Source organism: Streptomyces sp. TBY4, assembly GCF_024213195.1.
Lineage (GTDB): Bacteria > Actinomycetota > Actinomycetes > Streptomycetales > Streptomycetaceae > Streptomyces.
The window spans coordinates 55,039-150,193 of the sequence record NZ_JANAVF010000018.1 but is presented as its reverse complement, the minus strand read 5'-3'; the positions used below and the strand labels follow the sequence as shown (position 1 = coordinate 150,193).

Here is a 95,155-nt window from a genome sequence, read left to right as displayed (position 1 = left end):
CCACCCCCCCCCCCGACCCCGGCACCGCCCCACCCGCAGCCCGCCCCACACGTGCAGCCGGACGCCAGCCACAACCCAGCCCCGCCGGCGTTTGAGGCGCAGGGGTCCGGGGGCAGCGCCCCCGGTCAGCGGCGCCGCGCCCGCCACACCAGATACACCGCCGAGGACACCGCCGCCCCCCGCGCCACCCAAGGCACCAGCTCCTGGAAGGCCCCGCCCAGCGCATCGTCCGCCAGAGCCGCCCCCCACCGGCCGTTCAACCGGCCCCACAACCAGACCACCGCCCCCACGAAGACCACCCCCGGCAGCCCGAAGACCACCCACTTCCGCTCCGCAGGCCCCAGCACCCGCGAGGCATACGCGAGCAGCCACCCCCCGGCGAGCAGCAGCCAGTACCCGGACACGGCCCCGGCGAGCAGCGCCACCGCCGCGAGCAGCAGAAAAGCGTACGGCTTCGGCCGAGGCGCCGCAGCCGCCTCCGCCTCCGCCTTCGCCCGCCGCCGGCGCCGCCGCCGCTCCCGCAGGTACCCCATGAACGTCCGCCGACCACCGGCATCACCGGAATCCCCCGCCTGCGGATCCGACTCCGAGTCGGCGTCAGCGGAGGACTCCCCCACCCGCCCAGGCGGCTTCAGCAGCTCCGGAATCTCGATCCCACCCGCGAACCCCTCCACCGACGACGAAGGCCCGACCGTCCACCAGTCGGGCTCCAGCCGCTCCCCCGCCCCCAGTTCGTCGAGCCCCGCAAGATGCGGCGGAGCAGCCCCCCGCTGCACCGGCACCACAGGAGCGGACGGCTCCGAAGAAACAGCGTCGGCCCCACCCACCCGCGCCCGCTCCTCCAGCACCTCCTCCGGCGTCCCCATCCGCTCCAGAATCCTCCGCACGGCCGCCGTGGTCTCCGGTTCGTACTTCGCCCGCCGCCGGTCGATCTCGTCCCGCAGCCCCGCCACCAGCCGCATCCGGTCCCCGGAGGACAGCTGGCTGCGCTGCGCCAAGTCCCCTACGCGGCTCAGATATTCGTAGACCAGATGGTCGCTCTCGATCCCCATGCCCCGGCTCCTCCCCGCTCCTCCCGTGCCACCCTCCAGCGAAGGTAGCGCGTGCGCCCGTGGAGCGGCCGGGGGCGCAGCGGATACCGTTGACCGGATGGGGACCGGCCGACTGACCGGCCGACGCGACCAGGAGGCGACGACCGTGCCTGACCCGAGCACCGCGGGGAACACCGCGGGAAGCGCTCCGCGCTCCCTCGCCGAAGCGCTGCGCGCCCGCGACGACGAGGGGCTCGGCGCCCTGCTGCGCGCCCGGCCGGACCTGCTGAGCCCGGTCCCCGGGGACGTGACGCAGCTGGCCACCCGGGCCGGGACGCGGGCTTCGGTGGTGCGCGCGCTGGACCGCCTGGACCGGTTCGCGCTGCAGGCCGCCGAGGCCCTCGCGGTGGGCCCGGAGCCCTGCCCGTACGCGGTGCTGGAGTCCCTGCTCAGCGGTGACACCGGCACCACCTCCGGCGCGGACAACGGCGCCCGCGCCGAACTCCCCCGGGCCCTGGCCACCCTGCGCGACCAGGCCCTGGTCTGGGGTGACGACGACAGGCTGCGCCTGGTCCGCACCGCCCGCGAACTGCTCGCCCCCTCCGCCTCCCGCCCCTCCCCCACCGGCCTCGGCCCCACCGTCGCCGAGGCGACCGCCGGCATGTCGCCGACCCGGATCCAGGAGATCGTGGCGGCCGTCGGACTGCCCGCCACCCACGACCCGGTGTCGGCGGTGACCGCCCTGACGGCCCTGTTCACCGACCCGGCCCGGATGTCGGCGCTGCTCGACGAAGCCCCGGCCGAGGCCCACCAGGTGCTGGGCAGGCTCGTGTGGGGGCCTCCGTACGGGGAGGTGACGCCCCATCCGACGCCTCCGGTGCGCTGGCTGCGCGACCGCGGCCTGCTGCTGCCGGCCACGGCGCGCACGGTGCTGCTGCCGCGCGAGGTGGCGCTGCACCTGCGCGGCGGGCTCGCGCACCGGGTGACGGAGCCGCTGGCCCCGGCCGTGCCCGTGCACCGGGAGCACCGTCCACAGCTTGTGGACGCGAACGCGGCCGGCCAGGCTCTGGCCGCGCTGTCGACGGTCGAGGAGCTGGTGAAGTCCTGGGAGCACGCCGGTCCGGCCGTGCTCCGCGCGGGCGGTCTCTCCGTACGGGACCTGAAGCGGACGGCGTCCGCGCTGGACACCGACGAGCCGTCGGCGGCGTTCTGGGTCGAACTGGCCTACGCGGCCGGCCTGCTGGCCAGCGACGGCGAGGCCGACGAGCGGTACGCGCCGACCCCCGCCTTCGACGACTGGATCGAACTCCCGCCCGCCGAGCGCTGGTCGGCGCTGGCGGCGGCCTGGCTGACCGCCACCCGGACCCCCGGCCTGGTCGGCGAACAGGATGCGAAGGGCCGCACCCTGTCGGCGCTCGGCGCCGAACTGGACCGCTCCGCCGCCCCCGAGGTCCGCCGCCGCGTCCTCGGGATGCTCGCCGACCTCCCCGAAGGCGGAGCCGCCGACCCCGCCGCGATCCTCGCCCGCCTCGCGTGGGAGCGGCCGGTGCGCGGTACGAGCGAACTGCGCTCCCGCCTGGCCCGCTGGACGCTGACGGAGGCGGAGGTCCTCGGGGTCACCGGCCGGGGCGCGCTCTCCGCACCCGGCCGGGCCCTGCTGGAGGGCCGGGACCCGGCGCCGCCGCTCGCGCCGCTGCTGCCCGAGCCCGTGGACCACGTACTGCTCCAGGCCGACCTGACGGCGGTGGCGCCGGGGCCGCTGCGGCGGGCGCTCGCCGAGGTGCTGGCTGTGCTGGCGGAGGTGGAGTCCAAGGGCGGGGCCACCGTGTACCGGTTCACGCCCGGGTCGGTGCGCCGCGCCCTGGACGCCGGCCACACCGCCGTCGACCTGCACTCCTTCCTCGCCGAGCACAGCCGCACCCCCGTTCCGCAGCCGCTGTCGTACCTCGTCGACGACGTGGCCCGGCGGCACGGGCACCTCCGGGTCGGCGCGGCCTCCTCGTACGTGCGCTGCGACGACGACGGCATGCTGAACGAGATCCTCGCCGACAAGCGGTCCGCCGGCCTCGGGCTGCGCCGCCTCGCCCCGACCGTGCTGGCCGCGCAGGCCGAACCGACGGCGCTGCTCGACGGGTTGCGGGCCATGGGGTACGCACCGGCCGCGGAATCCCGTACGGGTGACGTCCTGGTCGCCCGCGCCGACGCCCACCGCACCCCGGCCCGCGCGCTGCCCGTACCCGTCCCGGACGGCCCGCCGGTCCCGGACGCGACCCTGCTGGGGGCGGCCGTACGGGCCATCCGCGCGGGCGACCTGGCGGCGACGGCGGTCCGCAGGGAGCCGTCGTCCCCGTCCGGGTCCACCGCCCCGGGCGAACTCCCGCGCACGAGCGCGGCGGAGACCCTGGCGACGGTCCAGGCGGCCGCTCTGACGGGGTCGGCGGTGTGGATCGGCTACGTCAACGCCGACGGCGCGGCCAGCCAGCGGGTCATCGCCCCGGTCCGGGTGGAGGGCGGCTTCGTCACCGGCTACGACCACACGGCGGACGAGGTGCGCACCTTCGCGCTGCACCGGATCACGGGGGTCGCGGAACTGGCGGAGGACCACATCTAGCCGCAGGCAGCGGGGCCGGCGGCCGGCGGGGAGGGAAATTCCCTGGCCCGGACGGGGCGCGGCCCCGCACCCTGGGGTCATGTCCGAAGCAACCGCCGAAGCAGCCGCCGACCGGGTCCCCCGCCACCAGATCCGCGCCGCGTACACCGCCGACACCGTCACCGTGTACCAGGCGTACCGCCCCGGGATCGGAGTGCCGGCCGCCCGCGACGGCCGTTTCCCGCCCGAGTGGAAGCGCGAGCGGATGACCTGGGTCAAGCCGTCGTTCCTGTGGATGATGTACCGCTGCGGCTACGCCACCAAGGCCGGTCAGGAGACGGTCCTGGCCGTCGAGATCACCCGCGCCGGCTTCGACCTGGCCCTGGGCGACGCCTGCCTGTCCCACTACGTGCCCGGCGTGCACGCCGACCGCGCGGCGTGGAAGCAGGCGCTGCGCACCGCCTCCGCCCGCGTCCAGTGGGACCCGGAGCGCGACCTGCACCTCAACCCGCTGCCGTACCGCTCCCTCCAACTGGGGCTGTCCGGTGAGACCTCGCGCGCGTACGCCGACGAGTGGACGGTCTCCATCCGCGACGTCACCCCCCTGGCCCGGGAGGTCCACGGCCTGCTCCGCTCCGGCGAACCGGAGGCGGCGCGGGCCCTGCTGCCGGTGGAGACCCCCTATCCGGCGGGACCGCTGAAGCACTTGGTGGCGTAGCGTCCGCTCCGCCGGAACAGGTCGTGATCATTCCGCTATCTCCGCAGGTCAGGCGGGAGGAAGAGGCGATTTTCGCTGTTGCACGGCGGTGACATTCCGACGACGGATTGGGGATGTGGCCTGTGTGAAGATCAGTCCATCGCAGCAGCGACCGGGGGGAATGAAACCGGACCGCCGGCGAGAACCAAGCACCGAAGGACCGGCGTTCGACCGCCGTCCACCTCGCTCGGCCGCTCCACCTCTGCTCTGCCTCTCGGCCCCTCGGCCGCCGCTGCCGTCTGATCTTGAAGATTCCTGGGGGAGTCCACCATGTCCGCTCGCACCGCCGCCCTCCGCACCGCCTCCGCCTCCGTCGTCGTCGCCGCCGTCGCCGGCACGGTCCTGATGCCGATGACGGCCTCAGCCGAAGAGGGCAACCCCCGGGCGCTGAAGACCACGATGAGCGCGCCGGTCCCGAGCGGCCCGCTGACCCGCGGCGGTGCGACGGAGAGCTTCGAGCTGACGGTCACCAACCCCACGGACAAGGTCTCCTCCTACCACCCGTGGATGCTCCTCGACACGCCCGGCAGCACGATGACGCTCCAGCAGAGCGACGTGGTCTTCAAGGTCGAGGCGGTCGACGCCCCGGCGACCGAGTCCGAGATCGGCCAGCAGGACGGCGGGTGGCAGGGCCTGTTCCGCCCGGCCGACAAGAGCAAGGACGGCTTCGAGATCCCGGCCGGCGGGAAGCTGACCTGGAAGGTCACGATGGGCCTGGGCAAGAGCTACCCGACCAACACCGGTGACTTCACGCTGCGCGCCGCGTCCTACGCGGGCGAGATCGCCGAGGGCGGCGAGTCCTCCCTGACCTTCAAGACCTCTCCGGCCGTCAACCCCTGGAAGCTGGAGACCTCGTTCACCAACGTGGGCGACTGCGAGGGCAGCAAGGCTCCCGACTGCCGGGAGATGGAGCTGCACTACCGCCTCAACGGCACGAACACCTTCGACTACGGCCTCGCCACCTCGGTCGAGCTGAACTTCCCCAACGCGGTCACCCCCTACCGGGCACGCGTCAAGGTCGACGGCGCCTGGAAGGACCTGGGTGAGGTCAGCAACTTCCGCCTGCCGGTCATCCCGAAGGGCTTCGGAAACGCCTCCGGCGAGCACGTCGTCCGCCTTCAGATCGCCATCGGTTCGACGTCGCCCCAGAAGGCCGCCAAGGTCGGGGTGCACGCCTCGGTCGGCTACGCCGAAGGCAACGGGCGCCCCTTCGCCGGCACCGAGGTGACGGTCGGCCTCGCCCCGAAGACCACCACCCCGCCCACCACCCCGGCGCCCACCTCGCCCGCGCCCACCACCCCGGCGCCCACCACCCCGGCCCCGACCGGCTCCACGACCACCGCTCCGGTGACCACCGCCCCGGTGGCCACCACGAGCCCGGCCACGGGCAACACCCCCGCGCCGACCGGCTCCCTCGCGCGCACCGGCTCGGACTCCAACACCGCCCTGTACTCCGGCCTGGCCGCCGTCCTCATCGGCCTCGGCGGAGTGGTCGCCTGGTTCGCCCGCCGTCGGCGCACCGTCCGCGGCTAGTCACCCCGTACGAAGACCCGAAGGGGCCCGGCCCACGCACCACGTGGACCGGGCCCCTTCGGCGTGGCTCACCCGGCCGGGCTCACCTCGCCGCATAGGCGATGCGCTCCGCGTCGAACGGCCAGACCTCGGCGAGCCAGCGCGCGACGGTCTCGTACACCGTCTTGTCGAAGGCCGCCCGGTCGGCGCGCACCCAGGACGTGACGTGCACCCGCCCCGGGTCGTCATGCGCGGGGTAGATGTAGAGACACCCGATGACCTCCCGCTCCCCCTCCAAGATGCTGTACGTGAATCCGCGCCGCTCGGCGAAGTCCCGTGCGTGGCGCACCAGGTCGGCGAGGTTGGCCTCGGGGCTCATCCCCTCCTCCGGAGGCCAGTCGCCCAGGAAGCCGGGCGTCGCGCGCACGTGGTCGATGCTCCCGCTCCAGGCGGCGAGGTCCCCTTCGTTGTGCTCGGGCCCGAGGGGCTCCAGCCGGAAGCCGTCCCCGACGAGCCGGACGGGCACCTCGAACACCTCGGCCGGCGGTACGAAAGTCTGCTGATCACTGGTCATGCGGCGACCCTACGCAGGCGTTCCCCGGGCGCCCACGGAGTTTCGGGCCGCCGCCGCCAGCCGGAGCAGTTCGTCGACGGACCACTGGTCGTAGACGTGCTCCCCGTACTTCGCGGCCAGCACCCTCCCGTCCGGCCCGATCAGCAGGTCGGCGGGGAGCCCGAGCCGCCCGCCCGGCTGGCGCGCGGCGGGGAGCCGCTCCCGGCCGCGCGCCACCTCGACGGCCGACCGGGCGATCGCCCACAGCACCGGGCCCCAGGCGCGCGGGTCCAGCAGGGAGCGCGGGGAGGACTCGACGCCGAACTCCCGGTACAGCCGCTGCCGCGGATCGGCGATCACGGCGAAGGGGAAGTCGGCGGTGTGCGGGCGCAGTTCCTCCGCGGAGGAGTGGAAGAGCACGACCTCGCGGATCCCGGCGGCCTCGATCTCCGCGTGCCGCCGGACGACGGACCGCAGGTGGAGGTGGCAGACGGGGCAGCCGGCGAAGCGCCGGAACTGCAGATGGACGAGCCGCTCGGGATCGGGCACGGGGGCGGCCCCTCCGGCGGCGGACGTATCGGGCGTGCCGGGTGCACCGGACGCGCCGGGTACGGCGGCCGCGACCGGCGTGAGCAGGCGCGCGGGGACCACGGAACCGGGTTCGAGCATGGGAAACCCTCCCTCGACAGGCGTAAGCGTATGCCGTACGCCTACCTCCCCAGCGTAGGCGTATGGCGTACGCTGTCAACCGTCATGCCGCGCCCCCGCTCCCACACCCCGGACCAACTGGCCGCCGCCGCCCTCGCCGTCATCGACCGCGACGGGCTCCCCGGCCTCTCCATGCGCGCCGTCGCCACCGAGCTCGGCATCAGCCCCATGGCCCTGTACCGCTACGTGCCGGGCCGCGAGGAACTCGAAGCCCTCGTCGTCGAGCTCGTCCTCAGCGGCGCCGACACCACCCCGCCGCCCGCGGGTCCCTGGCAGGACCGGATCACCGTCCTGGCGCGCCGCCTGCGCGGCACCATGGGCGCCCACCCGGCGGCCCTCCCGCTCTCCCTGACGCACCGGCACCGCTCGACGAGCGGGCTGCGCTGGTCGGAGACGGTGCTCGGCGTCCTCACCGAGGCCGGGATCGAAGCCGAGGAGCGGGTCATCGCCCTGCGCGCGCTCGTCGCGTACGTGATCGGCTCCACCCAGCTGGAACACCTCGGCCCGCTGTCCGGCCCCGGCACCACCGCCATCGCCGGCCTCCCCGCGCAGGAGTTCCCGTACATGACGGCCACCGCCGGCGACGCCCGCTCGATCACCCCGGACCGGGAGTTCGAGGGCGGCCTGAAACTCCTCCTGCGCGGCCTGTCGTGATCCGCCGCTGACCAACCCCGCAGACTGCCCGGTCGTCGAGGACGCGAGCCTCCGCGGGGCCGCCCCCGAAATCCTCTCCTTCGCCGCCGGCCGGGCCAGAAGCACCCCGCCCGCGGAGTGATGCGGCAGACTGGAGGTTTGGCCGCCCGCGTCCGGGCGGTCCTCCCACGCCGAAAGGGACGTGCGTGAACGGGCCCCTCATCGTCCAGAGCGACAAGACGCTCCTCCTGGAGATCGACCACGAGCTCTCCGCGGCAGCGCGGCGCGCCATCGCGCCCTTCGCCGAGCTGGAGCGTGCTCCCGAGCACATCCACACCTACCGGATCACCCCGCTCGGGCTGTGGAACGCGCGGGCCGCCGGGCACGACGCCGAGCAGGTCGTGGACGCGCTCGTCGAGTTCTCCCGCTACCCCGTCCCGCACGCGCTGCTCGTCGACGTCGCCGAGACCATGGCCCGGTACGGCCGGCTCACCCTCTCCAAGCACCCCGTCCACGGGCTGGTCCTGACCAGCACCGACCGGCCGGTGCTGGAGGAGATCCTGCGGTCGAAGCGGATCGCCCCCCTGGTCGGCGCGCGCCTCGACGCCGACACCGTCGCCGTGCACCCCTCCGAGCGCGGGCAGATCAAGCAGACCCTGCTCAAGCTGGGCTGGCCCGCCGAGGACCTCGCCGGGTACGTGGACGGCGAGGCGCACCCGATCGACCTGGACGAGACCGGCTGGGCGCTGCGCCCCTACCAGCAGCAGGCCGTCGAGGGCTTCTGGCACGGCGGCTCCGGCGTGGTCGTGCTGCCCTGCGGCGCCGGCAAGACGCTGGTCGGGGCCGGTGCGATGGCGAAGGCCAAGGCCACCACGCTGATCCTGGTCACCAACACCGTCTCCGCCCGCCAGTGGAAGCACGAGCTGATCAAGCGGACCTCGCTGACCGAGGACGAGATCGGCGAGTACTCCGGTACGCGCAAGGAGATCCGCCCCGTCACGATCGCCACGTACCAGGTCCTGACGACGAAGCGGAAGGGCGTCTACCCGCACCTGGAGCTCTTCGACTCCCGTGACTGGGGCCTGATCCTCTACGACGAGGTCCACCTGCTGCCGGCCCCGGTGTTCAAGTTCACCGCGGACCTCCAGGCCCGCCGCCGCCTCGGCCTGACCGCGACGCTGGTGCGCGAGGACGGGCGCGAGTCCGATGTCTTCTCCCTCATCGGGCCCAAGCGGTTCGACGCCCCGTGGAAGGAGATCGAGGCGCAGGGCTACATCGCGCCCGCCGACTGCGTCGAGGTCCGCGTGAACCTCACCGAGTCGGAGCGCCTCGCCTACGCGACCGCCGAGACGGAGGAGAAGTACCGCTTCTGCGCGACCACCGCCACCAAGCGGAAGGTCACCGAGGCGCTCGTCGCCAAGCACGCGGGCGAGCAGACGCTGGTCATCGGGCAGTACATCGACCAGCTCGACGAGCTCGGCGAGCACCTCGACGCGCCCGTCATCAAGGGCGAGACCTCCAACGCGCAGCGCGAGAAGCTCTTCAACGCCTTCCGCGAGGGCGAGATCAGCGTGCTGGTCGTCTCGAAGGTCGCGAACTTCTCCATCGACCTGCCCGAGGCCACGGTCGCCATCCAGGTGTCCGGCACCTTCGGCTCCCGCCAGGAGGAGGCACAGCGCCTCGGCCGCGTCCTGCGCCCGAAGGCGGACGGCCACGAGGCGCGCTTCTACTCGGTCGTCGCGCGCGACACCATCGACCAGGACTTCGCCGCGCACCGCCAGCGCTTCCTGGCCGAACAGGGCTACGCCTACCGGATCATGGACGCCGACGAGCTGCTCGGCTCGGACTGACGGACGGGGCGGCCCGGCACTACGCTGGCCGTATGGCACACCAGGAGGTCTACGAGGTCCTCTTCACGGAGTCGGCGGGCCGCGATCGGGACCGGCTGGAACCGGCGCGGCGGGCCTCGTTCGAGAAGGCCCTCGAAATCCTGGCCCGCGATCCCTACACGGAGCTGTCCCGGCCGATAGGGGCAGGCGAGCAGGACCGCGAGATCCGGCTCACCTCACAGATCGTGGCCGAGTACCTGGTGTCGCGCGGCCGGCTGCTGCTCGTGGTGCTGCGTGTCTTCGACGACGCGGACATCCTGCTGCCCGAAGGGTGACCGGCCCGCCACCCGTGACCGGCGGCGCAGGGCGGCGGCCAGCAGGGCCGTGAGCAGCGGGACGGTCCAGACCCACAGGTGGGGCCAGTCCAGGAGGAGCGAGCGGCCGCCGGCGGGCGGGTGCCGGGACCAGAACTCGGCGGAGGCTCCCGGGAGGACCAGCAGCCCGAGCAGGCCGCTGCCCGCGAAGGCGCCCAGCGCGGTCAGCCCGGCCCCGACCCGGCCGGTCAGCAGGAGGTACGGGATCAGCAGCGCCGGGGTCAGTGTGATCCCGGCGGCCGCGCCCAGCGCGAAGCCCTTGCCGAGGGCCCGGTGCGGCCGGTGCAGGTCCCACAGGACCAGGCAGGCCAGGGCCAGGGCGACCTGCCCGGACAGCGGGGTCTGGAACAGCGGCTCCAGCCACAGCCCTGCGACGGTGGCGGCCAGCACCGCGCCCGGCCGGGCCCGCAGCCCCGCCAGCCGGCACGACAGCAGGATCAGCAGGGCGAACAGGGCGGCGCTGCCCCACACCAGGACGGCCTTCAGTACGCCGGTCGGCAGCCAGGCGGCCGGGGCGAAGAGGATGGCCGCGAAGGGCGGATACGCGGCGGGCGGGCTCCACTCGGCGGCGGAGAGGCCGGGGGCGAGCGCATCGGCCACCGGGATGCGCAGGGCGACGCAGAGCACGCCGAGCAGGAGCAGCACGCCCGCGGGCAGCACGGCGGCACGCGGCGACGGAGAGCGGCTGGGCTCGGGACTCCGGATCACGGCGCGACCCTAGTGGATCAACGCCCCGGGAGCCTCAGCGGCGTATGACGCCCGCGTCCTCGGCGTATTCACCGAGGACGACGACGCTCACGGCGGTCGCCGCGAACACCCTGGCGGCGCGCAGGACGCTGCCGGCGCTGTGCCGGGAGCGGCGGGAGTGAGAAGTGGCGGTGGCGCCGCTAGGGCGGCGACCCTGGACCGGGGTGAAGGTTGCGGTGCTCATGAATCCATGGTCCGTTTTCGACCGGCTCGTCACATCGCCCTGAGGACTGAACCTCCAGCTCCCCGGCCTCCTCCTCCCGGCTCATGCCGCCCCCTACGGGCTCTGTCCGAAGGAGGACACGGACCGAACGACCCCCGTACGGGGTCAGGGACCCGAAGGACTTCCGGCCCCTTAATCCATTCGCGCAGCGCCCCCGCGATGACTAGAATCTCCGCTCTTGCCGCCTCCCGCCGCGTCACCGGGAGCGCCGCCCGCCGCTCGGAAACCGGCGGGCCCGTCCTCCCGCATCACGCAGGTCCTCAGCAGATGGAGGCAGTTCCGTGCCCGCGCACGCCCACGTCACCGACCCCGCCCCCGACCCGGACACCACCCCCGAGGCCGACCCCGACGCAGCCGCCACCGACCCCCTGGGCCGGGAGCGGGCCCACCTCGCCGCCTCCCGCTCCGCGCTCCGCGCGATGCGCGAGGACGTCGAGAACCTCGACATCCGCGACGTCACCGCGAACTGGGTCAACGCGATCGTGCTCCAGGCCCAGATCGACGACCGGATCAAGGCGCTCGCCGACCTCGCCCACACCCCGCTCTTCTTCGGCCGCCTCAACTACCTGCACGCGCCCGGCGCGGAGCTCGCCGAGGGCGCGGAGGGCGAGCAGTTCTACATCGGCCGCCGCCACGTCCACGACGCCGGCGGCGACCCGATGGTCATCGACTGGCGCGCGCCCGTCTCCCAGCCGTTCTACCGGGCCTCGAAGAACGACCCGCAGGACATCGGGCTGCGCCGCCGCTTCGGTTACACGGGCGGCGAGCTGACGGCGTACGAGGACGAGCACCTCTCCGACCCCGCGGAGGCGGCGGCCGTCAGCAAGCTGCTCCAGCAGGAGATCGAGCGCCCGCGCGTCGGCCCCATGCGCGACATCGTGGCGACGATCCAGCCGGAGCAGGACGAGATCGTCCGCTCCGGCCTCTCCGGCTCCGTCTGCGTGCAGGGCGGCCCCGGCACCGGCAAGACGGCCGTCGGCCTGCACCGTGTCGCGTACCTCCTCTACGCGCACCGCGACCGCCTCGCCCGCACCGGCACCCTGGTCATCGGGCCGAACCGTTCCTTCCTGCACTACATCGAGCAGGTCCTGCCCGCCCTCGGCGAGCTGGAGGTCAAGCAGGCTACGGTCGACGACCTGGTCGCCCGCGCCGACCTGGAGGTACGCGGCACGGACGCCGCCGAAACCGCCGTGGTCAAGGGCGACGCCCGGATGGCGGAGGTCCTGCGCCGCGCGGTCCACTCCCACGTGTCGGAGCCCGTCGAACCGCTGATGGTGGTCCGCGGATCGCGCCGCTGGCGGGTGCCCGCGTACGAGATCGCCGAGATCGTCGCCGAGCTCCAGAACCGCGACATCCGCTACGGGGCCGCCCGCGACGCCCTTCCGCAGCGGATCGCGCACGCCGTCCTCGTACGGATGGAACAGGCGGGCGAGGCGCCCGACGACCGGGTCCAGGACGCGGTGGCGCGCAATCCCGCCGTGAAGGCCGTGGTCAAGTCGGTGTGGCCGCTGGTGGAACCGGCCAAGCTGGTGCTGCGCCTCCTCTCGGACGCGGAGTTCCTCGCGGAGCACGCCGAAGGCGTCCTGTCGCAGGAGGAACAGGAACTGCTCCTCTGGTCCAAGCCGGCGCGCAGCGTGAAGTCCGCGAAGTGGTCGGCGGCGGACCTGGTGCTGATCGACGAGACGAACGACCTGGTGGAGCGCACGCACTCGCTCGGCCACGTGGTGGTCGACGAGGCCCAGGACCTCTCCCCCATGCAGTACCGGGCGGTCGGGCGGCGCTGCACCACCGGCTCGGCGACGGTACTGGGCGACCTCGCGCAGGGCACGACACCGTGGGCGACGCGCAGCTGGGACGAGGCGCTGGCCCATCTCGGCAAGCCGGGCGCGGTCCTGGAGGAACTGACGGCGGGATTCCGCGTGCCGCGCGAGGTGATCGCCTACGCCTCGCGGCTGCTGCCGTCGATCTCGCCCGGCCTGTCCCCGGTCTCCTCGGTCCGCGAAACTCCCGGCTCGCTGATCATCTCCGCGGTCGACGCCGCCGACTCCCTGCCCTCGGCGGTGATCGACGCCTGCCGGGCCTCGCTCGTGCACGAGGGGTCGATCGGGCTGATCGCGGCGGACGCGCGGATCCCGGAACTGGCGGAGGCCCTCACGGAGGCGGGCCTCCCCTACCTCGCCCCGGGCGAGGAAACGACGGCGGAGTCCCGGCTGACCCTGGTCCCGGCCTCCCTGGCCAAGGGCCTGGAGTACGACTACGTGGTCCTCCACGAGCCGGCGGACGTGGTCTCGGGCGAGCCCGACACCCGCACCGGCCTCCGCCGCCTCTACGTCTGCCTGACCCGAGCCGTCTCAGGCCTGACCCTCCTCCACGCAGCCCCCCTCCCGGATCCCCTCACCCAGCCCTGACCCGGCCCCGGCCCGGCCCGGCCCGGCAGGCCCGCCCCCGGGCCGGGCCACGGGGCAGCGCACCCCGGCGCCGCAGGCGGGCGGGCCCTGCGGGGCGAAGTCCCCTACCCGCCCTTCCACCGTTCCCCGGGCCGCGCCCGGACCCCTTCTGGGGCTCCGCCCCAGACCCCGGTCCTCAAACGCCGGACGGCTGGATTCACAGCCCTCCGGCGTTCACGTGCGGGCCGGGAGGCCGGATTTCCAGACCTTCGGCGTTCACCTGCGGGCCGAGAGGCCGGATTTCCAGACCTTCGGCGTTCACCTGCGGGCCGGGAGGCCGGATTTCCAGACCTTCGGCGTTCACGTGCGGGCCGGGACCAGCCCCGATCCAGCCCCTCCGGCGTTTGAGGAGCGGGTCCGGGCAGCGCCCGGAAAAGCCCAGCGCAGCGGCACCCGCACGGCGTCGGGCTAGCTCAGGGAGGTCCGCCACGCGGCGACCGCGTCGGCCGACACCGGCCGGGCCCAGCCGTCCGGGCGGGCCGCGCCACCGATGTGGAAGGCGTCGATGCCCGCTTCGCGCAGGACGGGGAGGTGGGCGAGGGTGAGCCCGCCGCCCACCAGGATGCGCGGCTCGTAGCCGGGGCTACCGGCCTGCGCGGCCTCCGCCAGGAGGACCGGCAGGCCCTCGTCGACGCCGCCGGCCGCACCCGCGGTGAGGTAGGTGTCGAGCCCGGGCAGGTCCGCGACCGCCTTGCGGAGCTGGTCCCGGTCGGCCGCGCGGTCGATCGCGCGGTGGAACGTCCACCCGCAGCCGCCGAGCTCCGCCACGACCGCCTCGACGGCGGTGAGGTCGGGGCTGCCGTCGGGGTTCAGGAAGCCGAGGACGAACTCCTCCGCCCCCTCCGCGCGCAGCGCCCGCGCCTCCTCCGCCAGCCGCTCCACGTCCGCCGCGGAACCCGCCGAGAAGCCGTCCGCCTTCCGGAGCATCACGCGCAGCCGGATGTCGACCGCCGCCCGGATCGCCGCGAAGGTCTCGCGCGGCGGGGTGAGCCCGTCGGCGGCCATGTCGGTGACCAGTTCGAGTCGGTCCGCCCCACCGGCCTGGGCCGCGACCGCGTCCTCCACGTCGAGGGCGATCACCTCCAGGAGTGCACGGTTGCTCATGTAATCCCATCCTTCGTCCCACATTGGAAAATAGGTCTAGTCCAATGTCCAGGGTACGGGCCTCCGCCCACCCTCCACCAGCACAATCACGCCACCACCACAATGTGCGCATGACATCCGCCACGAGTTCCGACACGCACCGCGAACAGAACCTCCGCGACCGCTGGCACGCCACCACCGCCGCCGCCGGAGCCACGCCGGGCCTGGACCCGGCCCCCTACGCCGACCGCCTCCTCGCCGCCTGGGCGGAGCCGCAGCGCAGGTACCACACCACCGCGCACCTGGCCGACGTACTCGCACGCATCGACGTACTCGGCACCAGCGCACCAGAGGGCTCGGACCTCGCCGCCGTCGAGCTCGCCGCCTGGTTCCACGACGCCGTCTACCGGCCCGACCGCTCCGAGAACGAGGAGCGCAGCGCCGCCCTCGCCGAGCGCGCCCTGCCCGAGCTCGGCATCGACGAAGCCCGCACCGCCGAGGTGGCCCGCCTGGTCCGGCTCACCGTCACCCACGACCCCGCACCCGGCGACGCCAACGGCGAGCTGCTCTGCGACGCCGACCTGGGCGTCCTCGCCGGCACCCCGCAGGAGTACGCGGCCTACGCGGCGGCCGTGCGCGCCGAGTACGGCTTCGTCCCCGACGAGGCCTTCCGCGACGGCCGGGCCGCCGTGCTGCGCCAGCTCCTGGAGCTGCCCCGCCTCTTCCGCACCGGCTACGGGGCCGCGCACTGGGAGGCCCCGGCCCGCGCGAACCTGGCCGCGGAGCTCGCGCAGCTCAGCGGCCCGTCCGCATAGTCCGGGAATGTGATCCCGTTCGCCGGGGTTGAGGTAGTTCATGCCCTCAGAAGCCGCAGAAGCCGAACGCACCCGTATGCCCGTCGCCGTCTACGTCCTCGGCCTCTCCGTCTTCGCACTCGGCACCAGCGAGTTCATGCTCTCGGGGCTCCTGCCACCCATCGCCGAGGACATGGGCGTCACCATCCCGCAGGCGGGCCTGCTCATATCCGCCTTCGCGATCGGCATGGTCGTCGGCGCGCCCCTGCTCGCCGTCGCCACGCTGCGGCTGCCCCGGCGCACCACGCTGGTATCGCTGATCAGCCTCTTCGGCCTCGGGCAGGTCGCGGGCGCGCTGGCCCCCTCGTACGAGCTGCTCTTCGCCTCCCGCATCGTCTCCGCGCTCGCCTGCGCCGGCTTCTGGGCGGTCGGCGCCGCCGTGGCCATCGCCATGGTCGAGCAGCACCAGCGGGCCCGCGCGATGGCCGTCATGATCGGCGGCCTCTCCATCGCCAACGTCCTGGGCGTCCCGGCCGGCGCGTTCCTCGGTGAGCACCTGGGCTGGCGCTCCGCGTTCTGGGCGGTCGGCGCGGCCTCCGCCGTCGCGCTGGCCGGCATCCTCGCGCTGATCCCCCGGATCCCGCTGCCCGCCCAGAAGCCGAGGCTCTCGCGCGAGCTGCGCATCTACCGCGACCGGCAGGTGTGGCTGTCGATCGGCATCACGGCGCTCGCCGCGGGCGGCGTCTTCTGCGCCTTCAGCTACCTCTCCCCGCTGCTCACGGACGTGGCCGGGCTGGATTCGCAGTGGGTCCCGTGGATCCTCGGCCTGTTCGGCATCGGGGCGCTGGCCGGCACCACCGTCGGCGGGCGGATCGCGGACGCGCACCTGTTCGGGGTGATGCTGTGGGGCATCACCGCCTCCACCGTCTTCCTGGCGGCGCTGGCCCTGCTGGCCTCCACGGCGGCGGCCGCGATCGCCCTCTCGTTCCTGATCGGCTTCTCGGCGTTCTTCACGGCCCCGGCGCTCAACGCCCGCATGTTCAACGTCGCGGGCGCCGCCCCGACCCTGGCCGGCGCGACCACCACGGCCGCCTTCAACCTCGGCAACACCGGCGGCCCCTGGCTCGGCGGCACCGTCATCGACGCCGGCTACGGCTACTCCGCCACCGCCTGGGCGGGCGGCGCCATGACCGTCACCGCCATCGCCCTGGGCATCGCAGCCCTCCGCCTGGACCGCCGTACGCCCCCTCCGACCCGCATCGTGGCCGCGTCCAGCTCCACGCCCACCCTGACGAAAGCCCCGACCCGGTCGGTGCAGGACAGCTCGTCCGTCTGAGTCTTTTGCAGGCATTCCGGATACCTCCGGGAACTCTGAGAACTCGGGGAACTCGGGGAACTCGGGGAACTCGGGGAATTGATCGATCCGGTTCCGAGTTCGCCGCAAGCGGGTCTCTGTCGCGCTGTTCCGTCGTTAGCGGTTTGATGACATACTCCGAACCCGCCTTCCATGGAGTACGCATCCTCAGAGGAGAGTACGGACATGAGCGATCTGGTGATTGCCGTCCTGCGGCCCGCCGAATTCAATCCCCTCGATTGCTGGGGAGGCCGCGAAGCGATCGACCCCGTGCTCTCCGCCCTGGAAAAGGCAGAAGTGCGCACCGAGGAATGGGTCATCAGATCCCAGGCCGATCTCGAGCCACTCCGCAACCGGTCCGGGATCTTAGCCTTCCCCCATGCCCGCCAGTTCGCCCCGGGCCGGTCCATGGTGGAGCCACTCGTTCAATGGGGTGTCCCCTTCATAGGATCCGGCCCTGACGGCCTGGCTTCCCAGGACAAGGCCCGGGCCAAGCAGATGATGGCTGACCACGGGGTACCCACCCCCTCATGGGAGATCACCGGCGAAAACACCGATGCGGCCGCTCTGGCGGCCAGGCTGGGCCTTCCCCTCATGGTCAAGCCGACGATCGGCGCGGAAAGCATCGGGGTCACCTACTGCGGAGATCTCACGCAACTCCAGGAGGCAATTTCCACACCTGGAGTGATGGTAGAAGAGTGGCGCCGGGATCGCGAGTTCACGGTTTCCATTCTGGGAAACGGAACCTCGCGCATTGCCGCCCCGGCCGAGATAGTTCTGCCCCCGGGGGCCCTCTATCTCGATGAAGGAATCAAGAAGCACAGGATCGTTCCCACTCTGCGCCCGTCATCCGATGCGCCAGCAGGTGTTCGCGCAGCAGAAGCAGCACTTCTCGCGAGTGTCGCCCTCGGGCTGCAGGACTGGGCCCGAGTCGATGTGGTCATCGACCAGGACGGGGCGCCCTACGTCATCGACATCAACGCCATGCCGGGGCTGCGCCGGGATGCACTGCATCCCAGCTATTTCCCCCGCTGCCTGGAGATGGCTCACGGGCTCTCCTACGAGCAGGTGATTCTCCGCCTCGTGGTGACCGCCGCCCTCCGCAACAACATCGCGGTGCCGGAGGAACAGGCATCCGTGCTGCTCAGCCCTGGTGCGTGAGTCAGCCGCCGGCAACGACGTTCTCGGCGCTCCGTGCCCACAGTTGCTCGAAGTGCCGGGAGAGGGTGGCTCCCGGCTCGGCACTGGTACGGAACTCCATGTAGCCGCGCTCCTCCAGCCCGGCGGGCTGAGCCGAAGAGAGCGTACCGATGAACCCCTGCCTCACCACGCCGTCGGTCCGCGCAAAATGCGCATTGGGGGCGATGAGGTAACCGCGGTACTCGAAAAGGCCTCTCGACTGCAGGCCCCACCCTTCGACGATGCTCCTGATACGTTCCTCCGAGTCCGAGAGCTGCCTCCGCAGTACGGCCGGCTCGGCCTGAGGCCAGGGAAGCACCATGGAGGCCTGATCCAGAACGGCATCCTCCGCGCGGGACGAGAGTCCCAGTATGCGGATCCGCACTCCCCGCCTGGCCGCACGCTCCATCGACTGGAGCAGGTCGACATTGGCGAACTGAAGGTTTCGGTAGATCAGGAAATCCACTTGATGCTGGGCATCATTCACTGCCCGGTTGAGGAATGCGGGAGTGTAGTAACCGTTCGGCACCAGATTCGACTCCCCGCGAACACTCCTGCGTTCGCGGTTCAGGGAATCCAGAGCCCTGCTAATACCCTCTATCTGACCGCACACCCGAACAAGTTCCTCTGCCAGCATGCGCGCATCACTCTCGGTCCCCTGCCTCAGGAACCCCGCCGCCGACCTGAGTTGGGCGGCGAGCATCTCGGTGCCGTACAACCTGCGGAGAAGTTGCCGCTCCTCCCTCTGGGCCCGCTGCACCGATTGCACCTTGAGGAAGGTGACGAGAGTGATCAGAAAGCCTAAGACGCCAAATACGGTGTTGACTTCGTTCAGCCACTTCATCGTGAATCCCGCCTCCGGCTCAACTCGGTGACCGCAAAGCCTCGACAACACCCAGGACCGCAGTTTCCTGCATCGCACGCAGGGCTTCGACCGAGACGCCCGCAATATGCGGACTCCACAGCGTGCGGCTGCCTCCGGCTTCGACCGTTCCGTCTGCCAGCAGGTCGAAGTCGTCCACCGCGAAATGCAGGTCCGGGCGGCTCAAGGAAAGGGAACGGAGCGCATCCAGATCGACGATCTCCTTGCGCGCCGTATTGACGACCAGAGCGCCCTCCGGCAAGAGGCCGAGAAGATCTGCATCGACCAAACCGCGCGTCTGAGGCGTGAGAGGCAGATGAATGCTGACGACCTGGCTCTCTTCGAACAACTTCCGCAGCCCCACCGTCGGAAGGTCTTGATGCTGGTCGGGCCGGCGGGTCCACACGGAGACGTGGGTACCGAGCGCATGGAGGAGCGGCAGCAATGCGCGCGCCGTCGCCCCCGCCCCCAGGACGCCCACCGTCCGGCCGCGCACCTCCACGGGCGCCTCGGAGAGCCCGGCCCGGTCCCGCCCCGAAAGTACGGCGGCGTGAGAGGGCAGAACCCTCTTGGCCAGTCCGAGGATCATCATCAACGCGTGCTCGGCCACCGATACCGCATTGACGCCCGGAGTCGTCACGACCCGGACACCGCAGTCCTCGAGCGCAGCCAGATCAAGGTGGTCCGTACCGGCCCCCAGCGAGCCCAGCACCTTCAAAGACGGCAAGGAGGCAAGGAGATCCGCATCGATGCGCTCCTTCACCCCCACGATGGCCGCAACCACCTTGTCGCCCATCGCCACCAGCTCGGCCAGAGCCCGCTCCCGCGAGGTGGCCACCCGCACCTCGCCGAAGTGCCGCTCCAACAGCGCGGCGGCACGCGGGTTGGCCATCAGGTCTTCGATCGCCACGAACACAGTCCCGTTCACGGGCGCATTATCCCTCACGCCGAGGGCTGGAGGGGTCAAGTTCCCTGAAAGGGGCTCGTTTTGACGGATAGTCACATCAGCCTTACGGGTGCGACGGTGCCCTCCATGACCGATCACCGATTCATCAGGGCCGAGGTAACCGTCGACCTCGATGCAATTCGACACAATGCCGCCCTTCTTTTCGCTCATGCAGAAGGCGCCGAGATGATGGCCGTGGTCAAGGCCGACGGGTACGGCCACGGTGCCGTCGAGGTCGCCCGGGCCGCACTGGGGGCAGGGGCGACCTGGCTGGGCGCCTGCTCGGCGGAGGAGGCGCGGGCCCTGCGCAAAGCGGGGATAGACGCACCGATCCTCGCGTGGCTCGACTTACCCGACGCGGACGTCCCGTCCGACGTGGACCTCGGCGTGTCCAGCCTGGAGCAGTTGCGGGCGCTGTCCGGACGGCGCATCCACCTCAAGATCGACACGGGGCTGGCCCGCAACGGCTGCCCACCCCGGCTGTGGCCCGACCTGGTGCGCGCTGCTGCGGCATCGGACAACGAGGTGTACGCGATCTGGTCGCATCTCGCGTGCGCCGACGAGCCGGGTCAGCCGTCGGTGGACCGGCAGGCGCAGCGCTTCGCCGACGCGTTCCGCGTCGCGCGGGATGCCGGCCTCGACCCCAAGCGCCACCTCGCGAACTCGGCGGCCACGCTGAACCGCCCGGACCTGCATTTCGACATGGTCCGGGTCGGCATCGCCCTGTACGGGCTCAACCCGGTCCCCGGCACGATGGCCCTGCGTCCGGCCATGACGTTGCGTTCCTCGGTGGTCATGACCAGGCGGATCGCCGCCGGGGAGCGCGTGTCCTACGGCGGCTCGTGGACCGCCGAACGGCCCACTACGCTGGCGCTGGTACCCGTCGGGTATGCCGACGGCGTGCCGCGCGGACTGTCCAACCGCTTCGACGTACTGATCGGCGGCGTCCGCAGGCCCGTGCGGGGGCTGGTGTGCATGGATCAGATCGTCGTGGACTGCGGCGACGAGGACATCGCGGTCGGCACGGAAGTCGTGCTGTTCGGTTCCGGCAGCGGGGGCGAGCCCACGGCCCGGGAATGGGCCGACACGCTGGGCACCATCGACCAGGAGATCGTCACCGGCATGTCCAGGCCGCGCCTGCAGCGCAGATACACCGGATGAGCCCCTCAGCTCCCCCGGGACGCCGGCCCTAAGCCGCCGGCCGGCCCTTCGGGCGGCGCAGGCCCGCCGCCGTGAGTCTGCGGACCAGTTCCTTGCTGCCGATCTCCACCGCGCCCGCGTCCACCGCGTCCGCGTAGCGCTGCTCCGGGATGTCGTAGTGGTCGCGTTCGAAGGCCTTCGGGGGGCAGCCGATCGATGCCGCGAAGGCGTGCAGTTCCTCGAACGAGTCGTCGCTGACCAGGTGCGACCACATGCGGCCGTGACCCGGCCAGTCGGGCGGGTCGATGTACACCGTCACCGGCGGCTCATTCGCCGTGACCGAAGGCGGAGCCGGAGCCGAAGCCGGAGCCGCCGAGGACCGGGCCGAGGCCGCCCACCGGTGCCACCCGGACACCGGCCTCCGAGCACACCCACATCGGGTCCGGTCCCAGCTCGGGCTCCACGTCCAGGGCGTGCGGTTCGCCGTGGGTGCAGACCGGGCAGAGCGGCCAGCGTCCGTGCTTCTCCAGCAGCGCGTCCTTCACGTCCTGGGCGACGAGTCCGGCGAGGTAGTCGACGCCCTCCGGCCACTGCTCCACCCACCAGCGGCGGTGGGTGACCGCGTCCTCGACGAGGGAGACGACATAGGCCTCGGCGACCTCGCCCGCGACGAGATCGGCGAGTACCAGGGCGCGTGCGGCGTGCAGCGCCTGTTCAAGGGGGGGTGGGGGGGTCGCGTGGTCCATGGACACATTGTGGACCCGGACGGGGCGTGTGGCGAAGGTCCTCTTTCCCAGGTGACTTATGGCGTCTTGACGTTCCCACCCCTCTGAAAATAAGTTTCAAGGGTGAGCAAGAACGTGAAAGAAACCTTCAGCAGCGGCCCGGGCGACGCGGCCACCACCGCCCCCGTCCCCGCCCCCGCCGCCCTGCGGGCCCGAGTCCGCAGCCTCGGCCCCTCGATGACCCGCTCCATGCAGGCCGTCGCCGAGGCCGTCGCCGCCGACCCCGCCGGCTGCGCCGCGCTCACCGTCAGCGACCTCGCCGCCCGCACCGGCACCAGCGAGGCCACCGTCGTCCGCACCGCCCGCCTCCTCGGCTACCCCGGCTACCGCGACCTGCGCCTCGCGCTCGCCGCGCTCGCCGCCCAGCAGGAGTCCGGCGCGGCCCCCGCCGTCACCGTGGACATAGCCGTCGACGACTCCCTCGCCGACGTGGTCGCGAAGCTGGCCCAGGAGGAGGCGCAGACCCTCGCCGACACCGCCGCCGGACTCGACGTCGCCGCCCTCGGCTCGGCCGTCGCCGCCCTCGCGGCCGCCCGCCGCATCGAGATCTACGGCGTCGGCGCCTCCGGCCTCGTCGCCCAGGACCTCGCGCAGAAGCTGTCGCGCATCGGCCTGATCGCCCACGCACACAACGACCCGCACCTGGCCGTCACCAACGCCGTCCTGCTGCGCCCCGGCGACGTGGCCGTCGCCATCACGCACTCCGGCGGCACCGGCGACGTCGTCGAACCCCTGCGGATCGCCTTCGAGCGCGGCGCCACCACCCTCGCGCTCACGGCCCGCGCGGGCTCCCCCGTCGTCCACTACGCCGACCTCGTACTGGCCACCTCCGCCGCCCGCGAGACCCAGCTGCGCCCGGCTGCCATGTCGAGCCGGACCAGCCAGCTCCTCGTCGTCGACTGCCTGTTCGTGGGCGTCGCCCAGCAGACCTACGAGACGGCGGCGCCCGCGCTCGCAGCCTCGTACGAGGCGCTCGCGCCCCGCCACCACACCCCCGTACCCACCGCCCAGCGCAACAGCACCGCCCGCTAGCAGCACCCAGCAGTTCAGGAGCCCCCACTCATGACCGCGTACGCCGAACTCCGCGCCCAGCTCGCCACCTTGACCACCGAGGCCTTCCGCCCCGAACTGGCCGAGATCGACCGGCTCTCCACCCTGGAGATCGCCCGCCTGATGAACGCCGAGGACGCCACCGTCCCGGCCGCCGTCGCCGGCGAGCTGGAGACGATCGCCGCCGCCATCGACGGGATCGCCGAGCGGATGGCCCGCGGCGGACGGCTCGTCTACGCGGGCGCCGGCACCGCCGGCCGGATGGGCGTACTGGACGCCAGCGAATGCCCGCCCACCTTCAACACCGACCCCTCCGAGGTCGTCGGCCTGATCGCGGGCGGCCCCTCCGCCATGGTCAAGGCCGTCGAAGGCGCCGAGGACTCCAAGGAACTGGCCGCCGAGGACCTGACCGCGCTGGCCCTGACCGCCGACGACACCGTCATCGGGATCTCCGCCTCCGGCCGCACCCCGTACGCGATCGGCGCCGTCGAGTTCGCCCGCGCCCGCGGCGCGCTCACCGTCGGCCTGTCCTGCAACGCCGGCTCCGCGCTCGCCGCGGCCGCCGACCACGGCATCGAGGTGGTCGTCGGCCCCGAACTCCTCACCGGATCGACCCGGTTGAAGGCCGGTACCGCGCAGAAGCTCGTCCTCAACCTCATCTCGACGATCACGATGATCCGGCTCGGCAAGACGTACGGGAACCTGATGGTCGACATGCGCTCCTCCAACGAGAAGCTGCGCGCCCGCGCCCGCCGCATCGTCTCGCTGGCGACCGGCGCCCCCGACGCCGAGATCGAGGCCGCGCTCACCGCCGCCGACGGCGAGGTCAAGCAGGCCATCCTCGTCATCCTCGGCGGAGTCGACGGCCCCACGGCCGCCGACCTGCTCACCGCCTCCCGGGGCCACCTCCGGGACGCCCTCACCCGGACCCCGACCCGCTAGCTCCCCCGCTGACCCCCAACCAGCAAGGCGAACACCAACATGTCCACTGACAAGAACCGCGCCACAGCCGCCGCGATCCTTCCTCTGGTCGGCGGTCCGGACAACGTCCTCAACATCGCGCACTGCATGACCCGCCTGCGGATCACCCTGCGCGACCGCTCACTCGTCCAGGACGAGGCCCTCAAGGCCCTCCCCGCCGTGATGGGCGTCGTCGAGGACGACACGTACCAGATCGTGCTGGGACCGGGCACCGTCGCCCGCGTCACCCCCGAGTTCGAGGCCCTGGTCGCGGAAGGCCGCTCGGCGGAACCGGCTCCCGCCGCCTCCCACGCCGTGACCGCCGACGAACTCGCCGCCCAGGGCGCGGCCATCAAGAACGCCCAGAAGACGAAGAACTCCACCCCCTTCAAGCTGTTCCTGCGCCGCATCGCGAACATCTTCGTCCCGCTGATCCCCGCCCTGATCGGCTGCGGCATCATCGCCGGGCTCAACGGCTTCCTCACCAACATGGGCTGGGTGCCGGCCGTGGTCCCGGCCCTCGCCGCGATGGCGAGCGGCTTCATGTCGCTCATCGCGGTCTTCGTCGGCTACAACACCGCCAAGGAGTTCGGCGGCACCGCCGTCCTCGGCGGCGCAGTCGCCGCGATCATCGTCTTCCCCGGCGTCGCGAAGATCGACGCCTTCGGCCAGCAGCTCTCCCCCGGCCAGGGCGGCGTCCTCGGCGCGCTCGCCGCGGCGCTGCTCGCCGTCCAGGTGGAGAAGTGGTGCCGCAAGTGGGTGCCGGAGGCCCTGGACGTCCTGGTCACCCCCACCCTCACGGTGCTGATCTCCGGCCTCGTCACCATCTTCGGCCTTATGTTCGTCGCCGGTGAGGTCTCCTCCGCCATCGGCACCTTCGCCACCTGGCTCCTCGCCACCGGCGGCGCCTTCGCGGGCCTGGTCCTCGGCGGCCTCTTCCTCCCCCTCGTGATGCTGGGCCTGCACCAGGCCCTGATCCCGATCCACACCACCCTGATCGAGCAGACCGGCTACACCGTCCTGCTCCCCATCCTCGCCATGGCGGGCGCGGGCCAGGTCGGCGCGGCCATCGCCGTCTACTACAAGCTCCCCCGCAACCGCTCGATCCGCACCACCATCAAGTCCGCCCTCCCGGCCGGCTTCCTGGGCGTCGGCGAACCCCTCATCTACGGCGTCTCCCTCCCCCTCGGCCGCCCCTTCATCACCGCCTGCGTCGGCGGCGCCGCGGGCGGAGCCTTCGTAGGCCTCTTCAACCAGCTGGGGACCTCCTTCGGCTCCACCGCCATCGGCCCCTCGGGCTGGGCGCTCTTCCCCCTCCTCGACGGCAAGTCGGGCATGGGGATGACCATCGCGATCTACGCGGGCGGCCTGGCCGTCGGCTACCTGGTGGGCTTCGCCGCCACCTACTTCTTCGGCTTCACCCAGCAGATGCTGACCGAGTTCAACACCGGCCCGGACGCGGAGGCCGCGCAGGCCCCCGCCCCGGCGACCCAGGCCGGCGAGCCCGCGCCCGCCGCGGGCACGGCCCCGGTCCCGGTGGGCCGCTGACCCCGACGGCCCTCGCGAGGCCCCACGTACGAAGGCTCCCGGCCGGTGCGGTCCACCGGCCGGGAGCCTTCATGCGTGCTCCTACGCCGTCACCTCAGGCGCAGTTGGACGGGGCGGGCCGGCCCGCGAAGCGGTCCGCGATCCAGGTCAGGTACTCCGGCTCCGCGACGTGGGGGATCGTCTGGTGCGTCGCTCCGGGGTACTTCGTGTACACGACCGGCTTGCCGAAGCGGCAGGCCCGCTTCACGTACTCGTCGGTGGAGTTCGGGTTGATGACCGTGTCCGCCGTGCCCTGCATCACCAGGATCGGCGCCACCGAGGTCACCAGGCCCGCGGTGTTCTCGCGGAAGCGCTGGTGCCAGACCTCCGGCACCACGCTCAGCGGCTGGAACAGCGTGTCCAGCTGCCCCGCGTTGCCCACGTTCTCCTGGATCACGTCGGCGAGGTGCTCGATGCACATCACCCCGTCACCGCGCAGCGCCTCCAGTCCGGCCGGCTTCAGCACGTCCTCGGCCTTCAGGGCGGGGTAGGCCGCGAGGAAGCCCCGGTAGACGTTGACGCGCAGCGCCGCGTTGTGGGAGGGCGAGGTGGGGGACGTCGGGCCGGGCAGCACCAGGCCGCGGAAGTCCGGCCCCAGGTTGGCGGCGGGCGCCAGCGCCGCGATGCCGACCAGGTTGGTCTCCGGGGTGTACGCCTTGTAGTTCTGGGCGATGAACGCCGCCGCGCCGCCGCCCTGCGACCAGCCCAGGACGGCCGCCTTGTGGTTGGCGTGGGTGTCGGTGATCTGGCGGGCCGCGCGGACGGAGTCCAGGACGTTGTTCGTCTCCGTCACGGCGACCGTGTACTGGTGCACGCCCGGGGTGCCCAGGCCCTGGTAGTCCGTACCGACCACGACGTCACCCGAGTCGAGGAACTGCGTCAGCGCCGGCACGCCGACGTCGATGCCCCAGGGGCTGTCGTACGTGTAGTAGCCGACCAGGTCGGTCGCCGGATTCGGCACCGCGGACGGCGCGCACTGGCGCGGGCCGCCCACGGTCCCGTGCGCCCAGGCCACCACGTTGCGGCCGCTGCGCGGCGCGGGGGCGTCGGGCCAGGCCACGATGCCCGACACGGCGACGCGGGTACCGCTCTGCAGGGTCGAGAGGTACAGGATCCGGCAGGCGCGCGCACCGTCGGGGGCGTCGACCCGGCGGGCCCAGATCAGGTCCCCGTGCTCCCCCTCGGGCAGCGGCGACGGCGGATCGTAGAACTTCTCCCCCTCCGGCCCGACCGGCACCCCCGGCGCACACAGCCCCTTGCCGCCCTTACCGCCGTCGGGGTTGGTCCCCGCACCCCCGGTGGCGGTCGCGGTCGCGCCGCCGCCCAGCGCGAGCACCGCGGCCACACCTGCCGCGGCGATCGCGGAAAGCCGTCGTCTCATCTCATCGTCCATTCGCTCGGTACCGGGACGTGAGACTAGGAAGAAAGGGACGAACTGTCACTTACTGCGACAGGGTGTCCACCGGTTGTTACGTCCGCCGGGTCCGCCCCGCCTCCAATGGCCGCACCCGCCGAGCATCCGTACGGCCGCCCGAGCACGGACTGAGGGACCGTCACCGGCGTCAGGCGACGGGCAATCACGCCATGAAGGTCCGTCAGGCCATCGACCCTGCGATCTTCTTACCGATTTCATCTCAAAAACCTTTACATCAAGCCTGTGCACCAGCCCCCAGTTTCACCACCCCCGGACAGAGGCCTTACGCTCGCGCCGCAGCCAGAATCGAGCTGCTGAAACATCCCGTGGGGGGACTTCTTCGTGAAACGCTTTTTGGCATGGGCTGTTGCGGGCATCTCGCTCGTGGCGCTCTTCCTCATCTCACCGATCGGCAACTCGGCCGACGCCGTAGAGGCGGCGCCGCGGCCGGCATGCGCCCCGAACAGTTTCTGCATCTACACCGAGCCCGGCGGCAAGGGGAACTCGGCGTCCTACACGCCGGACGACGACCCGAAGCTGGTCTATGACCAGTGGAACGAGCAGGTCAGCACGGTGGTCAACAACACCAAGTACTGGACCTGCCTCTACGAGGAGTTCAACTACAGCGGCACCATCCAGGCCATCGCGCCCGGCAACTGGGCCGACCTGGAAAAACTCTCGACCAAGCTGGACAAAAAGGTCAGCTCTCACAAGGTGGCCAAGTCCAAGGCCGGCTGCTACACCGGCTACGAGCGCTGCCCCAACGGGAAGCTCTGCCTCTTCTCGGATGTCGCCGGCCGCGGCGAAATGCTGCCGTCGACCGCCGACTTGGGGGACTATAAAGGCATGGACAACCGAGTCGCGTCGGTCGCCAATTACAGCACCCGGCACGTCTGCTTCTTCACCGAGAAGCAATACTCGGGAACGCTGACCATCGATGGGAAGACCTACCGCAAGTACGTGGTGATCAGGTCGGACAGCACAGTGATCCCCGATCCATGGAACAAGAACCTGAGCTCCCACATGCTGGTCGACACCACAGACGACTGCACGCTGGCCAACACGCTCCCCGCCAACTGAATACCGAGGACTCCTTCGTGAAGCACGCAGTCAAACGAGGCTCCTTGGCGCTCGCCCTGGCCACCTCGGCCCTTGCCACCCCCTTCTCCGCTCCGGGTGCATCCGCCAACGAGGTGCTTCCGGCCTCGACGGTCCTGAACCTGGCCGACCTCCAAGCCGGCACACCCGACAAATCCGTGCCCGGCATCACCCGCACCGAGTACACCGGCCTCCCCTACAAGGGCCCCTGGAAGGTCAACGTGGTCGTCATCGACCCGAACCTGGCCTCGCTCAACCTCAAGGGAACCTTCGGTACAGGGCTCGGCACGTCCCAGCAGACCACCTCGATGCTGGGCGGCCTGACCTCGACGCCCGTCCGGAAGCCCTTCGTCGGCGTCAACGGCGGCTTCTTCGACGGAAACATGAAGACCCCGGGGACGCTCACGGACACCTGGGACGGAGACCTGAACGGCGTCGTCATCCAAGGCGGCAAGCTGCTCAGCGAAGCGGTCAGGGGCAAGGGCGGAAGGAAGTTCAGCACCTCGCTGGTGCTCCAGCACGGCCGGGCCTACATCACCGAGCTGAGCACGAACCTGAAGATCGCGCCGAAGGGCGGGTTGGACTCGGACGAGGAACGGCAACTCGACGGCATCAACCGGGTACCCGGCCGCTCCGCCCACTGCGAGCGGAAGGACCCGGAGGACAAGGGCGTCCCTCCCGAAATCAGGGACAACGACACGGGGGTCTGCGAGGACCTCTCCGAGATCATCTCCTTCACCAAGGAGTACGGCACGACAACGCCGACCACCGCCCTCCTCGTGACCCCCAACGACCCGGATGTCCCGGTAACGCCGGCCACGAAGCAGATCAGCAAGGACGAGGGCTTCGAAGTCGAGCTCAACTCCGCGGGCGTCGTCACCGCATGCTACGACCCGAATGAGCCGGTGGACGGGAGCAAGTGCAAGAAGGGCAACAGGGGCGGGAAGGTCATACCGAGCGGAGGCCGCATCCTCCAGGGCATCGGAGAAGGCGCCGACTGGCTGCGCGCCCGCACACGGGTGGACAGCGAGTTCGACTTCACCGAGAAGGTGGAGGACACCCGGTTCGGTACCCCTCTCGCCCTCGATCCCTCGATGTACGTCACCGCAGGCGGGGACCTGCTCCTAAGGGACGGCGAGATCCAGTACACGGATCCGGCCGAACCCGGCCGCAAGGACCCGCGCACGGCCGTCGGCACGGACCACTACGGCCGCACCGTACTGGTGACCATCGACGGCGTCGACGATCCTGACCATGTCGTCAGCATCGGCGCCACCCGGGGAGAGCTGGCCGCCTTCCTGAAGGAACTCAACGTCATCGACGCCGTCAACATGGACGGCGGCGGATCGACCACCCTGGTGTGGAAGCAGAAGCTCGCCAACACCCCCACCGACGACAATGCCAAGGAACGCCCCGTCGGCGACGCGGTGTACGCCGGCCCGGGCGGCTATCCGATGGAATAGCCCGGGAACAACCGCCGCCCCGCGCCCCGGGGCGGCGGCTCAGGCCACCGCCGCCGGGACGTGAGTCCCGGTGGCGCCCGCCGTCAGGGCCCGGTGGGCGGAGGCCAGGCGGCGGACCGCCTCCGTCAGGCGGGCGGCCGGGAGGGTGTACGGGAGGCGGACGTGGCGTTCGAAGGCGCCGCCGATGCCGAACTGCGGGCCTGCCGCGATCGTCACCCCGTGGTCCGGCGCGATCGCCGCCAGCCGGGAGCCGACCGGCTCCGGGAAGCGCGCCCAGAGCGTGACCCCGCCCGGTGCCCGCGGCGCGTGCACCTCGGGCAGGTGCTCGGCCAGGGCCTCCAGCAAAACGTCCTGCTGGGCACGCAGTTGGCGCAGCGCCTCGGGTCGCCGGGTCTGACCGGCGTCCAGGAGGGCGGCTGCGGCCAGCTGCTCCACCACCGGCGTGCCGAGGTCCGTCGCGGGGCGGGTCCGCGCGACCCGCTCCAGCAGCGCGGGCTCGGCGCGGATCCAGCCGATGCGCAGGCCGCCCCAGATGCTCTTGGACACCGAGCCGATGCTGATGGTGGAGGGGTGGTGGGCCGCGAAGGGCTCCGCCTCCCGGCCCGCGTCACCGTCCAGCCGCAGGTCCGCCAGGGTTTCGTCGATGATCACGGGGCAGGCCGGCCGCAGGCTCCGGCGGGCCTCCGCCGACATGTACAGCCCCGTCGGGTTGTGGAAGTCCGGGATCAGGTAAGCCAGTTGCGCCGAGCGCGCCCCCGCCAGGAGCTGCGGGACGTCCCAGCCGGACGGGCCCACCGCCACCGGCAGCAGCCGGGCCCGGGCGTCGGTGAACGCCCTGATCGCGTGCGGATAGGTGGGGTGGTCGAACAGCACCTTGTCCCGCGGCGACAGCAGCGTCCGCGCCAGCAGCCCGATCGCGTGCTGCGCCCCGCTGGTGATCATGACCTGGCCGGGCGAAGTCGCCAGCCCCCTGCGCCCGTACCAGCCCGCGACCGCCTCGCGCAGCTCCCCGGCGCCGTACCGGTCGTACCCGTGCCGCTCGAAGTGGAGCGGGAGCCGCTCCAGCGCCGTCGCGAAAGCGGCGTGCAGCACCTCCGGGGGCGCGGGCGGCGCCGCGAAGGAGAGGTTGATCGTCTCCGCGTCCGCACCCCCGGCCCGCCGCCGCCCGGCGGGTGCGTCCTCGTGCGGGAGCCGTACGGTCGCCCGCGCGCGCTCCCTCGTCTCCAGGTAGCCGTGCTCCACGAGCGTGCGGTACGCGGCCCCGACCGTGGTCCTGCTCGTACCGATCGCGCCGGCCAGGTCCCGTTCGCCCGGCAGCGCCGCCCCCAGGCAGAGCCGCCCGTCCAGGATCAGCAGCCGCAGCCGGTCGGAGAGCCGCCGGTGCGCCGGTCCGGGCCCTTCCTGCCAGGCCCCCACCATGCGTCCGACCGCGTGCGCGCTGATCTTCATCGAGCCAGCGTACGCAGTCTGGCTATGGAATCCGGGTCCAGATCCGACCGAGGCTTGGCCCATGGCTCCAACCGCTCCCCCTGCCCCCTCCGCCCCCTCCGCGCACCCGCCCCGCATGAACGCCGTCGCCCAGCTCCGCGCGGGCCGCACCGCGCGCCGCGTCCCCCAACTGCTCCTCGGCCTGGTGGGCTACGGCGCCGCCGTCATGGTGCTCGTCGAGTCCGGCCTCGGTACCGCGAGCTGGAGCGTGCTCACCGACGGCACGGCCAAGTCCCTCGGCATCTCCTTCGGCTGGGCCACCAACCTGATCTCGCTCCTGGTGCTCCTCGCCTGGATCCCCCTGCGCGAGCTCCCCGGGCTCGGCACCGTCCTCAACGTCGCGGTCGTCGGCTTCGCCGCCGACGCCACCGCCGCCGTACTCCCCGCCCCACAGGGCACGCCGGCCGCGCTCGCGTACCTCGCCCTCGGCCTGGTCACCCTCGGCTTCTTCGACGCGCTCTACCTCGGCGCGCAGTTCGGTTCGGGCCCGCGCGACGGCATCATGACCGGGCTGGTCCGGCTCACCCGGCTGCCCGTCGCCGCCGTCCGCACCGGCATCGAGGTGTCCGTGGCCGGCCTCGGCTGGCTGCTCGGCGGCACCCTCGGCCTCGGCACCGTGGTCGTCGCCCTGTGCACGGGCCCCCTCATCGGCTGGTTCCTCCCGCGCCTGACCGTCCGCCTCGACGGCCCCGCGTAACCCTCAGGGATGCGCCCGCTCGTGCAGTACGGCGGCCAGCCGGAGCGCGGTGTCGAGGTTGCACCGCCCCAGATCGACCAGCGGGAGCCCGTACGACCCGGCCGCCGACACCCCGTCCACCCCGAGCGAGGGGAACACGACCCCTACGTCCGTCAGCGCGGCCTTCAGCTGCCCCACGGCCTCCTCAGCCGCCAGCATCCGCTCCCTCGGCGTGAGCACCATGACATGTCACCTTTCGCTCTGAGTAATCGCGTTCGGTACTCAGCGTGGCGACGGGCTGGTTAGCCTTCAAGGGCAAAGCACCAACAGCCGCACCTGTTGTCAGGGGAGTTGCCGTGCCCGTTTCCGGAGACGTCGACCCGTTCTCCTCACCCCGCACCATGCTCGGCTCCGAACTGCGCGTGGCCCGCAAACGGGCCGGTCTGAGTCAGGAGAAACTCGGCGAGCCGCTCTTCGTCAGCGGCTCCTTCATCGGCCAACTCGAAGCGGGCACCCGCCGGATGACCCCGGAGCTGGCCCGGCAGATCGACAAGATCCTCGGCACGGGCGACTTCTTCACCCGCAACTGCGGCGCCGTGACGAAGTTCAAGTACCCCGACCACTTCACGGAGGCCGCCGAGGCCGAGTCTCTGGCGAAGGCCATCCGGGAGTACGCGCCCCTGCTGATCCCGGGGCTGCTCCAGAAGGAGGCGTATGCGCGGGCCGTCTTCCGCGCGTACCAGCCGACGGCGACGGAGGCGGCCATCGACGAACTGGCCGAAGGCCGATTGGCCCGCGCCGCCCTCCTCGCAGACCCAACAACCCCCCTGTTGTGGTGCGTACTCGACGAGGCCGTACTCCGCCGGGTCATCGGCGGCCGGGCCGTGATGGCCGAGGCACTGCGGCACGTCGCGGACCTGATCCGATCCCATCGGATCATCCTTCAGGTACTCCCGTTCAGCGCGGGCGCCCATGCAGCCTTGGGTGGCCCGCTCAAGCTGATGTCCTTCGAGGATGCAACGCCACTCGCCTACGTGACAGCCCTCGGAACGAGCCAACTGCTGGACGATCCGGCCACAGTCACCCACCACACCCTGACCTACGATCTCCTCACGGCCAGCGCGCTGTCACCACGCGAATCGCTGGCCTTGATCGAATCCGTGGCGGAGGATTACGCACATGACGAGCATGTCTGAGTACGACCTGTCGACGGCCATCTGGCACAAGTCCAGCTACAGCGCGGGCGACGGCAGCGACTGCCTGGAGATGGCCACCTGGCGCAAGTCCACCCACAGCGACGGAACCGGCGGCGATTGCCTCGAAGTCGCCGACGGCCTCCCCCACATCGTCCCCGTCCGCGACTCCAAGGTCCCCGACGGCCCCCACCTCACCTTCGGCGCCCCCGCCTGGGCCGTCTTCGTAGCCACCCTCGCCTGACATCGCCATGCCGATACGCGTTCCGTTCAACGAGGCACTGCGATCCACCCTGGGCGCCCCCACCGAGTCCAAGCTCCTGGACAGCAGTCCGCGGTCACGCGTCTGGTGGGTGCGCCTGGCCGACGGCCGGCCGGTGGTCGTCAAGCAGATGACCGACTCCGGAGACACCGGCGCCGACGCGGACGCCCGCTTCGCGCGGGAGCTCGCCGGGCTGCGGCTGGCGGGACGGGCCTCCGGGCGGGACGCCGTGGCTCCCGCGGTGCTCGGTGCGGACCCGGCCGCGCGGATGGTCGTCCTGGAGTACCTGGACGACCTCGGGGAGACGGCCGACTGGCTGCCCGCGTACGCCGAGTCGCTCGCCCGGCTGCACGCCCTGACCGGACCCGCCGACGCGGGCGCGCTCCCCGTCGCCTCGGGGCCCACGGCCGCCGACGCGGAGTCCTTCCTCGCCCTGGCCCGCGCGCTCGACGTACCCGTACCGGCTGCGGTGACCGGTGAACTGGCGGGCCTGCTGGAGCGGTTGGACCCCACCCCGCACCACGCCCTGCTGCACGGCGATCCGTGCCCCGGCAATGATCTGCGTACCGCCGAAGGCGTCCGCTTCGTCGACTTCGAGCGGGCCTCGCTCGGCAACGGCCTGGTCGAACTCGCCTATTTCCGCATCGGCTTCCCCACCTGCTGGTGCGCCCTGTCGGTCACCGCGGCCCCGCTCGCGGAGGTGGAGGACGTGTACCGGTCCACCTGGCGCGGGCTCACCGGGACGGACGTGCCGGGCGACCTCGCCGACGCCTGCGCGGGCTGGCTGATCCAGGGCGACGCGCTCGTCCAACGGGCCCACCGCGGCACGGTCGACCAACTGGCCCGCATCCCCGCCGAGGACTTCGAGTGGGGGTACGTCTCCGCCCGCGAGCGGCTCGTCCACCGGCTGGGCGTGGTCGCGGGCATGACCCGCGACCACGATCACCTGCACTCCCTCGGCCGCCTCAGCTCCGCCCTGGCCGACCGCCTGCTCGACCGCTGGCCGGCCCTGCGCCCGCTGCCGAGGCCCGACGCCCGCCCCTGGTTCTAGGAAGCAGCCGTCAGAGTCCGCCGGTGAACAGCAGCTCGTTCGGGGAGGACTTGCTGACGCTGTTCAGGACGTCCTTCGTGGACTCGTCCCGCAGGTACGCGGCGATGTCCTCCGGCGTCGCGGACGGGTGCGCCTGCTTGTAGAGGACGGCCGCGCCCGCGACGTGCGGCGCGGCCATGGAGGTGCCGTTCTGGGCGATGCTGCCGCCGCCCAGCTTCGCGGAGACGATCTGCTCGCCGGGCGCGTACAGGCTCACGCACTGGCCCCAGTTGGAGAAGCTGGTCTCCTCGTCGTACCTGTTGGCGGCCGCGACCGTCACGACCTTCCCCGCCGACGCCGGAGAGACGTTGCACGCATCCTTCGCGGAGTTGCCCGCCGCGATGACCGGCAGGACGCCCGCGTCCGTGACGGCGTCCGCCGCCGCGTTCACGGTCTCGGACCTGTCGCCGCCCAGGGAGCCGTTGAGGACGGCGGGCTGCTTGGCGTTCTTGGCCACCCAGTCCAGGCCCGCGATGATCCCGGAGTAGTCCCCCGTGCCCTCGCAGTTGAGGACCCGGACGCTGACCAGGGAGGCCTTGCGCGCCACCCCGTACGTCGCCCCGGCGACGGTGCCCGCGACGTGCGTGCCGTGGCCGTTGCAGTCCAGGCCGTCGCGGCCGTCCTTGATCGCGTCGAAGCCGAAGGTGGCCCGGCCGCCGAACTCCTCGTGCTTGTAGTCGATCCCCGAGTCGAGGATGTACGCGGTCACCCCGGCGCCGTTGCCCTGGGTGGTGAAGGTGTTGTCGAGGGGCAGTTCCTTCTGGTCGATCCGGTCCAGCCCCCAGGAGGCGGAGGGCCCGCGCAGGGCGGTGGCCCTCCCGAGCGCTCCCGACGGGGCCGAGACCCGGGCGTCCGTCTCGACCGACTTCACGCCCAGGCTGACGCGGGCGATCTCCAGCTGGAGCTTGGTCAGGGGGACGGCGAAGCCGTTCATGGCCCGGGTGTAGAGGAACTTCGGCTTGAGGCTCAGCCGCTCCGCCACCTTGGCCGGGTCGTAGCCCGGCTCCAGGGTCACGATGTACTGGCCGGGGATGGCGTTGGCCGACACCGTCAGCGGCACCGGGGTGGGCTCGGGGGCGGTGGCCGTCACTCCGGCGGCTGCCGCCGGAGTGACGCCGAGCAGGGCGACGGCGGCGGCGCCGGCGATCAGGCGCAGGGGCATCGAGGACAGCGAGGACATCGAGGGGACTCCCGAAGGGTGGAGGGCGGCATGCGGCCGCCACCTCCGCTCGACGGGGACCCGGGGCGGACCCGACGCGGACCACCTCGCGGAGTGCGGCCCTCCCCTCCATCGGCGGGCCGGCCGGGGGCCTTGACCGACCCCATCCCGCCGTCCGGCCGTGCCGCCGCCCGCCGCGGGCTGATCCTCGTACGGACTGAAGAAAGGATCCGTCCCCTGCTCCCCGCCCCGCGCAGCCGACCTCGCACGAGCCCGGCGCCGGGCGGCAGGTTCACCCGTACGGAAGGCTCCGCGCGGGCATCCGGCGAGGGGGCGCACGCGCGGCTCCGGCGGTTCACCACCGCCCGCGGCCGCCGCGCCGCGCCGCGTCGTTGACCCGGCCTGCCGTACGTGGTGGCCTCGCCCCCATGCGCACCCGTACGAGCTGGACCCTGCCGACGGCCCTGGCCGCCCTCGCCCTGGCCGCCGCGACCGCCCTGCCCGCCCACGCCGCGGGCCCGCTCCCCACGCCCCCCGCGTCCCGTACCGCTCCCGCCGAGTGGCCGACGTACATCGTCACCGTGCACCACGGCCTCGACCCGGCCGCCGTCGCGGACGCGTACGGAATCACCCCGGTGCACGTCTACCGCCACACCCTGAACGGCTTCAGCGCCCGCCTCTCCCCCGACCAGGTCGACTCCCTGCGCTCGACGGCGGTCGTCCACTCGGTCGAGCCCGACGGCCCGGTCACCGTCACCGGCCCGGCGGTGTAGCAGCGGCCCCGCTCGGCCCGCCAGCCCTTCGGTACGTCCAAGTCGCACCAGCTGCGCAGCAGGTACTCCCACGTGTGGCCGTCGGTGGTGCGGACGGGCTCGGGCATGGCTGCGGTCATCGCGGATCCCCTCTGCTGTGGCATATGACAGCAGAGGGTAGGCCGCGCTACACCCGTTCCGGCGCCTGCGCCGACGGGACCACCCCGCGGACCGGGTCCCAGCACTGGATGCCCTTCAGGTCCGGCATGCGGTCCCGGGTGAAGACCGGCTCCAGGCCCGCCCGGCGCTGGGCGAGGTAGTCGTCCAGGAGGCGGAAGGCGATGGCCGACAGCGGGATGATCGCGGCGAGGTTGATCAGGGCCATGACGCCCATGAACACGTCCGCGAGGTTCCAGACGACCGACACCGAGCCCAGCGAGCCCAGGACGACCGCCGACAGGACCAGCGCCCGGTACCCCGGCAGGACCCACCGCTTGCGGGTGATGAACTGGATGTTGGTCTCGCCGTAGTAGTAGTTCCCGATCATGCTGCTGAAGGCGAGCATGAAGACGACGACGGTGAGGAGGTGGCCCGCCCACGCGCCCAGCGTGTCGCTGAGCGCCGTCTGCGTCAGGTCCGCGCCCTGGCGGCCCGACAGCTCCGGGTTGGTGACGAGGACGATGAAGGCCGTCATCGTGCAGACGAGGAGGGTGTCGAAGAAGACGCCCAGGGACTGTACGAGGCCCTGCTTGACCGGGTGCGAGACCTCGGCGGCGGCGCCCGCGTTCGGCGCCGAGCCCAGGCCCGCCTCGTTGGAGAACATCCCGCGCCGGATGCCCTGCTGGATGGCCGCGCCGATGCCGCCGGCCGCCAGCTCGCGGAAGCCGAAGGCGCCTCCGACGATGTCCGCGACGACCCGCGGGAACTCGGTGATGTTGAGGAGGACCACGGCCGCGCCGAGGAGCAGGTAGACGATCGCCATCACCGGGACCAGGACCGTGGTGACGGACGAGATCCGCCGGACCCCGCCGAAGACCGCCAGGCCCAGCAGGGCCGCCAGCAGCACGCCGAGGGAGGGGCCGAACCAGTTCGACCCGTCGGTGTCGGCGAGCGAGCCGGCGGCGACGGCGGTGATGGTGTTGGCCTGCACGGCATTGAAGACGAAGCCGAAGGTGACGGTGATCGTCACCGCGAAGAGCACCCCGAGCCAGCGTTTACCGAGCGCCCGCTGCATGTAGTACGCGGGGCCGCCCCGGTAGGCTCCGCCGGCGTTCCGCACCTTGTAGAGCTGGGCGAGGGCCGATTCCACGAAGGCGGAGGCCGCGCCGATCAGCGCCATCATCCACATCCAGAAGACGGCGCCCGCGCCGCCCAGGGTGATGGCGGTGGCGACACCGGCGATGTTGCCGGTACCGACGCGCGCGGCGGCCGAGATCGTGAAGGCGCCGAAGGACGACACCTGCTTGCGGCCGTCGGCGCGCGGCGGGGTCTTCTCCTTCAGCACCCGGAACATCTCGGGAAGCAGGCGCAGCTGCACACCCCGGGAGCGGACCGTGAAGTACAGGCCCGCACCGACCACCAGCGGAATCAGCAGGTAGGTCCAGAGGTGATCGTTGACGTTGACGATCACCGAATCCAGAGTGTCCATGATTCGAAGTCTCCCCGGGGCGGAAGGCCCACCGACAGGGACCTACGTCCGCCGCCGAAGGGTCCGAAGACCCTCCGGGCCTGCCCTTCGCCCCTTGCAGGCCCTGGTCGCAGCCCTCATCCCCACAGGCCGTGGCGCCCCGCCCAGTCCCGTACCGCCTCCGCGACCAGCAGCGGGTGGTCCTCCGGGGTGTGGTGCCCGGCCGGCACCCCGTCGTGCCGGGAGAGTTCCAGGCCCGCGATGTTCGCCACGCACCAGTCGACGACCTCCGGTCCGGTCATCGCCCCCGGCCCCGGAGCGAAGGTCAGCAGCAGCTTGGGGACTTCGGGGCTCCCCGCGAGCCATTCCCCGTACGCCGCCACGCGGGCCACCACCTCGGCGGGTTCCCCGCCCAGCGGCATCGACCGGGCCCACTGGAGGATCGGGCGCCGGCTCTCCCGCGTCGGGTACGGGGCCCTGTACGCGTCGAGGTCCCGGGGGTCCATCGGGCGGACGACGCTCCCGGGCAGCGCCTCTATGAACCCGTTCGCGTCGAGGAGCATGGCCTCCCCCACACCCGGCGTCTTGATCGCCCGGAACAGCTCGCGGCCGCCCTCCGGGAACTCCTCCCAGCTCATCGGCTTGACGATGGTCTCGGTGAAGGCGATCCCGCGCACCCTCCCCGGATGCCGGGCGGCCCGGTCGAAGGCGAGCGCGCCTCCCCAGTCGTGCCCGACGAGCACCGCCTCCTCGAGGCCGAGCGCGTCGAACCAGGCGTCGAGGTAGCGGGCCTGGTCGTCGAAGGTGTAGCCGACGTCGGGCTTGCCCGACTCCCCCATCCCGATCAGGTCCGGCGCGAGCAGCCGGGCCGGGCCGTCGCCGAGGGCGGCGAGGACCTCCCTCCAGAGGTGGGAGGAGGTGGGGTTCCCGTGCAGGAACACCACGGGCACACCGGTCCGCGGACCGGCCTCCCGGTAGTGGATCGTCGAGTCGAGTACGGGCTGTACGGGCATGGGTGCTGCTCCTCAGGAAAGCGAGTTAGCTGGCTGACTAACTCCACGGACACGACCATAGCCCGCCGGGCGACGCCCGTCTACGCCTTAGTCAGGCAACTTACTCAGACCCCGTCGAGCCGACCCGCCCCCGGCCCGGCCCGGCTCAGGCCGCGGGCCCCGCGCCGCGGGCCGCCGCGATGAAGGCACGGATGAGGTCCGGGGACTTCACCCCGCGCTCGCTCTCCACCCCGCTGGAGACGTCCACGCCCCAGGCGCCGGTGACCGCGAGGGCCTCGGCCACGTTGTCCGGCCTCAGCCCGCCCGCCAGCAGCCAGCGGCCCTCGGGGGCGGTGAACTCCACCGAGCCCCAGTTCCACGGCTTGCCGGAGCCGGGGTCCGGGGCGTCGAGGAGCAGCAGGTCCTCGCCGTACTCCCCGCAGGCCTTCACGTGCCGCGCCGTGGCCCGCAGCAGGGTGCGGCCCTCGGCGCGCAGCGCCGCGAAGTCCTCCGGCCCCTCCTCGCCGTGCAGCTGCACGCCCCGTACGCCGCTCTCCTCGGCGAACCGTCGCACCTCCGCCACCGACTGCCCCCGGAACACCCCCACGGTGAGCACCCCGTCCGGCACGTGCCCGGCGAGCTCCCGCGCCGTCGCGGCGTCGACCGTACGCGGACTCCCGGGCGCGAACACGAACCCGACGGCATCGGCCCCGGCCGCCACGGCCACCTCGACGTCGTGCGCGGTCCGCAGCCCGCAGATCTTGATGAACACGTTGCTCGCGTCGCTCACGTCACTCATGTCGGCAGTCAATCAGTTCATGCGGGGGTGTCGGCGGACAGTCCCGCATCGCGGGCGGCGTACGTCGAGGGGTGCGTGCACAACCAACCGGGCGCTCCCGGCGTGTACGTACCGGGAGCGGGAGACGGGGACGAGGGGGACGGGGGATGGGGATGAACGACGAAGAGTTGCGGTCGCCGGGATGGGTCGCGGCCGCGGCGGGGGCGCCGGCGCTCGCCGCCGGGGTGGCGCTCGCGGCAGGCTGGGCGGGAGCGACCGGGTGGCTGGGCGGCGGATGGCTGGGGGACGCGTGGGTGGCCCTCTTCGGGCTCTTCGTACCCCTGTCCGGCCTCGCCCTCCACACCTACGCCCAGGCCGAGCGCCGGGGCTCGGCCCTCGCCGTCCTGGCCGGGCTGTCCGCGGCCGTCGGCGTGTTCATCGCCCTGATGGGCGTGGACGACCTGGTGCTGCGGGGGCGGGGAGTCGAGGTCACGTGCGTGGTCAGGGAGGTGGCCTCCCGGGTCGAGACCGATTCCAGCTACCGCCCCGAGGGCCAGTACCTCAGGCGCACCACCCAGTACGACCACCGGCTCGACTGCCCGCCGGGCGGTCCCGCCGGGCTGACCAGGGAGCAGGAGATCGCGAAGGCCGGCGAGGAACTCCGGCTGGTCTACGACCCTCGGGGCCGGGTGCAGTCGGAGAGGGCCTCGGACCTCCATGCCTGGGGGCTGCGCGCCGCGATCCTCCTCGCGGTCGGGCTCGCATCCCTGTGGGGAGTGCTCGGCGCCCTCGGCAGGCCGGCTCCGCAGCGCGGCGAGCGCGGGCGCCGGTGAACCCGGGCAACAGCGAAACCGAGCACCCGTAGAACGCCCGAGGGCGGCACCCCCTCCGTCAGGAGAGGATGCCGCCCTCGGTACGTGATGCGAACAGCCGATCTACCTTCGGGCCGGGGCCCGGGGGTGGATCAGAAGTCCATGTCGCCGCCCGGCATGCCGCCGCCGGCAGCGGCGCCGGCCTTCTCGGGCTTGTCGGCGATGACGGCCTCGGTGGTGAGGAAGAGGGCCGCGATGGACGCCGCGTTCTGCAGGGCAGAGCGGGTGACCTTCGCCGGGTCGATGATGCCCGACGCGATCATGTCCACGTACTCGCCGGTCGCGGCGTTCAGGCCCCAGCCGATCTGCAGGTTGCGGACCTTCTCCACGACGACGCCACCCTCGAGACCACCGTTGACGGCGATCTGCTTGAGCGGGGCCTCCAGCGCGAGCTTGACGGCGTTGGCGCCGGTCGCCTCGTCGCCGGTGAGCTCGAGCTTCTCGAAGACCGAGGAGGCCTGCAGCAGGGCCACGCCACCACCGGCGACGATGCCCTCTTCGACGGCCGCCTTCGCGTTGCGAACGGCGTCCTCGATGCGGTGCTTGCGCTCCTTGAGCTCGACCTCGGTCGCGGCACCGGCCTTGATGACCGCAACACCGCCGGCGAGCTTCGCCAGGCGCTCCTGCAGCTTCTCGCGGTCGTAGTCCGAGTCGGAGTTCTCGATCTCGGCGCGGATCTGGTTGACGCGACCCTGGACCTGGTCGCTGTCACCGGCACCGTCGACGATGGTCGTCTCGTCCTTGGTGATGACGACCTTGCGGGCGCGGCCGAGCAGGTCGAGACCGGCGTTCTCGAGCTTGAGGCCGACCTCCTCGGAGATGACCGTGCCGCCCGTGAGGATGGCGATGTCGCCGAGCATGGCCTTGCGGCGGTCGCCGAAGCCCGGAGCCTTGACGGCGACGGACTTGAAGGTGCCGCGGATCTTGTTGACGACGAGGGTGGAGAGCGCCTCGCCCTCGACGTCCTCGGCGATGATCAGCAGCGGCTTGCCGGACTGCATGACCTTCTCCAGGAGCGGCAGCAGGTCCTTGACCGAGCCGATCTTGGAGTTGACGATCAGGATGTACGGGTCGTCGAGGGACGACTCCATGCGCTCCATGTCGGTGGCGAAGTACGCCGAGATGTAGCCCTTGTCGAAGCGCATGCCCTCGGTGAGCTCGAGCTCCAGGCCGAAGGTCTGCGACTCCTCGACCGTGATGACGCCTTCCTTGCCGACCTTGTCCATGGCCTCGGCGATGAGCTCGCCGATCTGGGTGTCGGCGGCGGAGATGGAGGCCGTCGAAGCGATCTGCTCCTTGGTCTCGACGTCCTTGGCCTGCGCCAGCAGGGCGGCGGAGACGGCCTCGACGGCCTTCTCGATACCGCGCTTGAGGGCCATCGGGTTCGCACCGGCGGCCACGTTGCGCAGGCCCTCGCGGACGAGCGCCTGGGCGAGGACGGTGGCGGTGGTCGTACCGTCGCCGGCGACGTCGTCCGTCTTCTTGGCGACTTCCTTGACCAGCTCGGCGCCGATCTTCTCGTACGGGTCCTCGAGCTCGATCTCCTTGGCGATGGAGACACCATCGTTGGTGATCGTGGGGGCGCCCCACTTCTTCTCAAGGACGACGTTGCGACCCTTGGGGCCAAGGGTGACCTTGACGGCGTCGGCGAGCTGGTTCATCCCACGCTCGAGGCCGCGGCGGGCCTCCTCGTCGAACGCAATGATCTTGGCCATCTGAAGTGGTCCTCCCGGACAGCGGTGGATTGCTCCCGGACCGCGCCCGCGCCCGCGACGGACGGCCTGCGTGCCCGGCGGTTCCTTCCCACCGGACCCTGCGGGCCTCACCGACCCGGTCCTCGTTTAGTAGCACTCTCACCAGGAGAGTGCTAACGCCAATGATTAGCACTCGACCCCCCCGAGTGCAAGCGGCTTCGGGCAACCCGGGATGAACACCCAGGTGCCGCAAGGGCCGCGCCGGGCCCATGCACGAGGGGCCCGCATCCCGTGTCCAGGATGTGGGCCCCTCGTATGTATGCGGTGGTGCCGTCGTGCGCGGCCGCTGTGCGCGGCCCCGTACGCCTCGGTGGTCGATCGCGGTCGGACTAGCCGGCGGCGAGCTTGACCATGTCCGCCTGCGGACCCTTCTGGCCCTGCGAGATCTCGAACTCGACCCGCTGACCCTCTTCAAGGGTGCGGTACCCGTCCATCTGGATGGCGCTGTAGTGGACGAACACATCCGCACCACCGTCGACCGCGATGAAGCCGTAGCCCTTCTCCGCGTTGAACCACTTGACGGTGCCCTGAGCCATGCCTAACTCCCCTATTACTGGCCCTTGCGCAGGACCGCACTTCGCGGTCCCGGGTCAGAACTTGCGCCGGAACGCCTCGACCGGGGCTGAATGTATCCGCACCGCTGCTGTCTGCAACAGGTCATTCCGACGAGAATTCTGGACACAGCGAAAGATTGAAATAGGGTGAAAACCCGGAATATTCCAGGGCAACTCGGGCCGGACAAACCCCGCCAACGACCCATAGCGCACTTGCATGTTGACTCAATGTCAACCCTCGCGCGACCCGCTCATATGCGGCGGGCAAGAACAGCGGAGGGGACTGCCCCAACTCTACCGCGCCCAACCCAGCAGAATTGCCCCCTCCGTTTGGTAACGGAGGGGGCAATTCAGTTTCTACGAAGCGTTGCGGGGCGCGACCTGCTCAGCAGCCGCCCGCGACCGCGGGGATGATCGAGATGCCCGCGCCGTCCGGAGTGGCCGTCTGCAGCCCGCCCTCGAAGCGCACGTCGTCGTCGTTGACGTAGACGTTGACGAAGCGGCGCAGCTTGCCCTGGTCGTCCAGGACGCGCGCGGCGATGCCGGGGTGGCTCGCCTCCAGGGACTGGATGACCTCTTCGAGGGTCGCGCCCTCGGCGGGGACCTCGGCCTGGCCGCCGGTGTAGGTGCGCAGGATGGTGGGGATGCGGACGTTGACGCTCATGGCGCTACTGCCTTTCCGGGTGCAGGGGAGAGAGATCAGGCCAGGTTGGCGGCGCGGAACGCGTCCAGGCTGGGGCGGATGGTGGCGGTCTGCCCGCTGTCCGCGGCCACCGCCTCCAGGGTCTTGAGGCCGTCACCGGTGTTCAGGATCACGGTGGTCAGCGTGGGGTCGATCTGGCCGTTCTCGATGAGCTTCTTCGTCACGCCGACGGTCACGCCGCCCGCGGTCTCGGCGAAGATGCCCTCGGCCTGGGCGAGGATCTTGATGGCCTCGACGACCTGCTCGTCGTTGACGTCCTCGACGAAGCCGCCGGTGCGGCGCGCGATGTCCAGGACGTACGGGCCGTCCGCCGGGTTGCCGATGGCCAGCGACTTGGCGATGGTGTTCGGCTTCTGCGGGCGGACCACCTCGTGACCGGCCTTGAAGGCGGTGGAGACGGGCGAGCAGCCCTCGGCCTGGGCGCCGAAGATCTTGTACGGCTTGTCCTCGACGAGGCCGAGCTTGATCAGCTCCTGCAGACCCTTGTCGATCTTCGTCAGCTGGGAGCCGGACGCGATCGGGATGACGATCTGGTCGGGCAGCTGCCAGCCGAGCTGCTCGCAGATCTCGTACGCCAGGGTCTTGGAGCCCTCGCCGTAGTACGGGCGCAGGTTGACGTTGACGAAGCCCCAGCCCTCGCCCAGCGGGTCGCCGATGAGCTCGGAGCAGAAGCGGTTGACGTCGTCGTAGTTGCCCTCGATGCCGACCAGGTCGCCACCGTAGACACCGGCCATGACGACCTTGCCCTGCTCCAGGTCGTGCGGGATGAACACGCAGGAGCGGAAGCCGGCGCGGGCGGCCGCGGCGCCGACGGCGCCGGCCAGGTTGCCGGTGGAGGAGCAGGAGAGGGTGGTGAAGCCGAAGGCGCGGGCGGCCTCGACGGCGATGGCGACGACGCGGTCCTTGAAGGAGTGCGTCGGGTTGCCGGAGTCGTCCTTGACGTACAGCTTGCCGGTGACGCCCAGCTCCTTGGCCAGGTTCTGCGCGTCCACGAGCTTGGTGAAGCCGGGGTTCAGGCTCGGCTTGGAGGCCACGTCCGCGGGGACGGGCAGCAGCGGCGCGTAGCGCCAGATGTTGTCCGGGCCGGCCTCGATGGCGGCGCGCAGGGCCTCCGGGTCGCCCAGGGGCAGCTCGTAGGCGACTTCGAGCGGTCCGAAGCACTCGGCGCAGGCGAAGATCGGGCCGAGCTCGAAGCGGGTACCGCACTCACGACAGGAAAGGCCGGTGGCGGGACCGAGATCGACAGAGGCGCCGGACGCATTGGTTTCAACGGTTTCGGCAGAGGTTGCGACAGACTGTGCAGCCATGATGGCGAGGCCCTTTCTCCTCATCTTCCCCATGGCGCACTTCGCCATGAGACGGAATTGGCACCTTCCCTAGCCGGGGACCTCGCTGCGGCGCTGGTGTGCGCGATCGCGAGAACCGACTGGAGGGTTGCCGGGGCTTCAACGGGCCGTGTCCCTCTGCCCCTCTGGATGAGCGGTATGGCACCGGCACACGCGCTCTGTGGCGCGCCGGTGCGTTTGTACGCGGGCCCCCCGGCATGCGGTGGGCCATCGCGTTGTTCAAGACTGTAACCGAAGGTCCGGGTGGTTGAGACAGCCGTCCGAACCGCGAGATGGATCACATTTCGGTCCAAACCAGTGAAGAACCAGAGTGCGAGGCAGGGAGTGCTGAAGGTGCTGGAAGAGGTGGAGCGCTGGCTGGCAGACCGCTCCTGGTCCGCCGCCGACCGACCGCTCGGCCAGCTGCTTTCCGCCAAGCGGGCAGCGGGCACCACGGTGAGCGTGGTGCTGCCGGCGCTGAACGAGGAGGCGACGGTCGGCGAGATCGTCGAGGTGATCCGGCGCGATCTGATCGAGGGCCTGCCCGTGCCCCTGGTCGACGAGCTGGTCGTGATCGACTCCGGCTCCACCGACCGCACCGCGGAGGTCGCGGCCAAGGCCGGGGCCCGGGTGGTGCACCGCGACGAGGTCCTGCCGCGGATCCCGGCGGTGCCCGGCAAGGGCGAGGTGCTGTGGCGCTCACTGCTGGTCACCACCGGTGACATCGTCTGCTTCGTGGACGCCGACCTGCGCGATTTCTCGGCCTCCTTCGTCTCCGGGATCGTCGGCCCGCTGCTGACCGATCCGGACGTGCGGTTCGTCAAGGCGATGTACGACCGCCCCCTGGGGGCGGAGTTCAGCGATCCGGCCGCCCTGGCCTCCGCCCGGGCCAACGGCCAGGGCGGCCGGGTCACGGAGCTGGTGGCCCGCCCCCTGCTCAACCTCCACTGGCCCCAGCTGGCCGGCTTCGTCCAGCCGCTGGGCGGCGAGTACGCCGTCCGCCGCGAGCTGCTGGAACGGCTCCCGTTCCCGGTGGGCTACGGGGTCGAGCTGGGCCTGCTGGTGGACGCACTGCACACGGCCGGGCTGGACGCGCTGGCCCAGGTGGACGTGGGCGTACGGCTGCACCGCCACCAGGACGGGCAGGCCCTGGGCCGGATGGCCGCCGCGATCTACCGCACGGCGCAGGTCAGGCTCTCGCGCGGACACCTCGTACGCCCCGAGCTGACGCAGTTCGAGCGGGGCCCGGAGGGGTTCGTACCGCACACGTACGCCGTGGACACCGAGGAGCGGCCGCCGATGCGGGACATCGAGGAGTACGCGCACCGTCGCGTGGCGTAACGCCCGATTCATTCCCTATCGGGCTAATTTCCCTCTCATGGGGTTTACACGTTTCATACGTTTCAGGCATGCATGGGGATCCGCCGTCGCGGTGGCCGGCGGCGCGGCACTGCTCTTCGGCTCGCTGAGCGGACCGGCCGTCGCCGAGGTGGTGTCCCCCTTCGAGAAGCGCTACGACGAGGCGCTCTACGGGGACTTCGTCACGCTCGGCAACACGGTGATGGGGTGCCCCGAGGAGCCCGCCGCCGAAGCCGCCGAGTGCGCCGAGGTCCAGCGGGGCGGAGGCACGAAGAACAACAACGACTTCCTGGCCCGGCCCGTCGACGCGGCCGGCCTGGGCACGGCCACCCACACCTCCAGCACCGGCCGGGTCACCGTGCCTCCGGGCGCGGAGGTGGCGTACGCGCGGCTCTTCTGGGGCGGCAACAACGGCGCGTACAAGCTCGGCTCGAACCTCATCAAGCGCTGCGACGTCTCCGGCTCGGACGTGTTCCCCGCCCCGGGGGAGCCGCTGACCACCCGCCCGGTCCTCAAGGTCGGCTCGGGCGCCGTCCGGCCGGTGACCCTCTCGAACATGGTCGAGGACCCGGCGGAGACCGGCGGCCCGCACTACTACACGGGCGAGTCCGACGTCACCGCCGCCTTCTCCGATGTGCCCACCGGCTCCCCGGTGACCGTCGCCGTCGGCAACATCTGGGCCCCGACCGGCCGCGGCTGCGTCGCCGGCTGGTCCCTGACGGTGGTGTACAAGTACCCCGGCCCGAACGAGCACGCGCCGGAACGCCGCAACGTCTACGTCTACGGCGGCCACGTCCTCCAGCGCTCCACCAGCCCGGACACCACGATCAAGGTCGACGGCTTCTACCGCACCGGTGACGGCCCGGTCCGCGCGAGCGCCACGGCCTACGAGGGCGACTGGAACACGAAGGGCGACCAGTTCCGGGTCAACGGCGCGAACATCGCCAACCCCGGGGCCGGCGGGGCGACCGACAACTTCTTCACCAGCTCGGCCGACGGCTCGCTCGAACCGCAGCACGCCAACAACCTCAGCATCGACGCCAAGTCCTTCGACGTCCCGGCGACCGCCCTCCCGGCCGGAGCCACCTCCGCCGACCTGACGTTCCGCACCCGCGGGGACACGTACGTCATCTCGCAGTTCGCGCTGGCCGTGCCGGTGCCGGACCTCGAGGTGAAGAAGACTGCCTCGCCCGCGAAGTCGGTCGCCCCCGGCGACACCGTGACCTACACGATCACCGCGAAGAACATCAGCAGCCTGGACTACCCGAACGCGAAGCTGACGGACGACCTGACCGAGCTGCTCGACGACGCGGCCTTCGACGGGACGGCCACGGCCGACCTCGGCACGGCCGCGTACACGGCGCCGAAGCTGACCTGGACGGGCGAGGTCCCCCAGGGGAAGACGGCGACGATCACCTATAAGGTCCGCGTCAACGACCCGCTGACCGGCGACGGCAAACTGACCAACAACGTGGTCGCGGAGAGCGGCCGCACCAACTGCGAGGACGGCTCGAAGGACCCGGCGTGCACACCGGTCCCGCCGGTGATCACACCTCCGGACCCGTCGCCTTCGCCGTCGACTTCGGCGTCGCCGTCGCCGTCCCCGTCGACTTCGGCGTCCCCTTCGACCTCGGCGTCCCCGTCCCCGTCACCTTCGACCTCGGCGTCCCCGTCACCGTCGACCTCGACCTCGGCGACTCCTTCCGCCTCCCCCTCGCCCACCCTCCCCTCCCCCACCACCACACAGCAGCCGCGGCCGCTGCCGGTGGACCCGGGGGACGACTCTCCGGGCTCCCCGGGATCTCCGGGCTCCCCGGGCGGGCACCTGGCCACCACCGGGTCCGACGGCCGGCAGCTCTGGTTGATGGGCACGGCGGCCGCCACGCTCACCGCACTCGGCGGTGTGGTCTTCCTCTCGGTCCGGCGGACGCGCAGGCGCTGACGTTTGACCGGAGCTGAGGCGGGCTAGGTTCGCCGCATGGCTTCCCAGGTGCTCGTCGCCGCGAATCGCGGCCCCCTCTCCTACGCCCTCGCCGCGGACGGCACGCTCAGTGCCCGCCGCGGCGGGGGCGGCCTCGTTTCCGGCCTCTCCGCCGCCCTCGCGGAGCAGCCCGACGCGCTGTGGATCTGCGCGGCACTGTCGGACGCGGACCGCGAGGCGGTACGGCGCGGGGTCTCCGAGCCGGGTGTACGGATGCTGCCGATCGACCCGGCGGTCTACGACGACGCGTACAACGGCATCGCGAACTCGGTGCTGTGGTTCCTCCACCACCACCTGTACGAGATTCCGCGCGAGCCGGTCTTCGACGCGGAGTTCCGGCGGCGCTGGGACTCGTACGTCGCGTACAACGAGACCTTCGCGGCGGCCTGCGCCGAGGAGGCGGCCGAGGGCGCGGCCGTCCTGATCCAGGACTACCACCTGACCCTCGCCCCCGGGATGCTCCGCGAACTCCGCCCCGACCTGCGCATCGGGCACTTCACGCACACGCCGTGGGCCTCGACGGAGTTCCTGCGCATGCTCCCGGAGGACATCCGCAACCAGCTGGTGTGGGGGATGCTCGGGGCGGACCGGCTCGGGTTCCACACGTGGGAGTGGGCGTTCAATTTCATCAACGCGGCCAACTTCGACGACGCGAGCGGCATCGCACAGTCCTACTCCCCGACCGGCACCCCGGAGCGCGGGGTCTGGCACCGCAAGGCGGCCGACGTCCCGACCGGGCTCGGGGAGAACAAGTTCACCGACGTGAAGGCGTACCCCCTCGGCGTGGACGCGGACGAGCTGCGCGCGCTCGCGCACCGGCCGGAGGTGGACGACAAGCTGGCGGGGCTGCGGGCGGAGATCGGCGGCCTGAAGACGATCGTCCGCGTCGACCGCACGGAACTGTCGAAGAACATCCTGCGCGGGCTCCTCGCCTACCGGGAGCTGCTCATGGTCCACCCCGAATGGCGGGAGCGGGTGGTCCACCTGGCCTCCGCGTACCCCTCCCGGCAGGACCTGACCGTCTACCGGGAGTACACGGAGTCGGTGCGGGAGCTGGCGGCGGCGATCAACGCGGAGTTCGGCACCGCCGACTGGCAGCCGGTGCTGGTCTCCGTCGAGGACGACTTCGCGCGGTCCCTGGCGGTGTACCGGCTGGCGGACGTGGCGCTGGTCAATCCCGTGCGGGACGGCATGAACCTCGTCGCGAAGGAGATCCCGGTGGTCTCGGAGGCGGGGTGCGTGCTGGTGCTGTCCACCGGGGCGGGGGCCTACGAGGAACTGCGCTCGGACGCGCTGACGGTGAACCCGTACGACGTGACGGCCACCGCGGAGGCCCTCCACACGGCCCTCACGATGCCGGCGGCGGAACGCGCGGACCGCACGAAGCGCCTGGCTGCGGCCGCGACGGCCCTCCCCCCGACCCAGTGGCTCACAGCCCAGCTGAACCCCCTCCGCACCTGACCCTCCCGGCGCGGGGCAGAGGGGTTCCGCCCCGGACCCCGCGCCTCAAACGCCGGCGAGGCTGGATAAATCCAGCCCGCCCGGCGTTTGAGGGCACGGGCGCGCAGCGCACGTACGGGTCCGGGCGCAGCCCGGGGAACGGGCGAAGGGCGGGTAGGGGACCTCGCCCCGCAGGGCCCACCCAGCCGCACCCGCCCACCAGCCCCGCACCACGCGGCAGCGGCGCCGGCCCCGACCCGCCACCGCCGGACGGAGTCCGGCGCAGCGGTCCGAAGCCCGCGCAGCGGTGCGAGGGGCGCGTCAAGAAGGCGCCGCGGCCAGGGCCGCGGCCAGGGCGGCCAGGTAGGCCACTACCTGGGAGGGGCCGGGCAGCGTCAGGTCCGCGCGGGCGGCGAGTTCCGGGACCTCCGCCGAGCCGCTGCACAGCAGCAGCCCCGGCATCCCCCCGGCCCGCAGCTTCTCCACCGCGGAGTACGCCGCGAGGTCCCCCAGGTCGTCCCCGGCGTAGAGCACCGCCTCCGCCCCCACCTCCGCGAGGTACTCCGTGAGCGCGACGCCCTTGTCCGTCCCGGGCGGCCGCAGCTCCAGTACGGCCCGCCCCGGTTCGACCATCAGGCCGTGCCGGGCGGCGAGCCCCGCCAGGGGCTCGCGCAGGGCCGCGAAGGCCGCTTCCGGGTCGGCCGCGCGCCGGGTGTGGACCGCCAGCGCCCGGCCCTTCTCCTCGATCCACGTCCCGCGCCACGCGCCGATCGCGTCCAGGAACCCCGGCAGCTCCGCCCGGACCGCCGCCACCCCCGGATGCTCGGCCGGTGCGTGCACGCTGCCGGTGACGGCATCCCAGCGCTCGGCTCCGTAGTGCCCCAGCACCACCAGGTGTTCGAGTCCGGGGACTCCGGCGAAGCCCCCGTAGCGGACGGCGACCCCGGCCGGCCGGCCGGTGATCACGGCGACCGATCCGACCTCGGGGGCGAGGGCGGCGAGCGCGGCGACGGCTCCGGGGTGGGCCCGCGCCTGGTCGGGGTCGGGGACGATGTCGGCGAGGGTGCCGTCGAAGTCGAGGGCGACGACGCAGCGGCGCGGTGCGCGGAGGAGGGCTTCGAGTCCCTCGCGTCCGGCGGTGGTGACGGGCATCGGCAGATCGTGCGGATGGCTCCCCATGTGCTCGACCCTAACGGCCCGGCCGGGCCACGGCTACGGCGCGCACCACGGCGCGCGGCCCGCACCGCACCGCTACCGCCTGGCCCGCTGCGCCTCCCGGATGCGCCGCAGGCGGTTCACGGTGCCCGGTGCGTGCCGCAGCGCCCTGGGGTCGTCCATCAGCGCGTTGAGCAGCTGGTAGTACCGGACCGGGGGCATCCCCAGTCCTTCCCTTATGGCCCGCTCCTTGGCGCCCGGTCCGGGCCAGGTGCGGGCCTCGTAGGCCAGTACGGCCGCTTCGTCGGGGCTCAGCCCGGCCGGCGGCCTCTCGTCCGCGTCCGTCATACGGCCAGGTTATCCCCGGCCTCCGACAAGCTCAGCTCAGCGCGGCTCCGCCTTGCGCCCCGCCTCCGCGATGTCCGCGAGGATCCGCTCGGGCTGCCCGCCCGGCTGCACGGCCTTGCCGATGTTCTTCTTGACGTCCTCGCTGACGGCCGCCCATGACTTCTTGCCCACCGGGTAGAGCCGTGCGTTGGGCAGCGCGTGCAGGAAGGTCTTCAGTTCCGCCGAGGAGGCCCCCTGGGCGGCTTCCATCGCCCGGGAGCCGCTGGTGGTGACCGGGAGCAGGTCGTACTTCTCGGTGAAGGTGGTGACGTTGTTCGCCTCGTACAGGAAGTCCAGGAACTTCCCGGACTGCGTCTGGTGTCCGGCGGTCTTGAAGGCCATCACCCAGTCGGCGACGCCCATCGTCGGGTGGCTGGCCCCGTCGGCGGTCGGCATGGGGGTCATGCCGTACTTCACGCCCTTCGCGGCGGCCTGCTTGAGCAGCGTCGGGTGCCCGTTGAGCATGCCGACCTCGCCGCGCGCGAAGGAGTCGAAGGCGTCCTGGCGGTTGAGCTTGGCCGGTTCGACGGGGCCGGTCAGGCCCGCTCCGACGAGCTTGTCGCGCAGGAACTCCAGGGTGTTGACGTTGTCCGCGGAGTCGATGGAGTAGTTCTCCTCGTTGTCGGCGTAGCCTCCGCCGCCCGCGAGGAGCCACTGCATGGTCTCGGCCTGCGCCTCCTCGCGGCCCAGGGGCAGCGCGAGGGGCGTCGGGACGCCGGCCGCCTTGAGCTTCTTGGCCGCGGCCTCCAGCTCGGCCCAGCTCTTGGGCTGCCAGCGGGTCTTGCCGTCCTTGGGGATGATGCCGGCGTCGGCGAACAGCTTCTCGTTGTAGAACATCAGCCGGGTGCTGGCCACGAAGGGCAGGCCGTACTGGTTGCGCCTGACCTTGCCGGCGTCGGCGAGCGGCGCGAGGAAGTCGGCCTCGGTGTTCACGGAGAGCAGCTCGTCGGCGGAGTACAGCTTGCCCTCGGCGGCGTAGTCGGCGTAGGCGCCGATCTGCGCGATGTCGGGGGCCTCGCCGGCCTTGACCATCTCGGCGACCTTGGCATCGACCTCGGACCAGGAGTAGACATCGACCTGGACCTTGATCCCCGGGTTCCGCTTCTCGAAGGCCGTGGCGAGCTCCTTCCAGTAGGGCTTGGAGGAGTTCTCCGGTTTGTCCCCGTAGTCGGCCGCCACGACCTTGAGGGTGACCTCGTTGTCCCCGGTGAGCCCCGACACGGCCCCACAGCCGGTCAGCGTCACGGTGGTCAGGCACAGCGCGAGGCCGGCCGCGGCGAGGTTCGGCTTTCCGGTCCGGACAGTTCGGGCCTTCACAGTTCTCGTTCCACCCCAGGTTGTTCCATACGATTCGCGTAAAGGTCTACACCACTTTTCACCCCCGTCAACATCCGGCCCCAAACGTGCACACGGCCTGCACGCGTGCGCACGTACAGACCCCCGCACGCACCCCCGCACGCACCCGCGTACCGGCCCGCGCACCGCCGAAGGTCCTGAATTTGTATGGCCACTCAACAATCCCTCTCAGTGGACTAGACCTTTGCCCTCCGATCACGCGAGACTGTCACCCGTGAAACCCGTGAAACACGTCATCGCCCTCGATGTGGGCGGCACTGGGATGAAGGCCGCCCTCGTCGCCGCCGACGGCACCCTGCTCCACGAGGCGCGCCGCGCCACCGGCCGCGAGCGGGGCGCCGAAGCCGTCGTCGAGACGATCCAGGACTTCGCCGCCGAGCTCCTCGACCTCGGCCGGGAACGCTTCGGCGCCACCGCCTCCGCGGCCGGCGTGGCCGTGCCCGGCATCGTCGACGCCGAGAACGGGATCGCCGTCTACGCGGCGAACCTGGGCTGGCGCGACGTCCCCATGCGCGAACTGCTCGGCAGACGCCTCGGCGGCATCCCGGTCGCCCTCGGCCACGACGTCCGCACGGGCGGACTCGCCGAAGGCCGCATCGGCGCGGGGCGCGGCGCCGACCGCTTCCTGTTCGTCCCCCTCGGCACCGGCATCGCCGGAGCCATCGGCATCGCCGGCCGCATCGAGGCCGGCGCGCACGGGTACGCGGGCGAGATCGGCCACATCGTGGTCCGCCCCGGCGGTCCCGCCTGCGGCTGCGGCCAGCGCGGCTGCCTGGAGACGCTCGCCTCCGCCTCCGCCGTCAGCCGCGCCTGGGCGGCCGCCTCCGGCGATCCCGAGGCCGACGCCGCGGACTGCGCCAAGGCCGTGGAGTCCGGCGACGAGCGGGCCCGGGAGGTGTGGCTCGCCGCCATCGGCGCCCTCGCCGACGGGCTGGTCACCGCGATCACCCTGCTGGACCCGCGCACGCTGATCATCGGTGGCGGACTGGCCGAGGCCGGGGAAACCTTGTTCACACCACTACGGACGGCCGTGGAGGAACGCGTGACGTTCCAGCGGCTGCCCCACATCGTTCCGGCGGCCCTCGGGGACACCGCCGGATGCCTGGGTGCAGGGCTGCTCGCCTGGGATCTACTCGCCACGGAGGTACCAGCCTGATGTCCGGAAGCGCACATGTGGGCCGCAGCACCGTTCTCTCCGGCGCCGACGTGGTGCTGCCCACGGGCATCGTCAAGGGCGGACGCCTCATCGTCGACGGCGAGCGCCTCGCCGGCAGCGCCCACGAGGACTCCGCCGTCGTCGACCTGACCGGGCACTGGCTCGTCCCCGGCTTCGTCGACATGCACAACCACGGCGGCGGCGGCGCCTCCTTCACCTCCGGCACCGCCGAGGAAGTGCTCCAGGGCGTACGGACCCACCGCGAGCACGGCACCACCACCCTGGTCGCCTCCACCGTCACCGGCGACCTGGACGAGCTCGCCCGCCGCGCCGGACTGCTCGCCGAGCTGACCCAGCAGGGCGACATCGCAGGCATCCACTTCGAGGGGCCGTTCATCAACCCCTGCCGCAAGGGCGCGCACAAGGAGGACCTCCTGCGCGACCCCGACCCGGCCGAGGTCCGCAAGCTGGTCGACGCCGCGCACGGCGCCGCCCGCATGTTCACCCTCGCCACCGAGCTGCCCGGCGGACTGGACTCCGTACGGCTGCTCGCCGAGCACGGGGTCATCGCGGCGATCGGCCACACGGACTCCACGTACGAGCAGACGCTCCAGGCCATCGACGCGGGCGCGACCGTCGCCACCCACCTCTACAACGCGATGCCGGGCCTGGAACACCGCGCCCCGGGCCCGATCGCCGCGCTCCTGGAGGACGAGCGGGTCACCGTCGAGCTGATCAACGACGGCGTCCACCTGCACCCCGCCATGCTGGAGCTGGCCTTCCACCACGCGGGCGCGCACCGGGTGGCGCTGATCACCGACGCGATGGACGCGGCCGGCTTCGGCGACGGGACCTACCACCTCGGCCCGCTGGAGGTGGAGGTCAAGGAGGGCGTCGCCCGCCTCGTCGAGGGCGGCTCCATCGCGGGTTCCACCCTCACCCTGGACACCGCCTTCAAGCGGTCGGTCACCCTCGACAAGCTCCCCGTCGAGTCCGTGGTCCAGGCGATCTCCGCCAACCCGGCCCGGCTGATCGGCGTCTACGACCAGGTCGGCTCGCTGGAGCCCGGAAAGTACGCGGACCTCGTCGTCCTCGACGCCGCCTTCGACGTCAAGGGCGTCATGCGGCGCGGGGAATGGATCGTCGACCCGCGCGCGGGCAAGTAGGCACACGGACCGGAAAGCGGTCGGCCCCGGGTACTGGGCCGACCGCTCTCCCATTTGGCATGATCCCCGCACCACCAAACCCCGGGGCCCGCCATGATCCTGACCGTGACGCTCAACACCGCACTCGACGTCACCTACCGCGTGCCGCGCCTGCTCGCGCACGCCTCCCACCGCGTCACCGAGGTCACCGAACGCCCCGGCGGCAAGGGCCTCAACGTGGCCCGCGTGCTCGCCGCGATCGGCCACGAGGTCACCGCGACCGGCTTCGCGGGCGGCCCCACGGGCCACCTCGTCCGCGACCGGCTCGCCGCCTCCTCCCCCGGCGTCCGCGACGAGCTGGTCCCCTGCTCCGGCACCACCCGCCGCACCCTGGCCGTCGTCGACGAGGCCTCCGGGGACACCACGCAGTTCAACGAACCGGGCCCGCTGATCACCGCCACCGAGTGGTCCGGGTTCCTCGCCCGCTACGAGGCCCTGCTGACGGGCGGCGCCCGCGCGGTGGCCCTGTGCGGCAGCCTGCCCCCGGGCGTGCCCGTGGGGGCCTACGCGACCCTCGTACGGGCGGCCCGCACGGCCGGGGTGCCCGTCCTCCTCGACACCAGCGGCGAGGCGCTGCGCCGCGGGGTCGCGGCCCGCCCCGACGTGATCAAACCGAACGCCGCCGAGCTCGCCGAGCTGACCGGGTCCCGCGACCCGCTCCCCGCCACCCAGGGCGCCCGCCGGCGCGGGGCCCACGCCGTGGTCACCTCGCTCGGCCCGGCCGGCCTGCTGGCCGCCACCGCCCGCGGCACCTGGCGGGCGGCCCCGCCGCGCCCCCTGACGGGCAACCCCACCGGCGCCGGCGACTCCGCGGTCGCGGGCCTCCTCTCGGCCCTCACCGAAGGCCTGGACTGGCCGGACCGCCTGACCCGCGCGGTGGCCCTCTCGGCAGCCACGGTCACCTCCCCGGTGGCGGGCGAGTTCGACCCCCGCACCTACGAGGAGGTACGGGGGTCGGTGAAGGTGACGGAGGGTTAGGACCCTTCGTGTGTAAGGCGGATCAGCGCTTCTCGAGCACGAACTGGTCGATGACCGCCTCGCAGGAGTTGCCCGCCTCGCAGGAGATCTTGATGGTGTTCGTGCCCTGCTTGAGGTTCACGTACGAGTAGGTGTTGGTCCAGCCCTTGTCCCAGGCGCCCTCGGCGGCCTTCGCGAAGTTCTTCATGTTGATCGCACGGGTCTGCGGCTGGCCGTTGATCGTCAGCGTCATGCTGGCGTCCTTGCCGGGCACGCCGTAATACATCCGGAAGGTGTACTCGGCGGCCTTGGGGACCTCCATCGTCCAGGTCACGGCGGCACCCTGCTGGGTGAAGCCGCCGACGTACTGGCCGCCCGCGCTCTTGGCCCCCGGCACCGCGCTCTCCAGCGCAGCGCCACCGCTGATGACCATGCCCGCGCCGCCCGCGTCGCCCTTCGGCAGCGGGGCGTCCGCGGACGCGGAGCCGCTCGGCTGGCCCGACGGGGTGTTCTGGACGGGCGCCGACGGGCTCTGGCCCGTGTTCGCGGTGTTCTGGCCCTTGTCCTTCTCGTTGTCCTTGCCGAAGATCACCGCCGCGCTGATGCCGATCGCCACCGCGGCGACCACCGCCACGGCCGCGATGAGCATGCCCTTGCGGCTGGACCCGCCGCCGCCGTGGCCGCCGCCGGAGCCCGGCAGGGGCACGGACTGGGTGTACTGCGGGGGCTGCTGCTGCGGCGGGACGCCGTAGCCGCCCGCCTGGAGGGCTTCGGGGGCCTGGTACTGGGCCTGGTAGCCCGGGGACTGCTGCTGCGGCGGGACCTGCTGGTAGGGAGCGGGCCCGCGCTGGCCGCCGTAGGGGCGGTCGCCGACCGTGCGGACCTGGTTGTACGAGGTCCTGGGCACGCCCGGCTGCGGGCCGCCCGGCTGACCGCCGACCGTGGGTCCGGGGTAGCCGTATCCGCCGCCCTGCCCGGGCGGGGTGGCTCCGGCGGCCTGGCCGTCCGCGTAGAGATAGCCGAACGGGTCGTCGTCCTCGGGCTGGTTCGCCCCGTTGTTCGGGCCGTTGTTCGCGGGCGTCGTCATCGCAGGTCACTCCTTTCGACCCCGGGGAGCCTACCCCGAACAGGTGCGCCCACGGGCGGCCGGAGAGTTTACCCGGCCCGGCGGTGCGCCTTCGAACGGGAGCGCTTCTCGATGTACATGCGCTGGTCGGCGGAGCGCAGGACCTCGTCCGCGGACATGCCGCAGCTCGCCCAGCCGATGCCGAAACTGGCCCCCACGCGGACCGCGCGGCCGTCCACCCGGATCGGCGGGATGATGGCGTTGCGCAGCCGCACGGCAAGATCGGCGGCGTCGGCGGCGCCCAGCCCGTCGGCGAGGACGACGAACTCGTCACCACCCAGCCGGGCGACCGTGTCACCGTCCCTGACGCCCGTCGTCAGCCGCCGGGCCACCTCGATCAGGACCGCGTCGCCGGTGTGGTGCCCGAACCGGTCGTTGATCGACTTGAACCCGTCGAGGTCGCAGAAGAGCACCGCGAGCCCCTTCGTACCGTCGTCGATGTCGGTCGCCGGCGCGACCGTGTGCACGTGGTGGTCGTACGGGCCCACCGCGGCGGAGCCGCCGGCCATGCCCCCAGGGAACTCGAAGGGCTCGGGAAAGCCGTCGGGCCGGAACCCGTGCCCGCCGTGCTCCCCGTACCCGCTGTGCTCGCCGGGGATCGCGGTGCCCTCCGCCGCGGGCCGCGTCTCGAAGGCCGCGTCCAGCGCCTCCACGGCGGTGGCGCGCACCGACTGCGGGCGGCGGCAGAGCCGGGCGCCGAGCCGGGAGCGCAGCTCGGCGCTGTTGGGCAGGCCGGTCAGCGAGTCGTGGCTGGCCCGGTGGGCGAGCTGCAGCTCGTGCCGCTTGCGCTCCTCGATGTCCTCGACGTGGGTGAGCAGGAAGCGCGGCCCGTCGGCGGCGTCCGCGACCACGGAGTTGCGCAGCGAGACCCAGACGTACGTTCCGTCGCGCCGCCCGAGCCGGAGCTCGGCGCGGCCGCCCTCGGCGGAGGTGCGCAGCAGGGTGCCGATGTCCTCGGGGTGCACGAGGTCGGAGAAGGAGTAGCGGCGCAGCACGGAGGCGGGCCGGCCCAGCAGCCGGCACAGCGCGTCGTTGGTGCGCAGCAGGCGGCCGTGCTGGTCTCCGCCCATCTCGGCGATGGCCATGCCGCTCGGCGCGTACTCGAAGGCCTGGCGGAACGACTCTTCGCTGGCGCGCAGGGCCTGCTGCTCGCGCTCGAGGCGGACCAGGGCCCGCTGCATGTTCGCCCGGAGCCGGGCGTTGCTGATCGCAATCGCTGCCTGGAAGGCGTACATCTGGAGCGCTTCGCGGCCCCAGGCGCCGGGCCGGCGCCCGTTGCGCGGGCGGTCCACGGAGACCACGCCGAGCAGCTCGCCGCCGGAGGCGTACATGGGTGCGTAGAGCCGGTCCTCGGGGTGCCACTCGTCCTCGAACCGCGGGTCGGGGCCCTCGGTGTGCCACTGGGGGACGTCGTCCTCTACGAGGACCCAGCCCTCGGTGTGCGGGATGAAGCGCAGGCCGTCCCAGTTCTCACCCATCGTCAGGCGGCGTTCCCAGGAGGCGCGCGAGCCGACTCGGCCGGTGATCAGGGCTTCGGCGGCGGGGTCCCCCGCGAAGGCGGCGACGACCAGATCACCGTCGGGGCGAACGAGGTTGACGCAGGCGAGCTCGTAGCCGAGACCCAGGACGATGCCGTCCACGACGGTCTGCAGGGTGTCCGCCAGGCTCCTGGCCGTGTTGAGCTCGGCCACCACCCGGTGCAGCTGCCGCAGGGTCGCAAGACGGACGTACGGCTCCGACTCGGTCTCCATTGCTCGCTCTCCCCGAGACCTCGACAGCAACTCCAGGTTTGTCATCGGCGCTTCGTTGCGGTGTCCCGTCCACTGAATCACAGTGAGCTGTGCGGCAGGTACACAGGGTCAACAAATCTTGCTCTCTGTGACTCAAGTCACATGAGATGACTGGGGGAGACGGTACAACCATCGCCATACGGGACCAATCCAGCCCGTTCCGGACCCCGCGCCGCTTCGGGCCCCCGGTCCCGCTTCCGGTTCATTCACGGAAGCAAACGATACGCCGGAGCCGGGGCGGACCGGGCCGGACCGGGCCGACCTAGGTCAGGAGGCGGGGGCGCGGCTCGGACCTCCGCCCGATGCGCCGCGCGAGGGGTGACAGTAGCGTCCCGACCGTGCCCCTTACGACCCCTGTGACATCACTTTCCCTCCCCGCACCCCATGCTGAGGGGGTGAGCAACGACGAGTTCCGGGCCGCGATGTCCCGACTGACCGCGGGCGTGTGCCTGATCACCGCGCAGGAGCCGCCCCTGTCGGCCGGAGGCCCGCGCGGCGAGGACGTCGGCATGACGGCGACCGCCTTCATGTCCGTGTCCCTGGAACCGCCGCTGGTCCTCGTCAGCGTGCGCGAGGGCTCGCGGATGGACGACCTGCTGGCCGAGCAGCCGCTGTGGTCGGTATCGGTGCTCGCCGACCACCAGCTCCAGATCGCGAGCCGGTTCTCGATGAAGAACCGCATCAGCGACCGGCTCCTCTTCGCGGACCTGCCCTGGACCCGCGGCGGCGTCTCCGGCGCCCCGCTGCTGTCGGGGGCGCTGGCCACCCTGGAGTGCCGTACGGAGAACCGCGTGGAGGCGGGCGACCACACCCTGGTCATCGGCCACGTGCTCACCGCCACCCAGCCGGCGCCGGACTCCGCACCGCTGACCTACTTCCGGGGCCGCTACCGGCACCTGGCGCCCTGAGCCGCCCCGATTCCCCAGTCCCTCCCGGCCCTACCAGTCCCGCGCCGTGCGCCCCCGCTTGGTCTCGCCGCGGGCCTTCTTCTCGCGCAGCCGCCGCTCGTTGATCCCGCGGGGGATCTTCGTCGCCCGGCGGGCCTTCGGCGGCGGCGCCGTGGCCTCGGCCAGCAGCGCGGCCAGCCGGACCAGCGCCATCTCCCGGTTGCGGAACTGGGAGCGGTGCTCGGAGGCCCGTACCGTCACCACCCCGTCGACCAGCCGGGACGCCAGCCGCTCCAGCGCCCGCTCCTTCCACACGTCGGGCAGCGACTTCGTCGCCGCGACGTCGAAGAGGAGCTCCACGCGCGAGTCCGAGGTGTTCACGTGCTGGCCGCCCGGCCCGGAGGACCGCGAAAAGCGCCAGGCGAGCTCGCCCTCGGGGAGCACGACCGAACCGCGGATGACATAAGGACCAGGCATGCCCCTATGATCCGTGCCCGCCGGGGCCCCGTCACCCGCATTTGTGGAAGGAGGGGGCGCCCGCCCGGCCCGCGGACAATTCCGCGAATGCGGAACCTCGCGCCCCTCTCCCCGCGTTATGAAGGTCAGCGGTAACTTGGGCATCCTCACGGTCGATACGACAAGTGAGACCAAGTGAGACTAGGAAGGGACACCAGTCACCATGGCAGTAAGCCTCTCCAAGGGCGGAAACGTCTCGCTCAGCAAGGAGGCCCCGGGCCTCGCGGCGGTCACCGTCGGCCTCGGCTGGGACACCCGTACGACCACCGGTGTCGACTTCGACCTGGACGCCTCCGCCATCGCGGTCAACGCGCTCGGCAAGGTCGTCTCGGACAGCCACTTCGTCTTCTTCAACAACAAGTCCACCCCGGACCAGACCATCGTGCACACCGGTGACAACCGCACGGGCGAGGGCGCGGGCGACGACGAGGCCATCAACGTCAACCTCGCCGGCCTGCCGGCCGACGTGGACAAGATCGTCTTCCCGGTCTCCATCTACGACGCCGAGACCCGCAGCCAGAACTTCGGCCAGGTCCGCAACGCGTACATCCGCGTCGTGAACCAGGCCGGCGGCACCGAGATCGCCCGCTACGACCTCTCCGAGGACGCGGCGACCGAGACCGCCATGGTCTTCGGCGAGCTCTACCGCAACGGTGCCGAGTGGAAGTTCCGCGCCGTGGGCCAGGGTTACGCCTCCGGCCTGACCGGCATCGCCCAGGACTTCGGCGTCAACGTCTGACCCTGAGCACCCGCGTCCACGGACGCGACTCAGCTGGAGCCCCCTCCCGGCCGTCCGGGGAGGGGGCTTCGCTACCGTTCCGTACGTGATCCTCCTGCCGCTCGCTCCCGTCGAGGACGGCGCCCTACCGGGCCCGGTCCTCTCCGAAATCGCCACGCTCTACGCGACCAACCACGCGTTCTTCGAGCTCAGCGGAGACTTCCCCGACCCCGGCCGCATCACGGTCGAGCAGGTCGCCGCCGCCCTCGCCGACGAGCTCGCCCACGAGGGCGCCGAGGTCCTCCTCGCCCGCTCCGCCGGACGCCTCGTAGGCCTGGCCGCCACCCTGGCCCAACATCCGGATCCGGCGTCCGACGACCCCGACCCCTGGATCGGGCTCCTCCTCATCGACGCCACCGCGCACCGCGAGGGCTACGGCCGCGCCGTGGTCGCCATGGTCGAGGACCGCTTCCGCGCCGCCGGCCGGACGGGCGTACGGATCGCGGTGCTCGACGCCAACGAGAAGGGCCTCGCCTTCTGGCAGTCCCAGGGCTACGTCACCCTGCGCCACGCCGCCGACCGCGCGGCGGGCCGCCCCTGCACGGTCCTGCGCAAGGCGTTGTAGGCGCTGTAGGCGCTCGTGGGCGCCGTGGACCCCAGAGCGGGGCTACGGCGCCTTGGACGCCCTGGGCGCCTTCGGGCGGTCCTTCCCGTACAGCCACTCGTCCCAGACCGCGCCCAGGTCACGGCCCGTGCTCTCCTCCGCGTAGGCGGTGAAGTCGGCCGTGCTCGCGTTCCCGTGCCGGTGCTCGGCGGCCCAGCCCCGTACGAGGGCGAAGAACTTCTCGTCTCCGGCCTCCTGCCGGATCCGGTGCAGGACCATCGCCCCGCGCCCGTACACCGGGGACCCGGAGATCTCCTTCGCGCTCCTCGGCGCGGCCGGCGGGAAGGCGTCCCAGTCCGAGCCCGCCTCACCGTCGACCCGGGTGTCCCCGGCGAGGTAGGCGTCGAAGTGCTGCTGCGCGCTCGGCCCGCCGTGGTCCTCGGACCACAGCCACTCGGCGTAGGTCGCGAAGCCCTCGTTGAGCCACATGTCCTTCCAGGACTCCGGCGACACCGAGTCCCCGAACCACTGGTGCGCCAGCTCGTGCAGCACCAGTTCCTCGCTGCCGGGCGCGCCGGGGAACACCGGCCGGGTCTGCGTCTCCAGGGCGTAGCCGAGGCTGTGCGCGGGCAGCACGACGGCGCCCGTCGCCGAGAAGGGGTACGGGCCGAACCGCCCGATGCCCCACTCCACCATCTCGGGCAGCCGCGCGAGCACGTCCTTGCTCGCCGCCGCCTCCCCGGGTGAGACGGCCGTGTAGACGGGGATCCCGGAGGGGGTCCGGCCGGTCGTGACCTCGAACTTCCCGACGGCCAGGGTCGCCAGGTAGCTCGCCATCGGCTCCGCGGAGTGCCAGGCGAAGGCGGTCCGCCCGCCGGCCTCCTCCGTACGGGAGCGCAGCTCACCGTTGGACACGGCCTCGTACCCGCGCGGGACGGTCACCTTGATGTCGTACGTGGCCTTGTCGCTCGGGTGGTGGTTGCCGGGGAACCAGGCCATCGACCCGACGGGTTCGCCGACGGCGACCGCGCCCTTGCCGCCCGGGGTGACGATCCACCCCTCCTCGGACCCGTCGGGGTCGGTGATGGTCCTGGGCCGGCCGGAGTAGTCGATCTCCGTACGGAAGACCTCCCCCTCCTCCAGGTCCTCGGCGGGGCGCACCGTCAGCTCGTTCCCGCTGCGGTTGAAGCGGGCCCCGACGCCCTGCACGCTCACGCCCTCCACCTCGAGCCCGCTCAGATCGAGGTTGAAGGAGCTGAGCCCCTGCTCGGCGCGGGCGGTGAGGACGGCGGTGGCGTGCAGGAGCCCGTCGGCCGGGTCGTAGTCGAGGTCCAGGGAGTAGTGCTCGACCTGGTAGCCGCCGTTGCCGGCCTTGGGGAAGAACGGATCGCGGACCCCCGACGCACCCGGCCGCCCCTGCACGGTCTCCCCCGTGCAGCCCGTGGTGAGGGCGAGCAGGGTGGCGACCGCAGGGGCGGCTAGGCGGGAGAGAACGCGAGGATGCACGCGTTCGAGACTACGTCCCGTGACGTAGTGGTCCTCGTTACTTGGCGAGGGCGTCCACGCCGGCCTTGGCGAACTTCTCGTCCAGGTCACCGCTCGGGGCGCCGGCCACACCGACACCCGCGACCGGGGCGCCCTCGACCTGGACCGGGGTGCCGCCGCCGAGGAAGAGGGTGCCGGGGATGTCCTTCAGGTTCGGGGCCTGCGCGAGGCGGCCGGCCAGCACCGAGGTCGGGGCGTTCCAGGACACGGCGGTGTAGGCCTTGCGCTGCGCCGACTCGTAGGACTGCGGGCCGGCGCCGTCGCCGCGGAGGGTGACGATGGTGTTGCCGTTGCGGTCGACGACCGCGACGGTCACCTTCTGGTTCTCCTGCTCGGCGGCGTCCAGGGCGGCCTGCGCGGCGCGGGTGGCGGCGTCGATGGTGAGGTGCGTGGTGGTGGTGAAGTTCTTCTTGTCGCCGTCCTTCTTCGCGACGGCGGCGGCGGGGGCGGCGGCGGGGGCGGCGTTGGCGCTGACCGCACCGAAAGCTCCGGCGCCCAGGGCGACGGCGACGGCGGTACCGGTGAGAACGCGGGTGCGGGTCTTCATGTCTGCTGCTCCTGTGAACGTCGGCACGGCGGGCTGTCCTGCCGTTGCTCCAACCCTCTCCCCGCCACCCCCTCCCACCCGTCCCCGTACCGGCTCCGAACCCGCCCCCCACCGGTTGACCCCAGGGTCAACCGATCGGCTGATGCGCAACGCTTCCGACGACGGCTTACCTGAACCCTCGGGCGCGCCCGCTCAGCCGTCCGGCGTTTGAGGACCGGGGTCCGGGGCGGAGCCCCGGGGGGTCCGGGCGAAGCCCGGCACCCCCCTCCAGCCCGTCCGGCGCTGGAGGACCGGGGTCCGGGCAGAGCCCGGGACACACCCAGCCCCGCCGGCGTTTGAGGCGCGGGTCCGGGCAGCGCCCGGGGAACGGAGGAAGGGCGGGTAGGGGACTCCGCCCCGCAGGGCCCACCCACCCGCACCCCACACCAACCCGGCATCATGGACAAACGCGCCACTTCCAGGAGCACCCCGTGACCACATCGGCCCCGCCGACGACACCGCCCCCGCCGGGCCAGGCGACCACCCCACCCCCCCAGGACACCCGCGCCCTGGCCACGGTCATGCACACCGCCTTCTTCCTCCTCCTCGGCGCCTCCGTGGCCCGCTTCCTCCTCCGCCACCCCGACGAACCCCGCACCCCGTGGATCATCGCCCTCAGCATCACCCTGGCCCTGCTCTACGTCCTCGGCCCCGCCCTCGGCGCCGCCCCCACCCTGCGCCGCCTCCTCTGGCTCGGCCTGGTCGTGGCCGTCTGGGTGGTCCTCGTCGTCCTCGCGCCGAGCTTCGCCTGGTGCGCCGTACCGCTCTTCTACACGGCCCTGCGCACCCTCCCGCCCCGCGCGGCCGTCGTCCTCGTGGCCGTGCTGACCCTGTTCGTCGTAGCGGCCCAGCTCCGCCTCGCCCAGACCTCGGGCAACCAGCCCTTCGACCCCAACCTCCTCCTCGCCCCGCCCGCCGTCGCGGCCCTCGCCACCGCCGTCTTCGTCCACATGGAGCGCCAGGCGGCCGCCCAGCGCACCCTGATCGACGACCTGATCCGCACCCGCCGGGAACTGGCCGCCACCGAGCGCCGCGCGGGCACCCTCGCCGAACGCCAGCGCCTCTCGATGGAGATCCACGACACGCTGGCCCAGCACCTGTCCAGCCAGCAGATGCTCCTCCAGGCCGCCGACCGCACCTGGGACACCGACCCCGGCACCGCCCGCGCACACGTGCGGACCGCCACCGGCATCGCCGCCCGCGGCCTCGCCGAGGCCCGCCGCCTGGTGCACGACCTCGCGCCGCCCGAACTCGCCGGCGGCGCCGGCCTCCCGGACGCCCTGCGCGCGCTGGACGCGGGCCCGGACATCGAGGTCCGCTTCCACCTGGAGGGCGCGCCCGTCCCCCTGCCCGACCGCGCGGAGCAGGCGCTGCTGCGCATCGCACAGGGCGCGCTGGCGAACGTACGGGAGCACTCGGGGGCCAGTACCGCGGCCCTCACCCTGAGCTTCCTGGGCGACCAGGTCGTCCTGGACATCGCCGACGACGGCCACGGCTTCACCCAGCTCCGCGCCGCCGCCGGGGAACGCGGCCACGGCCTCCCCGCGATGCGCGCCCGCGTCCGCCAGCTCGGCGGCACCCTGACCATCGAATCCACCGCGGGCGAGGGCACGGTCCTGTCGGCGTCGATCCCCCTGTCGAACCCTCTGTCGAGCCCCCCGCCGATCCCCCTGGAGAACACCCCATGACCACGATCCTGCTCTGCGACGACCACGTCGTGGTCCGCGCCGGCCTGCTCGCCCTGCTCGGCAGCGAGCCGGACATCGAGGTGCTCGGCGAGGCGGGCAGCGGTGAGGAGGCGGTCGCGCTCGCGGCCAAACTCCGCCCCGACGTGGTCCTGATGGACCTCCAGCTCGGCGAGGGCATCGACGGCGTGGAGGCCACCCGCCGCATCACGGCCGCCTCCAAGAACCCCCCGCACGTCCTGGTCCTGACCACCTACGACACCGACGCGGACATCACCCGGGCCATCGGCGCGGGCGCCACGGGCTACCTCCTGAAGGCGGAACGCCCGGAGGAGCTCTTCGCCGCGATCCACTCCGCCGCCCAGGGCCGCACCACGCTCTCCGCCCCCGTGGCCAGCCGCGTGATGGCCCACATGCGGGGCACCCGGCCCACCCTGACCGACCGTGAGCTCGACATCCTCGGCCAGCTCGCCCGCGGCCTCGGCAACCGCGACATCGCCCGCGCCCTGTTCATCAGCGAGGCGACGGTCAAGACCCACCTGGGCCGCATCTACGACAAGCTCGGCGTCGACACCCGCGCGGGCGCGGTCTCGGTGGCCAAGGAGCAGCGCCTCCTCCCCTGACGGCATCGCCCCCGGCACGGACCGCATCGTCCATCCGTACGAGATCCCGCTCGTACGCCGCGCCGATCCCCCGGGGGCACCGGCACCGCGGCCGCCGCCGACGCGCCGAGCTCCATCCGGCGGACCCGACACCCCCCGGGGGCATCAGGAACTCTGATCCGCGCTCCGGCACCTCTGGCCGCATCCGCCCCCGGGGGTCCCGCCGCTCCGCACGTGACACCATCGGGTACGTGCTCGACATCGGCTACTCCCTCTCCCGGCGCTTCCCCGACCCCCCGCAGACCGACTACCGCTCGGCGGACGTCCACTCGCTGCGCCACGACCTGTTCTGCGGGGACGTCTACCTCGCCGACACCAACGCGGACCGGGAAGTGTCCACAGCCTGGGGATGGGTACCCGTACTGGACTTCGCCTGGGCGCTCTGCGACATCGTCGAGAAGCTCGACGAGGACCCGCGCGGCAGCCGCTCCGCCAACCGCCAGTACGCCGAACTCGACTTCACCGAGTCCTCGGACCGCATGCTCTTCGAGCGCCGCTTCGGCTGGGTCGACGTAGAGGCCGACTGGATGCCGCCGGAGGAAGCCCCCCTCACCTTCAGCCACCGCCTGCTGCGCCGCGAAGCCCGCGACTTCCTCCACGACCTGATCGCGGACCTCATCGACATGCACGACGGCCTCGCCGACAACCCGGTCATCTGGACCCTCCAGTCCCGCTTCCCCCGCGTCCCGGCGTAGCCGGACACTCCCAGCCGCCCGGCACCTTCAGCCGTCCGGCGCTTGAGGACCGGGGTCTGGGGCAGAGCCCCAGAAGCGGTCCGGGCGCAGCCCGGGGAACGGGCGAAGGGCGGGTAGGGGACAGCACCCCTTGACCTCAACCCCACTTGAGGTCGGACCCTGTCCCCATGACCACCACCACGGCGCCCACCCAGATGCGGGCCATCCGCCTCCACACCTTCGGCCCCGCCGAGAACCTCACCCCCGAGTCCGTCCCCCTCCCGGTCCCCGCCCCCGGCCAGGTCCGCATAGCCGTGGCCGCCGCAGGCGTCCACCTCCTCGACACCTCGCTCCGCCGCGGCGTCCAGGGCCCGCCCGCCCCCCTCCCGGAGCTGCCCACCATCCCCGGCCGCGAGGTCGCCGGCACGGTCGACGCGCTCGGCCCCGGCACGGACCCCGCGTGGCTCGGGCAGCCCGTCGTCGTGCACCTCGGATTCGCCCCCGGCGGCTACGCCGAGTACGCCGTCGCCGACGCGGCCCGACTGCACGCCGTCCCGCCCGGCCTCGACCCCGCCACCGCCGTCGCCATGATCGGCACGGGCCGCACCACCCTCGGCATCCTCCAGTTCGCCGAGCTCGGCCCCAGCTCCGTTGCCCTCATCCCCGCCGCCGCCGGAGGCATCGGCACGCTCCTGGTCCAGTACGCCAAGAACGCCGGAGCCACCGTCGTCGCCCTCGCCGGAGGCCCCGCCAAAACCGCCCGGGCCGCCGCCAACGGAGCCGACCTCGCCCTCGACTACACCACCCCGGACTGGTCCGACACCCTCCGCGCCCACCACCCCGACGGCGCCACCGTCCTCTTCGACTCCGTCGGCGGCGACGTCGCCCGCACCGCCCTCGCCCTGCTCCGCGACGGCGCCCGGCACCTCGTCTTCGGCTGGTCCGGCGGCCCCCTCGACCTCACCGGAGCCGAACAGGCCGCCCTGGACGCCCGCGGCATCACCACGCAGTTCGTCCTGGGCCCCGCCATGCTCCAGCGGGCCGGCGGCGAAGACCCCCTGCGCCTCCTCGAAACCCGCGCCCTCGCCGAAGCCGCCGCCGGCCGCCTGCGCCCGGCCCTCCAGCGCTACCCCCTCGCCGAAGCCGCCGCGGCCCACCACGACCTGGAGACCCGCGCCACGACCGGCAAGGTCGTCCTGGAACCCTGAGCCACGCCCGCCCTACTCGCCCCCGAGCTCCGCCAGCGCCCCCTCGGTCAGCCGGTACACCGACCACTCGTCCTGCGGCCGCGCACCCAGGGCCTCGTAGAAGGCGATCGTCGGCTCGTTCCACTTCAGGACCGACCACTCCAGCCGCTCGTACCCGCGCTCCACGCAGATCCGCGCCAACTCCCGCAGCAGCGCCTTCCCGTGGCCGCCGCCGCGCACGCCCGGACGGACGTACAGGTCCTCCAGGTAGATCCCGTGCACCCCGCGCCACGTCGAGAAGCTCAGGAACCACAGCGAGAACCCGACGGCCTCGCCCTCCTCCGTCACCGCCAGGTGCGCGAAGGCCGCCGGCCGCTCCCCGAAGAGCGCCTCCCGCAGCTGCTCCTCGGTGGCGCGCGCCTCGTGCGGCACCTTCTCGTACTCCGCGAGCTCGCGGATCATGGCGTGGATGACGGGTACGTCGCTGACGACGGCGCTACGGATCATGCCCGCACCCTACGAGCCACCGCGCGGGCCCCGCGCACCCCGCGCGTCCCGCCCCAGCAGGGTTTCCGCGATCCTCAGCTGCCTCCCCGCCGGCCGGTCCCCGTCCTCCACGTCCCACAGACAGTTCTGCAGCACCCGCCCCAGCGTCCACGCCCGGGCCCGTTCCCGGTCCGCCCCCACCGCCTCCGCGAGCGCCTCGAAGCGCCACCGCACCTCCCGCGCACGGAAGTTGTTGACGAGCGCCGGCAGCAGCTCGAACCCCGGATCGCCGGCGAGCGGCTTCGGGTCGATGGCCAGCCACGGTTCGCGCCCGCCCGCCAGGACGTTGTCGTAGTGCAGGTCCCAGTGCAGCAGCCGGTCCCCCGGCTCCCCCGCCACCTCCGCGAGCGCCGCCGCGCAGTCCGCGAGGAGCCCCCGCTCCCGGCCGTCCGCCAGCTGCGCCAGCGCACCCGGCACCGCCTCCAGCATCGCCGCCGCCACGTCCCCGAGCCGCCGCAGCCCGGCCGGCGCCGGGACCGCCGTCAGCCGGGCCAGCAGCCCGCCGAGTTGCTCCACCGCCTGCCCGGAGTCCCGTACGGCCAGCGCCGACAGCGGCCGCCCCGCGTCGAGCTGCTCCAGCAGCAGCGTGCCGGTCGGCGCGTCGTCCGCCAGCAGCCGTACGCAGCCCTCCCCGGCCCACGCGCGCAGCGCGAGCGCCTCCCCCGCGTTCTCCTCGTCCAGCGCCGGGAGCTTCAGCGCCGCCGGCGTCCCGTCGGCCCGCTCCACCGGCAGCACCAGGGCCGTCACCCCGTACATCCCGGGCCCGGTGACCCGTAGCTCCCACCGCTCCAGGAAGTCGTCCACCCGCGCGGGCAGCGCATCGGTGAACTCCCGCCCGGCCGCCCCGTTGTCCCGCACCTGCGCCCGAACGAACCCCTTGGGCACCCCCCGAAACCCACCACGCCCCGAGCCACGCCGGCCGCCCAGCCCACCCGGCGCACCCAAGCCACCCGGCCCACCCGAGGCGCCCTGGCTGCCCGAACCACCCGAGCCACCCAGCCCACCCGGCCCATCCGGCCCGCCCGGCCCACCCGCTGCCACACCGTCCATACCCCGACCCTAGGGCCTGCCCTCGGCCCCACGGCCTACCGCCGACCCCTCACGGCCTACCGCCGGCCCCACGGCCTGCCCTCGACCCCAGGGCCTGCCGCCGCCCCGGGTCCCGCCCCGGGTCCCGCCCCGGGTCCCGCCTAGGCCGCCGCCCCGATCCCGACCCCCCGCAACGCCCCCGTGAACGCGCCCGCGTCGAAGAGCGAGCCGTCCTTCGACCCCACCGGCTTCCCCTCCACCAGCACCATCGGCGTGGCCTGCGCGCCCGTCGCCTCGAAGCCCTTCTCGGCCTCCGCGACCCACCCCTTGTACTTCTCGTCCTTCACCGCCGCGTCGAAGGCCGCCCCGCGCAGCCCCGGCACCCGGTCCGCGATCTTCAGGAGCAGCTCGTCGGTGAACTTCCCCTTCGGCTGGCTGGCGAAGACCGCCGCGTGGTACTCGGCGAACTTCCCGGAATCCACCGACGCCCGCAGCGCGTTGACCGCCTTGACCGAACCGCTCGCCCCGCCCCGGTCCAGGAAGGAGGCCAGCAGGTACTCGATCCGCACCTGCCCGGCCTCCGCCAGCTTCAGCAGGGATTCCCCGCCGGCCTCCTCGAACCGCGCGCAGTAACCGCACTTGGGATCCACCAGCACCTGCGCCGTACGCGGCGCGTCCGGCTTCCCCACGACGATCTTCGGCCCGTCCACCGCCGCGGGCAGCCCCGCGAGCACGTCCGCGATCGGACTGGTCCGCACGGGCACCTCGGAGGCCACGGCCTTCCCGCCGTCCTTCCCGCCGTCCGTCCCGGAGCCGCATCCGACGACCGCCCCGCCCAGCAGGGCCACGGACGCGACCGCTGCGACCAGCCGCCCCGCCACCACCACGCGCGCCACGAGAAACCACACCTCTCACCTAAAAACCTGACAAAATCCCCTCCCCACCCTAAGAAGGACCCCCCACCGCCCACATCAGCCATTCGGCCACCCATCGGCCCCCAAAACCCGACGTCACGCCCCTGGACACCCGTCCGGAACCCCGTGTACCAACTCCCCCATGACGATCAACGGCGGAATTTCCTTCTGGCACGCGACGGACGGGACCGCCCCCGCCCAGCCACCCCGCGCCCCGCTCACCGGCAACACCACGGCCGACGTCGTCATCGTCGGCGGCGGCTACACCGGCCTGTGGACGGCGTACTACCTCAAGACCGCCGCCCCCGACCTGCGCGTCACCGTCCTGGAGCAGAAGTTCTGCGGCTACGGGGCCTCCGGCCGCAACGGCGGCTGGCTCTACAACGGCATCGCCGGCCGCGACCGCTACGCCGCCCTCCACGGCCACCAGGCCGCCCAGCGCCTCCAGCACGCCATGAACGAGACCGTCACCGAGGTCATCGACACCGCCGCCAAGGAGGGCATCGACGCCGACATCCACCGCGGCGGAGTCCTCGAAGTGGCCCGCACCCCGGCCCAGCTCTCCCGCCTCAAGGCCTTCCACACCGCCGAACTCGCCTTCGGCGAAACGGACCGCGAGCTCTACGACGCCACCGACACCCGCGCCCGCATCAACGTCGCGGACGCCGTGGGCTCCTCCTGGACCCCGCACGGAGCCCGCATCCACCCCCTGAAGCTCGTCAACGGGCTGGCGGCCGCCTGCGAACGCCTCGGCGTCGTCATCCACGAGTCCACCCCCGTCACGGAGATCGCCCCGCGCCGCGCCCTCACCCCGTACGGCACGGTCCGCGCCCCGTACGTGCTGCGCTGCACGGAGGGCTTCACCGCCGCCCTCAAGGGCCAGAAGCGCTCCTGGCTCCCGATGAACTCCTCGATGATCGCCACGGCCCCGCTCCCCCCGGAGGTCTGGTCCCAGCTCGGCTGGTCCGACGCCGCCACCCTCGGCGACATGGCCCACGCCTACATGTACGCCCAGCGCACGGCCGACGACCGCATCGCCATCGGCGGCCGCGGAGTCCCGTACCGCTACGGCTCCCGCACCGACAACGACGGCCGCACCCAGCCCGCGACGATCACCGCCCTGACCAACCTCCTGGAATCCTTCTTCCCGGCCCTCGCAGGAGTCGAGATCACCCACGCCTGGTCGGGCGTCCTGGGCGTCCCCCGCGACTGGTGCGCCACGGTCACCCTCGACGCGACCACCGGCCTCGGCTGGGCCGGCGGCTACGTGGGCTCCGGCGTGGCCACCGCCAACCTCGCGGCCCGCACCCTGCGCGACCTGGTCCTGAACGACCGCACGCCCCTCACCACCCTCCCCTGGGTCAACCACAAGGTCCGCCGCTGGGAACCGGAACCCTTCCGCTGGCTCGGCGTCCAGGCCCTCTACGCCGCCTACCGCGAGGCCGACCGCCGCGAGACCACCACCCACACCCCGACCACAACCCCCCTGGCCCGCCTGGCCGACCGCATCTCGGGCCGCGGCTGACGGACACGCGGAAGGCCCCGGGCAACCGCCCGGGGCCTTCCGCTCCTGAGCCCCCTGTCGGATTCGAACCGACGACCTACGCTTTACAAGAGCGTTGCTCTGGCCAGCTGAGCTAAGGAGGCAGTGCGAGCCTGTGCAGCGCACAGAATCGCCTTCACTCTACACATCCGCCCGATGCCGCAGCGAAGAACTTTCCGGCCCCGCTCCACCCCTCGTCCGCCAGTTCGGCACCGGCCGAGGGGGTCACACCCCCGGATACCCCGCCCGCGCCAGCCGCGTGGCCACCGCCTCCAGCGGGAGGCCCGGGTTGAGGGCGTCCACGACCGCCTGGGTGAGCGGGAGCAGCGACCAGACGTGCCGGACGGCGTCCAGGGGGAGGTCCGTCTCGTAGTAGTCCTCGGCGAAGTCGCGGTAGGCCTCCGGGGTGCCGGCCACCAGGAGCTCGAAGAGGTAGTCCGCGCCGTCCGCGTCGCGCCGCCCCTCCGGGAAGTCCACCTTGCCCGCGCGCCACTGCGTGTCGCCGGTCTCGCGCCAGAAGACGGCGGTGGCGCTCAGCACGCCGTCCTCGCAGAACGCCGGCTCCTTCAGGTACGGCCGGAAGGCCTCCGGTATGCCGTCGGTCAGGCCCGGCCATCCGTCCTCGTTGTCGGTGTCCGCCCACGGGCTCATCACCGACTCGTGGTCGAAGCCGTGCCCGAAGACCCCGTCCGGCGTGAAGAGGATCGCGTAGTCGTCCCCGGAGCCGTTGTCCATCAGCGCCACTTCCTCGCCCGGGCCCCACTGCGGGTCGTAGGCGAAGTACCCCTCGTCCTCCTCGCCGCTGATCACCAGCTCCAGCGCCGCCATCGCCCGGCAGCGGTCGCGCAGCGTCTCGATGTCGGGCAGCGCGCGGGTCACGTCGTAGATGGTCATGGCCGTGATCCAAGCAGCCGCCTCTGACAGTCGCCGCGGACTGCCGGGACGTCGTGGAAGTCACCCCCGCCCAGGTGCTGACAGGAAGCCTCCCGACGGGTAGCGTCGGGCCGAGTCCAGTCCACTGGACTAGACCTTCCACTCGGATCGTCCGGCACGTTCCTGCCGGTTGAAGGGATTCATCACCATGGCTTCTGTCACGTTCGACAAGGCGACCCGCCTGTACCCCGGCGGCGAAAAGCCCGCCGTCGACCAGCTCGAGCTGGAGATCGCGGACGGCGAGTTCCTCGTCCTCGTCGGCCCCTCCGGCTGCGGCAAGTCCACCTCGCTGCGCATGCTCGCCGGCCTGGAGGACGTCAACGGCGGCGCCATCCGCATCGGTGACCGCGACGTCACCCACCTGCCGCCCAAGGACCGGGACATCGCGATGGTGTTCCAGAACTACGCGCTCTACCCGCACATGTCCGTCGCCGACAACATGGGCTTCGCGCTCAAGATCGCCGGCGAGGACAAGGCCACCATCCGCAAGAAGGTGGAGGACGCGGCGAAGATGCTGGACCTGACCCAGTACCTCGACCGCAAGCCGAAGGCGCTCTCCGGCGGTCAGCGCCAGCGCGTCGCGATGGGCCGCGCGATCGTGCGCAAGCCGCAGGTGTTCCTCATGGACGAGCCGCTGTCGAACCTCGACGCCAAGCTCCGCGTGTCCACCCGTACGCAGATCGCGGCCCTCCAGCGCGACCTGGGCATCACCACCGTCTACGTCACCCACGACCAGGTCGAGGCCATGACCATGGGCGACCGCGTCGCGGTCCTCAAGGACGGTCTGCTCCAGCAGGTCGACACCCCGCGCAACATGTACGACCGCCCGGCGAACCTCTTCGTCGCCGGTTTCATCGGCTCCCCGGCCATGAACCTGGTCGAGGTCCCGATCACCGACGGCGGCGTGAAGTTCGGCGAGAGCGTCGTCCCGGTCTCGCGCGAGGCCCTGTCCGCCGCCGCCGCCGACGCGGGCGACCGCACGGTCACCGTGGGCGTGCGCCCGGAGCACTTCGACATCGGCGACGCGGGCGGCCTGACCATCACCGTGAACGTCGTCGAGGAGCTGGGCGCCGACGGGTACGTCTACGGTTCCACCTCGCACTCCGAGGGCTCGCAGGACATCGTGGTGCGCGTGAGCGGCCGCAACGTGCCCGAGAAGGGCTCCACGCTCCACGTGGTGCCGCGCGCCGACGAGATCCACGTCTTCTCGACCTCCTCGGGCGCCCGCCTCTCCGGCTGACCCGTCCGCGCACGTCCACCGAAGGGGCGTCCCGTCAAGGGGCGCCCCTTCGGCGTGAGTTCCCGCATCAGGTCCGGCGCGAGGTCCGGCAGATCGGGCCATTCGGCCCCAAGCGTCAACCCTTAATTCGAAAAGCCACGTCGAACCATCCCCCGACCGGGTGACTAAATGTCGCCATATCTTCACCGAGCGCTACTCTCGCCCTCGTGACCCACACTGCCCGCCGTATCGGCCGATCCCTCGCCCTGGTCCTGCCCGTCGTCCTGGTCCTGTCCGGGACCCTCGCGGTCACCATGGTCCCCTGGGCGGACAACACCCCCTCCCAGATCCTGACCGCGTCCGCCGAGGACGTCTCCGTCCCCGCGAAGCCGCGCGCCGCCCAGGACGTGCTGCGCGAAAAGCTGTTGAGCGAGATCCAGCAGGGCGAGCAGCCGGGTGACGTCCTCACCCACCTCCAGCAGGAGGTCGACCGGCGGCCGTCCCTCGCGGAGCACTGCGTGGGGATCGCGCGCGCCCTCGGGCGGGCCGCGGTGGACGCCTACGGGCCCACGAAGGCCCAGTCGTTCGCCCGGCCGGTGTGCGACACCTCGTACGCGTCCGGCGTCGCCTCCATGGGCTGACGGCCGCCGCCGCAGCACCGACAACGACATGACCGGTTCCGAGCGTTCCGACCGACCCGACGCGGCCGCGTTCCCGGCCTCCCCGACCCAGGCGATCGTCCTGGCGGGGGGCCAGGGTTCGCGGCTGCGGCCGTACACGGACGACCGCCCCAAGCCGATGGTGGAGATCCCCGGTACGGGGATCCCGATCATCGGGCACCAGCTCGCGTGGCTGGCCTCGGAGGGGGTGACGGACGCGGTGGTCTCCTGCGGGCACCTCGCCGAAGTGCTCCAGGAGTGGCTGGCCGAGGCCCCGTTGCCGCTCCGGGTGACCACCGTCGTGGAGACCGAGCCGCTGGGCCGGGGCGGCGGCCTGAAGTACGCCGCCCGGCACCTCCCGCACCCCGACCGCTCCTGGTATGCGACCAACGGCGACGTGTGGACCCGCTTCTCGCTGCGCGAGATGGCCGCCTTCCACACCGAGCGCGGCGCCACGGCCACCCTCGCGCTCGCCCGCCCGCGCATTCCGTGGGGGGTGGTGGAGATCAACGAGTACGGGCACGTACTGGACTTCATCGAGGCGCCGCAGTCCCCGTACCCGGTCAATGCCGGGGTGTACGTCTTCGGTCCCGAATTCGCCGCCCTGCTCCCCGATTTGGGGGACCACGAGCGGACGACCTTCCCGCGCCTGGCCCGCGAGCGGCGCCTCGCCGGCTTCCCGCTGCCCCAGGGGGCCTACTGGCGGGCGATCGACACGGCGAAGGACCTCACCGAGGCGGCACGGGAGTTGGCCGCGCAGAACGCCACGTAGCGCCTCACGCTGCGGGAGCAGCACAAGGAGCGGGGCCCGGTACGCGACTGCGTGCCGGGCCCCGCTCCACGTGCGTGTGGTGTGTCCGTCAGCCGAGGAGGCCGCCCACCAGTCCGGGCTGCTTCGGCTCGGTGCTCCCCGCTCCTCCGCCGGAGGAGCCGCCGCGGGTTCCCGTGGAGCTGGCCGGGGGCTTCTGCGGGCTGGACTGGCGGGGGGTGGTGCGCGGGGTCTGGCTGCCGCTGGTGGAGCCGCGGGTGGCGCTGGGCGAGCCGGAGCCCGCGGTCGGGGAGCTCGTACCGGCGGTGCCGCGCCCGGTCTTCGCGGCCGGGGAGGAGGCTCCGGCCGAGGGCTGCGCGGCCTGCTTCGAGGGGGTGGGGCGTACGGGCTGCTGCTGCTTGGGGGTGCTGGGCAGCGGCCGCCCGGGCAGGTAGTTGGTCGGGGCCTCGCCCGGTCCGGGCACGGTGACCACGGTGGTGGAGCGGACGGCGCCGCCGAGGAGCGAGCCGATCAGGAGGGTGAGCCCGCAGATGACGCTGGCCATGACGGCCCCGCGGCGCAGGACCCGGCGGCGCAGCCGCCAGACCTCGGAACGCGGGCCCAGGGTGCGCCAGGCCTCGCCGGCGAGGCGGCCGTCCAGGGAGTAGACGGGGGCGCCCGCGATGATCAGCGGGCTCCAGGCGGCGAGGTAGATGATGTCGGGCGCGTCGTAGGCGGGGACGGTCTTCCAGCTCACCGTCATCAGCAGCGCGGCGGACAGCAGCGCGCCGAAGCAGGCGGCGAACCGCTGCCACAGGCCGAAGACCGTCAGCACGCCCACGATGACCTGGAGGAACGCCACGCTGAGGCCGGCGCCCACCGGGTGGGCCAGCGCGAAGTCGCGCAGCGGTTCGGCGAGCGCCCACGGCTGCAGGGTGTGCAGCCAGGTGACCATGGAGCCGCGCTCGCCGCCGTCGAAGTAGACGGGGTCGCAGAGCTTGCCCATGCCGGCGTAGATGGAGATGAAGCCGAGGAAGACGCGCAGCGGGAGCAGCACGACGCCGAGGTTCATGCGGCGGCCGGGGTAGTACGAAGCCTGCGCGCGGGCGTCGCCCTGGGCCCGGCGGGAGTCCGCGGAGCCGCCCTCGGCGTAGGCGGCGTCGTAGGCCTCGTGGGGGTGGGAGAGGCCCCCCACCACGGGCTGCAGCCGGGTTTCCTCGGCATCCCCGTAGCTGCGCTGCCCGATGACGGTCGGGGTGGCGAGGGTGTCGTCCGCGAGGTCGTGTGCGAGGTCGATGCGCGGGATGGTCTGGGTGGCCCCGCCGTCGTACTCGTCGCGGCCGGCGTGGCCGCGCCCGTGCTCGCGCACGGCCTGGAGGAGGCCGCCCATGGCGGCGCTGGCGGCGGCGTCGCCGGGGGCGGACTTGCCGCTCCAGACGACGGGCCGGCGGCGGGCGGCTCCGGCTCCGGCGGCCGCGAGGGCCCCGCCGAGTGCCGGGGCGAGCCCGGGGGCGCCCAAGGGCCTGGGACGCGCGCTGGGGCTCGGAGCGAGCCGCACGCGGAAGCTGGCGTGGTTGACGATGACCTGTGCGGGGTCGCACGGCACCTTGACCATGCTCAGCGCGGGCTGGTCGTCGAACCCTGGCGTTCTGGTGTCCACACTCATCTAACCGAGTGATGAGTGTTTAGGACACTGCCTTGACAGCAGTGATGTGTCCGAGACCCGTCAAATCAAGCCACCCCGCCCACGGAGGGCGGGGTGGCACGCTCACGGGTCACATCCGCTGAGCCAAGTGGATCAAGCGGCGGCTCAGGCGCGGCCGCGGGTGGCGCGGCGGCGGGAGGCCTCGTAGAGCACGACGCCCGCGGCGACACCGGCGTTGAGCGACTCGGCGCCGCCCGGCATCGGGATGCGCACGAGGTAGTCGCAGTTCTCGCCGACGAGACGGCCGAGGCCCTTGCCCTCGGAGCCGACGACGATGACGACGGGGCCGCCCAGCGCCTCCAGCTCGTGCACCTCGTGGGTGCCCTCGGCGGCGAGGCCGACGACGGTGATGCCGGCCTTCTTGTAGTCCTGGATGGCGCGGGTCAGGTTGGTGACCCGGGAGACCGGCGTACGGGCCGCGGTGCCGGCGGAGGACTTCCAGGCACCGGCGGTCATGCCGGCGGCGCGGCGCTCGGGGATGACCACGCCGTGGCCGCCGAAGGCGGAGACGGAGCGGACGATCGCGCCGAGGTTGCGCGGGTCGGTGACGCCGTCGAGGGCGACGATGAGCGGGTCCTCGCCGTTGTCGTACGCGGAGGCGGTGAGGTCCTCCGGGTGCGCGTACTCGTACGGCGGGACCTGGAGGACCAGGCCCTGGTGGTTGAGCCCGTTGGTGAGGCGGTCGAGCTCGGGGCGCGGGGCTTCCATCAGGTTGATGTTGCCGCGCTCGGCCGCGAGCTGGAGGGCCTCGCGGACGCGCTCGTCGTTGTCGATGAACTGCTGGACGTACAGGGTGACGGCCGGTACGCCGTCGCGCAGCGCCTCGAAGACCGGGTTGCGGCCGACGACCATCTCGCTGGAGCCCTTGGGGCCGCCGCGGCGGGGCGCCGGGCGGCGCTTGGCCGCCTGGCGGGCCATGGCGCCCGCGATGCGGTTGGCCTTGTGCTTCTTGCGGTCCTCGGCCTTGGGCGTGGGGCCCTTGCCTTCGAGGCCCTTGCGCCGCTGGCCACCGCTGCCGACCGTCGCGCCCTTCTTGTTGGACGTGCGGCGGTTCCTGCGCTGGCTGTTCCCGGCCATGACCTCTACCTGTTTCGTTGGTGCTGCGATATGTACGTATGAAGAGTGTGCGGCTCAGGGTGCCGAGCGGCACAACGGGACTGCTCCGGTGGGATCAGCGGGGGCCGAGCGTCCATCGGGGTCCGGTGGGGCTGTCCTCGATGACCAGGCCGGACTGCTGGAGCTGGTCGCGGATGGCGTCGGCGGTGGCCCAGTCCTTGCGGGCGCGGGCGGACTCGCGCTGCTCCAGGACCAGGCGCACGAGGGTGTCCACGGCTCCGTGGAGGTCCTCGCCGCGGTCGGCCTCGCCCGCCCAGTGCGGGTCGAGGGGGTCGAGTCCGAGGACGCCCAGCATGGCCCGTACCTCCGACAGGCGCGCGATGGCCGCGTCCTTGTCGTCGGCGGCGAGCGCGCTGTTGCCCTGGCGGACGGTGGTGTGGATGATCGCGAGCGCCTGCGGGACGCCCAGGTCGTCGTCCATCGCCTCGGCGAAGGCGGGCGGGACCTCGGCGGCGGGCTCGACGGGCTTGCCGGCCTTCTCGATGACGCGCTGGATGAAGCCCTCGATGCGCGCGAAGCCGGACTCGGCCTCGCGCAGGGACTCCACGCTGTACTCGATCATCGAGCGGTAGTGCGGGGTGCCGAGGTAGTAGCGCAGCACGATCGGGCGCCAGACCTTGAGCATCTCGGAGACGAGGACGGAGTTTCCGAGCGACTTGGACATCTTCTCGCCGGAGAGGGTGACCCAGGCGTTGTGCATCCAGTACTTCGCGAACTCGTCGCCGTAGGCCTTGGCCTGGGCGATCTCGTTCTCGTGGTGCGGGAAGATCAGGTCGAGCCCGCCGCCGTGGATGTCGAAGGCGCTGCCGAGGTACTTGTGCGCCATCGCGGAGCATTCGAGGTGCCAGCCGGGACGGCCGCGGCCCCACGGGGTCTCCCAGTCGGGCTCGCCCGGCTTGGAGGCCTTCCACATGGCGAAGTCGCGCGGGTCGCGCTTGCCGGAGACGCCCTCGTCGGGCTGGCGCAGGTCGTCGATGTTCTGGTTCGACAGCTCCAGGTAGCCCGGGAAGGAGCGGACGTCGAAGTAGACGCTGCCGTCGGCCTCGTACGCGTGGCCGCGCTCGATGAGCCCGCGCATCATCTCGATCATCTCGGGCACGTGGCCGGTGGCGCGCGGCTCGTACGTGGGCGGGAGGCAGCCCAGCGCGTTGTAGCCATCGTTGAAGGCGCGCTCGTTCTCGTAGCCGATGGACCACCAGGGGCGGCCCTGCTCGCCCGACTTCCAGATGATCTTGTCGTCGATGTCGGTGACGTTGCGGATGAAGGTGACGTCGAGCCCGCGGTAGGTGAACCAGCGGCGCGCGATGTCGAAGTTCAGGTACGAGCGGACGTGCCCGATGTGCGGAGCCGCCTGCACGGTGGCGCCACAGAGGTAGATCGAGACGCAGCCCGGGACGAGCGGGGTGAAGTCACGGATCTGCCGGGCGCTGGTGTCGTACAGGCGAATAGTCACGGCATCCAGGGTAGTGCGCCTGTAGCAGTGCCCCGCGACCCTTTCGGTACGCGGGGCCCGCTTTGTTGGCGAGGAACTGCGGGAGGGGTGTGTCCGTACGGGGTACTAGGCCCGGTTCGTCCGGTACACGAGGGCCGTGGCGATGGCGGCGAGCCCTTCGGCGCGGCCCGTGAGCCCCAGTCCGTCGGTGGTGGTGCCCGATACGGAGACGGGGGCGCCCGCCGCCGCGGCGAGCGCCTTCTGTGCCTCTTCGCGCCGCTTGCCGATCTTCGGGCGTACGCCGATCACCTGGATCGCGATGTTGCCGATCTCGAAGCCCTCGGCGCGGACGATCCGGGCGGCCTCCGCCAGAAGGGTGACGCCGGCGGCGCCGGACCACTCGGGGCGGGAGGTGCCGAAGTGCGCGCCGAGGTCGCCGACGCCGGCCGCCGAGAACAGGGCGTCGCACGCGGCGTGCGCGGCGACGTCCCCGTCGGAGTGCCCGGCGAGGCCGTCCTCGCCCTCCCACAGCAGGCCGGCGCACCACAGCTCGCGGCCGGCCTCGAAGGCGTGCACGTCGGTGCCGATGCCGACCTGCGGCAGCGGGAAGGGGGCGGGGGCGGGGCTAGTAGGCATCAGTGGCCCTCCGGCGGGCGAGTACGGCCTCGGCGAGGACCAGGTCGAGCGGGCGGGTGACCTTGAAGGCCTCTTCGTGGCCGGGGACCACCACGACGGTGACGCCGAGCTGCTCCACCATCCCGGCGTCGTCCGTGGCGCCCTCACCGTCGAGCGCGACCTTCTCGTGCGCGAGCCGCAGCGTGGCGAGGTCGAAGCCCTGCGGGGTCTGCACGGCGCGCAGCCGGGCCCGTACGGGAGTGGCGACGACCGGCTCGGGCTCGCCGGGCCGGCCGGGCTCGACCTCCTTGACGGTGTCGGCCAGCGGCAGGGCGGGCACGACGGCGGGTGCGCCGTCGCGGACCGCCTCGACGATGGAGTCGACGGTGTCCACGGGGACCAGCGGGCGGGCCGCGTCGTGGATGAGGACGGCCGTGATGTCGGCCGGGAGCGCGTCCAGGCCGGCGCGTACGGATTCCTGCCGGGTCTCCCCGCCGGGGACGACCAGGATCTCCGTGCGCTCGGGCAGGGCGTGCTCGTCGAGCAGCCGGCGCACCTCGGCGGTCCCGTCGGACGGCGCCACGACGACGACGACCGCGACCGCGCGGGAGCGCGCCATGGCGCGTACGGCGTGGATGAGCATGGGCGTGCCGCCCAGGGTCCGCAGGGCCTTGGGGGCGCCGGGACCGAGCCGGACCCCGCGGCCGGCGGCCGGGATCACCGCGGCGGTGCGGTGGGGGCGCGATTCGTCAGACATCAGTAGCTCCGAGCCAGGTTTGTGACTTCGGCCGACATGGGTATGGCCTGAAGGGTGCCGGGTGCGACGCCCTCGCCCCTTCCGTGACGACCGGTCGAGTCGGCTGCCCGGACCCGGCACGCCAGTAGTGGTTCAGGCATGGGTGCAGACGCAGACATGCCGCAGCGCCCGGCAACAAGTCTCCTTGTCAGCGGGCACCGCGGCACAACTGTGTACGACAACGCGTACGAATGATCGCGTCAGGACGCGAGCACTTCGTCGAGGAGGGCCTCGGCCTTGTCCTCGTTGGTGTTCTCGGCGAGCGCGAGCTCGCTCACCAGGATCTGGCGCGCCTTTGCGAGCATGCGCTTCTCACCTGCGGAAAGCCCACGCTCACGCTCACGACGCCACAGGTCGCGGACGACCTCGGCGACCTTGATGACATCGCCAGAGGCGAGCTTTTCCAGATTTGCCTTGTAGCGCCGGGACCAGTTCGTCGGCTCTTCTGCGTACGGTGCGCGAAGCACCTCGAAGACCCGGTCCAGCCCGTCCTGGCCGACTACGTCGCGAACACCTACGAACTCCGCATTGTCCGCGGGAACGCGAACGGTCAGGTCACCCTGGGCGACCTTGAGCACCAAGTAGGTCTTGTCCACGCCTTTGATCTGGCGAGTTTCGATGGCCTCGATCAGCGCGGCCCCGTGATGGGGATAGACCACGGTGTCGCCAACCTTGAACGTCATGTGACAGGTACCCCTTCCGTGGCTATCCAGGGTAACACGAGAATCGACCGTTATGAATGGCGTTTTCGCAGGTCAGGGCACATCTCAGGGCTTGACAACAGCGACAGGAACGTGCTGCGAGAGGCTTCCGGAGGGGGGTATTCGCAGGTCGGAGGCGCTGTGCGGACCAGCCGAAACGGCTACGTTACACCTGCCCGGGAGCCGCGACGATGTGACGTACGTCCCGTTTTGACGGTTTCCGGGGCGGGAAACCGAACTACTCCGTTCGACTGGCGGCCACCCGTACGGGCCCGTTCCGGCCCAATCCCGGAATTGATCACCGGGCGGTGTTCGATGAAATCCAGAAATTGATCACCGGAGCGGCACCGGCCTTTGCGAGCGGGCCTTTAACGAATGAAAGATCACCCGGCCCCGGCGGGGCCGTGGCGGAGGCCGCGGGTACGGGCCCGGGTGCGGGTCGCGGCCCCGCGGAGGGCCCGGCCCCACACTGCGGAGGGTCGGGTGCGGGGGCGGGGCGGCGGCTCGGTAACCTAAGCGCGCTGACACATCCTTAGAGCGGCTTTACTTCGCCGCTTTGAGGCGTCCACCCTTCCGTTCCGTACGTCCAAGGAGTTGCCTCCCCCGTGAGCCGCAGCCTTCGACGCGGCGCCCTCGCCGCCACCGCCGTCGCCTTCTCGCTCGTCTCGCTGGGCGCCTGCGCCGCGGGCCACGATGCGCCGACTCTCCAGGTCAAGCCGGACAACGCCGCCACCACCAAGGGCGACATCAAGGTCCAGAACGCTCTGGTGATCACCCAGGAGAAGGACAAGAAGGGCCCGGCCGCGGTCTCCGCGACGGTGTTCAACAACGGCACCAAGGAGCAGACGCTCGACGCCATCACCCTTCCGGGCGGCAAGGGCACCGTGACGCTGAAGCCCGCGGGCAGCGGCGCCAAGGTGGTCGTCCCGGCCGGCGGCTCCGTCGTCATCGGCGGCAAGGGCAACGCCTCCGCCGTGATCGCGAACGGCGCCGACGTCGTGGACGGCAACGTCCAGAAGATCGTCTTCCAGCTGAGCACCACGGGTGACGTCGAGCTGGAGGGCTTCGTCGTCCCCGCCACCGGCATGTACGCGGCCTACGGCCCGACCGCCGCCCCGGCCGCCGGCCCCGCCCCGTCCGGCAGCCCCTCGGGTGCGGCTTCGGGTGCGCCTTCCGGCTCCCCCTCGGCGACCCCGTCCGGGTCCCCGGCGGCCTCGGCCTCGCACGCGGGCACCCCGTCCGGGTCCCCGTCGACCGGCACCGGCCACTGAGGCGCGCAGCACCGTAGACAACGGGAACGGCCCCCGTCCGCATCGAGCGGACGGGGGTCGTTCCTGTACATGCCTCGCTGTTTACGGCTCGAACTTGTAGCCGAGGCCGCGGACCGTGACCAGGTAGCGCGGGGCGCCGGGGTCCGGCTCGATTTTGGCGCGGAGGCGCTTCACGTGGACGTCCAGGGTCTTGGTGTCGCCCACGTAGTCGGCGCCCCAGACCCGGTCGATGAGCTGCATGCGGGTCAGTACGCGGCCCGCGTTGCGCAGCAGCATCTCCAGGAGGTCGAACTCCTTCAGCGGGAGGTCCACCTTGCCGCCGGCGACGGTGACCACGTGGCGGTCGACGTCCATCCGGACGGGGCCCGCCTCCAGGGCCGCCGGGGTGACCTCTTCCGGCTCGCCGCGGCGGCGCAGGACCGCGCGGATGCGGGCGACCAGCTCCCGCGAGGAGAAGGGCTTCGTGACGTAGTCGTCGGCTCCTATCTCCAGCCCGACGACCTTGTCGATCTCGCTGTCCTTGGCCGTCACCATGATCACGGGGACGTTGGAGCGGCCGCGCAGCTGCCGGCAGACCTCCGTGCCGGGCAGCCCGGGGAGCATCAGGTCGAGGAGGACGAGGTCGGCGCCGTTGCGCTCGAACTCGTCGAGCCCGTCGGGCCCGGTCGCGGCGATAGCGACCTCGAAGCCCTCCTTGCGGAGCATGTAGGACAGGGCGTCGCTGAAGGATTCCTCATCCTCGACGACGAGCACTCGGGTCACGGAAGGACCTCCGGGGCAGGGATGGCTGGTGCGGTTTGAGGTTCGAGCAGGGGTTTGGCGGGCTTGGAGGCCGAGGCGGACGCGGCCGCTTCGGGGAGGCGCAGGGTGAAGGTGGACCCCTGGCCCTCCGAGCTCCAGACCGACACCTCCCCGCCGTGCGACGCCGCTACGTGCTTCACGATCGCAAGGCCCAGGCCGGTTCCTCCCGTGGCGCGGGAGCGGGCCGGGTCCACACGGTAGAAGCGTTCGAAGATGCGCTCGCGGTCCTTTTCCGGGATGCCGATGCCCTGGTCGGTCACGGCTATCTCGATCAAGTCTCCACCCGGCGCGGTGACCCGGCGCGCGGCGATGCCGACGCGGGTGCGGGCCGGGCTGTAGTTGACGGCGTTCTCGACCAGGTTTCCGAGGGCGGCCGCGAGCTGCCCCCGGTTTCCCCATACCCGCAGGTCGGCGGTGCCGCCGGCGGCCATGGTGATCTGCTTCGCGGAGGCCGTGTGGCGGCAGCGGTCTATGGCCTCGGCCACGAGCGTGTCCACACGGACGGGTTCCGCGTCCTCCAGGGGGTCGTCGTTCTGTACCCGGGAGAGGTCGATGAGTTCTTGTACGAGGTTGATCAGGCGGGTGGCCTCGATCTGCATGCGGCCGGCGAAGCGCTCCACGGCCTCGGGGTCGTCCGAGGCGTCCATGACCGCCTCGGAGAGCAGGGAGATCGCGCCGACCGGGGTCTTGAGCTCGTGCGACACGTTCGCGACGAAGTCGCGGCGCACCGCCTCGATGCGGCGGGCCTCGGTGAGGTCCTCGACGAGGAGGAGCACCAGCCGGGAGCCGAGCGGGGCGACGCGCGCCGAGACGGCGAGCGCCTCGCCGCGGCCGGTGCCGCGCCGGGGCAGATCGAGCTCGACCTGGCGTATCTCCCCGTCGCGACGGGTGTCGCGGGCCATGTGGAGCATGGGTTCCACGGCGAGCTTGCCGCCGCGGACCAGGCCGAGGGCATAGGCCGCCGAGCTGGCCTTGACCACCGCGTCCCCCTCGTCGAGCACGACGGCGGAGGACCGGAGGACGGAGAGGACGGTGTCCACTCCGGGTGGGAGCACCGCATTGATGTCGGGGCGCATGGAGCTCCGGGTGGGGCGGGCCTGGTCGCGCTCGCTCCAGCGGAACGCCAGCATCGCGATCACACCGGTGCAAAGACCGGCGATCGCTGCAGCTGCGGCGACCGCCGCGTTCACGTCCATGACTCCAGGTTAAGCAGGTGGGGAGACACTTCCACAGCCGTTCGGGTGGCACCTCGAACAGTCGTCGCCCAGAGTTCACCCTGACGACCGTGCTGATTCACTTGTGGTGCCGGAGTCCGTCGCGTTCGGGGTTCACCGTGGCAACGTGGGGCCGATGGCCGCACACCGGCCCGCTCCGGGCAGTACTTGCAGTAGGCAGTAGTAGGTCGAGAGAGGGACACGAGACATGCGTGACGCGTACCACGAGGAACTGGACTCGATCGGTGAGGGCCTGGTCGAGATGGCCCGGCTGGTCGGCTCCGCCATCGGGCGGGCCACGACCTCGATGCTCGACGCCGACCTGAAGCTCGCGGAGAGCGTCATCGCCGCCGACCAGAAGGTGGACGATCTCCAGCACGACCTGGAGGCCCGTGCCATCGCGCTGCTCGCGCGCCAGCAGCCGGTCGCCACCGACCTGCGCATCGTGGTCACCTCGCTGCGCATGAGCGCCGACCTGGAGCGTTCCGGCGACCTGGCGCAGCACGTGGCCAAGCTCGCCCGGCTCCGCTTCCCCGACACGGCGGTCCCGCGCGACCTGCACGCGACCATCCTGGAGATGGGGCAGCTCGCGCAGCGGCTGATGGCGAAGGCGGCCGAGGTCATCATCACGAAGGACGTCGACCTGGCGCTCCAGCTGGAGCAGGACGACGACGAGATGGACCAGCTGCACCGCACCCTCTTCCAGCACCTGATGGACGACCGCTGGAAGCACGGCATCGAGACCGCGGTCGACGTGACCCTGCTGGGCCGCTACTACGAGCGCTTCGCGGACCACGCGGTGTCGGTCGCCAAGCGCGTGGTCTACCTGGTCACGGGCGAGCACGCGGACGAGCTCCAGGCACCCACGCAGGTCGAGGGCGTCTGAGCCGGACGGGCCGACCGGGACGGGATCAACAACGAGCCCCCAATGCGCCGTTGACTCGGGGGCCCGGCTGGGCATGAATGAGGCGAAGGCACAACGCCTACGAGGAGGATCCATGCCCGATTCCCCCGTCCCCATCACCCCGGAGCAGGAAGCGCAGCCCCCGGAGGGCCTGCGCCTGAGCCTGCCCCTGCTCGCGGCCTGCGGCTGCGGCTCGGGCTGCGGCTGCGGGTGCCAGTCCGGCGCCCCCTGCCAGTGCGGCGGCTGAGGCCACCCGCGCCCGGCTTCCCGTACGCGAAGGGCCCCGCCCGCGACACCGTCGGCCGGGGCCCTTCGCATCGAGCAGGACGAGCAGACGGAGGAGGGGGCCGTGCGCTACGGCCGTCCCAGCAGGGAGCAGCTGCGGCGCAACTTCGACAGCGTCCTGACGGACGTGCTGTCGGGGCGCGGCGTCCGCACCGAGACGGGGCTCGACACCCCGACCGAGAACGCCCTGTGGGCGATCGCCCGGGCCCGCCCGGACGCCCCGGACGCGCTGGTGGCCGCGGCGTACCGCGCCTTCGCCGGTCAGCTCGACGGCACCAACGCGGCCGCGTGGCGTGCGGAGACGGCCCGCAGGATCGCCGCCCGCGGGGCGCGGGACGCAGGGGTCACCGCTTCAGAGCCCGGTACCGCTTGAGGAGCGCGGTGATCTTCGCGTGGTCGGCCGCGCCGTTGAGCTCGGTGAGCAGGTCGTCCGGGCACAGCTCGTAGTGGTCGCCCCACCAGTGGCGCCCCTTGTTGTCCCAGATCCGGTAGCCGCCCGGCACTCCCCTGGCCACGTACCGCCGCCGGCTCACGCCCGTACGTCCATGTCTCCCCCTGGTCCCGCCCTCGCTCAGACCTGCCGCACCCGGAATTCTTCCCGTCTCCCGGTCCCTCGCACGACCGAAATTCCGCCGAAGTATCCGCCCGGGGCAGACGAATGCCCCCGATCCGCGCCGTGTGCGCGGGTCGGGGGCATGATCGCTTCGGGTGTTACTTCTTGCCCTGGTTCTTGACGGCCTCGATGGCGGCCGCGGCGGCGTCCGGGTCGAGGTAGGTGCCGCCCGGGTTGAGGGGCTTGAAGTCGGCGTCCAGCTCGTAGGAGAGCGGGATGCCGGTCGGGATGTTCAGGCCGGCGATGTCGGCGTCGGAGATCCCGTCGAGGTGCTTGACCAGCGCGCGCAGGGAGTTGCCGTGCGCGGCGACCAGGACGGTCTTGCCGTCGAGCAGGTCCGGGACGATCGCGTCGTACCAGTACGGGAGCATGCGGACGACGACGTCCTTCAGGCACTCCGTGCGCGGGCGCAGCTCCGGCGGGATGGAGGCGTAGCGCGGGTCCCCGGACTGCGAGAACTCCGTACCGTCCTCGAGCGCCGGCGGCGGGGTGTCGTACGAGCGGCGCCACAGCATGAACTGCTCCTCGCCGAACTCGGCGAGGGTCTGGGCCTTGTCCTTGCCCTGGAGGGCGCCGTAGTGGCGCTCGTTCAGGCGCCAGGAGCGGTGGACCGGGATCCAGTGGCGGTCGGCGGCCTCCAGCGCGAGCTGGGAGGTGCGGATCGCGCGCTTCTGGAGGGACGTGTGGACCACGTCGGGGAGAAGGTCGGCGTCCTTCAGGAGTTCGCCACCGCGGACTGCCTCCTTCTCGCCCTTCTCGTTGAGATTGACGTCCACCCAGCCGGTGAACAGGTTCTTCGCGTTCCATTCGCTCTCGCCGTGGCGGAGGAGGATCAGCTTGTACGGTGCGTCGGCCATGCGTACGAGCCTAATGGACGCGCCCGGTCCCCCGCGCGCGTTGTATACGGCGTGTGGACGGTCCCCGATTGACGGCAGCCGTCAATCCAGTGGCTCCGCGGAGCCCCGGTCCGTAGGGTCCGAACGAGTAGAGGGACGCTTACATCTCCGGGGGGATTCCATATGTCCGTTGCCAGTGTGAGACGGGCCGCCCGCGAGAGCGTGGCGGGTCTGCCCCGGGAGTTCTGGTGGCTCTGGACGAGCACGCTGGTCAACAGGCTCGGGGCCTTCGTCGCCACATTCATGACCTTGTACCTGACCCTGGAGCGGGGCTATTCGGCCTCCTTCGTGGGACTTGTGGTGGCCCTGCACGGGCTCGGCGGTGTGGTGTCCTCGCTCGTGGCCGGCGTGCTCACGGACCGGCTGGGCCGGCGGCCCACGCTGATGGTGGCGCAGGCGTCGACCGCGTTCTCGGTGGCCCTGCTCGGGTTCATGGAGCACCCGGCGGCGATCGCCGCGGTGGCGCTGCTGGTCGGCATGACCTCCAACGCCTCGCGGCCGGCGGTGCAGGCGATGATGGCCGACATCGTCCGCCCGGAGGACCGGGTACGGGCCTTCGCGCTGAACTACTGGGCCATCAACCTCGGCTTCGCCATCAGCTCGATGGTGGCGGGCTTCGTCGCGGAGTACAGCTATCTGGCCGGGTTCCTCGGCGAGGCGGCCCTGACGCTGGTGTGCGCGGTGCTCGTCTACCTCAAGCTGCCGGAGTCCCGGCCGGAGAGGACGGCGGCGGAGAAGGCGGCCGCCGAGCCGGAGCCGGGCCTCGGGACGGTGCTGCGGGACGGCCGGTTCATGGGCGTGGTCGGGCTGTCGTTCCTGATCTCGGTGATCTTCATGCAGGGCTCGTTCGGACTGCCGCTCGCGATGGGCGAAGCCGGGTTCTCCACGGCCGACTACGGGCTGGTCATCGCCGTCAACGGCGTGCTGATCGTGCTGCTGCAGATCCCGGTCACCCGGTTCATCGAGCACCGCGATCCGCAGAAGCTGCTGGTGATCTCGGCGCTGCTGGCCGGGTACGGCTTCGGGCTGACGGCCTTCGGCGGCTCGGTGTGGAGCCTGGCGCTGACCGTCTGCGTGTGGACACTGGCCGAGATCGTCAACTCGCCGACCCAGATGGGCCTGGTCGCGCAGCTCTCCCCGACGCACGGGCGCGGCCGCTACCAGGGCATGTACACGATGTCGTGGGCGGTGGCCTCGCTGATCGCACCGCTGATGGCGGGCTACACGATCGAGCAGTTCGGCGCGGCCTGGCTGTGGGGCGCGACGGCGGCCCTGGGCACGGTGGCGGCGGCGGGCTACTGGCTGCTGATGAGGGGGCTCCCGGAAGTTCCGGCCCCGCCGGCGTTCGAGGCGCGGGGGGCCGGGGGCAGCGCCCCCGGCAACGGCGCCGCACCGGCTACGCCGACGGCCGCGTCAGGCGCCTGACGGCCGCGTCAGGTGCTCGAAGGCCGCGTCAGGTGCTTGAAGGCGTCCAGGTTGCGCGTGGACTCGCCCCGCGAGACCCGCCACTCGTACTCCCGGCGGATCGCGCCCGCGAAGCCCAGCTCCAGCAGGGTGTTGAAGGCCCCGTCCGCGGCCTCCAGGACGGTGCCGAGCAGCCGGTCCAGGTCGTCGGGGGTGATCACCGACAGGGGGAGGCGGGCCGTCAGGTAGACGTCGCCGAGCGCGTCGACCGCGTAGGCCATGCCGTAGAGCTTGAGGTTGCGCTCCAGCAGCCACCGGTGGACGCCGGCCTCGTTCTCGTCCGGGTGGCGGATCACGAAGGCGTTGACCGACAGGGAGTGCTTCCCGGCCTTGAGCGAGCAGGTGGTGCTCAGCTTGCGGGTGCCGGGGAGCTGGACCACGTAGGAGCCGGGCTCGGGGCTCTCCCAGCTCAGTTCCGCGCCGGTCAGCGTCGCTTCGATGATCGCGCAGGTGGTGTCAGCGTCAGCCATGGTGGGAGCGTACGTGACGGCGGTGATCGTGCATCGCCCCCGTGTACACGTCGGCCGTGCCGCTCGCGGCGGTGTCCCAGCCGAAGAATTGCGCGTGCCGCGCGGCCGCCGCGCCCATCCGGTCCGACAGCCCCGGCTCGTCCACGAAGCGCCGTAGCTCGCGGGCGTAGTCGACGGGATCGTGGCCGGGTACGAGGATCCCCGTCACCCCGTCGTTGACGGCGACCGGCAGCCCGCCGACGGCCGCGGCCAGCACCGGCGTGCCGGTGGCCTGCGCCTCGATGGCGACCAGTCCGAAGGACTCGCTGTACGAGGGCATGACCAGCACGGACGCGGCCCGGAACCAGTCCGCGAGCGCGTCCTGCGCGACCGGCGGATGGAAGTGCACGAGGTCCGCGATGCCGAGCTTCGCGGCGAGCTTCTGCAGCCCCTCCGGCTTCGCCAGCCCGCTGCCGCTCGGCCCGCCGACGACGGGCACGAAGAGCCGGGAGCGCAGCGACGGCTCCCGGTCCACCAGCTCCGCGACGGCCCGCAGCAGGATGTCGGGGGCCTTGAGCGGCTGGATGCGGCCCGCGAAGAGGGGGATGACGGCGTCCTGCGGCAGCCCGAGGCGGGCGCGGGCGGCGGCGCGGCCGTCGGCGACGGTGAAGCGGTCCAGGTTCACGCCGGGGTGCACGACGGCGACCTTGCCGGGGTCGGCCGCGTAGTGGCGGACGAGCTCGTCGGCCTCCTCGGCGGTGTTCGCGATGAGCCGGTCGGCGGCGTCGACGATCTGCGTCTCGCCGATGACGCGGGCGGCGGGCTCGGGGGTGTCGCCCTCGGCGAGCGCCGCGTTCTTGACCTTGGCCATGGTGTGCATGGCGTGCACGAGCGGGACGCCCCAGCGTTCGGCGGCGAGCCAGCCGACGTGGCCGGAGAGCCAGTAGTGGGAGTGGACCAGGTCGTAGTAGCCGGGGCGGTGGCGGGCCCAGGCCTGCATGACACCGTGGGTGAAGGCGCACAGCTGGGCCGGCAGCTCCTCCTTGGCGAGGCCCTCGTACGGGCCCGCATCCACGTGCCGTACGAGGACTCCGGGCGCGAGCTCGACCACGGGCGGCAGGCCGCCGGTGGTGGCCCGGGTGAAGATCTCGACCTCGATGTTGATCGCGGCGAGGCGCCGGGCCAGCTCCACGATGTACACGTTCATCCCGCCGGCGTCGCCGGTGCCGGGCTGGTGCAGCGGCGAGGTGTGCACGCTGAGCATGGCGACGCGGCGCGGCTTGCGGTGGCCGCCGACGGCGGCGGGCAGGCGCAGGCGGGGCGGCTCGTGGCGGGTGCCGGAACGGGCCGCGGCGAACCGGCCGCCGATGCTGCCGCCGATGCGGGACACGTACTGGCTCAAGGGAGCAGTTCCTCTCGCTCGGACGGCATGACGCGGAGAGCGCTGTCGCGCTCTTCTAGGAGTGCAACCCGGACGGCCGTCTCCCGCATTCCGGGACGGGCGGTTTTCCTGCGGCCGTGCCGGATTTTTATCGGGCGGGAACCCTCCGCTTACTCTCTGCACATGGCCTCCCGCTCCACCCCTCCCCCTCGTCGCCCCGTCGGCACGGTGACCCGCGGGACGACGAACCCGAACCGGCTGCGCCGCATGGACCGCTGGATCGCGGCCACGCACGGGGCGGCGCTGCGGCGCGCGGACGACCCGGTCGCGGTGGACCTCGGCTACGGGGCCGCGCCCTGGACCGCGGTGGAACTGCTGGCCCGGCTGCGGGAGGCGGCCCCGCGAGTGCGCGTGGTCGGCATCGAGATCGAACCGGCCCGGGTGGCGGGCGCGAAGCCGTACGAGCGGGAGGGCCTGAGCTTCCGGCACGGCGGCTTCGAGGTGCCGCTGGAGGGCGGGGTCAGGCCGGCGCTGATCCGGGCGGCGAACGTGCTGCGCCAGTACGACGAGGAGCAGGTCGAGGCGGTGTGGGAGCGGCTGCGTGCCCGACTGGCTCCCGAGGGGCTGCTGGTGGAGGGGACCTGCGACGAGATCGGGCGGCGGCACGTCTGGGTCGCGCTCGGGCCCGAAGGGGCGCGCACGGTGACCTTCGCGACCCGGCTGGGCTCCCTGGAGCGCCCCTCCGACCTGGCGGAGCGGCTGCCGAAGGCGCTGATCCACCGCAACGTGCCGGGCGAGCCGGTGCACGCGTTCCTGCGCGACTTCGACCGGGCGTGGGCGGCGGCGGCCCCGTACGCCTCGTACGGCGCGCGGCAGCGCTGGATCCGCACGGCGCGGGCGCTGGCCGCGGACTGGCCGCTGGCGGACGGGCCGGTGCGGTGGCGTCAGGGGGAACTCACGGTGCAGTGGGAGGCGTTGAGGCCTTCGGGGTGACCCTGTCGCCGTGGCCAGGGGGGCTGGAGGGGCCACTGGGGCGATCGGGGCGCATCGGATGGATATCCACAAGGGTGTTGGAATTCACCGACTCGTGGCACCATCCCGAAGGCAATGACAAGTTACTGACGATTAGTCAATCCGGTGTCTGGGGGGACCATGAGGAAACGACGACGGGGATCGATCGCCCTCACTCTGCTGTGCGCGATGGCGCTGTTGTCCGCGCCCGGCGCACTCGCCGGCACCGCGTTCGCCGCTCCGGAGCCCCGGACGGGCAAGTCCCTGGAGCAGGTCCGCAAGGAGATCGAGGGCCTCTACCGCGAGGCCGGCACCGCCACGGACGCCTTCAACCTGGCGGAGAGCGAGGCCAGGACGCAGTCCGAAAAGATCGTGCTGATCGCCAACATGGTCCAGACCGGCCAGGACCGCATCACCGTCCTGAAGAGCCGCGCGGGCGCCGCCGCCCGCGCCCAGTACCGCTCGGGCGGCCTGCCGCCCGGCGCGCAGCTGGCCCTGAGCGACGACCCGACGCAGTTCCTGGACGGCAACGACCGGCTGCGCCAGGGCGAGAAGGCCACCTCGGACCTGCTCTCCGAACTGAACCGGACCCAGACCGACTTGCAGCAGTACGCGCAGGACGCGAGCGCGCACTGGGAGACCCTGGAGGCCAACCGGGTCAAGCAGGAGGCCGCGAAGAAGCAGGTCGAGGACAAGATCAAGGCGGCGGAGGAGCTCGAGAGCAAGCTGGAGGCCGAGCAGAAGGCCCGGCTGCTGGAGCTCGAGGCGGAAGCGCAGCGCCAGGCGCAGCGGGACTGGCTGTCCACGGGCGCGATGACCGGCAACCCGGGCGCGGCGGCCACCGACGCGGGCGGGCGGGCCGTGCAGTACGCCGTCGCCCAGATAGGGAAGCCGTACGTGTGGGGCGCGGAGGGACCCGGTTCCTTCGACTGCTCCGGGCTGACCTCGCAGGCCTGGCTCGCGGCGGGCAGGACGATCCCGCGCACCTCGCAGGAACAGCTGCGGCTGCCGAAGATCGCGGTCAAGGACATGCGGCCGGGCGACCTGATCATCTACTTCGACGACGCGAGCCACGTCGGGATGTACGTCGGGGACGGCGCGATGGTCCACGCCCCCCGCCCCGGCCGCAACGTCACCATGGCGGGCGCGGGCTCCATGCCGATCAAGGCCGTGGTCCGGCCGGACGCGTAGCGGCGGCCCGCCCACCGGGAACCACCGCCCCGGCGGAGGCACGTCTCGGTGGGCGGGATGCCGTACCCCTGCGCCGTGACGTTGGTCATTCCCCGACGCGGACTTTCCCACCCGATAACGGCATATGCCGGAGACCCGCGCCCGGCCCGCCATTCCGCTTCCCTCCTCCCGCGGCTAGGGTCGCCGGACGAGCGAACCCCCGAGGGGGCGGGAAGGAACCGGAGACGATGCCCGTACCCGTACCGCGGCAGAGGGACATCCCGGCCACCGAGAGCGGCCCGGGCGGCATGTCATCGCTCACCCTGCTGGTGATCGAGGACGACCCCGCCGGCGGCCTCACCGTCCCCGAGATCCTCGACGCCGACGGACACCGCATCCGGCTGCGCAGCGCCCGCAACCTCACGGAAGCGGCCCGGCTGCTCACCCCCGACGTGAACTGCGTCCTGCTCGACCTCGCGCTCCCGCACGGCGGCGGAGCGGCCGCCGGCGGGGACGCCGCCGACCCCTTCGGCGCCCTGCGCCAGGTCCTCCGCATCGCCCCGCGGCACGCCGTCCTCGTACTCACCTCCGAGGAGGACGCGGAGCGCGCCGCGGAGGCCGTACGCGTGGGGGCCCAGGACTTCCTGTTCCGCGACGAGCTCGACGGGCGGCTGCTCAGCCGCGCCATCCGCTACGCGGTGGAGAGAAAGCGGGCGGACATCGCCCAGTACAAGCTTGCAGAATCGAAACTTCGGGCCCAGGAGAACGCCCGCCTGGAGCGCGGACTGCTCCCGCACCCGCTCCTGGAGGGCTCCGACCTCCGCTTCGCCGCCCGCTACCGCCCCGGCCGCAGCCGCGCGCTCCTCGGCGGGGACTTCTACGACACCGTCCGCACCCCCGACGGCACCGTCCACGCGATGATCGGCGACGTCTGCGGCCACGGGCCCGACGAGGCCGCCCTCGGCGTCGAGCTGCGCATCGCCTGGCGGGCGCTCACCCTGGCCGGCCTGTGCGGCGACGACCTGCTCGCCACCCTGCAGGAGGTCCTCGAAGTCGAGCGCCCCTGCGAGGAGATCTTCGCGACGCTGTGCACGGTGGACATCGCCCCCGACGGCCGGCGCGCGGGCCTGTGCCTCGCGGGCCATCCGGCGCCGCTGATCTCCCGCCCGGGCCGCCCCGCGCGGCTGCTCCCGTACGAGAACAGCGGCCCGGCGCTCGGCCTGCTGCCCCGGGCCCGCTGGCCGCGCCGCCAGGTGGAGCTGGGCGGCACGTGGAGCCTGATGCTCTACACCGACGGCCTGATCGAGGGCCGGATCGGCCGGGGCAAGGAACGGCTCGGGCAGGACGGCATGGTCGAGATGATCAACCGCCACCTGGCCGACGGGCTGAGCGGCGAGGGCCTACTCGAAGCCTCCGTGACCGAAGCCCGCCGCCTCAACGGCGGGGAGCTGACGGACGACGTCGCCGTCGTCCTGCTCTCCCGCGCCGAGGGCTGACGGGGCCTGCGGTCACCCCAGGGCTACCGCCTACCGTCCGCCGTTGTAGGGCCCGTACGGCCCGTCGCTGCTGCTGCCGCCCCGCCGGCCACCGCCGCCCGAGACCTCCTTGAGCGCCGGGCGCACGTCCACGAAGAACACGATGCTCGCGACCAGCCCGGCGATCTGCAGGAAGAGCATCCCCAGGAAGAAGTCCACGACCACCGTGATCCCGAGGATCACCAGCCAGAAGGTCTTGGTCTGCTTGCCGGCCGCCCGGTACGCGTCCTCGCGCGCCGTCAGCGCCAGCACGAAGGCCACCACGGCGAGCCCGAGCATGGCGTACCCGAACAACGGGAGCACTCCGTTGTTGAACCCGTTCATCAACATCGCCTGACCGCCTTCTCACGCCTCACTCGACCGGATGCCGCCTGCCTCCACGCTACCGGCAGAGTCCCGTTCCCAAACCACAACGGACCGGACGCCCCACGGGTGCCCGGTCCGTCACGTCGTTCCGCGCGGACGTCAGCTCGCGTCAGCTCTCGTCGGCCGGCTCGGCGGCGGCCTTCTTGACCGCGGCCTTGCGGGCCGGAGCCTTCTTCGCCGCGGGCTCCGCAGCGGGCTCCTCCGCCACCGGCGCGGCGGCCTCCGGCTCCACGACCACGGCGATGTCGACGATCTCCTCGGAGACCTCGCCGCGCCACGCCCGCACGGTCTGCTCGCCGTGCTCGGCGACCTTGTCGTAGGCCTCCTTGGCCTTGACCGCGTACTCGGCGGCCACGCCGACCCCGCGCAGCGCCAGGTCCTGGGCGGTCTCCCCGAGCTTCTTCGCGTCGATCGCGCCGAGCACCTCGGCGACCGTGGCGGTGACCGCCTCCTGCGCCTCCTTGGCCTTCCCCCTGGCCTTCTCCTGCACGGCCTTCGGGTCGGTGTTCTTCACGGCCT

General features: G+C 72.1%; 95 protein-coding genes, 1 tRNA gene and 1 riboswitch (1 of these 97 cut by a window edge). Of the genes, 47 read left to right on the top strand and 49 right to left on the bottom strand.

The features are described from left to right. Nucleotides 1-125 precede the first annotated feature (125 nt). Nucleotides 126-1,052: a hypothetical protein gene (locus tag NLX94_RS32420; RefSeq protein WP_254386693.1), complete on the bottom strand. Its 927-nt coding sequence runs from the start codon at nucleotides 1,050-1,052 to the stop codon at nucleotides 126-128. A gap of 97 nt (nucleotides 1,053-1,149) precedes the next feature. Between NLX94_RS32420 and NLX94_RS32415 the strand changes: the two genes are divergently transcribed. From NLX94_RS32415 to NLX94_RS32405, 3 genes are all read left to right on the top strand, one after another. Continuing rightward, nucleotides 1,150-3,642 carry a helicase C-terminal domain-containing protein gene (locus NLX94_RS32415; RefSeq protein WP_254386692.1) on the top strand — a complete coding sequence of 831 codons (2,493 nt, stop codon included), beginning with the start codon at nucleotides 1,150-1,152 and terminating at the stop codon, nucleotides 3,640-3,642. A gap of 79 nt (nucleotides 3,643-3,721) precedes the next feature. Next, nucleotides 3,722-4,339, top strand: a complete 618-nt coding sequence (locus NLX94_RS32410) for a DUF4291 domain-containing protein (RefSeq protein ID WP_254386691.1) — start codon at nucleotides 3,722-3,724, stop codon at nucleotides 4,337-4,339. A 309-nt stretch (nucleotides 4,340-4,648) separates the two neighbouring features. Further along, nucleotides 4,649-5,911 carry an LPXTG cell wall anchor domain-containing protein gene (locus tag NLX94_RS32405; protein WP_254386690.1) on the top strand — a complete coding sequence of 421 codons (1,263 nt, stop codon included), beginning with the start codon at nucleotides 4,649-4,651 and terminating at the stop codon, nucleotides 5,909-5,911. An 82-nt stretch (nucleotides 5,912-5,993) separates the two neighbouring features. On the opposite strand, the gene NLX94_RS32400 is transcribed toward NLX94_RS32405, so the two are convergent. After that, entirely contained in the window at nucleotides 5,994-6,464 is a 471-nt protein-coding gene (locus NLX94_RS32400) for an N-acetyltransferase (RefSeq protein ID WP_254386689.1), read from the bottom strand. Between the two features lie 9 nt (nucleotides 6,465-6,473). Further along, the gene (locus NLX94_RS32395) at nucleotides 6,474-7,112 is read right to left on the bottom strand and encodes a peroxiredoxin-like family protein (RefSeq protein WP_254386688.1); all 639 of its coding nucleotides are present in this window, start codon (nucleotides 7,110-7,112) and stop codon (nucleotides 6,474-6,476) included. Nucleotides 7,113-7,196: 84 nt separating this feature from the next. Between NLX94_RS32395 and NLX94_RS32390 the strand changes: the two genes are divergently transcribed. The 3 genes from NLX94_RS32390 to NLX94_RS32380 all read left to right on the top strand — a co-directional run bounded on the left by NLX94_RS32390 (nucleotide 7,197) and on the right by NLX94_RS32380 (nucleotide 9,948). Then, a complete protein-coding gene (locus NLX94_RS32390) occupies nucleotides 7,197-7,805 on the top strand; it encodes a TetR/AcrR family transcriptional regulator (protein ID WP_254386687.1) in 609 nt (202 codons plus the stop codon). 185 nt (nucleotides 7,806-7,990) lie between these two features. Then, a complete protein-coding gene (locus NLX94_RS32385) occupies nucleotides 7,991-9,634 on the top strand; it encodes a DNA repair helicase XPB (protein WP_254386686.1) in 1,644 nt (547 codons plus the stop codon). A 32-nt stretch (nucleotides 9,635-9,666) separates the two neighbouring features. Then, entirely contained in the window at nucleotides 9,667-9,948 is a 282-nt protein-coding gene (locus NLX94_RS32380) for a type II toxin-antitoxin system RelE/ParE family toxin (protein WP_254386685.1), read from the top strand. On the opposite strand, the gene NLX94_RS32375 is transcribed toward NLX94_RS32380, so the two are convergent. Together NLX94_RS32375 and NLX94_RS32370 are read right to left on the bottom strand one after the other, a co-directional pair. Then, nucleotides 9,850-10,695: a glycosyltransferase family 87 protein gene (locus NLX94_RS32375; protein WP_254386684.1), complete on the bottom strand. Its 846-nt coding sequence runs from the start codon at nucleotides 10,693-10,695 to the stop codon at nucleotides 9,850-9,852. The genes NLX94_RS32380 and NLX94_RS32375 overlap by 99 nt on opposite strands. A gap of 34 nt (nucleotides 10,696-10,729) precedes the next feature. Then, nucleotides 10,730-10,918, bottom strand: a complete 189-nt coding sequence (locus NLX94_RS32370) for a hypothetical protein (RefSeq protein ID WP_254386683.1) — start codon at nucleotides 10,916-10,918, stop codon at nucleotides 10,730-10,732. Nucleotides 10,919-11,238: 320 nt separating this feature from the next. Between NLX94_RS32370 and NLX94_RS32365 the strand changes: the two genes are divergently transcribed. After that, nucleotides 11,239-13,365 (top strand): AAA family ATPase, encoded by a 2,127-nt coding sequence (locus tag NLX94_RS32365; RefSeq protein WP_254386682.1) that lies wholly within the window; start codon nucleotides 11,239-11,241, stop codon nucleotides 13,363-13,365. A 196-nt stretch (nucleotides 13,366-13,561) separates the two neighbouring features. Here NLX94_RS32365 and NLX94_RS32360 read toward each other — a convergent pair whose 3' ends face one another. Beyond that, entirely contained in the window at nucleotides 13,562-13,708 is a 147-nt protein-coding gene (locus tag NLX94_RS32360) for a hypothetical protein (RefSeq protein WP_254386681.1), read from the bottom strand. A gap of 104 nt (nucleotides 13,709-13,812) precedes the next feature. Next, nucleotides 13,813-14,508 (bottom strand): copper homeostasis protein CutC, encoded by a 696-nt coding sequence (locus NLX94_RS32355; protein WP_254386680.1) that lies wholly within the window; start codon nucleotides 14,506-14,508, stop codon nucleotides 13,813-13,815. Between the two features lie 110 nt (nucleotides 14,509-14,618). Between NLX94_RS32355 and NLX94_RS32350 the strand changes: the two genes are divergently transcribed. From NLX94_RS32350 to NLX94_RS32340, 3 genes are all read left to right on the top strand, one after another. Then, the gene (locus tag NLX94_RS32350) at nucleotides 14,619-15,302 is read left to right on the top strand and encodes a hypothetical protein (RefSeq protein ID WP_254386679.1); all 684 of its coding nucleotides are present in this window, start codon (nucleotides 14,619-14,621) and stop codon (nucleotides 15,300-15,302) included. Nucleotides 15,303-15,378: 76 nt separating this feature from the next. Further along, on the top strand, nucleotides 15,379-16,617 hold the full coding sequence (locus tag NLX94_RS32345) for a Cmx/CmrA family chloramphenicol efflux MFS transporter (protein ID WP_254386702.1): 1,239 nt from the start codon (nucleotides 15,379-15,381) through the stop codon (nucleotides 16,615-16,617). A gap of 204 nt (nucleotides 16,618-16,821) precedes the next feature. Next, nucleotides 16,822-17,796, top strand: a complete 975-nt coding sequence (locus NLX94_RS32340; protein WP_254386678.1) for an ATP-grasp domain-containing protein — start codon at nucleotides 16,822-16,824, stop codon at nucleotides 17,794-17,796. Between the two features lies 1 nt (nucleotide 17,797). Here the strand turns inward: NLX94_RS32340 and NLX94_RS32335 are convergent, their stop codons facing one another. Both NLX94_RS32335 and NLX94_RS32330 read right to left on the bottom strand, forming a co-directional pair. Continuing rightward, a complete protein-coding gene (locus NLX94_RS32335) occupies nucleotides 17,798-18,658 on the bottom strand; it encodes a hypothetical protein (protein WP_254386677.1) in 861 nt (286 codons plus the stop codon). A gap of 19 nt (nucleotides 18,659-18,677) precedes the next feature. After that, nucleotides 18,678-19,793: a D-isomer specific 2-hydroxyacid dehydrogenase family protein gene (locus NLX94_RS32330; RefSeq protein ID WP_254386676.1), complete on the bottom strand. Its 1,116-nt coding sequence runs from the start codon at nucleotides 19,791-19,793 to the stop codon at nucleotides 18,678-18,680. On the opposite strand from NLX94_RS32330, the gene alr reads away from it, so the two are divergent. Next, nucleotides 19,710-20,783 carry an alanine racemase gene (alr, locus tag NLX94_RS32325; protein ID WP_254386675.1) on the top strand — a complete coding sequence of 358 codons (1,074 nt, stop codon included), beginning with the start codon at nucleotides 19,710-19,712 and terminating at the stop codon, nucleotides 20,781-20,783. The two genes, NLX94_RS32330 and alr, sit on opposite strands and share 84 nt — an antisense overlap. Nucleotides 20,784-20,811: 28 nt before the next feature. Here alr and NLX94_RS32320 read toward each other — a convergent pair whose 3' ends face one another. Together NLX94_RS32320 and NLX94_RS32315 are read right to left on the bottom strand one after the other, a co-directional pair. Further along, nucleotides 20,812-21,081 carry a DUF4031 domain-containing protein gene (locus NLX94_RS32320; RefSeq protein WP_254386674.1) on the bottom strand — a complete coding sequence of 90 codons (270 nt, stop codon included), beginning with the start codon at nucleotides 21,079-21,081 and terminating at the stop codon, nucleotides 20,812-20,814. Between the two features lie 7 nt (nucleotides 21,082-21,088). Beyond that, entirely contained in the window at nucleotides 21,089-21,508 is a 420-nt protein-coding gene (locus tag NLX94_RS32315; protein WP_254386673.1) for a hypothetical protein, read from the bottom strand. Nucleotides 21,509-21,610: 102 nt separating this feature from the next. Here NLX94_RS32315 and NLX94_RS32310 point away from each other — a divergent pair, with 102 nt between their 5' ends. The 3 genes from NLX94_RS32310 to NLX94_RS32300 are packed head-to-tail and all read left to right on the top strand — an operon-like array spanning nucleotide 21,611 to nucleotide 25,105. Beyond that, nucleotides 21,611-22,579, top strand: coding sequence for a MurR/RpiR family transcriptional regulator (locus NLX94_RS32310; protein WP_254386672.1), 969 nt, complete (start codon nucleotides 21,611-21,613; stop codon nucleotides 22,577-22,579). 30 nt (nucleotides 22,580-22,609) lie between these two features. Further along, nucleotides 22,610-23,539 carry an N-acetylmuramic acid 6-phosphate etherase gene (gene murQ / locus NLX94_RS32305; protein WP_254386671.1) on the top strand — a complete coding sequence of 310 codons (930 nt, stop codon included), beginning with the start codon at nucleotides 22,610-22,612 and terminating at the stop codon, nucleotides 23,537-23,539. 39 nt (nucleotides 23,540-23,578) lie between these two features. Next, nucleotides 23,579-25,105 carry a PTS transporter subunit EIIC gene (locus NLX94_RS32300; protein WP_254386670.1) on the top strand — a complete coding sequence of 509 codons (1,527 nt, stop codon included), beginning with the start codon at nucleotides 23,579-23,581 and terminating at the stop codon, nucleotides 25,103-25,105. 94 nt (nucleotides 25,106-25,199) lie between these two features. Here NLX94_RS32300 and NLX94_RS32295 read toward each other — a convergent pair whose 3' ends face one another. Next, a complete protein-coding gene (locus tag NLX94_RS32295; protein ID WP_254386669.1) occupies nucleotides 25,200-26,525 on the bottom strand; it encodes a lipase family protein in 1,326 nt (441 codons plus the stop codon). A gap of 375 nt (nucleotides 26,526-26,900) precedes the next feature. Here NLX94_RS32295 and NLX94_RS32290 point away from each other — a divergent pair, with 375 nt between their 5' ends. Both NLX94_RS32290 and NLX94_RS32285 read left to right on the top strand, forming a co-directional pair. Beyond that, nucleotides 26,901-27,638, top strand: coding sequence for a peptidase inhibitor family I36 protein (locus NLX94_RS32290; RefSeq protein ID WP_254386668.1), 738 nt, complete (start codon nucleotides 26,901-26,903; stop codon nucleotides 27,636-27,638). 17 nt (nucleotides 27,639-27,655) lie between these two features. Then, nucleotides 27,656-29,119 (top strand): phosphodiester glycosidase family protein, encoded by a 1,464-nt coding sequence (locus tag NLX94_RS32285; RefSeq protein ID WP_254386667.1) that lies wholly within the window; start codon nucleotides 27,656-27,658, stop codon nucleotides 29,117-29,119. A gap of 39 nt (nucleotides 29,120-29,158) precedes the next feature. On the opposite strand, the gene NLX94_RS32280 is transcribed toward NLX94_RS32285, so the two are convergent. Continuing rightward, a complete protein-coding gene (locus tag NLX94_RS32280) occupies nucleotides 29,159-30,568 on the bottom strand; it encodes a PLP-dependent aminotransferase family protein (protein WP_254386666.1) in 1,410 nt (469 codons plus the stop codon). A 115-nt stretch (nucleotides 30,569-30,683) separates the two neighbouring features. On the opposite strand from NLX94_RS32280, the gene NLX94_RS32275 reads away from it, so the two are divergent. Then, nucleotides 30,684-31,304: a YitT family protein gene (locus NLX94_RS32275; protein ID WP_254386665.1), complete on the top strand. Its 621-nt coding sequence runs from the start codon at nucleotides 30,684-30,686 to the stop codon at nucleotides 31,302-31,304. 3 nt (nucleotides 31,305-31,307) lie between these two features. On the opposite strand, the gene NLX94_RS32270 is transcribed toward NLX94_RS32275, so the two are convergent. Continuing rightward, the gene (locus tag NLX94_RS32270; protein WP_254386664.1) at nucleotides 31,308-31,526 is read right to left on the bottom strand and encodes a hypothetical protein; all 219 of its coding nucleotides are present in this window, start codon (nucleotides 31,524-31,526) and stop codon (nucleotides 31,308-31,310) included. Between the two features lie 158 nt (nucleotides 31,527-31,684). Between NLX94_RS32270 and NLX94_RS32265 the strand changes: the two genes are divergently transcribed. The 3 genes from NLX94_RS32265 to NLX94_RS32255 are packed head-to-tail and all read left to right on the top strand — an operon-like array spanning nucleotide 31,685 to nucleotide 33,789. Beyond that, nucleotides 31,685-32,479 carry a helix-turn-helix transcriptional regulator gene (locus NLX94_RS32265; protein WP_254386701.1) on the top strand — a complete coding sequence of 265 codons (795 nt, stop codon included), beginning with the start codon at nucleotides 31,685-31,687 and terminating at the stop codon, nucleotides 32,477-32,479. After that, nucleotides 32,463-32,720, top strand: coding sequence for a DUF397 domain-containing protein (locus NLX94_RS32260; RefSeq protein WP_254386663.1), 258 nt, complete (start codon nucleotides 32,463-32,465; stop codon nucleotides 32,718-32,720). The genes NLX94_RS32265 and NLX94_RS32260 overlap by 17 nt, the downstream gene beginning before the upstream one ends. A gap of 7 nt (nucleotides 32,721-32,727) precedes the next feature. Next, nucleotides 32,728-33,789, top strand: coding sequence for a phosphotransferase (locus tag NLX94_RS32255; RefSeq protein WP_254386662.1), 1,062 nt, complete (start codon nucleotides 32,728-32,730; stop codon nucleotides 33,787-33,789). Between the two features lie 10 nt (nucleotides 33,790-33,799). On the opposite strand, the gene NLX94_RS32250 is transcribed toward NLX94_RS32255, so the two are convergent. Continuing rightward, on the bottom strand, nucleotides 33,800-34,984 hold the full coding sequence (locus NLX94_RS32250; RefSeq protein WP_254386700.1) for a S8 family peptidase: 1,185 nt from the start codon (nucleotides 34,982-34,984) through the stop codon (nucleotides 33,800-33,802). A 431-nt stretch (nucleotides 34,985-35,415) separates the two neighbouring features. Between NLX94_RS32250 and NLX94_RS32245 the strand changes: the two genes are divergently transcribed. Further along, nucleotides 35,416-35,760 (top strand): protease inhibitor I9 family protein, encoded by a 345-nt coding sequence (locus NLX94_RS32245; RefSeq protein ID WP_254386661.1) that lies wholly within the window; start codon nucleotides 35,416-35,418, stop codon nucleotides 35,758-35,760. 166 nt (nucleotides 35,761-35,926) lie between these two features. On the opposite strand, the gene NLX94_RS32240 is transcribed toward NLX94_RS32245, so the two are convergent. The 3 genes from NLX94_RS32240 to NLX94_RS32230 form a co-directional block, all read right to left on the bottom strand. Further along, nucleotides 35,927-37,387, bottom strand: coding sequence for a sodium:alanine symporter family protein (locus NLX94_RS32240; protein ID WP_254386660.1), 1,461 nt, complete (start codon nucleotides 37,385-37,387; stop codon nucleotides 35,927-35,929). Nucleotides 37,388-37,503: 116 nt separating this feature from the next. Continuing rightward, nucleotides 37,504-38,379, bottom strand: coding sequence for a haloalkane dehalogenase (locus NLX94_RS32235; protein WP_254386659.1), 876 nt, complete (start codon nucleotides 38,377-38,379; stop codon nucleotides 37,504-37,506). A 145-nt stretch (nucleotides 38,380-38,524) separates the two neighbouring features. After that, on the bottom strand, nucleotides 38,525-39,157 hold the full coding sequence (locus tag NLX94_RS32230; RefSeq protein ID WP_254386658.1) for a phosphoribosylanthranilate isomerase: 633 nt from the start codon (nucleotides 39,155-39,157) through the stop codon (nucleotides 38,525-38,527). Between the two features lie 152 nt (nucleotides 39,158-39,309). On the opposite strand from NLX94_RS32230, the gene NLX94_RS32225 reads away from it, so the two are divergent. Next, nucleotides 39,310-39,969: a hypothetical protein gene (locus NLX94_RS32225; protein WP_254386657.1), complete on the top strand. Its 660-nt coding sequence runs from the start codon at nucleotides 39,310-39,312 to the stop codon at nucleotides 39,967-39,969. Between the two features lie 131 nt (nucleotides 39,970-40,100). Here the strand turns inward: NLX94_RS32225 and groL are convergent, their stop codons facing one another. The 4 genes from groL to thrC form a co-directional block, all read right to left on the bottom strand. Continuing rightward, nucleotides 40,101-41,723: a chaperonin GroEL gene (groL, locus tag NLX94_RS32220; protein WP_254386656.1), complete on the bottom strand. Its 1,623-nt coding sequence runs from the start codon at nucleotides 41,721-41,723 to the stop codon at nucleotides 40,101-40,103. A gap of 368 nt (nucleotides 41,724-42,091) precedes the next feature. After that, nucleotides 42,092-42,298: a cold-shock protein gene (locus tag NLX94_RS32215; RefSeq protein ID WP_008743607.1), complete on the bottom strand. Its 207-nt coding sequence runs from the start codon at nucleotides 42,296-42,298 to the stop codon at nucleotides 42,092-42,094. Between the two features lie 403 nt (nucleotides 42,299-42,701). Continuing rightward, nucleotides 42,702-42,980 carry a MoaD/ThiS family protein gene (locus NLX94_RS32210; RefSeq protein WP_254386655.1) on the bottom strand — a complete coding sequence of 93 codons (279 nt, stop codon included), beginning with the start codon at nucleotides 42,978-42,980 and terminating at the stop codon, nucleotides 42,702-42,704. Between the two features lie 35 nt (nucleotides 42,981-43,015). Continuing rightward, nucleotides 43,016-44,326 carry a threonine synthase gene (gene thrC / locus NLX94_RS32205; RefSeq protein WP_374684054.1) on the bottom strand — a complete coding sequence of 437 codons (1,311 nt, stop codon included), beginning with the start codon at nucleotides 44,324-44,326 and terminating at the stop codon, nucleotides 43,016-43,018. Between the two features lie 17 nt (nucleotides 44,327-44,343). Beyond that, nucleotides 44,344-44,501, bottom strand: a riboswitch (SAM riboswitch). Nucleotides 44,502-44,698: 197 nt separating this feature from the next. Between thrC and NLX94_RS32200 the strand changes: the two genes are divergently transcribed. Genes NLX94_RS32200 through NLX94_RS32190 form a run of 3 tightly spaced genes read left to right on the top strand, consistent with a single transcriptional unit; the run spans nucleotide 44,699 to nucleotide 49,145 of the window. Continuing rightward, entirely contained in the window at nucleotides 44,699-45,685 is a 987-nt protein-coding gene (locus tag NLX94_RS32200) for a glucosyl-3-phosphoglycerate synthase (RefSeq protein WP_254386699.1), read from the top strand. Between the two features lie 37 nt (nucleotides 45,686-45,722). Next, the gene (locus NLX94_RS32195) at nucleotides 45,723-47,645 is read left to right on the top strand and encodes an isopeptide-forming domain-containing fimbrial protein (RefSeq protein WP_254386653.1); all 1,923 of its coding nucleotides are present in this window, start codon (nucleotides 45,723-45,725) and stop codon (nucleotides 47,643-47,645) included. A 36-nt stretch (nucleotides 47,646-47,681) separates the two neighbouring features. Next, complete coding sequence (locus NLX94_RS32190; protein WP_254386652.1) at nucleotides 47,682-49,145, top strand: trehalose-6-phosphate synthase; 1,464 nt, start codon at nucleotides 47,682-47,684, stop codon at nucleotides 49,143-49,145. A gap of 300 nt (nucleotides 49,146-49,445) precedes the next feature. Here NLX94_RS32190 and otsB read toward each other — a convergent pair whose 3' ends face one another. The 3 genes from otsB to NLX94_RS32175 form a co-directional block, all read right to left on the bottom strand. After that, the gene (gene otsB, locus NLX94_RS32185; protein ID WP_254386651.1) at nucleotides 49,446-50,303 is read right to left on the bottom strand and encodes a trehalose-phosphatase; all 858 of its coding nucleotides are present in this window, start codon (nucleotides 50,301-50,303) and stop codon (nucleotides 49,446-49,448) included. 72 nt (nucleotides 50,304-50,375) lie between these two features. Further along, entirely contained in the window at nucleotides 50,376-50,627 is a 252-nt protein-coding gene (locus tag NLX94_RS32180; protein WP_254386650.1) for a DUF3263 domain-containing protein, read from the bottom strand. Between the two features lie 36 nt (nucleotides 50,628-50,663). Beyond that, nucleotides 50,664-51,983: an extracellular solute-binding protein gene (locus tag NLX94_RS32175; protein ID WP_254386649.1), complete on the bottom strand. Its 1,320-nt coding sequence runs from the start codon at nucleotides 51,981-51,983 to the stop codon at nucleotides 50,664-50,666. A gap of 262 nt (nucleotides 51,984-52,245) precedes the next feature. Between NLX94_RS32175 and NLX94_RS32170 the strand changes: the two genes are divergently transcribed. From NLX94_RS32170 to NLX94_RS32160, 3 genes are all read left to right on the top strand, one after another. After that, on the top strand, nucleotides 52,246-53,178 hold the full coding sequence (locus NLX94_RS32170) for an ROK family protein (RefSeq protein ID WP_254386698.1): 933 nt from the start codon (nucleotides 52,246-52,248) through the stop codon (nucleotides 53,176-53,178). Then, nucleotides 53,178-54,344 carry an N-acetylglucosamine-6-phosphate deacetylase gene (gene nagA / locus NLX94_RS32165; protein ID WP_254386648.1) on the top strand — a complete coding sequence of 389 codons (1,167 nt, stop codon included), beginning with the start codon at nucleotides 53,178-53,180 and terminating at the stop codon, nucleotides 54,342-54,344. Before NLX94_RS32170 ends, nagA begins: the two co-directional genes overlap by 1 nt. A 93-nt stretch (nucleotides 54,345-54,437) precedes the next feature. Beyond that, on the top strand, nucleotides 54,438-55,361 hold the full coding sequence (locus NLX94_RS32160; RefSeq protein WP_254386647.1) for a 1-phosphofructokinase family hexose kinase: 924 nt from the start codon (nucleotides 54,438-54,440) through the stop codon (nucleotides 55,359-55,361). A gap of 22 nt (nucleotides 55,362-55,383) precedes the next feature. Here the strand turns inward: NLX94_RS32160 and NLX94_RS32155 are convergent, their stop codons facing one another. Then, a complete protein-coding gene (locus NLX94_RS32155; RefSeq protein WP_254386646.1) occupies nucleotides 55,384-56,427 on the bottom strand; it encodes a CBM35 domain-containing protein in 1,044 nt (347 codons plus the stop codon). A 68-nt stretch (nucleotides 56,428-56,495) separates the two neighbouring features. Beyond that, complete coding sequence (gene cdgB, locus NLX94_RS32150) at nucleotides 56,496-58,217, bottom strand: diguanylate cyclase CdgB (protein ID WP_254386645.1); 1,722 nt, start codon at nucleotides 58,215-58,217, stop codon at nucleotides 56,496-56,498. A gap of 341 nt (nucleotides 58,218-58,558) precedes the next feature. On the opposite strand from cdgB, the gene NLX94_RS32145 reads away from it, so the two are divergent. Next, nucleotides 58,559-59,164 carry a flavin reductase family protein gene (locus tag NLX94_RS32145; protein ID WP_254386644.1) on the top strand — a complete coding sequence of 202 codons (606 nt, stop codon included), beginning with the start codon at nucleotides 58,559-58,561 and terminating at the stop codon, nucleotides 59,162-59,164. A gap of 30 nt (nucleotides 59,165-59,194) precedes the next feature. Here NLX94_RS32145 and arfB read toward each other — a convergent pair whose 3' ends face one another. Then, on the bottom strand, nucleotides 59,195-59,620 hold the full coding sequence (gene arfB / locus NLX94_RS32140) for an alternative ribosome rescue aminoacyl-tRNA hydrolase ArfB (RefSeq protein ID WP_254386643.1): 426 nt from the start codon (nucleotides 59,618-59,620) through the stop codon (nucleotides 59,195-59,197). A gap of 202 nt (nucleotides 59,621-59,822) precedes the next feature. Between arfB and NLX94_RS32135 the strand changes: the two genes are divergently transcribed. Together NLX94_RS32135 and NLX94_RS32130 are read left to right on the top strand one after the other, a co-directional pair. Further along, nucleotides 59,823-60,398 (top strand): TerD family protein, encoded by a 576-nt coding sequence (locus NLX94_RS32135; protein WP_254386642.1) that lies wholly within the window; start codon nucleotides 59,823-59,825, stop codon nucleotides 60,396-60,398. An 85-nt stretch (nucleotides 60,399-60,483) separates the two neighbouring features. Beyond that, nucleotides 60,484-61,002: a GNAT family N-acetyltransferase gene (locus NLX94_RS32130; RefSeq protein WP_254386641.1), complete on the top strand. Its 519-nt coding sequence runs from the start codon at nucleotides 60,484-60,486 to the stop codon at nucleotides 61,000-61,002. 42 nt (nucleotides 61,003-61,044) lie between these two features. Here the strand turns inward: NLX94_RS32130 and NLX94_RS32125 are convergent, their stop codons facing one another. Next, the gene (locus NLX94_RS32125) at nucleotides 61,045-62,487 is read right to left on the bottom strand and encodes a M1 family metallopeptidase (RefSeq protein WP_254386640.1); all 1,443 of its coding nucleotides are present in this window, start codon (nucleotides 62,485-62,487) and stop codon (nucleotides 61,045-61,047) included. Nucleotides 62,488-62,524: 37 nt separating this feature from the next. Then, entirely contained in the window at nucleotides 62,525-63,073 is a 549-nt protein-coding gene (locus NLX94_RS32120) for a heme-binding protein (RefSeq protein ID WP_254386639.1), read from the bottom strand. A gap of 560 nt (nucleotides 63,074-63,633) precedes the next feature. Here NLX94_RS32120 and NLX94_RS32115 point away from each other — a divergent pair. The 4 genes from NLX94_RS32115 (at nucleotide 63,634) to NLX94_RS32100 (ending at nucleotide 67,341) form a co-directional block, all read left to right on the top strand. Further along, complete coding sequence (locus NLX94_RS32115) at nucleotides 63,634-64,800, top strand: sensor histidine kinase (RefSeq protein WP_254386697.1); 1,167 nt, start codon at nucleotides 63,634-63,636, stop codon at nucleotides 64,798-64,800. After that, complete coding sequence (locus tag NLX94_RS32110) at nucleotides 64,797-65,420, top strand: response regulator transcription factor (RefSeq protein WP_254386638.1); 624 nt, start codon at nucleotides 64,797-64,799, stop codon at nucleotides 65,418-65,420. Before NLX94_RS32115 ends, NLX94_RS32110 begins: the two co-directional genes overlap by 4 nt. A gap of 230 nt (nucleotides 65,421-65,650) precedes the next feature. Continuing rightward, on the top strand, nucleotides 65,651-66,154 hold the full coding sequence (locus tag NLX94_RS32105) for a hypothetical protein (RefSeq protein WP_254386637.1): 504 nt from the start codon (nucleotides 65,651-65,653) through the stop codon (nucleotides 66,152-66,154). 194 nt (nucleotides 66,155-66,348) lie between these two features. Next, nucleotides 66,349-67,341 (top strand): zinc-binding dehydrogenase, encoded by a 993-nt coding sequence (locus NLX94_RS32100; protein WP_254386696.1) that lies wholly within the window; start codon nucleotides 66,349-66,351, stop codon nucleotides 67,339-67,341. Between the two features lie 12 nt (nucleotides 67,342-67,353). Here the strand turns inward: NLX94_RS32100 and NLX94_RS32095 are convergent, their stop codons facing one another. The 3 genes from NLX94_RS32095 to NLX94_RS32085 form a co-directional block, all read right to left on the bottom strand. Further along, nucleotides 67,354-67,827 carry a GNAT family N-acetyltransferase gene (locus NLX94_RS32095; RefSeq protein WP_254386636.1) on the bottom strand — a complete coding sequence of 158 codons (474 nt, stop codon included), beginning with the start codon at nucleotides 67,825-67,827 and terminating at the stop codon, nucleotides 67,354-67,356. Nucleotides 67,828-67,836: 9 nt separating this feature from the next. After that, nucleotides 67,837-68,751, bottom strand: coding sequence for an aminoglycoside phosphotransferase family protein (locus tag NLX94_RS32090; RefSeq protein WP_254386635.1), 915 nt, complete (start codon nucleotides 68,749-68,751; stop codon nucleotides 67,837-67,839). A gap of 305 nt (nucleotides 68,752-69,056) precedes the next feature. Next, nucleotides 69,057-69,791, bottom strand: coding sequence for a thioredoxin domain-containing protein (locus tag NLX94_RS32085; protein WP_254386634.1), 735 nt, complete (start codon nucleotides 69,789-69,791; stop codon nucleotides 69,057-69,059). Between the two features lie 160 nt (nucleotides 69,792-69,951). On the opposite strand from NLX94_RS32085, the gene NLX94_RS32080 reads away from it, so the two are divergent. Further along, nucleotides 69,952-71,334, top strand: coding sequence for an FAD-binding oxidoreductase (locus NLX94_RS32080; protein WP_254386633.1), 1,383 nt, complete (start codon nucleotides 69,952-69,954; stop codon nucleotides 71,332-71,334). 48 nt (nucleotides 71,335-71,382) lie between these two features. Here the strand turns inward: NLX94_RS32080 and NLX94_RS32075 are convergent. Further along, nucleotides 71,383-71,456, bottom strand: a tRNA-Thr gene (locus tag NLX94_RS32075). Between the two features lie 121 nt (nucleotides 71,457-71,577). After that, nucleotides 71,578-72,246: a hypothetical protein gene (locus NLX94_RS32070; protein WP_254386632.1), complete on the bottom strand. Its 669-nt coding sequence runs from the start codon at nucleotides 72,244-72,246 to the stop codon at nucleotides 71,578-71,580. 187 nt (nucleotides 72,247-72,433) lie between these two features. Between NLX94_RS32070 and NLX94_RS32065 the strand changes: the two genes are divergently transcribed. The 3 genes from NLX94_RS32065 (at nucleotide 72,434) to NLX94_RS32055 (ending at nucleotide 74,935) form a co-directional block, all read left to right on the top strand. After that, the gene (locus NLX94_RS32065; RefSeq protein WP_254386631.1) at nucleotides 72,434-73,525 is read left to right on the top strand and encodes an ABC transporter ATP-binding protein; all 1,092 of its coding nucleotides are present in this window, start codon (nucleotides 72,434-72,436) and stop codon (nucleotides 73,523-73,525) included. 206 nt (nucleotides 73,526-73,731) lie between these two features. Beyond that, nucleotides 73,732-74,145, top strand: a complete 414-nt coding sequence (locus NLX94_RS32060; protein WP_254386630.1) for a hypothetical protein — start codon at nucleotides 73,732-73,734, stop codon at nucleotides 74,143-74,145. Nucleotides 74,146-74,173: 28 nt separating this feature from the next. Next, the gene (locus NLX94_RS32055) at nucleotides 74,174-74,935 is read left to right on the top strand and encodes a nucleotidyltransferase family protein (RefSeq protein ID WP_254386629.1); all 762 of its coding nucleotides are present in this window, start codon (nucleotides 74,174-74,176) and stop codon (nucleotides 74,933-74,935) included. A gap of 88 nt (nucleotides 74,936-75,023) precedes the next feature. Here the strand turns inward: NLX94_RS32055 and NLX94_RS39145 are convergent, their stop codons facing one another. The 6 genes from NLX94_RS39145 to NLX94_RS32025 form a co-directional block, all read right to left on the bottom strand. Continuing rightward, complete coding sequence (locus tag NLX94_RS39145; RefSeq protein ID WP_302170889.1) at nucleotides 75,024-76,577, bottom strand: DoxX family protein; 1,554 nt, start codon at nucleotides 76,575-76,577, stop codon at nucleotides 75,024-75,026. A gap of 144 nt (nucleotides 76,578-76,721) precedes the next feature. Beyond that, nucleotides 76,722-77,693 (bottom strand): 23S rRNA (guanosine(2251)-2'-O)-methyltransferase RlmB, encoded by a 972-nt coding sequence (gene rlmB / locus NLX94_RS32045; protein ID WP_254386628.1) that lies wholly within the window; start codon nucleotides 77,691-77,693, stop codon nucleotides 76,722-76,724. A 94-nt stretch (nucleotides 77,694-77,787) separates the two neighbouring features. After that, the gene (cysS, locus tag NLX94_RS32040; protein WP_254386627.1) at nucleotides 77,788-79,185 is read right to left on the bottom strand and encodes a cysteine--tRNA ligase; all 1,398 of its coding nucleotides are present in this window, start codon (nucleotides 79,183-79,185) and stop codon (nucleotides 77,788-77,790) included. Nucleotides 79,186-79,290: 105 nt separating this feature from the next. Further along, nucleotides 79,291-79,800: a 2-C-methyl-D-erythritol 2,4-cyclodiphosphate synthase gene (ispF, locus tag NLX94_RS32035; protein ID WP_254386626.1), complete on the bottom strand. Its 510-nt coding sequence runs from the start codon at nucleotides 79,798-79,800 to the stop codon at nucleotides 79,291-79,293. Then, complete coding sequence (ispD, locus tag NLX94_RS32030; protein WP_254386625.1) at nucleotides 79,790-80,536, bottom strand: 2-C-methyl-D-erythritol 4-phosphate cytidylyltransferase; 747 nt, start codon at nucleotides 80,534-80,536, stop codon at nucleotides 79,790-79,792. The genes ispF and ispD overlap by 11 nt, the downstream gene beginning before the upstream one ends. A 239-nt stretch (nucleotides 80,537-80,775) precedes the next feature. Continuing rightward, nucleotides 80,776-81,258 carry a CarD family transcriptional regulator gene (locus tag NLX94_RS32025; RefSeq protein WP_003953493.1) on the bottom strand — a complete coding sequence of 161 codons (483 nt, stop codon included), beginning with the start codon at nucleotides 81,256-81,258 and terminating at the stop codon, nucleotides 80,776-80,778. A 623-nt stretch (nucleotides 81,259-81,881) separates the two neighbouring features. Here NLX94_RS32025 and NLX94_RS32020 point away from each other — a divergent pair. Further along, nucleotides 81,882-82,547 carry a DUF461 domain-containing protein gene (locus NLX94_RS32020; protein ID WP_254386624.1) on the top strand — a complete coding sequence of 222 codons (666 nt, stop codon included), beginning with the start codon at nucleotides 81,882-81,884 and terminating at the stop codon, nucleotides 82,545-82,547. Between the two features lie 81 nt (nucleotides 82,548-82,628). Here the strand turns inward: NLX94_RS32020 and NLX94_RS32015 are convergent, their stop codons facing one another. Together NLX94_RS32015 and NLX94_RS32010 are read right to left on the bottom strand one after the other, a co-directional pair. Beyond that, the gene (locus tag NLX94_RS32015) at nucleotides 82,629-83,309 is read right to left on the bottom strand and encodes a response regulator transcription factor (RefSeq protein WP_030387286.1); all 681 of its coding nucleotides are present in this window, start codon (nucleotides 83,307-83,309) and stop codon (nucleotides 82,629-82,631) included. Next, a complete protein-coding gene (locus NLX94_RS32010; RefSeq protein WP_254386623.1) occupies nucleotides 83,306-84,544 on the bottom strand; it encodes a cell wall metabolism sensor histidine kinase WalK in 1,239 nt (412 codons plus the stop codon). Before NLX94_RS32010 ends, NLX94_RS32015 begins: the two co-directional genes overlap by 4 nt. Nucleotides 84,545-84,770: 226 nt before the next feature. Here NLX94_RS32010 and phoU point away from each other — a divergent pair, with 226 nt between their 5' ends. The 3 genes from phoU (at nucleotide 84,771) to NLX94_RS31995 (ending at nucleotide 86,124) form a co-directional block, all read left to right on the top strand. Further along, nucleotides 84,771-85,448: a phosphate signaling complex protein PhoU gene (gene phoU, locus NLX94_RS32005; protein ID WP_030858619.1), complete on the top strand. Its 678-nt coding sequence runs from the start codon at nucleotides 84,771-84,773 to the stop codon at nucleotides 85,446-85,448. A 112-nt stretch (nucleotides 85,449-85,560) separates the two neighbouring features. Next, nucleotides 85,561-85,713: a hypothetical protein gene (locus NLX94_RS32000; protein ID WP_254386622.1), complete on the top strand. Its 153-nt coding sequence runs from the start codon at nucleotides 85,561-85,563 to the stop codon at nucleotides 85,711-85,713. Nucleotides 85,714-85,815: 102 nt separating this feature from the next. Then, nucleotides 85,816-86,124 (top strand): hypothetical protein, encoded by a 309-nt coding sequence (locus tag NLX94_RS31995; RefSeq protein WP_254386621.1) that lies wholly within the window; start codon nucleotides 85,816-85,818, stop codon nucleotides 86,122-86,124. Here the strand turns inward: NLX94_RS31995 and NLX94_RS31990 are convergent. Further along, nucleotides 86,096-86,284, bottom strand: a complete 189-nt coding sequence (locus tag NLX94_RS31990) for a hypothetical protein (RefSeq protein ID WP_214951965.1) — start codon at nucleotides 86,282-86,284, stop codon at nucleotides 86,096-86,098. The two genes, NLX94_RS31995 and NLX94_RS31990, sit on opposite strands and share 29 nt — an antisense overlap. A gap of 178 nt (nucleotides 86,285-86,462) precedes the next feature. Then, the gene (locus NLX94_RS31985) at nucleotides 86,463-87,221 is read right to left on the bottom strand and encodes a phosphoglyceromutase (RefSeq protein ID WP_254386620.1); all 759 of its coding nucleotides are present in this window, start codon (nucleotides 87,219-87,221) and stop codon (nucleotides 86,463-86,465) included. 162 nt (nucleotides 87,222-87,383) lie between these two features. Here NLX94_RS31985 and NLX94_RS31980 point away from each other — a divergent pair, with 162 nt between their 5' ends. Beyond that, on the top strand, nucleotides 87,384-88,685 hold the full coding sequence (locus tag NLX94_RS31980) for an MFS transporter (RefSeq protein ID WP_254386619.1): 1,302 nt from the start codon (nucleotides 87,384-87,386) through the stop codon (nucleotides 88,683-88,685). Between the two features lie 8 nt (nucleotides 88,686-88,693). Here the strand turns inward: NLX94_RS31980 and NLX94_RS31975 are convergent, their stop codons facing one another. Together NLX94_RS31975 and mshA are read right to left on the bottom strand one after the other, a co-directional pair. Continuing rightward, nucleotides 88,694-89,194 carry a YbjN domain-containing protein gene (locus tag NLX94_RS31975; RefSeq protein ID WP_254386618.1) on the bottom strand — a complete coding sequence of 167 codons (501 nt, stop codon included), beginning with the start codon at nucleotides 89,192-89,194 and terminating at the stop codon, nucleotides 88,694-88,696. Continuing rightward, nucleotides 89,187-90,575: a D-inositol-3-phosphate glycosyltransferase gene (gene mshA, locus NLX94_RS31970; RefSeq protein WP_374684053.1), complete on the bottom strand. Its 1,389-nt coding sequence runs from the start codon at nucleotides 90,573-90,575 to the stop codon at nucleotides 89,187-89,189. The genes NLX94_RS31975 and mshA overlap by 8 nt, the downstream gene beginning before the upstream one ends. A gap of 162 nt (nucleotides 90,576-90,737) precedes the next feature. Here mshA and NLX94_RS31965 point away from each other — a divergent pair, with 162 nt between their 5' ends. The 3 genes from NLX94_RS31965 (at nucleotide 90,738) to NLX94_RS31955 (ending at nucleotide 94,231) form a co-directional block, all read left to right on the top strand. Continuing rightward, nucleotides 90,738-91,547 (top strand): class I SAM-dependent methyltransferase, encoded by an 810-nt coding sequence (locus NLX94_RS31965; RefSeq protein WP_254386617.1) that lies wholly within the window; start codon nucleotides 90,738-90,740, stop codon nucleotides 91,545-91,547. A gap of 159 nt (nucleotides 91,548-91,706) precedes the next feature. Then, entirely contained in the window at nucleotides 91,707-92,756 is a 1,050-nt protein-coding gene (locus NLX94_RS31960) for a C40 family peptidase (RefSeq protein WP_254386616.1), read from the top strand. Between the two features lie 227 nt (nucleotides 92,757-92,983). Continuing rightward, nucleotides 92,984-94,231: a PP2C family protein-serine/threonine phosphatase gene (locus tag NLX94_RS31955; RefSeq protein ID WP_254386615.1), complete on the top strand. Its 1,248-nt coding sequence runs from the start codon at nucleotides 92,984-92,986 to the stop codon at nucleotides 94,229-94,231. Nucleotides 94,232-94,261: 30 nt separating this feature from the next. Here NLX94_RS31955 and NLX94_RS31950 read toward each other — a convergent pair whose 3' ends face one another. Beyond that, nucleotides 94,262-94,600, bottom strand: coding sequence for a DUF2516 family protein (locus NLX94_RS31950; RefSeq protein WP_254386614.1), 339 nt, complete (start codon nucleotides 94,598-94,600; stop codon nucleotides 94,262-94,264). Nucleotides 94,601-94,745: 145 nt separating this feature from the next. Next, nucleotides 94,746-95,155, bottom strand: the 3' portion of a protein-coding gene (locus NLX94_RS31945) for a hypothetical protein (protein WP_254386613.1). It continues 148 nt past the right edge of the window; only the last 410 of its 558 coding nucleotides appear in the window; its start codon lies beyond the right edge, outside the window — the gene reads right to left on this strand; it ends in the stop codon at nucleotides 94,746-94,748.

What these genes read in the sequence shown, in the direction of transcription:
- NLX94_RS32420 (WP_254386693.1), bottom strand. Translation starts at nt 1,052, where the DNA reads ATGGGGATCGAGAGCGACCATCTGGTCTACGAATATCTGAGCCGCGTA.
- NLX94_RS32415 (WP_254386692.1), top strand. Translation starts at nt 1,150, where the DNA reads ATGGGGACCGGCCGACTGACCGGCCGACGCGACCAGGAGGCGACGACC.
- NLX94_RS32410 (WP_254386691.1), top strand. Translation starts at nt 3,722, where the DNA reads ATGTCCGAAGCAACCGCCGAAGCAGCCGCCGACCGGGTCCCCCGCCAC.
- NLX94_RS32405 (WP_254386690.1), top strand. Translation starts at nt 4,649, where the DNA reads ATGTCCGCTCGCACCGCCGCCCTCCGCACCGCCTCCGCCTCCGTCGTC.
- NLX94_RS32400 (WP_254386689.1), bottom strand. Translation starts at nt 6,464, where the DNA reads ATGACCAGTGATCAGCAGACTTTCGTACCGCCGGCCGAGGTGTTCGAG.
- NLX94_RS32395 (WP_254386688.1), bottom strand. Translation starts at nt 7,112, where the DNA reads ATGCTCGAACCCGGTTCCGTGGTCCCCGCGCGCCTGCTCACGCCGGTC.
- NLX94_RS32390 (WP_254386687.1), top strand. Translation starts at nt 7,197, where the DNA reads ATGCCGCGCCCCCGCTCCCACACCCCGGACCAACTGGCCGCCGCCGCC.
- NLX94_RS32380 (WP_254386685.1), top strand. Translation starts at nt 9,667, where the DNA reads ATGGCACACCAGGAGGTCTACGAGGTCCTCTTCACGGAGTCGGCGGGC.
- NLX94_RS32370 (WP_254386683.1), bottom strand. Translation starts at nt 10,918, where the DNA reads ATGAGCACCGCAACCTTCACCCCGGTCCAGGGTCGCCGCCCTAGCGGC.
- NLX94_RS32355 (WP_254386680.1), bottom strand. Translation starts at nt 14,508, where the DNA reads ATGAGCAACCGTGCACTCCTGGAGGTGATCGCCCTCGACGTGGAGGAC.
- NLX94_RS32350 (WP_254386679.1), top strand. Translation starts at nt 14,619, where the DNA reads ATGACATCCGCCACGAGTTCCGACACGCACCGCGAACAGAACCTCCGC.
- NLX94_RS32345 (WP_254386702.1), top strand. Translation starts at nt 15,379, where the DNA reads ATGCCCGTCGCCGTCTACGTCCTCGGCCTCTCCGTCTTCGCACTCGGC.
- NLX94_RS32340 (WP_254386678.1), top strand. Translation starts at nt 16,822, where the DNA reads ATGAGCGATCTGGTGATTGCCGTCCTGCGGCCCGCCGAATTCAATCCC.
- NLX94_RS32335 (WP_254386677.1), bottom strand. Translation starts at nt 18,658, where the DNA reads ATGAAGTGGCTGAACGAAGTCAACACCGTATTTGGCGTCTTAGGCTTT.
- alr (WP_254386675.1), top strand. Translation starts at nt 19,710, where the DNA reads ATGACCGATCACCGATTCATCAGGGCCGAGGTAACCGTCGACCTCGAT.
- NLX94_RS32330 (WP_254386676.1), bottom strand. Translation starts at nt 19,793, where the DNA reads ATGAGCGAAAAGAAGGGCGGCATTGTGTCGAATTGCATCGAGGTCGAC.
- NLX94_RS32315 (WP_254386673.1), bottom strand. Translation starts at nt 21,508, where the DNA reads ATGGACCACGCGACCCCCCCACCCCCCCTTGAACAGGCGCTGCACGCC.
- murQ (WP_254386671.1), top strand. Translation starts at nt 22,610, where the DNA reads ATGACCGCGTACGCCGAACTCCGCGCCCAGCTCGCCACCTTGACCACC.
- NLX94_RS32300 (WP_254386670.1), top strand. Translation starts at nt 23,579, where the DNA reads ATGTCCACTGACAAGAACCGCGCCACAGCCGCCGCGATCCTTCCTCTG.
- NLX94_RS32295 (WP_254386669.1), bottom strand. Translation starts at nt 26,525, where the DNA reads ATGAGACGACGGCTTTCCGCGATCGCCGCGGCAGGTGTGGCCGCGGTG.
- NLX94_RS32280 (WP_254386666.1), bottom strand. Translation starts at nt 30,568, where the DNA reads ATGAAGATCAGCGCGCACGCGGTCGGACGCATGGTGGGGGCCTGGCAG.
- NLX94_RS32275 (WP_254386665.1), top strand. Translation starts at nt 30,684, where the DNA reads ATGAACGCCGTCGCCCAGCTCCGCGCGGGCCGCACCGCGCGCCGCGTC.
- NLX94_RS32270 (WP_254386664.1), bottom strand. Translation starts at nt 31,526, where the DNA reads ATGGTGCTCACGCCGAGGGAGCGGATGCTGGCGGCTGAGGAGGCCGTG.
- NLX94_RS32265 (WP_254386701.1), top strand. Translation starts at nt 31,685, where the DNA reads ATGCTCGGCTCCGAACTGCGCGTGGCCCGCAAACGGGCCGGTCTGAGT.
- NLX94_RS32260 (WP_254386663.1), top strand. Translation starts at nt 32,463, where the DNA reads ATGACGAGCATGTCTGAGTACGACCTGTCGACGGCCATCTGGCACAAG.
- NLX94_RS32255 (WP_254386662.1), top strand. Translation starts at nt 32,728, where the DNA reads ATGCCGATACGCGTTCCGTTCAACGAGGCACTGCGATCCACCCTGGGC.
- NLX94_RS32245 (WP_254386661.1), top strand. Translation starts at nt 35,416, where the DNA reads ATGCGCACCCGTACGAGCTGGACCCTGCCGACGGCCCTGGCCGCCCTC.
- NLX94_RS32240 (WP_254386660.1), bottom strand. Translation starts at nt 37,387, where the DNA reads ATGGACACTCTGGATTCGGTGATCGTCAACGTCAACGATCACCTCTGG.
- NLX94_RS32235 (WP_254386659.1), bottom strand. Translation starts at nt 38,379, where the DNA reads ATGCCCGTACAGCCCGTACTCGACTCGACGATCCACTACCGGGAGGCC.
- NLX94_RS32230 (WP_254386658.1), bottom strand. Translation starts at nt 39,157, where the DNA reads ATGAGTGACGTGAGCGACGCGAGCAACGTGTTCATCAAGATCTGCGGG.
- NLX94_RS32225 (WP_254386657.1), top strand. Translation starts at nt 39,310, where the DNA reads ATGAACGACGAAGAGTTGCGGTCGCCGGGATGGGTCGCGGCCGCGGCG.
- groL (WP_254386656.1), bottom strand. Translation starts at nt 41,723, where the DNA reads ATGGCCAAGATCATTGCGTTCGACGAGGAGGCCCGCCGCGGCCTCGAG.
- NLX94_RS32215 (WP_008743607.1), bottom strand. Translation starts at nt 42,298, where the DNA reads ATGGCTCAGGGCACCGTCAAGTGGTTCAACGCGGAGAAGGGCTACGGC.
- NLX94_RS32210 (WP_254386655.1), bottom strand. Translation starts at nt 42,980, where the DNA reads ATGAGCGTCAACGTCCGCATCCCCACCATCCTGCGCACCTACACCGGC.
- thrC (WP_374684054.1), bottom strand. Translation starts at nt 44,326, where the DNA reads ATGGCTGCACAGTCTGTCGCAACCTCTGCCGAAACCGTTGAAACCAAT.
- NLX94_RS32195 (WP_254386653.1), top strand. Translation starts at nt 45,723, where the DNA reads ATGGGGTTTACACGTTTCATACGTTTCAGGCATGCATGGGGATCCGCC.
- NLX94_RS32190 (WP_254386652.1), top strand. Translation starts at nt 47,682, where the DNA reads ATGGCTTCCCAGGTGCTCGTCGCCGCGAATCGCGGCCCCCTCTCCTAC.
- otsB (WP_254386651.1), bottom strand. Translation starts at nt 50,303, where the DNA reads ATGGGGAGCCATCCGCACGATCTGCCGATGCCCGTCACCACCGCCGGA.
- NLX94_RS32180 (WP_254386650.1), bottom strand. Translation starts at nt 50,627, where the DNA reads ATGACGGACGCGGACGAGAGGCCGCCGGCCGGGCTGAGCCCCGACGAA.
- nagA (WP_254386648.1), top strand. Translation starts at nt 53,178, where the DNA reads ATGTCCGGAAGCGCACATGTGGGCCGCAGCACCGTTCTCTCCGGCGCC.
- NLX94_RS32160 (WP_254386647.1), top strand. Translation starts at nt 54,438, where the DNA reads ATGATCCTGACCGTGACGCTCAACACCGCACTCGACGTCACCTACCGC.
- NLX94_RS32155 (WP_254386646.1), bottom strand. Translation starts at nt 56,427, where the DNA reads ATGACGACGCCCGCGAACAACGGCCCGAACAACGGGGCGAACCAGCCC.
- cdgB (WP_254386645.1), bottom strand. Translation starts at nt 58,217, where the DNA reads ATGGAGACCGAGTCGGAGCCGTACGTCCGTCTTGCGACCCTGCGGCAG.
- NLX94_RS32145 (WP_254386644.1), top strand. Translation starts at nt 58,559, where the DNA reads ATGCGCCGCGCGAGGGGTGACAGTAGCGTCCCGACCGTGCCCCTTACG.
- arfB (WP_254386643.1), bottom strand. Translation starts at nt 59,620, where the DNA reads ATGCCTGGTCCTTATGTCATCCGCGGTTCGGTCGTGCTCCCCGAGGGC.
- NLX94_RS32135 (WP_254386642.1), top strand. Translation starts at nt 59,823, where the DNA reads ATGGCAGTAAGCCTCTCCAAGGGCGGAAACGTCTCGCTCAGCAAGGAG.
- NLX94_RS32120 (WP_254386639.1), bottom strand. Translation starts at nt 63,073, where the DNA reads ATGAAGACCCGCACCCGCGTTCTCACCGGTACCGCCGTCGCCGTCGCC.
- NLX94_RS32115 (WP_254386697.1), top strand. Translation starts at nt 63,634, where the DNA reads ATGCACACCGCCTTCTTCCTCCTCCTCGGCGCCTCCGTGGCCCGCTTC.
- NLX94_RS32110 (WP_254386638.1), top strand. Translation starts at nt 64,797, where the DNA reads ATGACCACGATCCTGCTCTGCGACGACCACGTCGTGGTCCGCGCCGGC.
- NLX94_RS32100 (WP_254386696.1), top strand. Translation starts at nt 66,349, where the DNA reads ATGCGGGCCATCCGCCTCCACACCTTCGGCCCCGCCGAGAACCTCACC.
- NLX94_RS32095 (WP_254386636.1), bottom strand. Translation starts at nt 67,827, where the DNA reads ATGATCCGTAGCGCCGTCGTCAGCGACGTACCCGTCATCCACGCCATG.
- NLX94_RS32080 (WP_254386633.1), top strand. Translation starts at nt 69,952, where the DNA reads ATGACGATCAACGGCGGAATTTCCTTCTGGCACGCGACGGACGGGACC.
- NLX94_RS32070 (WP_254386632.1), bottom strand. Translation starts at nt 72,246, where the DNA reads ATGACCATCTACGACGTGACCCGCGCGCTGCCCGACATCGAGACGCTG.
- NLX94_RS32065 (WP_254386631.1), top strand. Translation starts at nt 72,434, where the DNA reads ATGGCTTCTGTCACGTTCGACAAGGCGACCCGCCTGTACCCCGGCGGC.
- NLX94_RS32055 (WP_254386629.1), top strand. Translation starts at nt 74,174, where the DNA reads ATGACCGGTTCCGAGCGTTCCGACCGACCCGACGCGGCCGCGTTCCCG.
- NLX94_RS39145 (WP_302170889.1), bottom strand. Translation starts at nt 76,577, where the DNA reads ATGAGTGTGGACACCAGAACGCCAGGGTTCGACGACCAGCCCGCGCTG.
- rlmB (WP_254386628.1), bottom strand. Translation starts at nt 77,693, where the DNA reads ATGGCCGGGAACAGCCAGCGCAGGAACCGCCGCACGTCCAACAAGAAG.
- ispF (WP_254386626.1), bottom strand. Translation starts at nt 79,800, where the DNA reads ATGCCTACTAGCCCCGCCCCCGCCCCCTTCCCGCTGCCGCAGGTCGGC.
- ispD (WP_254386625.1), bottom strand. Translation starts at nt 80,536, where the DNA reads ATGTCTGACGAATCGCGCCCCCACCGCACCGCCGCGGTGATCCCGGCC.
- NLX94_RS32025 (WP_003953493.1), bottom strand. Translation starts at nt 81,258, where the DNA reads ATGACGTTCAAGGTTGGCGACACCGTGGTCTATCCCCATCACGGGGCC.
- NLX94_RS32010 (WP_254386623.1), bottom strand. Translation starts at nt 84,544, where the DNA reads ATGGACGTGAACGCGGCGGTCGCCGCAGCTGCAGCGATCGCCGGTCTT.
- phoU (WP_030858619.1), top strand. Translation starts at nt 84,771, where the DNA reads ATGCGTGACGCGTACCACGAGGAACTGGACTCGATCGGTGAGGGCCTG.
- NLX94_RS32000 (WP_254386622.1), top strand. Translation starts at nt 85,561, where the DNA reads ATGCCCGATTCCCCCGTCCCCATCACCCCGGAGCAGGAAGCGCAGCCC.
- NLX94_RS31985 (WP_254386620.1), bottom strand. Translation starts at nt 87,221, where the DNA reads ATGGCCGACGCACCGTACAAGCTGATCCTCCTCCGCCACGGCGAGAGC.
- NLX94_RS31980 (WP_254386619.1), top strand. Translation starts at nt 87,384, where the DNA reads ATGTCCGTTGCCAGTGTGAGACGGGCCGCCCGCGAGAGCGTGGCGGGT.
- NLX94_RS31975 (WP_254386618.1), bottom strand. Translation starts at nt 89,194, where the DNA reads ATGGCTGACGCTGACACCACCTGCGCGATCATCGAAGCGACGCTGACC.
- NLX94_RS31965 (WP_254386617.1), top strand. Translation starts at nt 90,738, where the DNA reads ATGGCCTCCCGCTCCACCCCTCCCCCTCGTCGCCCCGTCGGCACGGTG.
- NLX94_RS31960 (WP_254386616.1), top strand. Translation starts at nt 91,707, where the DNA reads ATGAGGAAACGACGACGGGGATCGATCGCCCTCACTCTGCTGTGCGCG.
- NLX94_RS31955 (WP_254386615.1), top strand. Translation starts at nt 92,984, where the DNA reads ATGCCCGTACCCGTACCGCGGCAGAGGGACATCCCGGCCACCGAGAGC.
- NLX94_RS31950 (WP_254386614.1), bottom strand. Translation starts at nt 94,600, where the DNA reads ATGTTGATGAACGGGTTCAACAACGGAGTGCTCCCGTTGTTCGGGTAC.